This is a genomic window from Brevibacterium sp. HMSC063G07 (genome assembly GCF_001810665.1).
Lineage (GTDB): Bacteria > Actinomycetota > Actinomycetes > Actinomycetales > Brevibacteriaceae > Brevibacterium.
Window position 1 is genome coordinate 18,626 of sequence record NZ_KV802333.1, and the last position, 115,343, is coordinate 133,968.

Genomic DNA, 115,343 nt, shown 5'->3' on the forward strand with positions numbered 1-115,343 from the left:
GCAGGGGTGAACGATGTCCTGAAACCAGACACCCCCTCGCGCACCGACTCCCGGGACATCGTTCACTCGATGTCCCGGGTTTTCTTTGTGTTGGGCGGATGATGTGTCGGGTTATCGCTCCCCGACTGTAGGTCCTGCAGCCTAATGCTTGAGCATGTGCCCTGATCTGCAGAACCCACTGAAACCTGCGGACTGTCTCTTGCCAGCGCAGCTGCTGGATGGCTGCCTATTCCGCGTCCCCGCACCCGTTAACAACAAATCCACGCTTTAGCCGCACGGAGACTCCCTTGAACAGCAGAAACTCCCGTCAGCAGTTGTTGCTAAGGCGCAGAACCCGGCTCAAGGGTGTCGGGCCGTCCGCATGTGGGTGGGGTCTATGTTTTGAAGCCAGACATAGCCAATTGTGTAGTTCATGTGTTTGCCCGTTCCCTGTTTTGAGTGTTGGTTGGGTAACTGTCAAATGCCATATCGGGTTATGAACCGCTACGGGCTGCAAAACAATGGGCCATCTTGTCCTGATATTCGAACTCCGGGCGACAGCCTCAGGGTCGTCACGCATGGTTGTCAGTTGGGAACCGCTGTAATTCAGTCCTAGATGTACGCGACTCGAACTGCGCAGAACAGCCTCAATCACCAGCAGTGGCATAAGTGCTCGCTTTGTTTGTGACCAGTTCATTGTGAGGACAGTGAGAGCACACCCCGACAATAAGTTGCGCGGTACGTGTGCTTCGCCTTCAGCGATGCGCTTGGGTCAATAACGGGGCAACAGATTGCGCCTGCCCGTATTGGAAACTTTCTTCGCCAGCTGTAGACGCAGGCTAGTTAAGCATCTACCATGTGGTCATGGTCGCTTCGTTGGCAGCGTTGCCGTCAGACGCATATGTTCCGATCCTCAAAGGTAAAGCAGCTGAGCTTGGTGCGATTCGTAGCGCGCCGAAAAATCGATTGGTTCCGTTGCTTGAGTTCATCGATCCGAAGAGGGTGCCAGCTTTGCTCAGCAAAGCATGGGGCACCGAAGACGATGCGGTCTGGGTGCAATTCCTCAACTTCGAGGGTGCGAGCGATTCCGATTTCGGCACGCAAGTCACTGCCGTTTTCGACCAAATGCGTGGCAAAGTGTGCGCAGTTCCCGTAGTCACAACAACTGAAGAACCGGCCACTCTTGCGGCTATCGCGGGAGTTATCGCTAAAGACCAGAGAGGTGCCGTGCTCCGGATCGACGTCGAGGATCTCATTGATGATGACGTAGATACCGGCGACGACATCGCGTCGACTTTGCATCAATTGGCTATTCCCCCGTCTCAGGTAGCGCTCGTGGTAGATGGAGGCACCCTCACTGGATCGTCCACGATCCAGGCAACAGTCGCAGAACGAGCTTTGAGGGCGATCACCCTCAACGACTGGTTGTCAGTCGTCTTGAGTTTTTCTGCGTTCCCAGGACAGCTTGGGGATGTCGCCGCAAAAAGTTCCGTGACCGTAATACCTCGCACAGATGCCGCGTCCTTCACGGCTGTTCGCAACAATACTGACTATCCGTTGATCTACGGTGACTATGCCGTAGGAACACCGGGGTATGGGGCTGCTCCTTTCGCTCCGATTCCTAACATTCGGTATGCGGCGGGCCGTGATTGGCACGTCCACAGGGCAAAAGAAAGAAAATCGCCTTCACCGCAGTACATCGCACTGGCCCAGGATATCGTGAGCGCAACCTATTATGGCGGACCAAGCTTCAGCCCTGGAGATCAGCAGATCAACGACGTTGCGAAACGATTCGCCGGGCCAGGAAACGCGACGACACATTTGCGTGCTGCAACTTCACGCCACCTTCATCTAGTGCTTTCGCGTCTCGCCAGCCTTGGCGCTCCGTGATCGCAGCGGAAACGATCTCGCGCAGCTGTTCGCGCTCGGTGAGCGACGCAAGCCTTTTCGCAAGTTCAGGACGAGTAGCTCTTCGAAATCCGCGAGATGCGTTCAATCCATCCAGTGCGCGTAGTAGCTCGTCCCGCCACAGCAGTTCAGCGAGAACTACTCTGTCCTGCCTGCGACTGGGTGCGGCCTTGCGAACTTCGCGGTAAGACAGTGTGTCGTTCTCAGATCGTTCGACGACTGCCAGACCCCAGCTGCGTTTGAGAACTCTTCTAGCTTTGGCTAGATGCCGAGTTGTGACAACAAGTGTGCAATAGTCGAAGACTTTACCGAAAGCATCCATTTGGCGAGGCAAACGAGCGAGTGTATCTAAATCACTCTTCAGCTCATACCCAACTAGATGGTCACCGATAGCGGCAATGTCGATGCGTCCGAGTTCGCCGATGACGAACTCGTCAACGATCAGGGATTTGAGGGGGGCTCGGGAGGAGACCTCTCGCCGAACTGTCTCTCGAATCTCGAGTTCAGTCACAGGGGGCATAGGCAGGACTATACCCCTTTTGAAGTGTCCTGCTCAGCTTGCTGTGTGTCGGCCGTCCTCTTCTCGTCACCATGCGTGAAGAGGTCCGCGTCGCAGTTACCCTGCACCGATGGCAAAGTCTTCTGGAAGTCGGGATCGACATCAGCGCTTCCGCCACCGGCTGGCTGGTTGCGAACTGCTGCCGCAACCAGCCAGCACCATGGGCGCCGTCAGGAGTGCGGCGGCGAGAGCTGAGGGCGTGCCAGTGCGCATGAGCGGTGCCTCTCTGGACTCAGAACTCTTGTGATGGAGATCATATTGCACCTATGTTGCTCGGATTGGTTGCCGCCGAGCACCGACGCGCACCGCTCCTGCCAGGCTACACTGTCCTCAGCACCGAATCTGCGATGCGCGTGAGGGCAAGCCGTTGAAGACTGCGACCGATGTTGTCCGCTACTCCGTTTCGACCGCTGTGGCGATCCTCCTGGCCCTGCTGATCGAAACGGCCTGGGTCCTCCTGCTGCGCCCCGAGTCGACGGGTGGGTCGCTACAGACTGAGCTCCTCGTCCTCTTCTACCTGCTGTTCTGGAACCTTTTCGTGCTCATCTACGTCACGTGGACGATTCGCAGCTATAAGCCCCTACGCGGACCAGCACTCATCGTCCAAGCGCGTCGCGAGGCCCGGGTGCAGAGTCGCTGGTGGGCACGGGCTTTGGGGTTCAGTGGTGCGACGAACTTCGCCGTCACCGCTGCCGCCTTCGCCATCTTCCTGACCGTCGTGCTCGCCCAGACTGAGGTGGTGCGCCAGTCGCCGCTCTATCTCGCACTTGGCGTCGTCGCCGTTGCCGCTTCCTGGGTGTTCATGGTCTTCGCCTTCGCCGCCGCCTATATGCACCTCAACGTGCTCGGCGTCGAGAAGCGCCACATCCGCTTCCACAGCGAACCGCCCGAGGATTTCGGCGACTACCTCACCCTGGCAGTGTTCACCTCGGCAATAGCCGCCAGCATTTCTGCCGAGATCCGCGCGAAGGCTGCGTAGAGGCAGGTTCGCACCGATGTCGTTGTCGCCTTCGGGCTCAACTCGCTCGTGCTCGCGATGATCGTCTCGGTCGTCATCTCCGCTCTGACTCGGTGACGGCACCGCCGCCGGAGACACCGGCTGCGGCGGCCGGTGCGATGAGTGCTCGAGCTTGTACCCAGGTGAAGGCGGCGAGCACAAAGAACAGTGCCGCGTCGAGGGCGATGTAGATGACATGCACTGAACTGCCCGCTTCTGCAGTGCCGGCGAGCACGGCTTCGGTGCGCGCATTCAAAAGCGGGCGCACGAGTGCGGTCTTGACGATCAGCAGCCCGGCGATCGTCGCCAGCAGCGTCCAGGCCGGGCGGACCTGCCGGGTCGTGACGACGGCTGCAATGAGGATGAGCGCGAGCACGCCTTCGGCGATGTTCATCGCAGTGAACACAAGCCGTCCGATGCCCAGCCCCAGCGGGATCGTGATGCCGGGGGCCTGGAACTTCAGCGGCGCCTCAATGAGGTCGATGGCGATGATGAGGCCCAGCCAGATGGCAGGGATGACAAGCCGGGCAGTCAGAGCGGCAGAACGCATGTCCGCAGTCTATGTCCAGTCGGCGTCACCGCCGTAAAGCTGATCAGCATGTTCAACCGATTGGTGCGGTGACCGGGCTTCCAGGTCATTGGCCGCCGCGGGTCATGCGGATCTCAGCCAGATCATCAGCGGCTGCATCGACGTTGCGGGTGCCGTCGGGTGTGAAGCCGTTGCGGGCGTAGAAGCTGCGGGCACGCGGATTGTCCTCAGCCACCCACAGGGTGGCCGGCGCAGTGCCGATCGCCGCATCCAAAAGCGCCTGGCCGAGGCCTGTCCCGTAGTGGCTGCTGAGGATGTACAGCGCCCACAGCTCCAAGCCGGTGCGGTCGTCATCGCGGGCCTCACCGACGCTCGCGAACCCGACGACATCGGTGCTCGGCAACAGGCCCGGTGCCGTGACCGGGGTGCTGGGATCTGTGCGAACGGCCAGGCGCGTGCGCGCACATGACTCCGGCTGCGTCAGCCACTGCGCCCACTGCTCGGTGCGGGTGGCCAACACCGCATCGTCGTAGAAGTGCTCGTCCAGCAGGTGACCGTAGGCCTCCCGCCATCCGGCGACGTGCACGCGCGCAATCGCGGCCCCGAGCTCAACGTCGGGCTCTGGACTGGCCTGTGGGGTGATGATGGCGAACGGCATGACACCACCCTAGGGGAGGGCTTGGACTCTTCTAGACTCATGGGCATGACCTTCTCGATCATCGACGTCGGCAACGAGCTGCTCGAACGCGCCGCCGACGAACCGACGAAGCTGGCGACCAAACGGATCCCCTCGGACAATGCCGCAATCGTGCGCATGCTCGTCGCGATGCGCACGGGCGCGCAGCTGTCCGACCACCCCAACCCCGGTGAGGCGGTCATCACAATCCACCGCGGAGCCGCCACCCTGACCGGCGCATCCGGTGAGACGATCGCCCTCGACTCCGGCGAGACCGCGGACATCCCACAGGAGACCCACCGGCTTGATGCTGACCGTGACACCATCGCTGTGCTCAGTCTCGTCCACCGCAGCCGCCTGCAGTCCTGAACCATGGCCGGTCAGCAGATGCTGGCATTTGCTTCAGGTGACCACCAGGTGCCCTGTCCTCACTGAGCAATATTGGCTGAGCTGCAGACATGACTGAGAACGCTGCGAACATCACCGTCACCCGCACGGTCGGCGAAGTGTTCGTCATGAACATGCACACCGAGCACATGGGCAAGGACTTATCAGACGTACAACCACGTCACCGCTGCCGTCGCCGGAGGCACCGGGCCCGCGGCGACTGTCGGTCACTTCCGGCGCGGCTTGAACGACGTGGAGCACTTCCACGTCTTCTTGCCCTTCTTGGCAGTAACGGTGATCTTGACTGCACGGTTCGGGGACGCGCCCGAGATGTAGTACTTCAGGCTCGCCTTGCCTTGAGTCGAAGCGGTCGCCCGCTTCTTCGTCTTCGTCGTCTTGTAGTGCGCAACGGTCTCGACCTTGGCCTTTGAACCGACCTTCGAGACCTTGACCCAGGTGTTCGAGTACTGGCGCGGCTGGCTGATCGACATCTTCGCCGAGCAGGACTTCGGCGCGGCTTCAGCAGGTGCGACATCGGCGAAGACGGAGCCGGAGATAAGAGCGAGCGCGGCAAGCCCGGCAGCCAGTGAGCGGCGAGTCGAGGCGGCGGCAGAACGGCGGGAAACAACAGCGGGCATTGCAGATCCTTGGAAGAGATGTGAATGAGAAGAGGGTGGCACTGCCTGCGCGGTAGGTAGGTCAAGAAATCATCAGCTGTTTCGTTCCGCAGCGCCGGTGATACGGGGTATCATACGCCCACCGGAGCACCGGCAGAGAATCGGGGTGCACACTTCTGTCTGCCTGTCTGACTCACTGTGCCCGGATAGGCGCCAAGCGCCGGTGTACAGCACACGACGGTGCCCGGGGAAGCAGAGGCGCTGCCCCGGGCACCGGAGTCACTGCCGCAGCCGGCCAGGCTGGTCAGCAGCTGAACGTCACTTCGAGAGGGTCTCGATGAGTGCGTTGTTGAAGACCTCCAGATCACCGGGGTTGCGAGAGGTGATGAGGTTGCCGTCGATGACGAGTTCGGAGTCCTCCCAGGTGGCCCCGGCGTTCTGCATATCGACTTTGATCGATTCGTACGAGGTCAGTCTGCGTCCCTTGGCCAGACCGGTCTGGGCGAGGATCCAAGGGGCGTGGCAGATCGCAGCGACGGGCTTGCCGACTGCGAAGAATGCCTCGACGAGTGCGCTGGCATCGGCATCAAGGCGCAGCGAGTCGGCATTGAGCGTGCCACCGGGCAGCACGAGCATGTCGTAGTCATCGGCATCAGCATCGGCAACCGGGACGTCGACATCGAAAACATCGGCGTGTTCCCAGTCGCCCTCCATAGCCTGCAGAGTGCCCTCGCTGGGGGACACGATGAATGTCTGGGCGCCGGCCTTGTCAAGCGCCGCACGCGGGCTGGTGAGTTCGACCTGCTCGACGCCGCGCGTGAGCAGGAATGCAACCTTCTTATCGGCCAGAGCCATGGTGCTCCTTCCATCAGATGTGTTGTCCACATTTGGGTGAACGACGCAGCCCAAGCGAATATTTCGTGCCCGAAGCGGTGGTGGACTCGCACCTTCCGGCTCACCGCCGGGTGACCCGGGTCATCGCTCCGTCGTGAGGTCTGCGTTCACAGCCTGGGAAAAGCCTTGGCATACCGCCGCATCCAGCGACATCGCTTGAAAGCCAATCGCTTGTGCGAAAGGGTGGAAAGCACCAGGTGCCGTATCCTCGGCGCCGCTGACAGCACAAGGAGAAGACTATGGGTCTCGGAGACGACATCAAGAGCAAGGCTGAAGAACTCAAGGGCCGTGCCAAGGAGGCTGTCGGCGCTGCATCTGATGACAGCGAACTCAAAACCGAAGGCAAGGGCGACCAGGGCAAGGCCAAGCTCGACCAGGTTAAGGGCGACATCAAGGACGTCGCCGACAACTTCAAGAACTGACCGGCTGGACGCAGCCGCGGTGTTCATCACCGCATAGATAACGAGGTGCCGCTCACCTGCAAAGGTGAGCGGCACCTCGTCATTTGGGGTGGGCCGGGGTCAGGCAGCCCCGTACCACTCAGCGTTGCCGACAGCGGCACCACGGTTGGCAATGTGCATGCGAACAGGGGCGGCGGCAACATCCTCGGCAGTGGGAGGTGTGCCAAAGAAGTCAAAAGACAGATCGTCAGGCCGCTGAGATCCGTGCAGCACATTCGTGTGCGCCAAAAAATTCACAGCTGGGCCCGTGACGAGATACGAATGTCCGTTGGACAGTTCGACGATGAGAACATCCGGGGAGTGCCCGTAGACGGCCTCAACAGTCAGATGGTCAATAGGTGCCACAGCCTTGCGCAGTCGGCGCAGCGGAACGATGCGCGCCAGCCCGATTCTGATGAAGTAAATGCCGGGCACCACGATCAGCAGCGAAGCCAGGGTTGCCACAGTCTTAGCCGGGACGGACAGCGGTGAAGTCAGAACCGTGTAGACAAGACCTGCCGAGAAGAAGAAAAAAGCGAAGCCGCTGATGAAATTCCAGCTGGGCTGATTGATTTCAGAGGTGATCCACAGCTGATCCTCCTGGCGCAGCTGCGGACGCTCCGCGGGATTCGTGGACACAGAAGCCTTTCTTCGGGGCGGCATTGCAGAACAGTTTATCCGGGTTTTCCCAGCGGGAGTTCACTCGCTGAGCTTTACAGACGGGGGTTGAATGCGTAAGTCTGGAAGTGCAGTCGATTCGAAAGGAGCCCACACATGGGACTCGGAGATAAGTTCAACGACGCTAAAGACAAGTTCAATGACGCCAAGGACAAGGTGGACGAACACCAGGACGACATCAACAACGCCAAGGACAAGGTGAACGAAGTCAAGGACAAGTTCAACAAGTGACCTTGTGATTTCGTCCGGACATGTCCGGATAAGCTGGGCGGCCGCTTCCTAAGCGGCCGCCCTTCGCTTTGTTTGCTGAGTCCGCTGCCTGCTCATGCTCAGCCCATGACTGACGCCGCGACGGTCGCCGCAGCCTCGGTCAGCTGCTCCCTGCGTTCGTCCGTGACATCACCGGTGAAGACAACAGCGGGGGCTGCAAGCCTCCACCCCAAACCGGTCGTGATCTGCTCCATTGCCCTTTCAGCACCGGTTGTGTCGAAGCCGCCGCGAATCCAATACGTGAACGGGCGGCCCTGCGTGGGTTCGCGCACATCGTCGTACACGGTGTCGAAGAAGTGCTTCAGAGCACCAGAGATATAGCCGAAGTTCGCGGTGGTGCCCAACACGTAGGCGTCAGCCGCAAGAACATCCTCGACGGTTGCTTCGAGAGCCTGGCGCTCAATGAGTTCAACGCCGTCCAACTCCGGCATGCATATGCCCGCCCGCGCCGCCTCGGCAAGCGGTGTGACCGTGTCGGTGGGGGAGTGGTGAACCAAGAGTACGGTAGCCATACGGCAACTGTATCGCCCGCAAGGAGCCCCATGAGCGTTATTCGCGATCCGCTGCGCGGGATCACCCGCCCGAACCCCAGCCACACGGACGAACAGATCCTCGACGTAGTGTGCTCCCGGCCTGTCCGCGACTGGGCCGTTCTCACCGGAGCCGGGTTCAGCACGGATTCAGGGCTGCCGGACTACCGTGGCCCATCGTCGGTCAACCGCCAGCCGATGACATACCAACAGCTGACAACATCCCGGGAGAACCACACCCACTACTGGGCGCGCTCCTGGATGGGCTGGCCCGTCATGCGCGATGCCCAGCCCAACGAAGCGCACCGGGCGCTGGCAGAACTGCATCCGGCGGCCCTCATCACACAGAACGTCGACGGTCTGCATCAAAAGGCCGGTTCGCGCGGGGTTCTGGACCTCCACGGACGTCTTGACCGTGTCATCTGCCTGGACTGTCGAGCACTCTACGACCGCGAATGGGTGCAACGCAGACTCGATGAAAACAACACGAGCTTTCGGCAGAATCACAGGGAAGCCCTCGACATGATCGAAATGGCACCCGACGGCGATGTCCCTCTGCGGGACACAGCGGACTTTCGGATGATCGACTGCCCTGCCTGCGGCAGTCTGCTCAAGCCCGATGTGGTGTTCTTCGGCGAAACAGTGCCCAGGGAACGGTCTTTGGATGCTGCCGCCGCGGCCGCTGCGGCGCCAGGACTGATAGCGGCGGGGACGTCTTTGGCTGTGATGTCCGGTCTGCGCCTTGTGCGCCAGGCAGCCAAAGAGGGGCGAACGGTGGTCATCGTCACCGATGGCCCGACGCGAGCCGATGAACTTGCGGACTACAGGTCGCTCAGCCGCGTGGCCGATTTCTTCCGCGCGTGGAAAGACCGAGTCTCCGGACGATGATCAGCTTCTGGGCGGGGACTCTAAGCGCTTGGGGCGTATCCAAATCCGCCCAGTATGACTAGGCTGGGAGGTATGACGAATTTCGCTCGTTCCGAGAGGCTCGCGCTCGCGGCTCTTCTCCGCGAAGTCGGCCCAGATGCCCCTACTCTCTGTGATGGCTGGAGCACACGCGATCTTGCCGTCCACATCGTCATTCGCGACCGCTATCCGTCCGCCATGGCCGGTGAGGCGACCGAGATGACAGCCAAGATTCCGTTTCTGCACAAGCGGGCTGAACAGCGCCGTCGCGAACTCGGCGAACTCGACTGGAAGCAGCTCGTCGGAATGGTCGCAGAAGGCCCCGGAATGCTGTCGCCGGTCGGCTGGGGTCCAGGTGAGATCCTCGCCAACACCGTCGAGTTCTTCGTGCACGTAGAAGACGTTCGGCGGTCCCGCCCCGGATGGTCGAGGCGCAACATCCTGCCCGAACTCGAACAGCAGCTGTGGTCGGCGCTGCCGACCATGGTGCGCATTCCGCCGTGGCGACCCGAAACAGCCGTGAAGTTCATTGCTCCGGGTATTGGGGAGTTCTCGTTCGGCAGAACCGACGTGAAGTCGAAAGTCGTCTCCGGCAAGCCGTCTGAAATCGTGCTCTACGCGCTTGGCCGACAGGAACAGGCGCAGGTCGAGGTGCGGTCGGAGAAAATCTGAATGGGGCCTGGTCAAGGTTTCCTGTCAGTGCCTCCCAGTAGGCTGTAGACGTGTCAACAGCTCTGTACCGTCGCTATCGCCCCGACACCTTCGACCAGGTGATCGGGCAGGAACACGTGACCGACCCGCTCAAAGCCGCTTTGGCCGGCGGGCGCGTCAATCACGCCTACCTGTTCTCCGGTCCCCGCGGCTGCGGCAAAACCACCAGCGCGCGCATTCTTGCCCGCTGCCTCAACTGCTCAGAAGGCCCCACGCCCACTCCGTGCGGTGAGTGCGCCAGCTGCCGGGACCTTGCCACGGGCGGTCCGGGTTCCCTCGACGTTGTGGAAATCGACGCCGCATCGAACTCCGGTGTTGATGACGCGCGCGACCTGCGCGAACGTGCTGTCTACGCTCCGGCCCGCGACCGCTACAAGGTGTTCATACTCGACGAAGCCCACATGGTCACACCCCAGGGCTTCAACGCGCTGCTCAAACTGGTGGAAGAACCACCGGAGCACGTCAAATTCATCTTTGCGACGACCGAACCGGAAAAGGTCATCGGGACCATTCGCTCCCGCACTCACCACTACCCGTTCCGCCTGGTCCCGCCGGACACCATGACCTCGTACCTCGACCACCTGTGCCAGCAGGAAGGCGTGCCGGTGGGCAAGGGCGTTCTGCCGCTGGTGGTCCGCGCCGGGGGCGGTTCTGTGCGCGATTCCCTGTCTGTTCTCGATCAGCTGATCGCCGGATCGGGGCCGGAGGGAATCGACTACGGAAAGGCCACGGCCCTTCTGGGCTACACGCCGGATTCTCTGCTGGGAGACATCGTCGATGCTTTCTCGGCGGGCGATGGCGCGGCTGTCTATCGCGTAGTCGATCGGGTCATCGAATCCGGTCAGGACCCCCGTCGCTTCGTCGAAGACCTCTTGGAGCGCATTCGCGACCTGCTTGTCATCAGCACCTCCCCGCAGAACGCTCGGGCGTTCCTTCCGCAGGCTCCCGAAGACCTCTTGGAACGGCTCGTACAGCAATCGCAGACACTCGGGCCTGCGGAACTGTCCCGCGCGGGCGATCTCCTCAACGCCGGTCTGTCAGAAATGACCGGAGCGACATCGCCGCGTCTGCAGCTTGAACTCATCTGCGCCCGCATCCTGCTGCCCGCAATGGACGGCACCCGCAGCTCCGTGCTGTCGCGCGTCGAGCGCATGGAACGGCGGGTCGGCATGCAGGCTTCCGGGGCCGCTGCTGGGATGCCGACCACACCGGCAGGCCAGGCTGCCCCGCAGTCGCCGGAAGAACAGTCGGCCACTGAAGGGCCTGCGGCCAGCGCCGTACGCTCTGGGGCCCAGGCAGGCGTGCCTGAGCCGGGCAGCGCTGCTTCGCGGCGAGAAGACTCCGCGCAGCCAGTGCATAGCCCGCAGTCCGATTCGAGCGATTCCTGGGACGACCTTGACGATCTTGCCGATGTTGCATCGCAAGCAGAGGCACTCGCCTCGGGGCAGAGCGAACCGCGGCAGGAAGGTCAGAAGACCGCCAACGCAGAAAACAGCGCCCCACAGCCTGCCCCACCGGCGGCTGAGCAGCCGCACGCTGAACAGTCACACGTTGAACAGCGCACTGAACCCCAGCGGGAATCGACGAAGGCGAATGAGCCACGGCCGAGCGAGCCCAGCCAGCCGCAACCGCAGCGGAACCAGCCCAGCCAGCCGCAGTCCGGCGAAGCCCAAACGAAGCCAAGTCCCGCCGGACACGACATCGATGCCGTCCGCCGCTCCTGGCAGGCGATCCTCGACGTGGTCGGACGCAGCGCCAAGCTCGCCCGCGCGGTGCTTGCCGGCAACGCCGTGCCCCAGGACCTGCAGGACGGCCGCCTGCTGCTGGCCTTCAACAACCAGGGTGCCGTCGGGGCATTCACGCGCGGATCAAACACACAGGCCCTCGAAGCCGCCGTCAGCGAAGTCCTCGGAATGACAGTGAAAGTCGACATAGGCCAGGTGGGCGAACACGTCAACCTGCGCATGGACACACCCGCCTCGGGCTACCAAGCACCCGCGACTCACGAAAACCCCAGCCGACAGCATCAGCCGCAGGCGCCTCGGGGAAATGAAAACCGGGCAGCCCGCCCCGGCGGCCGACCAACAGAAGCACAGATTCAGGCAGTCGTCGGCCAACAGGCCATGGACCAAGAAGTCTCCGACCGCGAACAGTACTGGCAGCAAACCCCCGAAGACGACGACCAGGAGGGTGACCAGCCGGCCGTCGAACATGACGAACACCGGGCCGAACCCGAACCTGCCTCAACCCACAACAGGGAACAAGAAGCGCAGCCAGCCCCCGACGCCGAACGTGAGGCTCAACCGGAACCCGCCTCCGCCTCGGCAGACAACTGGGAAGCCCCGTCGGAAGACATCGGGACATCCTGGGGGCAGGGAGCCGTTGAAGCCCCGGCGCTCGTAGTGCCGCCGCCAGCGGACATCGACGACGCCCCGGAAGAACGGCCCGCCTCCGCCGAGGAAAACCAGACAGCTGGAGAAGACCAGACAGCTGGCCCGGAAAACTCAGCGCATGAGCAAAGCCCGGCAGCTGACGAATACGACTTCATAGGCGCGTATGCCGACGAAGACATCTTTGCCGGACCACCCACCTCGGCGGTTCAGGAGCCAACCCCGCAGCGCCGAGAAAACCCTTACGCCTACGTTGGCAATATGGGGCAGGCCGGCAGCCGCGCTCAGTCCTCCCAACCCGAAACCGCGGAAGCCTGGCAGGAAACCGGGCACACCCCAACAGCTGCCGAATGGGGTGCGGCCGCCGAATCCGACTACCCCGACTTCAACGTCGACGAAGACCTCGACGTGTCCGAATCCCCCGAAGTCGGCATTCCCGTCGTCCAGCGGCTGCTGGGCGGAGTCATCCTCGAAGAGATCACCGAATGAGTGTTTACGAAGGCGCGCTTGCCGACCTTGTCGAAGAGTTCGGCAAACTTCCCGGCATCGGCCCCAAATCCGCACAGCGACTTGCGTTCTACATCATGCAATCGCCGCGCGAAGACGTCGATTCGCTCATCAGCGCCCTGACCAGCGTCAAAACCCACGTGCGCTTCTGCGACCAGTGCGGCAACGTAGCAGAGGGGCAGCTGTGCTCCATCTGCTCCGACCCGCGCCGCGACAGCAGCCTCATCTGCGTTGTCGAAGAGCCCAAAGACGTCGTCGCGCTCGAACGGACGCGCGAATACCGCGGGCTCTACCACGTGCTCGGCGGCGCCATCGACCCCATGTCAGGCGTAGGCCCCGACGACCTGCGGATCCGCGAACTCCTGCCCCGACTGCAAAGCGACGACATCCAGGAATGCATTCTCGCCACCGATCCCAACCTCGAAGGCGAAGCAACAGCCACCTACCTCATCCGCCTGCTGTCCTCAATCGGCGTCACCGTCTCAAAACTGGCGTCTGGTCTGCCAGTCGGCGGTGATCTCGAATACGCTGACGAAGTCACATTGGGAAGAGCGTTCCAGGGCCGCACCAAGGTCAGCTGAGCGCCGTCCTCTAAACTGATCAGCGGTAAACAGCGCTGCCGGAAGAAAGTGTGAGAAGTGAGCCTAGTCGTCCAAAAATTCGGCGGATCCTCCGTAGCCGACGCCGACGGGGTCAAGCGCGTTGCCAAACGGATTGTCGAATACCGAAAGGCCGGTCACGACGTCGTTGTCGTCGTTTCCGCAATGGGCGATTCGACAGACGACCTCATCGACCTCGCTCAGGAAGTCTCACCGTTGCCTCCGGCCCGCGAACTCGACATGCTGCTGACAGCGGGAGAGCGCATCTCCATGGCCGTGCTCGCCATGGCGATTGCCAACCTGGGCTACTCCGCCCAGTCGTTCACAGGCTCCCAGGCAGGCGTCATCACAGACGAAGCCTTCGGCCACGCCCGCATCATCGACGTCACCCCAGGCCGTATCCAGGAAGCCGTAGCCAAGGGCAGCATAGCGATCGTCGCCGGTTTCCAGGGCGTTTCCCAGAACACCAAGAACATCACCACACTCGGCCGCGGCGGATCCGACACCACGGCAGTCGCACTCGCGGCCGCCCTGGGCGCCGACGTGTGCGAAATCTTCTCCGACGTCGACGGCGTGTTCACCGCTGACCCGCGGATCGTTCCCACCGCCAGCCAGATCGGGACCATCTCCTACGCTGAAATGCTCGAACTGGCCGCCAGCGGAGCCAAAATCCTCCACCTGCGCGCCGTTGAATACGCGCGCCGCTACGGAGTGGCCATTCACGTGCGCTCCAGCTTCAGCCCCCACCCGGGCACCTGGGTGACCGACGAACCCGTACCCCGCGAATTCGCAAACGACGTAAAGAAGGAAGCCATGGAACAGGCCATCATCTCCGGTGTTGCGCACGATCGCTCCGAAGCCAAGCTGACCGTGGTCGGCGTCCCGGACGTTCCGGGCAAGGCCGCGGAGATCTTCCGGATCGTGGCAGGCGAAGAGATCAACATCGACATGATCGTGCAGAACATTTCGACAGCGAAGAACAACCGGACCGATATTTCCTTCACGCTGCCCATGTCTGACGGTGCCAAGGCCATGAGAGCCCTGGAGGCTCAGCGCGACAACGTGGGCTTTGAAGAGCTGCGGTATGACGACCAGATCGGCAAACTCTCCGTGGTCGGGGCCGGCATGCGCTCGCACCCCGGAGTCACAGCCTCGCTGTTCGAAGCGCTCAAAGAAGCCAAAATCAACATCGAAATGATTTCGACGTCCGAAATCCGCATCAGCGTCGTCACCCGCGCGGACGTCCTTGATGACGCCGTCCGCGCCGCACACACCGCGTACGGTCTGGACGGATCTGAAAGCGAAGCAATTGTCTACGGAGGTACAGGACGATGAGCCTCAATATCGGCATTGTCGGGGCCACCGGCCAGGTCGGCGAAGTCATCCGCGACATTCTCGAAGCCGAACCCGGCTTTGAAATCGCCAGCGTTCGCTTCTTCGCCTCGGCCCGCTCGGCAGGAAAGACCCTGCCGTTTCGCGGCGAGCAGATCGTTGTCGAAGACGCCGCCGAAGCAGACCCCACGGGGCTGGACGTGGCGCTCTTCTCTGCTGGCGGTGCGACTTCGCGGGCGCAGGCCGCCCGCTTCGCTGCCGCCGGTGTGACCGTGATCGACAATTCATCGGCATTCCGCGGTGACGACCAGGTGCCGCTCGTGGTGTCTGAGGTCAACCCGGAAGCGCTCGACTCGATCCCCAAGGGGATCGTTGCGAACCCCAACTGCACGACGATGGCCGCAATGCCGGTCCTCAAACCCCTCCACGACGAGGCGGGGCTCTTGCGGCTGAAAGTCGCCACCTACCAGGCGGTCTCAGGTTCCGGCCTGGCGGGAGTGAACGAACTCTACGGTCAGGCTGAGGACGTTCTTCCCGACTCCAAGCAGCTTGTGCGCGACGGCACGGCCGTGCGCTTCCCGAAGCCGAACGTGTACACCGACCCGATTGCGTTCAACGTTCTGCCGATGGCCGGTTCGCTCGTGGACGACGGTTCGGGCGAAACCGACGAAGAGCAGAAGCTGCGCAATGAATCCCGCAAGATTCTGGGTCTGCCCGAACTTCTTGTTGCGGGCACATGCGTGCGCGTTCCTGTTTTCTCCGGCCACTCACTTGCAATCCACGCGGAGTTCGAAAACGACATAACCCCGCAGCGAGCTGAGGAAGTCCTCTCGGAAGCCGCCGGTGTTGATCTGGCAGACATTCCCACCCCGCTGAAAGCCGCAGGCCGCAACCCGTCGCTTGTCGGCCGCATCCGTGCCGACCAGTCGGCACCTGCGGGCAAGGGGCTGGTGCTGTTCGTGTCGAACGACAACCTGCGCAAGGGCGCTGCGCTGAACACGGTGCAGCTGGCAGCCCTGCTGGATCGCTGACGCATCCAGCCGCCTGAATGTTCTGCGGGTGGTGAGCGGTCATCTGGACCGCCGCCACCCGCTTTTGCATGTCCGCGTAGGCATATGTCTATTGGTAGATGCTGGTGAGCGAAACCTACATTGGGGTGGTTTGCACCTATGTGAAGGAGTTGCACCCTTATGAAGTCTGCACGGATTGCAGCTTTCACCGCAGCTGCTGGCCTGGTTCTGGCCGGCTGCGGGGCAGGCGAAGCCCAATCGGAAGGCTCCGGCGACAAGCTCAATGTTGTCACCTCGACGAATGTCTACGCGGACCTTGCCGCTCAAGTCGCCGGTGACGCGGCGGATATCGAACCCATCATTTCGGACGCGTCGAAAGACCCCCACGACTACGAAGCGACGTCGAACGACCAGCTCAAACTGTCGAAAGCCGATGTCGTGATCGTCAACGGCGGCGGCTACGACGCGTTCATGACGACCATGCTCGAAGCAGCAGACAAGGACCCGAAGGTGGTCAACGGCGTCGAAGTCTCAGAGCTGCCCGGTGCCGAAGAGAACTTCGCCAACGAGCCGCACGACCATGACCACGGCGAAGAAGGTCACGACCATGACCACGGTGAAGAGGGCCACGACCACCACGACCATGACCATGACCACGGCGAAGAAGGTCACGACCATGACCACGGTGATGAGGGCCACGACCACCACGACCATGACCATGGGCACGGTGAAGAAGGTCACGACCACGACCACGGTGAAGAGGGCCACGACCACGGTGCGTTCAACGAACACATCTGGTACTCCGTTAGTGCCATGAAGAACGTCGTCGACTCGATCGAAGACACCCTGTCTGAAGAAGATCCTGACAACAAGGCGGCTTATGAAGAGAACGCCGATAAGCTTCAGGGTGAGCTCGACGGTCTGATGAAGAAGGCTGACGAAGTCAAGAAAGCAGGCAAAGGCAAGAAGAGTGCTGCAACTGAACCCGTTGCACTGTGGCTGTTCGAAGACCTCGGACTGGAGACCACCACACCGCAGAAGTTCCTGTCGGCAGTAGAAGCAGGATCGGACGCGGCCCCCGTGGTTCTCAAGCAGGCTCAGGACCAGATCAAGAAAAAGGAGGTCGCAGTCCTCGGCTTCAATCCGCAGGCAGTGAACGAGCAGGCTGAAAGCCTGCGCAAGGCCGCTGACGACGCCGAAGTGCCGGTGGTAGAACTACCCGAAACTCTCAACGAGGGCGAAACCTACGTCGACTGGATGGGATCGCACATCGACGACGTCGACAAAGCCCTCAAAGGCTGATCAGCTCTAGCCCTCGAAAGGACGTGTTCCCCCATTAACAGTCCCGCACTGTCGATTGCAGACGGCCAGCTTCGCTTCGGCGAAAGGGTGCTGTGGCACCACCTGTCCATTGATGTTGAGCCCGGTGAGTTCATTGCCGTGCTCGGACCCAACGGCACGGGCAAAACTTCGCTGCTGAAAACACTGCTCGGCCAGTACCGGCTGTATGAGGGAACCGTTGAAGTCAACGGCCACGCGGCATACCGCGGCGACGCGGATGTCGGCTACGTGCCCCAGCAGCGGGGTGTCGACCGTGACACTCCGCTGCGGGCCCGCGACCTGGTTCGCTTTGGAATCGACGGGCACCGTTTCGGCTTCGGCCTGCCCAGCCGGAAAAAGGAACGACGGGTTGACGAACTTCTAGACCAGGTTGGGGCGACTGGTTTTGCCGACAGCCCCGTAGGCATCCTCTCCGGCGGTGAACTGCAGCGACTGCGGCTGGCCCAAGCGCTTGCCAGCGATCCCAAGCTGCTGCTGTGCGATGAACCGCTGTTGAGCCTCGACATCAACCATCAGCACCTGGTTGCTCGCCTGCTGGATGAGAAACGACGCGAACGGAATATGGCTATTCTGTTCGTCACCCACGAAATCAACCCGATTCTGAAGTACGTGGACCGGGTCCTCTACATTGCCGGCGGCCATTTCCTGGTGGGCACCCCAGACGAGGTGCTGACCTCTGAAGCGCTGAGCTCCCTGTTCGGCACGCGGATCGAGGTGGTGACCGTCGGCGGTCAGCTGGTTGTCGTCGGCACCGAAGCAGATCATCATCACCCGGAGGAGACCGAACTGTGAGCAGCCTCTTCACCTTCGAAGACTACGGCGAACTGCTGTCGCTGCTGTCGAACTCGATTATCGCCGCAGCGCTTCTGGGAGTTGTCGGCGGTGTTGTCTCCGTGTTCGTCAAAATGCGCGACATCGCCTTGGCCGTGCACGGCATTGCCGAGCTCTCCTTTGCCGGGGCTGCCTTTGCCCTGTTCGTCGGCTATGACGTTGTGTACGGTTCGATCATCGGCTCGCTTCTGGTTGCGCTCATCATCGGCGTCGGCAGCATACGGTCTTCCGAGGCGAACTCGATGATCGGTGTGCTCATGCCGTTCGGCATCGGCTTGGGAATCCTGTTTCTGGCACTGTACGACGGGCGCTCAGCCAACAAATTCGGTCTGCTGACCGGGCAGATCGTCGCCATCAGCCCAAGCCAGACAAAGCTGCTCATGGTGTGCGCAGGTGTTGTGCTGGCCGTCATCTTCGTCATCTGGCGGCCGCTGCAGTTTGCATCAGTCGACCCCGAGATCGCCAAGGCAAAGGGTGTGCCCACCGGCATGCTGACAATCGTGTTCATGGTGACCCTCGGACTTGCAGTTGCCCTGTCCGTGCAGGTGGTCGGAGTGCTCCTGGTCATGGCTCTGCTGGTCACCCCAGCCGCGGCGGCCATGCAGCTGTCATCCCACCCCATCGTCGTTCCCATCCTGTCAGTTATCTTTGCCGTGACGTCCTCGGTCGGCGGAATCCTCATCGCCCTGGGGTCGCCGGTTGTGCCCATCAGCCCGTTCGTGACGACCATCAGTTTCCTCTTCTACGTCATTGCCCGGATCATCGGCGGGTACCGCACCAACCATCAGCTTGAGGCGCGCAACCGTCGTCTGGGAGACCTCGACAAGCACCCTCACCTCGCGCAGGATCCGAAAGCCGCAGCGGGCGACTAGACTTCGGCACTATGACTTGTTCTGCTGCCCGCCCTCTTAGCCGCGCGGCACTGGGGCTGACCGTCGCTGCTGTGGCGACCGCAGCCTACGGTGTGCTTGTCGAACCGAACCTGTTCACGGTGCGCCGCGAAAGAATCGCGGTCCTGCCGCCGGGCCGTGCGCCCGTGCGGATTCTGCACATTTCGGATCTCCACCAAACGGCCTGGCAGAAGCGCAAACCGCAGTGGGTGCGCAGTCTGGCCGACACCCTGCAGCCGGACTTTGTTCTCAACACCGGCGATAACTACGGAGGGCAGACCAAATCGACGGTGCTTGAGAGCCTCGATGATCTGCTGGACGTCCCCGGTGCGTTTGTTCTGGGATCGAATGATTTCTGGGGGCCGAAAGTCAAAAACCCCGCTCGCTATCTTCTGGGGCCTTCGAACGTGGCAAAGGCCCACAGCAACCCGCCTGACTTGGATGCGCGCGGGCTGGTGGATGCGTTTGAGCAGCGTGGGTGGGTGCAGCTGGACAACCGAAGCGCTGTTGTTGACATCAAAGGCACGCGGGTCGGCCTGTCTGGTCTTGGCGATGCGCACATGAAGGCCGATGCGCCCGAAGCCTCTGCTTTTCCCGATGATTCGGAAGTCAGAATCGGAGTGACCCACGCCCCGTATTCGCGCGTGCTCGATCGTCTTGCGGGTGCGGGCGCGCAGCTGATTGCTGCCGGGCATACGCACGGCGGGCAGATCCGCGTGCCGTTTTACGGGGCACCGGCCACCAACTGCGACCGTCCGCGCAGCGAAGCTCGCGGTCTGTTTCGTCGGGGCCCGGCACTCGTCAACGTGACCGCGGGGGTTGGAGTGGCCCCGATGGCGCCGGTGCGGTTGTTCTGCCGTCCCGAGGTGTCTGTACTGGAGCTTGTTGAACGCTGACCGGTCTGGCTCAGCGGAGTCTTGTCCTGTGTGCCTCCATCAGACGGCGCCTGTACGATATTGGGCATGGTGTCTTCAGAATCAGCGGCTGCGCCTTCGACTCTATCGGCGTGGATGCAGTTCATTGCCGTCAGCGTCGTTGCCGGAATCGTGGGCGCAGGCTTAGCGATCCCATCGGTGGGTGTGGCGTCCATTGGTGCGAACAACGCGCTCCAGGTGTTCAACGCCCTGCCCGCGCAGCTTGACGAAAGGCCGCTGGCTGAACAGTCTCGCATGCTCGATGCCGACGGCAAGCAGATCGCCAGCTTCTACTGGCTCAACCGCAAAGAAGTTCCGCTGGACAAGATTTCCAAGCCCATGCAGGATGCAACGATTGCCATCGAAGACTACCGGTTCTTCGATCACGGCGGCGTTGACTTCCAGGGCATCGGTCGTGCTCTCGTGCACAACCTCGTGTCGTCTTCCAAGCAGGGCGGATCGACTCTGACCCAGCAGTACGTGAAGAACGTGCTTGCCGAAAACGCCCACGCGGACGCAGATAAGGAAGGCGTGGAAGCCGCCAAGGAAGCCTCGGGCATGGCCGGCTACGCCCGTAAGCTGCGCGAAGCGAAGCTGGCGGTTGCGGTCGAGAAGAAGTACGAAAAAGGAGAGATTCTCAACCGCTACATGAACATCAACAACTATTCGGGCTCCCCGAATGTCTACGGTGTCGAAGCGGCTGCGCAGCACTACTGGTCGATTCCCGCGTCAAAGCTCAACCACGCTCAGGCCGCAACTTTGGCCGGCATTGTGAAGAACCCCAGCGCCTTCAACCCCGAGCGCTTCCCGGAGAACGCGCTCGAGCGGCGCAACGTTGTTCTTTCCCGCATGCACCAGCTGGGCAAGATCTCGGACAAAGAATACGAAGACGCCAAGAAGACCGATCTTGACCTTAAAATCACCAAGACCTCGAACGGCTGCATGGGCGCAGGCGACATGGGCTTCTTCTGCGACTACGTCCAGGCGTACATCGAAAACAACAAGGCGTTCGGCGAAACCAAGGAAGAACGGCGCGATCTTCTGCAGCGCGGCGGTCTGACTATCCAAACGACCATCAACCCCAAGCTGCAGAAAGCTGCGTTCAGCTCCGTCAAGAAGCGTGTGCCGGTCGGCGACCCATCGGGTGCTGGCCATTCGGTGGTGACGGTTGAACCCGGCACCGGAAAAGTCCTTGCCATGACGCAGAACCGCAACTACTCCGTCACAGAGGGCAAGAAGAACACCGACACCGCTATCAACTTCAATGTGCAGAAAGCATACAACGGAGCCAGCGGCTTCCAGGTGGGCTCGACGTGGAAGCCCTTCGTGCTCGCGGAATGGCTGAAAGAGGGCAAAAGCCTCAACACCTCAGTCAGCGCTGCGAAGCGAACGTTCCCGGCGAACTCGTGGAAATACCGCGGCTGTAAGGGGTACGGCTCGAACTGGTCGCCGAACAACGCCGGCGACTCAAAGGGCAACGAACAGATGACCGCGCTTGCGGCCACGAAGAACTCCGTCAACACGGCCTACGCCTCGATGGCCAATCAGCTGAACATGTGCGGCATTATGAAGACCGCCGAATCACTGGGCATCAAATACGGCAACGGCCAGTCGCTGGAGACGGTCCATGAGCAGCTGGGAGTGGTCGAAGCACTCCTGCCTTCATCGGTGCTCGGCATCGTCCAGGTTGCTCCCATTGACATGGCCAACGCCTACTCGGTGTTCGCCGCCGGCGGCATCCTGTGCACGCCGACTCCGATCGAATCGATTAAGGACGGCAACGGCAAGAAGGTCAAGATCCCTGACCCTGACTGCCACCGAGCACTGGACAAAGACGTCGCCCAGAATGTGTCCTACGCACTGTCGCAGACCTTCAACGGCGGAACCACCTCGCGACTGAAGATCGGGGCTCCGGCCGGAGCGAAGACGGGAACCACCAACTTCGAAGTCGGATCCACGTGGCTTGCGGGATTCACGTCCCAGATGTCCACTGCCGTCTGGACGGGTGACCCGAACGGTTCGCGTGACTGGCGCAGGAACGGCAAGGGCGTGGTCCGCGGCCGCGTCTACGGTGCCACCTATTCCGGTGCAACGTGGCAGAACTACATGAGCCAAGCAGTCAAGATCGTCGACAGCAACAAGGGCCTTGGCGGTCCCGTCGGCAACAGCGTCAAGGAACCGGAAAAAGACGAAGAGTCCGACGACTGACGCTCTGCCGGGTCGACTGTGACGCAGGCACCACCTGCCGCGTCAGCGGCTCGTACAATGAACTCTGTCCACCGAAGGGGGAGAAAATGCAGAAGTGGGAGTACGTCACTGTTCCTCTCATGATCCACAACACCAAACAGATTCTGGATCTGTGGGGTGAGGACGGCTACGAGCTCGTCCAGGTAGTGGAAGGTCCCCAGGGCAACGGGGGACTCGTTGCCTACATGAAGCGTCCGAAAGGCTGATATGTCAAAGATCGAAGACCGCCTCAACGAACTCGGCTTCCCGCTGCCGCAGTTGGCAGCGCCGGCCGGTTCCTACCTGCCCGCCGTGAAGTCGGGTGACCTCGTGTTCACGTCCGGTCAGCTGCCGTTTCGCGACGGCGAGCTTGCCAACCCGGGCCGCCTCGGCGACAACGTAAGCGTTGAACAGGCCCAGGAATCCGCACGCTACTCCGTGCTCAACGCACTCGCCGCAGCCAAGAGCGTCATCGGCGACCTCGACAAGATCGAACGCGTGGTCAAGGTCAACGGATTCGTCACAAGCACCGATGACTTCAAGCAGCAGCCCGAAGTGATCAACGGCGCTTCGGACTTCCTCGCCGACATCTTCGGCGAAGCCGGCCAGCACGCACGCTCGGCACTGGGCACCAACGCCCTGCCCAAGGGTACCTGCGTCGAGATTGAATTCATCTTCCGCGTCCGCGACTGACGCACAGCGGGCGCAGAAATCTGCGCTCAGTCTCCAGGCGGGTGGGTCGAACAGACCCACCCGCCTGATTCGCGCCTCCAGCGAGTTGGTGCGCACAGTTGAGCTTTTTCGCTCGGCGGATATGCAGCCCAACCCCGACTACCCGCGGCGCGCAGTCTGTCTGGTGCTGGTGCGTGATTCCGACAAGGGCCTCGAGGTGTTCATCACCCGTCAGGCCGATCAGCCCGGTGTCAGCGACCGCAACAGGTTTGCCTTCCCCTTCAGCGCTGTTCGACCAGAGGACTCACGGCAGCTGTCCATGGGCGACTGGACTTCGGACCGCTGTGCCCGGGCGCTGCGGCTGAACAGATCGGGCCGAGCCGTCGCCTTCTTCGCCGCCGCGGGCAGATTGGCTCTGCAGAACATGGGCATCGCCCTGGCCGAGGGCCATGACCTGCGGGTGGTAACAGACATTGAACCGCAGTTCCTCAAAACTGCTGGCAAGAAGCTGCGTGATCACCAGGTGTCCTTCCCTTCGGTGCTTCGCAGCCGCGACGTGGAGTTCCGTCCCGACCTCATCAAACCGTGGATGCGCTGGGTCAACACGCCGTGGCAGCTGCGCCGCTATGACACCGTGTACTTTGTGTGCGTGGTCCCACCCGGTCAGCACGTTGACTTCGTGTCGATCAATCAGTCGTGGGGCGGGTGGATGACCCCGCAGGAGATCCTCGATGCGGTCGATCTGTGGGAAGAGGGCCACGGTGCTTCCGCCCAGTTCATCAGCGTGTCAACACGCTTGGTCCTGGAATCTCTGCGCACGGTTCCCAGCGCTGCTGCCAGTATGCTCAAGATTCGCGATCTTCGCCCACTGCAGCCGACCGTCCTGCAGCACCGAGGCGAATGGCACATCAGCATCGAGCACCAGACCGACCATGCCATCGACGAACTGTCTCAGCTGACAACCGAAAACGAAGAAGAAGACCCGACAACGCTGTCGGAATCAGAAAGCGAACCACCGGAAGAAGAATGATGACAAACGAACAGCACCCGGCACCTCGTTTTGCCCGCCGTACAGCAGACAACCCCAGCCCCATGACACTCGACGGCACGAACAGCTACGTGCTGTTCACCGCTGACGATAGCGCCGCAGTCATCATCGACCCCGGCCCCCAGCTGGACGAACACCTGGGAGCGCTCAGTGAACTCGTCGGGGATCGTGAACTGCGCGGAATCGTTCTCACACACCACCACTGGGACCATTCGGATCTGCTCAAAACAGTTGACGAATGGGCGCCGCAGACTCCTGTATTCGCAGTCGACAGCGCATTCGCCCGTTTTGTTCCTCCGCTGGAACACGAAGACCTCAGCGGCGACGATGCGGTCCTCGAATTCGGCCCCGCGGAAACCGACCGCATCCGGCTGGTGTCAACCCCCGGACACACGCTCGATTCGATCAGCGTGCTGGCGGGCACCGTGCTGTTCTCTGGAGACACGGTGCTGGGACGCGGAACAACTGTGATCATGCACGGTGACGGTTCGGTCGAAAAGTATCTTGATTCTCTCGCACGCCTGCGCAGCATGGTGGAGCAGGGCCGCATCACCGAAATCCAGCCAGCCCACGGAGAGTCCATAGCCAATCCGGCCGAAGTGCTGGACTACTACATTTCGCACCGCCGCGAGCGGCTGGACGAAGTGCGGGCTGCGCTGGCAGAACAGGGCGCACAGCTGGACGGGCTGGAAATCTCACCCGAACATGAACTGACCGAGGCCGTCGGCCGGATCGTGTACGCGACCGCGCCGCAGGACATGCGGCAGACGGTCAACACGATTGTCGCCGCGCAACTGGAGTACGTGCAGAAGCACGGCTGAGGCGCCGACGGCCCGCGGATCAGTGTGCGCGATTGTGCAGGCGGTCCATGTCGAGGATGACGACGGCACGAGCTTCGAGTCGAATCCAGCCGCGCTGTGCGAAGTCTGCCAGGGCCTTGTTGACGGTTTCGCGCGATGCGCCGACAAGCTGGGCGAGTTCTTCCTGCGTGAGGTCGTGCTGCACCAGGCTGCCGTCCGGAGCGGGACGGCCGAAGCGGCGGTTGAGGTCCAGCAGGGCCTTGGCAACACGGCCGGGAACATCCGAGAACACGAGGTCGCCGACGGTTTCGTTGGTGCGGCGCAGACGCTGGGCGAGTGCCCGCAGCAGGTTCATTGCCGCCTGCGGACGATCTTCGAGCCACGCAATGAGGTCGTCGTGTTTGAGGCTGAGCAGTTCCGTCTGGCTGACCGCAGTGACGGTCGAGGAGCGCGGGCCCGGATCGAAGAGTGCGAGCTCACCGATGATTTCACCAGGACCGACAACTGAGAGGAGGCTTTCGCGCCCGTCTTCGGATTCGCGGCCGACCTTGAGTTTGCCGGAGGACACGATGTAGAGCTCGTCCCCGGAGTCTCCTTCGTGGAAGAGCACGGCGGTACGGCGCAGGCTGCGCGGCTTCATGTATTTGACAAGCGCGTTCGTCGCTTCGTCATCGAGTCCTGCGAACAGTGCCGCACTGCGGACGACTTCGATATCCACGTCTGTACCTCCAGGTTGCTGTTCTGCGACGGGGTCCTTCGGCCCATTGAAATCCTGCCGCAATGTGATACAGGTCAATCGTAGCAATGCTCTGCGGGTGGAGCACAGTGTCTGTGTTCTATGCTGACCAGCAGATAAAGGAGTGGGTGTGGCACACAACAGCGTGCTTGAGCGCAGTCAGCGTCGCTTTGCTGAGGAAACCCGGTTGGGCAGAGTCCGCAGGGCGCGCAAGATCGACAGGATGCTGCAGAAGGTCTTCCCGGACGCGCGTGCGGAACTGGACTTTCGCAATGCTTTCGAACTGCTGATAGCCACGGTGCTGTCGGCACAGACTACGGACGTTCGGGTCAACCAGGTGACACCGGAGCTATTTGCCGCATACCCGGATGCGACGACGCTTGCGCAGGCGCACGTGGAGGACGTGGAGGAGATCATCCGCCCCACGGGCTTCTTCCGGTCGAAGGCCAAGAACATCATTGCCCTGGCGGAGCAGCTTGTTGAGGAACACGCCGGCGAGGTGCCTGCTGACCAGGCAGCTCTGGTTCGGCTGCCCGGGGTTGGGGTGAAGACGGCAAACGTGGTGCTCGGCAATGCCTTTTCCACTCCCGGGCTGACGATCGACACTCACGTGGGGCGTTTGGCCAGGCGGCTGGGATTCACAAGCGAAGAAAACCCCGACAAAGTGGAAGCCGACCTGCTGCCCCTGTACAAGAAGTCTGATCTGACGATGGTTTCTCACAGGCTGATCTTCTTGGGGCGGCGCATCTGCCACTCGCGAGGACCGGCCTGCGGTGTGTGCCCGATTGCCCGCCTGTGTCCCAGTTACGGAATGGGCCCGCTTGATCCTGCCGAAGCCGAGGCGAAGCTCGCCTACGGTCTGGAGGTTCCACAGGGCGGATGGCAGCTGTGAGCGACGCCGGCCTCGTTGCGGCGCTGAGCGATTTGGCGCAGTCGGACATTTCCGATCACTGGATTCACCACCGCAGACCGAAAGAGGACGACTCTGTGCGCCCGGCGGCTGTTCTCATGCTGTTTGGCCGCGGGACCCAGCCGCGTACAGAGGCCGGACTGCGCGAACAGGACCGCTTGGGTGATTTCGGGGACGTTGACGTGGTGCTGCTCAAGCGCGCCGATACTCTGCGCAATCATCCCGGTCAGGTGGCGTTTCCAGGCGGCCGCAGAGATCCCGAGGACGCAACGGCAGTCGATGCGGCACTGCGGGAAGCGCGGGAGGAAACGGGGGTCGACCCTGCTCGAGTGAATGTGATCGGCACGTGGCCTTCACTGTGGGTTCCCGTCAGTCGGCACAGTGTGACGCCGGTGATCGCCGCATGGGACGGTCGGCAGGTGCTGCGGGCGGTAGACCGGGCGGAATCGTCTTCCGTGCACCGGGTGCCTGTAGCCGACCTTGTGGCACCTGCGAACCGCGGAGTGTTCAAGGTGCCGAAAACCGGATGGCACTCACCTGTTTTCGATGCCGGAGTTCTGCGCTCTTGGGGGTTCACCGCCGGGCTGCTCGACAGTGCGTTTGAAGCCCTTGGATGGTCGCGGGAATGGGATCGGACTAACCGCCTGCACATCGACATCTGAGCTCACCGAACACCAACCGCAGGTGAAAAGCGGTGCTCGCCACGCACGCAAAGGGGGGGCTGGTTCATATGAGCCAGCCCCCCCTTTAGGTTCGGGTTTCAGCCGCCTACACGCGCGGACCGGACGGGTTGGTCAGCGCAGTCTTGACTGCGGCGATGACCGACTTGCCGCGGTCAGTCGCACGAGTCGGCGTGGGGTTGCCCTTCTTGAACAGCGGCACGGCAATCGCCACGAGGACCGAGGCGATCACGACGTAGATGCCGAACACAATGAGGGTGCTGGCCCACCAGCCCCAACCGGCGAATTCGTGAAAGACAGCGACGAAGAACGCGGTCAGGACGAACAGGGACATGATGAGGATGCCCAGGCCGACGACGGTCAGACCGATAGCGGTGCCGAGTTTGACGGAACCCTCTTTGATCTCCTGCTTGGCCAGTGCGGCTTCTTCTTCCGCCAGAGCCTTTGTGTCGGCAGAGATGTCCCGCACGATTTGCGCAATGGACCGATCAGACATGGGTCGTTGCCTCCTAGAAAATGCACGCCTTTGTCTCGATACTAGTGCGAACAGTTCATCAGCACCAACGAAAGGTGAGGATGAGGCGGTGCTCACAGACACCTCGGGAGGGGGGGAATGGCGTCCCGCCTTTCCCGAAGCGCCCGTGCCGCAGCCTTGATCAGGAGTTATGCGCTCGGTCGACGGCCGCTTGGATGCTGGTCATAACGGAAGCGTCTGCCAGTGTCGAAGAGTCTCCTCCGTCTTTGCGCTCGGCGAGGTTCTTCAGCAGTCGGCGGACGATCTTGCCGGAGCGGGTCTTGGGCAGGTCGTCAACGAAGTAGATGTGCTTGGGTTTTGCGATCGGCCCGATTTCGCGTCCCACGTGCTGGCGCAGCTGTTCTTCTGCCCCGTCGCTGTCGGCGAAGTCACCGCGGGTGATGACAAACGCCATGACCGCCTGGCCGGAAGTCGGGTCATCGGCACCGACGACGGCGGCTTCGGCAACGGCGTCGTGGGACACCAGGGCGGACTCGATTTCAGCGGTCGACAGGCGGTGGCCGGACACGTTCATGACATCGTCAACGCGGCCGAGGAACCAGATGTCCCCATCGTCATCGAAACGGGCGCCGTCACCGGCGAAGTACATGTTTTCAAAACGCGACCAGTACGTGTCTTTGTAGCGCTGGTCATCGCCGTAGACACCGCGCAGCATAGACGGCCACGGTTCGGTGATGACAAGGTAGCCTGCCCGGTTGCTGCCGATGTGCTCACCGGTGTCATCGACGACGTCGACGCTGATGCCCGGCAGCGGACGCTGTGCTGAGCCCGGTTTGGTGGAAACCACGCCGGGCAGGGGAGCGATCATGTTCGCCCCGTTCTCGGTCTGCCACCAGGTGTCGACAATCGGGCACTTCTCGCCGCCGATCACCCGGTGGTACCACATCCACGCTTCCGGGTTGATGGGTTCGCCGACGGAGCCCAGCAGTCGCAGCGACGAAAGGTCGTGCTCCGCCGGGATCTCCTCACCCCACTTCATGAACGTGCGGATGGCAGTCGGGGCGGCGTATAGCTGGGTCACCCCGTACTTTTCGACGATCTCCCACCAGCGGCCCCGGTGCGGGCTGTCGGGAGTGCCCTCGTAGATGACCTCCGTCATGCCCATAGCCAGCGGCCCGTAGGCGATGTAGGTGTGCCCCGTGATCCAGCCGACATCGGCGGTGCACCAGAAGACATCGGTTTCCGGCTTGGCATCGAACACGTACTTCATGGTGTAGGCCGCCTGGGTGAGGTAGCCGCCGGAGGTGTGGAGAATGCCCTTGGGCTTTCCTGTGGTTCCCGAGGTGTAGAGGATGAACAGCGGCTGTTCGGCCGGGAAGAACTCGGGGGTGTGGTCAGCGGACTGGCGGTCGACGACATCGTGGAAGTACTGGTCGCGCCCGTCGACCATATGGGCGTCTTCGCCGGTGCGCTTTGCCACCAGCACGTGGCGAACAGGGGTGTCGCCGTGGCTCAGGGCCTCGTCGACCGTCGCTTTGAGGTCAGACGGCTTGCCGCGGCGGAAACCTCCGTCGGCGGTGATGACGACTTCCGCTTGCGCATCCATAATGCGCGAGTGCAGGGCATCGGGGCTGAAACCGCCGAACACAACTGAGTGTGCAGCGCCCAGACGAGCGCAGGCGAGCATCGAGATGACCGCTTCGGGAATCATCGGCATGTAGAGGGCCACGCGGTCTCCGCGGCTGACTCCCAGTTCTGTCAGAGCGTTTGCGGTCTGGTTGACCCGGCGTGACAGCTCCGCGTAGGTGATGTCCTGAGTGTCTCCGGGTTCGCCGACAAAGTGTAGAGCCACACGGTCGCCGTTGCCGGCTTCTACGTGTCGGTCAACACAGTTGTAGGCGATATTGAGCTCGCCGTCCTGGAACCACTTGGCAAAGGGCGGGTTGGTCCAGTCGAGGACTTCCGTAAAGTCCTTGTGCCACGTGAGGAGTTCGCGCGCCTGGTCAGCCCAGAATCCCAGGCGATCGGCTTCTGCGCGCCGGTAGAGGTCTTCGGTTCCGTTGGCCTGGTCTGCAAATGCCTGCGGGGGAGCGAAGGTGCGGTTTTCTCGCAGCAGGCTCTGTGTGTTCTCGTCTGCCAAAACATCCTCGTTTCGTCGGTGAGTCCCGACCCTGTGAGCTTCACTGCGCACGCGGGTCACTGCATTCTTCACACTACTCCTGCTGTAACCACTGCAAAAGTGCGAACCGCACGTGACGCGATTCGCAGGCGGTTATTGGGTGTTCTGCAGTGCACGCAGTGGAACCGTGTGAAAACATAGCCGGTGTGTACTGATGGGGCCCGCCCGGTTTGCAGGCTTGCCGTCTAAACGCGAATTAAGGAGTCAATGAGCATGAGCAGTCCATCTGGCAGTCAGCCATACTATCCAGGCGGCTTCTCGCAGCCCGGTCCCCACTACGGCCAGCAGGACGCGCAGAGCGCGCAGTCTGCGTTCAGCCAGGGGCAGCCCTACGGTGCAAGTCCCCAGGCCTTTACCCAGGGACCGCCGCACGGTTCGGGGCAGAACCCGCCGGCGGGCGCAGCTCCCGGCACGATGGTAGGCTCCATGCCCGGCACAGTTGGCAGCTTTCCTCCGGCTCAGCCCAGCAAACAGGACTCCGCATTCGGGCTCCGCGAAATTCTTCTGGCCTCCGGTGCCTTTCTGGTTTTCGTCTCTGTATTCCTGCCCCAGTACAGGTGGTCGGACGCGTACTACGGCGATGGCTCCTACGGGTGGCTGTGGTCGTTCAATATTCACGGCACCGGCGTTCTCATGCTCGGGGTTCTGCCCATTCTCGCCGCTGGTCTCATCGGGGTTCTCAACAAGACGGTTCGCTCGTTCCCGCAGAACATCGGATCGTTCAGCCCGGACCAGTTCGTCACGGTCCTGGCAGCCACCGGTGCCGCGGTGCAGTTTGTGCGGTTCATTCACCTGTTCCCGTTCGCTAACCCGTCGTGGGGTGCCTTCATTGGGCTCATCGGTGCTGGGCTTGCGGCATTCGCCGCAGTCTTCACCGTGATTCCGGCACTCGGAGCGGACGAATTCGAAGCTCGCGAGTCTGTTCCCGCACACCCGAAGGCTCGCCCCGTACGCCGTGCTCCGGTGCAGGCGCCGGCTGTGCAGCCCGGTCCCGTGCAGTCGGCACCCGGCCATCCCGGCATGGTCCAGAGCGGCCCGGCCCATACCGGCTACGCTCAGGGATGGCCTGCTCCCGGCCACCCGAGTCAGACTGGCCACCCGAGCCAGGCGGGGCAGCTGGGTCAGGCTGGCCACCCGAGTCAGGGTGGGCACCCGGGCCAGGCAGATGAGCCGAACCAGGCGGGTCAGCCGGGGCAGCCGGGTCAGGCACACAGCGGCCCGATGCAGCCTGGTTTCGTTGAACCCCAGCCCGCTCAGCCCGAGTCTGCTCAGTCTGAGCCCGTTCAGCCCGAACCGAACCAAGGCGGCGCTGCACTGGGAGCACAGTGGGACGCCGGCCAGGTCGGAGCTTATTCACAGCCGTCGGCCCACGGCACAGAGGCCGTTCAGGAAAACCCCGCACCTGCCCCTTCGGAAACTGTTGCCTCGGCTGCTGAAAATCCCACCGGGGGCATCGAACCCAACGTGGCCTCGCGCGATAGCCGCCAGGAGCGCGAAGTCCATCGCGCCGCCTCGGAAGAAAGCGCTTTTGAAGAGGACGCGACTATGGTCAGTGGCACCTCGGCCCTTGACCATGGACTGGAGCAGACCCAGCGGCTTGAGCCGATCCAACACGACCAGCCGGAGCAGCCGCAGCCTGACCGCCCGATTCAGTCGGACCAGCCGTTCCAGCCCGACCAGCCCCTGCCGGAGCGCAGGCGTCTAAGGCAGGCCCAGTCGGAGGCGCCCCAGCCGGAGCAGCCGCAGCCTGAACAGAGGCAGCCAAAGCACGCCCACCCGCAGCGTGAGCCCTTCTGGTTCGCGGTTCCAGAACCGCGAACGGCCGTCGAAGCATCCGGCCAGCCGGTTTTCCAGCTGGAACCCGGCAAGTGGATTCTGGCGCTTGCCGACAACGGCGATACGTTCACGGTGCAGAGCGAAGACGGTCGGATCGGCGAGCTGCGCAATGTCCACGGAGTCGAACGCGGCTGATGACTGACCTTTCACAGGCCCTGCGCTCATTGGCGCAGGTGCCGACGGTGGAGGATGCCATCGAACGCGTTCGCACCGCCTGCACTCAGCTGCGCTGGCACAACGCGCTGCGCAAGCGAATGGCCGAATGCCGCGCCGAAGCGACCGTTCGGGCGGCCCGCACCTCAGCGGCTTTGGAAGGTGCCAGGTATCCGCTGAACTATGTGCGCGAAGTCATCGGCGCTGGGCGCGAAGTGACTGACGACATGTCGGGCGTGCAGCTGACTGCGGCGGTTCGCGTGGCAGCCGTCGCAGACGAACTGTCGCAGACCCCGGATGCTCTGCGGTCCGGCTTCATGGGGCACCTGGCCAGGCTGAGCCTGGCAGGCGGAGCAGGTTTGGCCGAGGACGATCAGCTGGGCAGGCCGCGCCGTGCCGGGGAAGAACCCGGAGACATGGGCGGACTGCCCTCGGCACCGAGCCCGGACGAAGTCCAGCAGCGTCTGGCCGACCTCGAAGCTCTGCTGCAGGATGAGAGCCTTCCCGGCTTCGTCGTTGCGTGCATTCTGCACGGGGAGATCCTGGCGATGCGCCCCTTTGTGATCGGCAACGGACTCATTGCCCGGGCGCTGTTTCGCATTCACATGGTGTCTTCTGGCGTCGACATCACGGGCGTTGCGGTGCCGGAAGCCGCTCTGCTGTCTGACGCAGCAGGCTATGGCGAAGCCGGTGCTGCCTACACCAGCGGGCGGGACGTCATCGGCTGGATCACTATGAATGCCGAAGCTGTGGAAAAGGGCGTCGGCGAAGGCGTTCAGATCTGCCAGAGCGTGCAAGCCGGGCGCATTCCGCGCACCTGAGAGCAGCCGCGAGCCACAGCAAAGGCCGAGGCGGAACCCCTATAGGAAGTTCCGCCTCGGCCTTTGTCGTGGCTCGAGTGAGCTGGTGCGGTCAGTCAGCTGACAGTGTGAGTGCGGTCAGATTCAGGCCGCGCACTCGTCGTAGTGGTCACCGTGTTCTGCGTGGCGGTGGCCGTCGTGCACGTAGTCAACGTGGTCGCCGTGCTGGACGGCTTCGTGACCGCAGTTGGGGCCGTGGGTGTGTTCGTCTTTGGTGTGGTGAGCTTCGCAGCCTGCAGCCATGATGTTCTCCTTGTGTTCTGCGCTGGGTGTGCGCATGTGCTGTCTGCGCCGGATATGACCGGCTTGGTGGCTCCATTCTCGCAGATATATAAACGAATGGCAATATATTGATTCGCTGGTGTGGGGTTGGGGTGGGCGGGCTTTTGGCGCGCGCTGAACTTTTGCGGGCACTGTGGGGCGCGACTGTGACTTGTGTGCTGTGGACTGTGGACAGCCAGCCGCTTGTCAACAGGGCCATGCGGAGCGTTTTCGCCGTTGAGTGAAAAGGCAATTGTTGAGGTATGAATCGACCTCGCGTAGTGCTCTTCACCCGAGTGCCCAGCCTTATCGACCACTGTGCCGCGCTTGCAGACGGCATTGGACTGGGCCTTGATATCCGTCTGCCGGAGAACGGCGGCTGGCAGGACGCGGCGCTCGTTCTGATCGGCGACGACATCACGGAGGCCCCGGACGTGGGAAATGTCCCCACCGTCCTTGTGACGCTGACGCAGTCCAACGCTGTGTGGGCAGCCGCAGCGCGCCTGGGAGCAGACACCGTGGCGGTGCTGCCCGCAGGGGCGGAATGGCTCACCATCCGCATGATCAACGCCGTCGAACCGCCGGCAGAACCCGCTCAGACGTGGGGCTTCGTCGGCGGGGTCGGAGGAGCGGGAACCTCGGTGCTTGCAAGCGCGGTTGCACGCAGTGCCGCAGCGCAGGGCATCGACACGGTGCTGCTCGACGCCGATCCGCTGGGCGGGGGCCTCGACCTCGTCCTCGGTGCGGAGGGCAAAGACGGTCTGCGCTGGCCGAGCCTGGCAGCATCGCGCGGCAGACTGCGTCCTTCCACTCTGCGGGATTCGCTGCCGCGCACCGACGGGCTGGCGCTGCTGTCGTGGGACCGCACGGGAACAGAGGAGCTCACACCCGACGTCTTCGAAGCTGTCATGACGGCTGCACAGCAGGCATTTGAGCTGGTAGTCGTGGACCTGCCGCGACACGCGCCCGTGCAGTGGGCCCGCATGTGCAGTGAACTCACCGTTGTCGTGCCCGGCAGGGTGCGCGCCGCGGTCGCAGCATCGCGGGTCGCCAGGCGCCTCGAGGCAGTCAACTCAGCCGTGCGCATTGCAGTGCGAGACGCGGGCAGGGGCGGTGTGCGGCCCGAACTCGTAGCCGACACAATCGGCTTTCCGCTGGTGGGAATCATCAGGGACGACCCCCAGACGGCTTCAGCCGTGGATCGCGGTGAAGGCTTGCCGATCGCCCGCACTCACGTGGGGCGCCTGGCTGAAAGAATCGTGGAAGGCAGCCCGCTGTGACTCTGGAAACCCAGTGGCTCGATGCTGAGCTCATCCGCGATGTCAGAACGCACCTTTTGGAGAACCCCGGCCCGGTAACCGCCGGGTCCGTGGCGGCAGCACTTGCCCGCAGCGGCCGGGTGGTTGGATCTGCTGAACTTCTGGAGCTGGTCAGCCGCATCTCGGCTCAGCTGGGCGGGGCCGGCCCGCTGCAGTCGCTTCTTGACGAACCGGACGTGACCGATGTCTTCGTCAACAGCCCCCAAGACGTTTGGATTGACAGAGGAAGCGGGCTGACTCGCGTTCCCCTGTCACTGGGAACCGAAGACGACGTGCGGGCACTTGCAGTGCGTTTGGCAGCACTCGGCGGCAGGCGCCTGGACGACTCTCAGCCGCTCGTGGACGTCCGCCTGCCGGACGGAGTGCGGCTCAACGCGCTCATTCCACCGCTTGCCGGTGAGCACACCGTGATGTCCTTCCGCGTTCCCCGCAGCAAAGGCTTCAGGCTCGCGGAGCTGATTGCCCGCGATTTTGTGCCCGCAGACATCGCCGAGGTTCTGCTGGGGCTGTTGGAAGTGCGGGCTAATATCCTCATATCCGGTGGAACCGGATCGGGAAAAACCGTTCTTCTGGGAGCGCTTCTTGCAGAGCTTCCCGCAGACCAGCGGATCGTCATCGTCGAAGATTCACGGGAACTCAACGTCCGCCATGACCACGTGGTGCAGTTGGCTGCCCGCCAGGCAAATGTCGAAGGCATGGGCGAAGTCTCCATGGCCGATCTGGTGCGCAACGCCCTGCGCATGCGGCCGGACAGACTCATCATCGGGGAATGCCGGGGCGCGGAGGTCCGTGACATGCTCACGGCTCTCAACACCGGCCACGAAGGCGGGTGCGCCACCATCCACGCCAACACCGCATCCGCGGTTCCCGCCCGGCTCGAAGCTCTCGGTGCGCTGGCAGGCATGACTTCGGAGGCAGTGCGCTCGCAGTCGGTGACCGCGATCGACGTCATCCTGCACATCACCCGCGGGCGTGACGGACACAGAAGACTCTCCGAAATCGCCGCGCGCACAAGCTCCGGCCGTCCTGCACCGAGCTTGCCGCGCACGCAGGGTGCGGGGACTGTGGAAGCTGGCGACACCTCGGCAGAACTGGCGACAGTGTGGAGCGCCGAACGCGGTCCGAACGCGGGCTGGAAGGGCTTTCTTGACTGGCTTAGGCGGAAACAGGGGGCGCGGTCATGATTCTCTTGGCTGCTGTGCTGGCTGCAATGGCGGCCGGGCTGTGGATGTGGGACCCTGCCGAAAGGCGTCTGCGGAAGCTGCTGGCTGGTGATCGCACAGATGTTTCGGGCGGGCGAATACGGGGGCGTGCTAAGAGCTTTGTGCGGCGTTTTCGCAGATCCGAAAACGAAGATGAAGAACATGCGGCTGCCGCAATCGCCGTCATCGACCGCGCTGCTGAGCTGCTGCGTGTGGGGGCAGCACCCTCAACGGTGTTGGCGCACCTGGCGAAGCTTCCCGGGCCGGAGGACCTGCGGACAGCTTTGGCTACGGCGGCGCGCTCGGCCGAGCTCGGCACCGCTGCGCATCAGGCGCTCTCCACGCAGGCGGAAGGGCTGCCAACACTGTCAAAGGACATTCTTCTGCACATGGCCTCCGTGTGGTTTGTTGCGGAGTCTGCGGGTGCGCCGGCTGCGAATCTGCTGGAGCGGTTTGCGAAGACCGCGCGAATGCAGACCGATTCGGCACGGGAGCGGGCCATAGCACTGGCCGGACCCCAGTCGACGGTGAAGGTTCTCACCGCACTGCCGCTCATGTCTTTGGGCCTGGCAGTGCTCATCGGGGCTGATCCGGTGGAACTTTTGGCTTCTGTCCCCGGTGCCGTGTCGTGCATCAGCGGTGCGGTGCTGCTGGTGGTCGGGCGACTGTGGATGCGGCGCATGTTGAAAAGGGCGCAGTGATGGCCGGGCTGTTTGCCGCAGTGCTCATTGCGGCCGCCGTGTGGCTGTGGATAGGGGACTCAGACGAACGCTTGAAACGTGTGCTTGGATCCAGGGCACGCGATGGCCGGACAGAAGAGGAGCCGCGTGAAGAGCAGCGTTCCGCCGGTTGGCTGGCCGTCCTGCTGCAGCGTCGGAGCAGGCAGAAGAAAGAGCACGGCGAGTCTGACTTGGAGGCGCTCGCCTTTGATCTTGAGCTGACCGCCATATGTCTTCGTGCGGGCCTGCCGATAGAGCGGGCTTTGGCTCTGGCAGCCGCCGCCGGCGGAGATCGGTCTGATTTGGGTGCTCTGAGCCGGGCGCTCGAACTCGGGCAGACCGACTTCGATGCCGAGCATCTGAACGAAGTCTTTGTGCTCATCCGCTTCTCAGCGCAGACAGGTGCGGCTTTGTCTGGTCTGCTGTCTGCCATGGCGTATGACCTGCGGCGGGCCGAACACCAACGCCGGCGCCTGGCGGCGGCGAAGCTGGGAGTGCAGCTGGTCATTCCGCTGGGCGTGTGCATTCTGCCGGCGTTCGTGCTGCTTGGCATTGTTCCCGTGGTGCTCACCCTCATCGACGACATGTCGGTGCTCTTTGGCTGAACGTGATTGCTCATTCAGAACCGAATGGGATCCGCCGCGGTTGAAACACGAATTCAGCGGCGGAGCTTCGCCTGCACTCAGCTGTGAAGGGCTGTGTTGGCTGCTTGAGTTCACGGTGCCGAAAAACGAGCTATTGAACTGCAGTTCTTAAGCCTGGGGATAACTCCGCGGTTGTCCCCAGGCTTTTCTTCGCTCTTCTTTTGGATGCGTCCGGGGCGCACGCTGGAAGCACCATCTGAAGAAAGGAAGGAAAAAGATGGACAACGAAGTTCAGGAACTCGTTCCGATTGAAGAAGAAAAGAAAGCTGTCCGGCTGCGCAAACCGGACAGGGGAGCAACAACCGCCGAATATGCGATCACAACGCTTGCTGCGTGTGGTTTCGCGGCACTTCTGGTGCTGGTTCTGAAGTCCGACGGCATTCAGGCTGCCATCACCGGCGTCATCACCAGCGCACTCAAACTCGGCGGGTGATAGCTGTGCCCACTTCGATGTTTCGCTCAGGGAGCGGGGTTCCTGGCGCTGCTCGTATGTCATTCGCTCCTCGCCGAAAGCGGACCGCTGGAAAGGACTGCGGTGCTGTGACGGCCGAATTCGCCATGATCATGCCGGCCATTGTGCTCGTCATCCTCATGGTCATCGGGGTGGGCACGCTCGGTCTTGCGCAGCTTCGATCCTACGAAGCTGCGCGGGCCGGCGCCCGTGAAGCCGCGCGCGGCGAACCAATCGCAGAAGTGCGCCGCAGCGCAGAAAGCAAAGCCGGGCCCGGGTCTGCTGTCGAAATCGGCAAAGACGGCGAATACACGACCGTGACCGTCACGATTGCCACACCGAAAACCGTGCGCAGGTTCATTCCGCACGTCCAAGCGGTGCAGAGAGCACGCACCGAAAGCGGCACCCAACCAGGCGGTGCACAGTGAGCGCGTACCGAAAGCGGCAGCCAGCCAGGCGGTGCACAGTGAACGCGCACCAAAAGCGGCAAACAGACCGCAATCGTTCGAAAGATCGTGGTTCGACGCCCGTAATCGCGGTCAGCATCATGGGTATTGCCGCAGTGCTCATAGCCGGTCTTGGCCTGACCGGCAGAGTGCTTCTGGTGTCCGCTCGTGCTGATGGCAGCGCCGACCTCGCGGCCCTGGCTGCAGCGGACGCCGCAAGGGGAACTCAGCCAGGCGAGCCCTGTGACGTTGCAAAGAAGCTCATCGAAGCTGACGGCTTCACATTGGACGACTGCATTGCCCGACCGGATCTCGGTCGGGTCAAAATCACAGTCAAAGCGAAGCTGCCAGCACCGTTTCCGGCGGTTAAAAGATCCGCCGTCGCAGGTGGTCCGCAGGCACGAGCCGCTGGTTGAAAATTCAAAACGGGGGCAGTTCATGCAGCGTTTGCGCTCAGGGAGTAACGTCGAAAGCGAACCTCTCAATTCGCAGCACACCGACTGATTGGAACGCTATGGCCACCTCAGGCAAGAGTCCCCTCCGCAAACAGGCTGAACGCCGATCACGCGATTCCGAATCCGCCAAGCGGGAAAAGGCAGTTGTCTCTCAGGTACAGGAAGCCGACTCCAGCAAACACCCTGACGGCTTCCTCGCTCACCTGAACCTCAAACCGGTCTGGTTCTTCATCGCCTGTGCCGCACTCATCGGTGTGCTGTTCATTCCCACCGGCGACGACCTGACCCTTGCTGGAAAAATGGGCCTGGCCGTGCTGGCCTTCGCCATCGTCATGTGGGTGACAGAAGCTGTCACCTACACGGTTTCGTCCATCTTGATCGTCGGAATCATCACCGTCATGCTGTCCTTCGCCCCGGCACTCGAAGGTGATTCTGCCGAAGCGATGGGCACGACCGAATCAATCAAACTGGCCCTGAGCGGTTTCTCCAGCGCGGCCGTCGCACTGGTCGCCGCAGCGCTCGCCCTGGCTGCCGCAATGCAGGCCACCGGCCTGCACAAGCGCTTGGCTCTCATGGTGCTGAAAGTCGCCGGCGAAAAAACCAGCAGCGTGCTCATCGGCGCGATCGTGATCTCAACGATTCTCGCGTTCTTCGTCCCCTCCGCAACAGCTCGCGCCGGTGCCGTCGTGCCGATCCTCCTGGGCATGGTCGCAGCCTTCGGTCTGCCCACCAACTCGCGCCTGGGCGCACTCCTCATCATCACCGCAGCCCAAGCAGTGTCCATCTGGAACGTCGGCATCAAAACCGCCGCCGCACAGAACCTCGTGGCAACCGGCTTCATCGAATCGTCCATGGGCCAGTCAGTTTCGTGGGGACAGTGGTTCATGTGGGCCGCCCCGTGGTCAGTGCTCATGAGCATCGCCCTGTTCTTCATCATGCGCCGCGTCATCAAACCCGAAGTCGACCACATCCAGGGCGGCCGCGCAGTAGTTGAAAAAGAACTCGCCGAACTAGGCCCCATCACCGGCAAAGAAATCCGCCTGATCATCGTCGCTGTGTGCCTGCTGTTCCTGTGGGCAACCGAAGAAGTCCTGCACCCATTCAGCTCGGCAACCGTCACCATCGTCGCCATCGGCTTCCTCCTGCTTCCCCGAGTGGGAGTGTTCTCCTGGAAGACCGCCGAAAAGCTCATCAACTGGGGCACGCTCATCGTGTTCGCCGTCGGCATTTCGCTCGGCTCACTGCTGCTGAACACAGGAGCGGCAACGTGGCTGTCAGAGAAGACCTTCGGGGCCCTGGGCGTAACCGACATGCCGATGCTCGCCATGATCGCCCTCGTGGGCATCTTCACCATCCTCATCCACCTGGGCTTTGCTTCAGCTACCTCGCTCAGCTCCGCGCTCATCCCTGTGTTCATCGCCCTGGCACAGTCCATCCCGGGTGCGGCCAGCGGCGGAATCGGGTTCGTCATCATCCAGCAGTTCCTCATCTGCTTCGGATTCCTGCTTCCCATTTCCGCACCGCAGAACATGCTCGCCTACGGAACCGGGGCCTTCACCGCCAAGCAGTTCCTCAAATCGGGTATCCCGATCACGATCGTCGGATACCTGCTGGTCCTGCTGCTGTCCGCAACCTACTGGAAGTGGATCGGTCTGGTCTGATAGCCGGGTTAAAGTGGAACTCCACGCAGTCTGACCAACACTGGTCAATACCCGGGGAGGTTCAATGACGAACGCACAAGCCCACACAACAGCAGCCATGCCCGTGCGCGAGCAGCTGGTGCTGGTCACCGGTGCCGCGCGCGGGCTTGGGGCCGCACTCGTCAAAGCCTTCCATGCCGAAGGTGCGGCGGTTGTCATCAACTACCGCAACTCGGAAGACCAAGCGTCTCGCCTTGCCGAACAGATTCGGGCGAAAGGCGGCGATGCTCTGGCAGTGCGCGCAGATGTCACCGACTTCCGCGAAGTCAAAGCCATGTTCGACGCCGCACGCGAAGAATTCGGCAGGCCCGTAACCACCGTGGTCAACAACGCCCTGGTGGACTTCTCCTTCAACGGCGACCAGCGCCCTGACGCTGACTCGATTTCCTATGCTGCTTTCGACGACCAGTTCCGCGGCACCATCAGCGGGGCGGTCCACGTCATTCAGGCCGCAATGAACGGGTTCCGTGAAATCGGCTCGGGCCGAATCATCAACATCGGCACCAACCTGTTCCAAAACCCCGTCGTGCCGTATCACGACTACACCGCCGCCAAAGCCGCCCTGCTGTCGCTGACGCGCACTTTCGCAAAAGACCTCGGTCCGCTGGGCGTGCGCGTCAACATGGTGTCCGGCGGCCTGCTGCGCACCACCGACGCATCGGCTGCCACCCCGGATGACGTCTTCGACGCGATCGCAGCAACAACGCCTCTGGGGCACGTGACCACACCGGAGGAATTCGCTTCGGCGGCCATGTTCTTTGCACAGCCGGCATCGCGGGCGGTCACAGGGCAGAACCTCGTGGTCGACAACGGCCTCGTCACGGACTGAGTGCGGCAGGGGAGCGCCGAGAGGCCCCGGCGAGGCGGCACACGGCTGCCGGGCCGCCCTGTCTCCCGGGGCGCCACCTCGCTTTCGTGAGGACACCCCTCACGTCAGCATCTGCAGCAGCAGGCGCCGGGCGGCGTCTTTGTCGAGCGGCTCATTGCCATTGCCGCACTTGGGACTCTGCACGCAGCTGGGGCAGCCGTTGGCGCACTCGCAGCTGTCCAGAGTGTCCAGTGTGGACTGCCACCAGCGACGGAACTCAGTGAAGCCGCGCTCGGCAAATCCCGCCCCGCCCGGCTGACCGTCGTGCACGAAGACCGTCGCCATGCCGGTGTCAGCATGTCTGTCAGATGACACCCCTCCGATGTCCCACCGGTCACAGCCGGCAAACAGCGGCAGCAGGCCGATTGCACAGTGCTCAGCCGCGTGAACCGCACCCGGCAAGTCCGCCGCATCCACCTCGGCATCGGCTATCAGGCCCTCCGGTGCCGTCCACCACACCGCCGTGGTCCGCAGGGTGCGGGCGGGAAGATCGAGCTCGAACTCCCCCAAGCGGACCCCGGTGCGCTTCTGTTTGCGCACAAACGATGTGACCTGGTCGGTCACGTCGACGGTTCCGGTGAAAACGCGCACGCCGCTGGGCAGGGCGAACTGGTCGTGGGTTTCGACAATGCTGATTTCGGTTGTCGACTGCGCTTGTGTTGTGAAGTCCACCGTGACCTGCTGGACCATCGCCACCGAACTGTCCAAGTCGAGGTCCAGCACCTGATACTCGACGCCCTGATGGACGTAGATCGCGCCGGTGTGGGTCTGTGTGTGCGCGCTGGCGTCGTCAACCGTTCCCAGCAGCTGGCCAGTTTCCTGTTCGACAAGCCTGACCTGCCCGCCGCCGGAGCCGCGAATGTCGGTCAGCGCGGCCGCCGATTCCGCTTTTGTCCAGAACCACCCGGTGGGCCGGGCCCGCAACATTCCGTGTTCGGTCAGCTGGGAGACAAGCTGAGCTGTTTGAGATGACGAGGCGCCGCCCCGCTCATCTGCTTGTTCGGGCTGGGCTGTGGTGGCCCGGTCTGTGGGGAGTCGGCCCGTGCTTGGGTGGGTGTGGGCGTCGAAGCGCGGGAAGTCGTCGGCTGTCAGCGGCAGTTCGGCGGCTGCGGCCAGCAGGTGACCCGCCAGGACATAGGGGTTGGCGGGGTTGATGACGCCGGCGTCGACGGGCGTGTCGAAGATCGCCTCGGGATGGTGGACCACGTAGGTGTCCAGCGGGTCATCGCGGGCAATGAGAACAGCGCACCACTGCTGACCGGATCGGCCCGCCCGTCCCGCCTGCTGCCACAGGGCTGCAAGGGTGCCGGGCCAGCCGGCCATGACGACCACATCGAGACCGGATATGTCGATGCCCAGTTCCAGAGCATTTGTCGAAGCCACAGTGCGCAGCTTGCCGCTGCGCAGAGCGGTTTCCAGCATGCGGCGCTCTTCTGGGAGATAGCCCCCGCGGTAGGCGGCAATTGTCTTCGTCAGTTTTGGCGCGATGCTTTCGACTTCCGTGCGGATCGCCCCTGCGAGAGCCTCGGTTCCCTTCCGGGATGCGATGAAGGCAATCGATCGGTATCCGGCACACGTGGTGTCGGTGAGCATGTCTGCGGCTTCGGCGATTGTGGATCGGCGAGCTGCGTCGACTGGAAGCGGCACGGCCGTGGGGAGTTGGTGGTCGTCGCGGGCAGCCGCGTCACGGGCCGCGGCAGGGTCTGCGTCTGCCGGGTCGGGGCTTGGGGACGGCATGAAGTCTGTGGCATCGGACCCGGGCAGCAGCGGCGGTTCCCACAGGATGAATTCGCCGGCGGCCCGCGGCGAGCAGTCGTCGGTGATAGCGGCAGCCCGGCGGCCGGTCAGCCGAGCGAATGTCTCAGCGGGTTCGCTCATGGTGGCCGAAGCACCGATGACAACGGGCTGGGCGCCGTAGTGTTCGGCAATGCGCAGCAGTCGACGCAGCACCAGCGCCACGTGTGAACCGAAAACGCCGCGATACCGGTGGGCTTCGTCGACGACGATGAACCGCAGCGATTTGAACCAGCGCGCATATCGGGAGTGGGCCGGAAGGACCGAGCGATGCAGCATGTCCGGGTTGGTGAACAGCAGGTTGGCCCACCTGCGAGCCCAGTCTTTCTGCGCGTGCGAAGCATCCCCGTCGAAGGCTGCCGGACGCAGCCCCCGCAGGGGAAGGCTCGCTGCGGCGGTGAGCTGATCGTGTGACAGGGCCTTGGTCGGTGCCAGGTATATGGAGGTTGCCGGGCGGACTCTGTCGCGAGTCCGGGCAATCGAGTCGAGGATCGGCACGAGGAAGGTCAGGGACTTCCCCGACGAGGTGCCGGTCGCCACCACTGTGTCAGTGCCTGATGCAATGCTGTTCACAGCTTCGACCTGGTGCTTGTACGGCTTGGTGATGCCCGTACCGGCGAATACCGCGGTGACGTCGTCATGCACCCAGTCGGGCCAGTCACCGGTAACTGCATGCCGCTGCGGAATGCTCTCAATGTGCGTCACGCGGTCGGCACGTTCGCCAAAGCGAGTGAGGAGGTCGGTAAGAGCGGACGGCATGCGCGCATTCTCTCACGCGCCTGCGTTGTGCGTAGGCTTGATATGCGCTGTCTGCCGCCTGCTGTTGGAAGGAAATATGCGAAGCTCACTGCCGGCTGTGCCCAAGATCGACTCTGCGGGGGCTGCTGGAATGCCTGCAGGCTCTGAAGCAGCAGCGGGTTCTGGAGAGCCCGCTGGCCGCGGCCAGACCGCGGGGTCTGAATGGCCCTCGCACCTGCGCTCATCACTGGAAAGTCTGGAGTACACACAGCCGGGTTTGAAAGCTCTGTGGGGGCCTGACGTCGATCAGGCGCTGTTGACTAACGATGCCGCGCCCGCCCTGTGGTTTGCGCGCACAAGCTCCGCTTCGCTTGCTGTTGTCGCACGGCTGTTCCTGCTGGCGGATGCTGTTCCCACTGCCAGCGCTGAGGATGCACTCGGTGCTGATCTCACCAGTGCGCTGCGCGCTGCGGGCCTGCTGGTCCCAGCCGATGCTGGTGAATCGCACTCAGGTGATCAGCACTCGGGTGAGTATCAGGTGGAAGGCGAGCGGCGCCTCGTGAGTTCAGTGTCGATTGTCCCGTACTCCCTGCCCGTGGGCGTGCCGCGGCTGGTGGGGCAGCGCAAACCCGACACCCTCTACCTGGCCTCCGATTTCGGCACGCTGACCCAGCCGACGGTTCTCGACGGGAGATACGTGCTGGGACTCGGTGGTGCCGGGCGCACTCTCATTGAGATCACGCCGCGCGAAGCCGTGACAACAGCGGCTGACATCGGCACGGGCTGCGGTATTCAAGCGCTTGCTCTGGCCCTGCACGCAGACAGCGTCATCGCCACGGACATCTCTGCGCGCGCTCTTGAATTCACGCGGCTGAACGCGCAGATCAACGGGATCGACAACATCGAAACCCGCAGGGGCAGCCTGCTGGAGCCACTGCGCGGGCAGGCGGTCGATCTGCTGGTGACCAACCCGCCGTTCGTTATCACGCCGCAGGCTGCCCGGGGGCAGTTTGAGTACCGAGACGGCGGGCTGCCGGGTGACCAGCTGATGCGCTCACTGGTGCGCGATATTCCGGGCCACCTGACCGAAGGCGGACAGGCCGCCATGCTCGGCAACTGGGAAGTGGCCCAGTCGGGAGCCGAGGCCGGCCCCGTCGCCTGGCACAAGCACGAGCAGACTGCGAGTGTGGGTTCGGCCGCCGGCGAAACATCGCTCATGGTGATTGAACGTGAGCAGCTGACTCCGACCGCCTATGCGCACACCTGGATTCGCGACGGCGGGGTGGCTCGGGCCAGTGGACAGTGGAACGCAGATACCGCAGCCTGGCTTGACGACTTCGCTGCCCGCTCAGTCGAGCAGATCGCCTTCGGGTGGGTGCGCTTCAAACGCAGCGCGGCTGCCTCGGCGTTCGCGGCCGCTGACCGCATCAGCGGACCACTCGGGGCAAACGCGGCGGGACTGGCGGCGTTTCTCGACACCCGCATGGCGATGCTCGAATGGCTCGAAGGCGCAGAAGACTCAGAACTTGCAGCCACGGCGTTCGTGCGCGGATCCGACATCGTCGAACACCGACATCACGAACCCGGCAGCGAAAATCCGTCCGTCATCGAAATGGCCCAGGGGACAGGCTTCGGGCAGACGCTGACGGTCGACACCGCACTTGCGGCATTCATCGGAGTGGCTGACGGGAGCATGACCCTGCGGACCGTCGCCGGGGCGCTCGCCGCCCTGCTCGAAGTCGATTCTGACAAGCTGTGCCAGCAGCTGGTCAGGCAAGTGCGCGACATACTCCCGCTCGGGTTCGTCTACCCTGTACTCGAGTGAGACCGTTACAGTCAGGTGAGAACAGCTGGACGCACCCGGGCCGTGTCGTACAGCTGCTGACAGCGGCTGAAAGCAGTTCACAGACGGTGGTGCGATCATCAGCGTTGCCGTCGTGTCAGTGCCCGGTGTTACATTCGCAGCGTGTCCGTGGAAAGGAAAACTGTGGCTGAGAAGAAACCACGTCGTTTGGTGATCGTCGAGTCCCCGACGAAAGCGCGGACGATTGTCGGCTTTTTGGGCGACGGCTACACCGTCGAAGCCTCAGTGGGACACATTCGGGATCTCCCGCAGCCCTCTGAACTGCCCGCGGACATGAAAAAAGGGCCCTACGGCAAATTCGCGGTCGACGTGGACGACGGCTTCAAGCCCTACTACCGGGTGGACCCTGACAAAAAGAAGAAGGTCACCGAGCTGCGCAAGTTGCTCAAAGAGGCCGACGAACTCTACCTGGCAACAGATGAAGACCGCGAAGGCGAGGCCATTGCGTGGCACCTTCTGGAAGTGCTCAAACCCAAAGTGCCGGTCAAGCGCATGGTGTTCCACGAAATCACTCCGGAAGCTCTCGAAAGGGCGCTGGAGAACACGCGCGAAATCGACCACGACCTCGTGCACGCGCAGGAAACCCGCCGTATTCTCGACCGCCTGTACGGCTACGAAATCTCTCCAGTCCTGTGGCGCAAAGTCCGTGCGGGCCTGTCTGCCGGCCGCGTGCAGTCCGTTGCCACCCGCCTGGTCGTCGAACGCGAACGTGAGCGCATGGCGTTCATTTCAGCCGACTACTGGGACCTCGACATCGACCTGCAGGCTCCCGGTCAAAGGGAGAGCTTCGCGGCCAAGCTCACCGCCGTTGACGGGCAGAAGATCGCACAGGGCCGCGATTTCACCGACGAAGGCACACTCAAACCGCGCACCAAAGCTCGCATCCTCACTCAGCAGGATGCCGAAGGCCTTGCCGCAAAACTCAGCGGCGACGCCAAAGACGGACTGTCGGTGGCGGCACTGGAGACCAAACCGTACTCGCGCCGTCCCGCAGCGCCCTTCACCACCTCGACCCTTCAGCAGGAAGCTGGCCGCAAGCTGCGCATGAGCGCGCGCCAGGCCATGCGCACCGCACAGTCACTGTACGAAAACGGCTACATCACCTATATGCGTACGGACTCGCCGGTCCTGTCCACAGAAGCGCTTTCAGCTGCCCGCCGCCAGGTGGGCGAACTCTACGGCCCCGAATTCGTGCCCTCCAAGCCGCGCATCTACGCGTCCAAGCAGAAGGGCGCGCAAGAAGCCCACGAAGCCATCAGGCCCGCCGGTGACCACTTCCGCACCCCGGCCCAGGTGTCAAAGCAGCTGCGCGGCGACGAATTCAAGCTCTACGAACTCATCTGGAAGCGCACCGTCGCATCCCAGATGGCTGATGCCAAGGGGTCGACCGCGACCATGCGGATCAATGCCGACCTCGGCAGCGGCAGCAGCGCCGAACTGACCGCAAGCGGCACCGTCATCACGTTCAAGGGATTCCTCGCCGCCTACGAAGAAGGCCAGGACCTCGAACGCTACGGATCCGACAAAAAGGACAAGAGCCGCCTGCCGGACGTCAAAGAAGGCGACGCGCTGTCGGTCGACCGGGTGGAAGCCGACGGCCACACGACCGCACCGCCGCCGCGCTTCACAGAAGCCAGCCTGGTCAAGCGCATGGAAGAGCTCGGAATCGGCCGCCCCTCAACGTATGCGGCAATCATCTCCACCATCCAAGACCGCGGCTACGTCACGACCCGCGGCAATGCGCTCATTCCCAGCTGGCTGGCATTCTCGGTGGTCAAACTGCTAGAAGAGCACTTCGACGACCTCGTTGACTACCAGTTCACCGCTGGTCTGGAAGCTGATCTCGACGAAATCGCCAAGGGTGATGAAAACAGCGCCGAATGGCTGCGCGATTTCTACTTCGGCAACAGCGCCGACGACGGTCACGATGCGCCGGCGGGCATGGACTCCGACGTTGGCCACGTTGGGCTGAAGGCAATCGTCGACAACCTCGGCGACATCGATGCGCGTGAACTGAACACGGTGAACATCGCAGAGGGCATCAACCTGCGCGTTGGCCGCTACGGGCCCTACCTCGAAGCCGAAGGCGACAACCCGGAACAGCCCAAACGAGTGTCGTTGCCCGATGACCTCGCCCCGGACGAACTCACGGCAGAAAAGGCTCGCGAACTCATCGAAAAACAAGGCGACGGCGACCGCGAACTCGGTGTAGACCCAGAAAGCGGACACACGATTGTCGCCAAGAGCGGCCGCTTCGGCCCCTATGTCACAGAGGTTCTGCCGGAACCTGACGAAAAGCCCAAGCGGGGAACCAAGAAGCCCAAGCCGCGTACAGCGAGCCTATTCAAATCAATGGACCTCAACACCATCGGGCTGGAAGAGGCGCTGAAGCTGCTGAGCCTGCCGCGGGTTGTCGGCCAGGACGCCGAAGGTGTGGACATCACGGCACAGAACGGACGCTACGGTCCGTACCTCAAGAAGGGCACGGATTCCCGGTCTATCGAATCTGAAGAGCAGATCTTCACCATTACGCTTGAAGAAGCCGAAAAGATCTTCGCACAGCCCAAAACTCGCGGTCGCCGTGCTGCAAAACCGCCGTTGAAGGAATTCGGCACCGACCCGAACTCCGAAAAGCCGGTCGTGCTCAAGGACGGTCGTTTTGGTCCTTACGTCACCGACGGCACCACGAACGCAACTCTGCGCAAGGACGACACCGTCGAAGGCATCACCGCCGAACGCGCATTCCAGCTGCTGGCAGAAAAGCGCGCCAAGGGGCCTGCCAAGAAGAAGACGACCACACGCAAGACCACTGCGCGCAAAACGACTGCGGCTAAGACCAGCACTGCGAAGAAGACAACGACTAAGAAGAGCACTTCGACGACCAGCGCTGCGAAGACCGGCGCTGCGAAGAAGACAACGGCCAAAACCAGCACTGCTGAGAAGTCGTGACGGATAGGGAGGGCGTCTTCTCTGCTTTCGCCGCGGGCGCGTCGTGGAAGAGAGAGGACGCCTTCGGCAATGGTGCTAAGAGACGTCGAAGTCAGCAGCTTGGATGTTGCCAACTGCTGTGTTCGATCTTTCCATGAAGCCGCCTGCCCTTTGACTGCGGCCGGGGAGAATCCTAGGTAAGCTCTGAAAATGTCCCCTGCGCCTTGATTGCGCAGGGGACATTTTCATAGCGTGAATGAACATACGTATTTCTCAATACGACTTATAGGAGGCACCGTGTTCACACGTTCCGTTGACGATGTCGAATCCGTTGAGTGGGGTGCTGGAACCAGCCAGCGCGTCCTGACTGCAAAAGACAACATGGGTTTCGCAGCTGCCCGCACCGTTGTGCGCAAGGGAACTGAATCGAAACTTGAATACCGTAACCACCTCGAAGCCTGCTACTGCATTTCGGGGTCCGGCAATGTTGAGGACACGGACGGCAATGTGTACCCCGTAACCCCCGGCGTCATCTACGTGCTGGACAAGCACGACCCGCACTATCTGCGTGCCTCCGATCACGAAGACATGGAGCTGCTGAGCATCTTCAACCCGCCGATCGACGGCACTGAAAAGCACGTGCTGAGCGAAGACGGATTCTCCAGCTACTGATTTTCTACCGCATCGCCCGGTCTGCGTACAGTCGCGCAGGCCGGGCTTTGTTGTGTTCGGCAGCCAGGCTGGATCCGCGGGCTGATGCAGGTTTGCGCTTTAATGCGCCGCATCAGCGCGTGGATCCGCATTACCGCGTGAACTTGGCGCAGTGCGGGCGGCCAGACGAGGTGCCGACAAGGTGGGCGGGAGCCAGCCGTTGCGACCAAAGTTATCCACAGGATGTGCACACCCCCTTGTGGAATCCGAGATGCTGCGGTGACATAAAAGGGCGCATAGTGTTTTCACCAACCAAATGGCGGTGACCTGCGGCATCCAAATGGGACAGCTGCGGTCACAGCCGTTTCGTGTTGCATTGAACGCCTGCACCGCGGGATTTATGTGGTTGTGCGACTATGCCCGCGGCACCGGCACTTTTGGCAGCTTGCGGATCAGGCGACGGTTGATTTGGCTGCCCGTGCGGACGCAGAACAGCGCAATCCTGCATGGCGGAAAATGCAGGCGAATCTGCATACCGCGAAGGCAGCGCTGATCGCTGAGGCAGCGCACCCGGATGATGTCCTCAGCCATTCGACCGCTGCTTTGCTGCAGGGGCTGCCCGTCAAAGCTGTTCCTCGAGCCGTCGAACTGGTCAACCCGAATCTGTCGCGCAGAGGTGAGACTGTTCATAGGAGGCGCAGGCAGATAAGCGCAGCAGAAATCGCTGATTGGCGGGGCTTTGCCATTACAAGTCCCGTCCGAACCGCTGTCGATCTGGCCGCAGATGAATCCGTCGAATACGGAACGGCGGTGCTCGACGCTGTTCTGCGCCCAGCTGCACACCAGCGGTCCTAGATGTAACCAAACCCTCCCTCAAGCACCGCCTCGTGCCCGTGAGCCAGGCTGGTTTTGCGCGCTAATGCAGGTTCACTCTTTAATGCAGCGCATTTGCGCGTGTATCCGCATTAAAGAGTGAACCTGCGTGGCCAGGCGGCCAAGCGACCAAGGGGCTAGTCGCCGGGCCGGAGGTCAGCCGCGTCGGCGGGCCAGAGCGCGCAGGCCGAAGCCTCCGCCGATGAAAACAGCGGCCGCCGCAAGCGCTGCTGCGATGCTCACACCCGTGCGCGGCAGTGAACCGCCCTGCGAAGAAGGTTCCTTCGCCTCTGAGGTTGCCTTATCACCCTCGTTCTCGCCAGCCTGGTCACCAGCGCCGTTGTCGGTTCCGTCTTCGGCCCCGTTGGCAGCCTCGTCTGCCGAACCCGCATCGTCAGAGTCTCCCGAGGCGCCGCCCGGCTCAGCGTCTTCAGCGCCTTCCGTCGGCTCGTCTGCGGAGCCGTCGTTGGAACCGTCGCCCTGCTTTGCGTCGTCAGCATCTTCGGCGGGCTTGTCCGAGGGGCCCTCGGCGGCGTTGTCACCAGGTTCTTCTGCCGAGTCTTCTGCGCCGTCGAAGACTTTGCCCAACCGCAGGAACACGGTTTCGCCGGTTGCGTCTTCAAGTGCGTCGTTGTCGGTGACGGCGTAGGCCTGCCCGTCAGCCGCGATGGTGAAGCCTTCCAGCTTTTCCTGTGTCCAGCCGTTGAGTTCCTGAAGCTTGGGCAACACGTCAACCGCAACAGCCTTCTGAACCTTCTGCGGCTTCGCGCTTTCCTCTGCAGCCTTGGCACCACTGTCGGCACCCGAACCCGAGCCGTCAGCACTCGGAGTGGTGCCGCTGCCGGCGATTGGCGCCTCGTCAGCGGAACCAGTCTCAACTGCACCGCCAGCCTCAGCACCATCAGGCAGCGTGACCTTCATGATGCGCTTAATCGCAGCGTTCGGGCCGTTCTGCTTGTCGCGTTCGATCACGGCGAGGGTGTTCTTGTCGACCACGGTGAGTTCGGACAGGCCGATCCAGTCGCCGTTCTTGTCAGTGGAGTCGAGTTCGTAGGAGAACCACTCCCACGTCTTGTCGGTGGTGCTGTACCGGCCGATGCGCACCTTGTTATCGCCTTCGAGAGCTTCGAGCTTCTTCGCCTCGGGGTCTTTCCACAGGGGACGCTGCAGGGCGGCGTAGACGTATTCGCCGCCTTTGCCGTCGTCGATTGCGTCAACGCCTTCAAGCCCCCACTTGCCGACGTGCTTGGAAACATCGTCCGGCAGGCTGATGCTGTCTTTGATGTTGAGGTCACTGTCGGCGCGGTGAATGGCGTTCTTCTTACCCGTCTTGCCTTCCGAAGCAATCCAGAAACCGCCGTCCTCACGTGCGGAAATGCCCTCAATGTCGAGGCCCTCGGCAGGCTTGCCGTCCTTCATGACGGAACGAGCGTCGGTGATGCGGGCGGGTGCGTTCTTGTCGCTGACATCGACCGTGTAGACGCGGCCTTCGGCCAGAGCGGAGTCCGATGCGGCGTACAGGGTCTTCGCGTCGGTCGGGTGGGCGGTCAGTGCGCCCAGAGCGCTGAAGCCCAGTTCGGACTTATCCGCCACGATCGACGGCTGTGGGTCCTTCTTGTCCGACAGCTGGTAGACGTTGACGGCCGAACGCACGCCGTTCTTGGCTTCGTCGACTTCGCTGGAGACCAACAGCATGTTGCGGTTTTCCACCGGCAGGATGCCCTCGGGACCGTTGGTGCTGAAGAGCAGCTGCACGAATTCAGGCTTGGCAGGGTTGTCGACGTTGTACACGGCCACGAAGTTCGAACGCTCCGAACCGACGAAGGCGTAGCGGGTGCCGTTCATGGTGGCCGTCGCAATGCCCTCGATTTCCGGACCCTTCTTTTCGGCGCGCTTCTCATTGTGCAGACCGTAGCGGTTGGCGATGTCCTCAATCGACGAACCCGCATCCCACACGACCTTGCCGCTGCTGTCGAAGACCGACCATCCGCGGCTGCCGCCCTTCCAGTCGCCCTCGTTGGCGGTGGCCAGGTGTTTATCGTCAATCCACGCAATCGCATCGGGCTCGCGCGGCACGCCCTTCAGCGAGTCCGTGGGCTTGATGAGTTTGTCCTTCTTGGCGTCGACATTCTCAAGATCAGCGCTGCCTGTGCTGAAAACGGTCTGGATTTCATTGGTGTTCAGGTCGATGATCGCCGCACCGTTGTTTTCCTGCAGGGTGACAGCCAGCTGGTTGCGGCTGTTGATGGAAACGTACTCAGGTTCGAGGTCCTCAGGAGTGTCAAGGCCAGCCTCGGCGACCTTGGGCAGGGGAGTGCCGTCCTCATTGTGGAAGCGAACAGGGGCGGGCTTCCAATCCGAGGCGGGGTCGCCTTCGAGCTTGATCGTCTGGACGAAGCCGGTCGGCTGCTGGGGCAGACCGCCGTCGCCCTTGTCTTCGTCGCGTTCGTTTTCAATCGCAATTGCGGCGTGCTTGCCGTCGGGGCTGATGGCAATCGAGTCGGGCTGGCCGCCCAGATCGTAGGAGCCGACCTTTTTGCGGTCTTCCAGTTTGATGACGTCGACGCGGCCTTTGGGGTCTTCGTAGTCCTTGCCGGTTTCGCTGATGACGACGAGCACGTACTCGCCGACCACCGCGACGGACGTCGGTTCGTCGCTCTTGTTGCCCAGAGTTGCGAGGCTGACAGTGCCGAGTCCCTTGGGGCTGCCGGGATCGCTGACATCCAGGAAACCAATGCGCTTGCCCGCCGCGTCGGTGTAGACCATCGTCTTGCCGTCTTCGGAGATGTCGGAGATTTCGGCAACGGTTTCGTCTGCGATGTCGGCGCCTTCGGGGCGGTTTTCGTAGACGGGGTAGGTGGCGGTCCGAGCGAACGAGGCGCCAGTCGGGGCGGTCTGCGCGTTTACCGGGGCCGTGGCTCCGGGTGTGCTGACAACGGCGGGTGTGATGCCGAAGCTGACTGCCAAACCGATGGCGAGGACTGCTGGTGCAAGACGAGTGAGGTTCACGGGTGTACTTTCTGCAGACCGAAATTCGAACCTCTACACCGTCGTATTCGTCGGTTAACTCACTCTTGCAGTGAAGCTAAAACTGCGTGAACGGGATGGCGGTGGCGGCGCTGTGCCCGTGGGTTGTTTTCACCCTGGGCTGCCTGCGCAGCCGCGTCGGGCCGTTTTCACTCCGCAGTGCAGATGCACGCGCTAATGCGCTGCATTAAAGCGTGGATCTGCATTAGCAAGTGGAGTCGAGCCTGCTGACTGAGTTGTACGCGGCGGCCGCGTCAATTTCCTCGGCTGAGAACTCCGAGGCTTCGAGGTCGTATTCGCGCGCATACTCCGCCGTGAACGCCCGTTCGACGGCGTCGACAGTGACATCCGGGTGGACTTCGCTGATTGCCCCGCCGGTGGCCGGGTCCCAGTCAACCCCGAGAGCCGCTTCGACTTCTGTCAGCACGGATCGGATGGGTGCCGGGTCGGTGATGACCACCGACGATGAGAACAGCCACCCTGTCTTCGTCACCCGCTGTGCCGTGCCGATCGCCTTGATCTTTCCTGCGACGTTGACGCTGTGCTCGCCCGGGCAGTATTCGCCGGGGATTTCCCCGAGCCTCGCATCGATCCCCACCGACCGGAGGGCTCGCACGTACATGTCGCCGAACGAGGTGAAGCGCGCCTTTGTGCCCGTGAACATCTGGTCTGCGGGCTCCACGTGGTCGATGACGAGACTGCCGTGATGGTAGGCGGCCACGCGCCCGCCGAGTGTGCGCAGCAGGGGAGTGAACCCGGCTGTGCGCGCCTTTCCCACCGCTTCGTCGAACCCGGTGAGGAACCTGTCTCGTCCGCCGAACACAACGGTCGGCTCGGGCCGGTAGATGCGCAGCGCGCCGGGCCTGCGGCCTTCGCGCACCGAATCAAGAAGCACCCGGGCTAAAGAGAGCGCTGTCAGCGGATCGTCGTGACCGCGGGGCAGGAAATGGAGTGTCGGCACGGAAACACTGTAGCGGGCCGGGACGTGTCTGTTCAGCGTCATGTCAGGGGGTCAACGTAGGCTGGGAGTGTCAGGAGACAGGAGGTCAGCATATGAGCAGTGACAAGAGGCTTTCGGCCGACCAGCCTTTCGGCGGTCCGAACACAGACACCTCTGAGCGTATGGCGGTCATCAGTCCGCAGCGCGGTGTCATCGGGCATGCGGTTCTCGAAGCCGCAACGTGGCTGGCCGTGATGTCCTCGGTCCTGCTGACATACTCCCTGGCAGGTGTCGTGGGCTTTGGGGCTTCTGCCCGCGGCGGTGCGCTCGCCGCCGTTGTGCAGCGCGAAGCTGACGGCGATTTCAACCGGAACTTCGCCAACCCCGCCTACTTGGCGGCTATCGTGCTTTTGAGCATCGGCAGCTTTCTGCCGCTTAAGCGCGTCCGCGCAATGGACGTTTCGCAGCGCACTCTGATTCTGACCATCACGTCCGTGTTGACGGGCGTGGTCCTCATTGTGTTCGGCGTGTATTCGACGGTGTGGATGGGTGCGATCGCCGCGCTTTTCCTCGGCGCGCTCATTTCCCTGCAGGTCATTCACACCCCCGAACTTCACACCAAACCCTGGCGGGCCGGCACGGTTGCCGCAGGAATCTTCTTCTTCATCGGCGCAGTCGCGCAGATTCGAGCCGGCATCGGTGCCGGAATGCTCGCCGTTCCCTGGACTGTTTTCACTTCAGGCATTGTCATCATCTTGGCCGGTGTTCTCATTATCGTCTCGCCGCTGCAGCGCTCCCGGATTCCCTCAACCGGGGCATTTCCGCTCACGCGCGCTCTGCGGCAGGCCCGTGCACACGTAGACGTGGGCGCTCCGTGGCCGGTGTACGCTCTGTTCGGCGTAATCGGCTCGATTTTCGTAGTGATTGTGCCCACTGCTTCTGACGAATCGTTCGGAATTATGAGCCTGGGGCTCATGGTGTGCGCCGTGCTGATCGGCTGGGCTGCAGGCTACGAAGCGGGGCCGACATTTGCTCCCGGTATGACCCGACCCAGACTCACCGCCTTTTCGCTGATCGGCGCGGGCATACTCGCCATCTTCGGCGGCATGGTCCACGAAGTTTCGGGCACTGCTCTGCTGTTCGGGGCAGCGGCGTTCGCTGTCGGCGTGGGCGTGCGGGCGCAGGACTACCAGATCTCGCGGCGCATCGGATTGGGAATCGGCGCTATCATCACTCTGCTCATCCTCAGCTTGGATGCGCGCTTCACGGTGGTGTTGAGCGAAGCATCAACGTGGAAGATCACCGGTTCGGCAGTTGCCGTGTCCAGTGTGGGTCTGCTCGCCGCCGGCGGCGGAATTGCCGCTCTGTTCCTGTTCTCACCCACAGGCATTCACGGCATCGGCGTCGACATCGTCCACGCGTTTCGCTCCCGGACAACAGGGGACGCCGATCCCGCACAGCCTTACGCCCCAGACGATTCCGACGCACCAACCCGAGTCCACGCTCCGGCTGGGAACCAGGCAGAACAGAGCTCGCAGGGGCAGGCGCCGCCAGGTGAAGGTCTGCGCACTCCCTCCCCGCGGACCGCGCAGCGCGGTTTCTTCATTGCCGTCGAAGGCCCTGACGGATCGGGCAAATCAACCCAGATCAAGTTCATCGGCAAATATTTGGCCGACCGGGGGCTGCACAATGTCGAACTGACTCGCGAACCCGGTGGAACCGACAAAGGCGCGCAGATCCGCGCCGCAATCCTTGAGGGTCAGGGAGTCATGCCGAAGTCGGAGGCTCTGCTGTACGCCGCTGACAGGGCTCACCACGTAGCATCGCTGGTCGACCCCACCCTGCGGTCCGGCGGAGTTGTGGTCACTGACCGCTACATCGACTCATCGCTTGCCTACCAGGCCGCGGGTCGCGAACTTGCAGAAGAAGACGTCTTCGCACTGTCGGCGTGGGGAACTGATGGGCTCATGCCCAACCTCACCCTGTTGTTGGATATTTCCCCGGAAGCCTCCGCCGCACGCACATCACAGCGCGGCGATGAAAACCACCTTGACAAACAGTCAGCGCAGTTCCGCGGGCGTGTGCGCGAACGCTTCCTCGCTTTGGCCAGGGAAAACCCGCACCGGTACGTCGTCATCAACGCCGATCAGCCCGTCCAGAAGGTCTCGGAGGACATTGCGGCTGCCCTTGACCGGGCACTTGACGCTGCAAGTCTGGGGCGCAGTCCGCAACCGGCGGATGCTGCGTCCGGTCCGTCGCGGCGCTCTGCGGCAGATCTGCTGACCTCAGATGACCCCGACGCCACACAGGCCATGCCGTTTGACGATGAATTCGCGCAGGCCGAAGAGGAACAAAAGCTCACCCAGAGCGGCCAGCAGTATGTTGAAGCGCACCACAACGGCGAAAGCTCTCAGGACGATGGCGACGAAGCCGCGCCGGCGACGGTCGTTTTGCCGCCTCAGCCGACTCCGGTGCCGGAAGCAGACGCGATTCTTCCGGACACACCCGCCGTAAGTCCCGATGCAGACGCCGCAACCAGAATCCTGCCGTCCCAACCGCAGCAGAGCGCTGACAAGCTGCGGAGGCAGACCGAACTCGAACGTCAAGCGCGTGAACGGCTGCGCCAAGCCCGCAGGGGGCGCCGTTGAGCGTGTGGAACGACCTCGTAGGCCAAGAGGCCGCAATCGGCGAACTCGCCGCCGCTGCCGCAGGCCAGGGGATGACACACGCGTGGCTCATCACGGGCCCACCCGGTTCAGGCCGGTCCAACGCCGCCCGGGCTTTCGCCGCTGCGCTGCTGACTGAAGACCACGGCGAAAGCCTCAGTCCCGCAGCTCAGCGAGCACTGGCAGGCACGCACGAATCAATGACAATGCTGCGCACGCAGAAGTCCGTCATCTCCATTGACGAAGTGCGTCAGCTGGTCAGCACCTCCCAAAGTTCCCCGGTCAACGCTGATTGGCGCGTCATCATCATCGAAGACGCCGACCGCATGGCCGAGCGCACGTCCAACGTGCTGCTCAAAGCCATCGAAGAACCACCGCCTTCCACAGTGTGGATCCTCTGCGCACCCAGCCCCGAAGACGTTCTCACCACCATCCGGTCGCGCTGTCGGACCGTCGGTTTGAGAATCCCGCCGACCGAAGCCGTCGCACAGCTGCTGGTCAGCCGCGACGGCGTCGACCCCGAACGTGCTCGGTGGGCTGCGGCTGCCGCGCAAAACCACATTGGGCGAGCTAAACACCTGGCATTGGACGACGATGCCGCCCAGGCCCGCCGCAGAATCCTCGAAATCCCGCGTCGGCTCACATCCGTCGGAGCGACAGTGCGGCTGGCAGGTCGAACGGTCGAAGCGGCATCCGAACGCGCAGAAGAGCGCACAAAAGCCCGCTCGGAAAAAGAGCGCGCCGAACTGCTCGAAACCCTCGGCGTTGAACCCGGCAAAGCAGTTCCACCAGCCCTGCGGCCGCAGGTCAAGAAGCTGGAAGAAGAACAGAAGCGCCGAGCAGTGCGGGCGCGGGCAGATGAACTTGATTCGATCATGCTGGAACTTCTTTCGCTGTATCGCGACGTCCTGCTGACCCAGCTGGGCAGCGGCGACACACTCATCAACATCAGCGAAGCCGAACTCATCCGCGAAATCGCAGAACAAGACGACGCAACGACAACACTCAAACGCATTGATGTTCTGGAACTCGCCCGCGAACGCCTGCAGACCAACACCGCACCCCTGCTGATTGTCGAAGCGGCGTTCATCGGGCTGGCTAACCCCTGGCTTGAAAATCACACGGTGCGCTGAACCGGTGCACTTCAGCTCACCTCAGTGAACGTGAGGCCTCCACAAGCCTGCGCAGTCCCGTGTGCAGTTCGTCCTCCGGTCCGCCGAAACCCACAACGACACCGTCAGGCAGCCCCGCATAGTCACCACCGCCGTCAGTCAGGCCGCCAGCCCAATACTCCGACAGCGGCTGCACTCGAACCCCGTGCGCCTCGGCTGCGGCAACCAGTTCAGCCTCCGGCAGGTCCATGGTGACAACGGCAGCGAGACCACCGGGCACCTCGTCAACATGAAACCCGGGAACACGGCCCAGTAAGGTCCGCACAACATCCAGCTTGATCCGGTGCTGGGCGCGCACAGCAGCCGCGTGGCGCTCCAAACCGCCAGATTCGATCAGCTTCACGGCTGCCCGCTGTGGAATCCGCCCCACCGGCGCACCCAGCTGTGCGCGCAGAACCGCAATGTCGTCAAACCACTCCGCCGGGACGTGCAGGTGCCCCAGAGCAATGCCGGGACCTATGAGAGAAGCCAGCGATGACAGCAGAACAACCGGCGTCCGCCCGGCAACAGCAAGTCCTGCCAGAGTCGGCAAGGGTGCCGCATCCCATCGGAATTCGGCGGTGTGATCATCCTCGATCACCGCAAAACCGTGCGATTCGGCGGTGGCCAAAACCGCCAGACGCCTGGCCAGCGGCAGCGAACCGCCCAGCGGATACTGGTGCGACGGTGTCACAATGAGCGCATCCAAACCGGCAGGAATCCGTTCGGGAACCAGTCCGTGATCGTCAACGGCCACAGGAATCAGCTGGTGTCCCAAAGCCTCGACAGCCCGCCTCAGGCCCGGGTAGCCGGGGGACTCAATGCCGATGCTCAGCACCGGACGCCCAGCCGACCCCGCTGACCCGGTCGCTTTGTCATCTCGCCTCATCCGCCGCTGCAGGCAGTCCAGTACCAGCCGGAGACCGTCGCGGGCGCCTGCGGTGACGACCACGCGCTCGGCTGAGGCGTGCATACCGCGTACCCGCCGAAGCCTGTCGGCAAACGCGGCTCGCAGCTCGCCAAGGCCCAGCGGTTCAGCGGTCCCTGCCCGAAAGTCGTCTTCGGCAGCACTCGCGGCCGACCGCCACGCTGCCCGCCACATGGGCGACACGATCCCGGAGCCGTCCACGCGCGACGGCAGGAGGCTGATTGACCTGGCGGAGCCCGCCTTCGCGCGACTTGTCACGTTCGCCTTGGTCTCGCTGACCGTGTTGCTTCCGTGCATTCCGGTGCCCAGCTCCCGAGGTGCCTGCCCGCGTACGCCGGAACCGCCCGCGGTGCGCGGCTCATCTGGGGCCATTGGGCGGGGGACTGCTGCGAGGTCGGGGCTGACAATCGTGCCGGACCCTTCGGTGGACACAATGCAACCTTCTGCTGTCAGCTGGTCGTAGGCGGCGACGACCGTGCCGCGTGAAACTCCTGCCAGGTGGGCGAGGCTGCGGGTTGAAGGCAGTTCAGCACCGGGGGCAAGAGTTCCGGTTTCAATGAGGGTGCGCAGCTGTCCGGCAATCTGCACGGGAAGCGACGCGCTTGCCGCACGGTCGACAGACACAGGCAGAGTCACGGGGCGAGGGGTGCGGGCCATGCTCAGACAGTAGCCGACCATCAGCTAAGTGGTCTATCTGTTTCAGGCTGAACTGGACCTCGCTTTGCGCCGCTTTGCGGGCCACGATGGGCAAAGTCACATCACAGGACCGCCGCAGCCGCGCCAGCTGCACCAACTGCGACGGCCGAAGACCGAAAGGAACCCCATGACAGCACCCGGACATCAGACCGCCGCACAGTCGAGCATGGTCAAGCGAGGACTGGCCGAGCAGTTCAAGGGCGGCGTCATCATGGACGTTGTCACGGCCGAACAGGCCCGCATAGCCGCAGATGCGGGAGCGTGCGCGGTCATGGCTTTGGAGCGCGTGCCCGCCGATATCCGCGCGCAGGGCGGTGTTGCCCGCATGTCCGACCCGGACCTCATCGACTCGATCATCGAGGCCGTTGACGTTCCCGTCATGGCCAAAGCCCGCATCGGCCATCAGGTCGAAGCACAGGTCCTGCAGTCGCTTGGCGTGGACTTCGTGGACGAATCTGAAGTTCTCAGCCCAGCCGACTACGTCCACCACATCGACAAGCACGCCTTCGAGGTCCCGTTTGTCTGCGGTGCGACCAACCTGGGCGAGGCCCTGCGCCGCATCAACGAGGGCGCGGCCATGATCCGCTCGAAGGGTGAGGCGGGTACCGGCGACGTTTCGGAGGCCACTAAGCACATCCGCACGCTCAATCGCGAAATCAGCGAAATCGCTTCCCTGTACGAAAACGCGCCGGACGAACTCTACGTATGCGCCAAGGAACTCCAAGCCCCGTACGAACTCGTCGTTGAAACCGCGCGCGAGCGTCGCCTGCCGGTTCCGCTGCTGGTTGCAGGAGGTGTTGCCACCCCGGCCGATGCTGCGTTCATGATGCAGCTGGGTGCTGACGGCGTGTTTGTGGGCTCGGGCATTTTCAAGTCCGGCAATCCCGAAGCCCGAGCTAAGGCCATTGTCACCGCGGTGAAGAACTACAGCGATCCGGCCGTCATCGCAGATGTTTCCCGCGGCCTGGGAGAGGCGATGGTCGGCATCAACGTCGCTGACCTCCCCGCACCCCACCGCCTGGCCGAACGAGGCTGGTGACCCTGCCGGGCTGAGCCAGTCACTCCAAGCCGACGGTCAGCAGGTGTTCGAGCATTCCGGCGGTCAGCGTGGTGCGCGGGCCGATCCAGTCGATGAGCGCGTGCTCGTCGTCAGCGTGCGAACCTCCGCCGACGGTGCCGAGGCCGTCGACCGTGGGAACGCCGATGCCCGCGGTGAAGTTGCCGTCGGAACCCCCGCCAACCGAAATCGGCCGCACTTCCGGCAGGCCCTGACTGTCGGCAATGTGCTGCGCCAGTTCGATCAGCGGTCGGCTGGAGCGCTCTTCCATGGGCGGGCGGTTGATGCCGCCGGTCAGTTCGATCTGCGCGCCGGGCAGATGCGGGTTGAGCGCGTGCAGTGCCGAGTCGACTCGCAGCTGTTCGGCTACCGTGAGTGCGCGCGAATCAATGTCGAGCTGTGCTTCGGCGGGGACGGTGTTGGTGGTGGTGCCGGATCGCAGAGCTGTGGGGACGACGGTCGTTCCGACTTCGGGGGAGTTCAGCTGTTCTACACCGAGGATCTGGTGGGCGACCTCAATCGTGGCGTTGATGCCTCGCTCAGGTTCCACACCGGCGTGGGCAGCCCGACCGGTGACGTTGAGGCCGTAGAGGGCAACGCCTTTGCGGGCAGCTTTGAGCTCACCGTCGGGCCCGCCCGATTCGAATACCAGAGCGGCCGATGCTCCGTGGGCTTCCGTTTCGATCAGGTGGCGGGACGATGGTGAGCCGAGCTCCTCATCGCCGTTGATGAAGATTGACAGCCCGTCGAGTGAGCCGAGTTTCTTCTGCACTCGGGCGGCGGCGTACAGGGCGATGAGGTTCCCGCCCTTCATGTCGTCCGTTCCGGGGCCGGTGATGACGCCCTTGTTGACGGCGAAGGGCATGGTGTCGAGCGTGCCCATGGGCCACACGGTGTCGTGGTGGCCGATCATGATGACCTTCCGCGGCTGCGTACCGAACCGCCACAGAAGGTGCGGAGTGTCTGCCGCGGTGATGATCCGGGGTGCCGTTCCGAGCAGCTCTTTGCCGACGGCGGCGTGTACGCGGGCGGACTGAGACAGCGCGTAATGGTCCATCGACGGGGATTCGCATTCCACGAGTGTGCGGAAGTGTCGGATGAATCGGTCGAGTTCCGTGCTGTCCACTGTTGATATCCCTATTCCTAGCTGTTGTGTGCTGTCGGTCGGCATGTGCGCGCCGACTGTCGCGCGGCGGTGGGCAAGCCACCCTGTCACCTTACTGGGTGCGGACTCTGCCGGTGCGATCGTTTTGCTCTTGTCCCTGCGTTCGAGTATTCTTTTCCGAGTTGCCGCCTTAGCTCAGTCGGCAGAGCGATTCACTCGTAATGAATAGGTCGCCGGTTCGATTCCGGCAGGCGGCTCGGCGTAAGAATCTCCCCTTCCTGTCTGGAAGGGGAGATTCTTCTTTGTCTTACGAGGCGCCGCGCAGCTTTCCCGCCACGGCACCGAGGTGCCGGTTGGGAAAAGGTGGGCTCCGCCTCGTGCGTGTTCAGGGTGTGTGGTCCGGGTTACAGTAGGGTGCAGGAGAAGGCAGAGCGTTTATCGGGAGTGGCACGTGAAGATCAGCGGAGACGTCGTCGTCGGAATCGACGGTTCTGGTTCGAGTCGCAAAGCGGCGCAGTTCGCCGTGGACAATTTCGCGCAGGACGCTCCCGTTGACCTTGTCACCGTCATCAAAACCGAACGGCCGGCAGGCGATTACGAACACAACCTGCCCGGCACTTTCACGACTGTTGGAACGCCGGAGGACCGTGAAAAGGGTCAGGCGGCAATCGAGCGGGTTATGTCGAAGCTCGTGGTTCCCGAAGGCGCCCAGGTGAAATCGCGTGTGCTGTTCGGTGACCCTGCCGAAGAGCTCGACAAGTGCGGCATGGATGCCGGGCTGTTGGTCATCGGCCATCACGGTTCGGATCAGCCTGTTGCAGGCCGGATCGGCACTGTCAGCCGCGGGCTGCCGGGGCACGCGCTGTGTCCGGTTGTGATCCACCGGCCGATTGACGATTCCGAGGGCAGTGAAGACGCCCGTGATGAACGCCCGGTTGTCGTCGGCATGGACACCTCGGAGTATTCCGCGGTCGCAGCGCTCGATGCGGCGGCTTTTGCGCAGCGGGCGGGTGTGCCCCTGCACGTGGTTGTAGCCACCGGGACCCTGGACAACTCTGAGCGGGCGAACTCGCAGGTGGACTTCGATCTCACGTGGCTGCGCTCGGAGTTCCGCGATCTCAAGGCGTCCGCAAAGTTCGTTGAATCGTCCAACCCGGTGCAGGCGCTGGCCGAGGCGTCGGCTGACGCGCAGCTGCTATGCATCGGCAAGCGCGGGGTGAACCTGTTCCACGGTATGGCGGTCCAGCTGGGTCGAGCCGCTGCGGGGCTTGTGACCGAAGCGCGCAGCTCGCTTCTGCTGTCGACATTCCGCGACGACCCGCGTTTGGCAAGCCGCCGCATCATCAACTGAATTCCGTCCACTGCCTCTTTCCTGGGGCGAGAACCCAGGATGGGCATTGCGAGAACCCAAAGCGGGAATAGAGCCCTGCCCTCGTCGGCTATTTGATGACGGAACCGCCATCGTTCAACGCGCGCGTGTTGACACGCCCGACAGCGGTGGCGCATGATTGCGGCAGCTGTTCCCGTGGGACAACTGCATCTGAGCCCGAAGATCAAGGAGAGAACATGGCTGCCAAGCGCAATGTGCTGTTCTCCCGCCGGGCTGTTGACTTTATGTATATCTGCACGTCTTCGTGTTGATTGGGGCGCCCGCCGTCCAGGCGGACTCGGTTCCCAGAAAATTCCCTCCGCTCACCGAGCCAGCACGGCTGTTGTCCGGCCTGCACTGCGTTTAGTCGCGCGCTGAGCGCTGCTCGGTTCAGCCAATGGCGCTGCGGTAAAGCCGCTGCGCTCGATTCGGTGCGGTTGAGAGGGCAAACACGAAAGGCTTGCTATGCCACTGACCGGTCTTGTGATCGGCGGCGTCCTCGGCTTTATCCTGCAGCGTGGACGCTATTGCACCACGGGTGCATTCCGTGACGTTTTCTTCGCACGCAAAACACGCTGGTTCTCTTCATTCATTCTGCTCATCGCCGTGCACGCCGTCGGCCTGTGGGCGCTGGTGTCCCTCGGCGTCATCCACTTGGAGTCCAAGGGCTTCCCGTGGGCGGCAACCATCATCGGCGCGTTCATCTTCGGAGCGTCCATGGTCGTCGCCGGAGGCTGCGCCACCGGTACGTACTATCGCGCCGGTGAAGGGCTCGTGGGTTCGTGGTTTGCGCTTGGCATGTACGCGCTGACCGCCTCGATCATGAAGCACGGCCCGCTCAGCGGATTCACTGAAAGCATGCGCGATATCGAAATCTCGCAGGGCGCGATCTACGAAACGCTGCACGTGTCCCCGTGGGTGCTGACCGTCATCCTGGCTGCCGTGGCCGCGTGGCTGACGATCCACCACAACCGAGGCCGCGCCAAGGTTGCGACCCTTCCGCCCCGCTACAGCGGGGTGAAGCACCTGCTGCTTGAAAAGCGCTGGAACCCGTTTGCCACGGCAGCCGTCATCGGCGTCATTGCCACCGTCGGCTGGGTGCTCTCAGCCGCTGCCGGCCGCAACAGCGGGCTGGGTGTGACGACTCCGTCGGCAAATCTGGTCACCTACCTGGCCACCGGCGATGTTGAGCTTGTCGACTGGGGTGTCTACTTCACCGTGTCGCTCATCATCGGTTCGTTCATTGCGGCCAAAGCCTCCGGCGAGTTCCGTCTGCGCGTTCCTGACGCAATCACAGTGGTCAAGTCGATCCTCGGCGGTATCGGCATGGGCTTCGGCGCTGCTTTGGCGGGAGGCTGCACTGTCGGCAACGGCATGGTGCAGACCGCCATGATGACCTGGCAGGGCTGGGTTTCGCTCGCATTCATGGTGATCGGTGCGGGAGTCGCCGCCAAGCTCACAATCGGCGGCGGCACTTCGCAGGAAGCCGCATCTGAAAAGAAAGCGCCCGTTCGGGCCTAAGACCCCGCCGTCTTTGAACCACCCCTCGTGCCCGAACACTTCGGCACGGAATCCGGCGCTTGGGGCGCGGCCCTGCGCCCCAAGCGCGTCCTATCAAGGAGAAGATGAATATGCAGCACGTACTTGAAACCGTCGGCCAGGTCTGCCCGTTCCCGCTGGTCGAAGCGAAGAAGGCCATGGAGAGCCTGCCTGTCGGCGATGAGCTCAAAATCGACTTTGACTGCACCCAGGCGACGGAGGCGATCCCGGAATGGGCTGCCGAAAACGGCTACCCAGTGACGCACTTTGACCGTGTTGGCGATGCCAGCTGGACGATCACAGTTCAGAAAGCGTGACGGCAAGGGAGTGCGCGTCACCCCGGCGGGGTGCTGGGGCTTGAAGCCTCAGCCCAGGCCGAGGGCGGCGTGAGCGGCTTTGCGCAGATGCCGCTCAATGACGTTTGATTCGAGCCGGCGCACCACGTAGGGCGTCGAATTGAGCATCCCGATGACAGCCTGCACGAGCACGCGCGCCCCGGCCCCTTTAAGGTCGGGGCGCACTTGCACGAGCACGTCTTCCCAGCCGGTCATGTATTCCCGCTGTAGGCGGCGCACCCGTTTGCGGTCGCTCTCCCGCAGAGCCTCGAAATCGCGGTCCTGAATGCGAATGAGCTCGGGTTCGTTGACGGCGAATTCCACGTGAAAGGCAAGAAGCTCTTCCATCGCTGAACGCGGGCTGGCCCCCACTGCCGAGGCGCCCTCACCCGACGCTACGCCCTTACCGGGGTGGGGGTCGGCGTGGGGGCGCTTTGCTGTGCCGTCTGCTTTGTCTGCGCTCTGACCGCTGTGGGTGTTGACGATAGCGCTCATGCCGGTGTGCAGGTGTTTGGATATGCCCACGAGGAGTTCGGCCAGTAGGGCCTCTTTGGATTCGAAATGCCTGTACACCGCTGGGCCCGAGATCCCGGCACCGGCGCCGATGTCGTCAATGCTGACCGCGCGGAACCCCTGACGGGCAAACAGCTTTTTGGCGGAGTCGAGGATCTGCTGGCGCCTGCGCTCTTTTGCGGCTTGGCGCCGCGTGGGCTGGGGAGCGTCACTGCCTGTCATGGGCCCTCCTTCACTGTGCCGCTTTTGGCTTTGCCGGTCCGTGCTTGTGTCTGGCGACACATCGACATACTATACTTTCAGTTAGTGGCAATTCACTGAAATCGGCAGGGCTTGGTCTTCAGAATTCAGTCTGCCGGCCCGGTGGTATCCAGTACGAAGGAGTTCGGATGAAGACACTAGGCACACCGCCTGATGCTGCGGTTGGCGCCGAACGCGCTGCGGCGCACCAAAAGCTCATCGACGAACTGCGTGAGCGCGTCGCCCAAACCGCCCTGGGCGGTTCCGAGCGTTCACGGCAGCGGCACATCGACCGAGGCAAACTGCTTCCGCGCGACAGGGTAGAGCAGCTTTTGGACCCCGGCACTCCGTTTCTGGAGCTTTCTCCCCTGGCTGCCAACGGCATGTACAACGACGACAGCCCGGGTGCTGGAATCATCACCGGCATAGGCGTTGTTGCCGGGCGCACCTGCGTCATTGTTGCCAATGACGCCACGGTCAAGGGCGGAACCTACTATCCGATGACCGTCAAGAAGCACCTGCGCGCCCAGGAAGTTGCGCGCGAAAACCAGCTTCCGTGCATTTACCTGGTGGATTCCGGCGGTGCCAATCTGCCGAATCAGGACGATGTCTTTCCTGATCGCGAGCACTTTGGCCGCATCTTCTACAATCAGGCCACCCTGTCGGCCGCCGGTATTCCGCAGCTGGCGGCTGTCATGGGCTCGTGTACTGCCGGCGGTGCGTACGTTCCGGCAATGGCGGACGAATCGATCATCGTCAATGAACAGGGCACGATCTTCCTGGGCGGTCCGCCGCTGGTGAAGGCCGCAACCGGCGAAGTTGTTACGGCCGAGGAGCTTGGCGGCGGTGCTCTGCATTCGCGCACCTCGGGTGTCACCGATCACCTGGCGGCCAATGACGAACACGCCCTGGAGATTATGCGCGATGTCGTTTCAACGCTGCCGCCGCAGGAAAGCCTCACCCCGGCGTGGGCGCGCAGGGAGCCGCGCGAACCGCTGTTCAGCCCGGACGAACTCACGCAGGTCGTGCCCGCTGACCTCAAAACCCCCTATGACGTCCGCGAAGTCATCGCCCGCCTGGTCGACGGCAGCGAGTTCCACGAATTCAAAGCCGAGTACGGCACGACGCTCGTCACCGGCTTCGCCCACCTGGACGGACACCCCGTGGGAATCATCGCCAACAACGGCGTGCTGTTCGGTGAGTCCGCGCAGAAGGGCGCGCACTTCATCGAACTGTGTGACCAGCGCGACACCCCGCTGATCTTCCTGCAGAACATCACCGGCTTCATGGTCGGCCGGGACTACGAAGCAGGCGGTATTGCCAAGCACGGCGCGAAGATGGTCAACGCGGTCGCCACGGCCCGGGTGCCGAAGTTCACCGTGGTGATCGGCGGTTCCTACGGTGCTGGAAACTACTCGATGTGCGGGCGCGCCTACAGTCCGCGCTTTCTGTGGATGTGGCCGCACACCCGCATCTCCGTTATGGGCGGCGAACAGGCAGCCAGCGTGCTCTCAACCGTCAAACGCGACCAGATTGAGGCTCGCGGCGAAGAGTGGTCGGCGGAAGAAGAAGCCGAATTCAAAGCGCCCGTGCTCGAACAATACGAAACCCAGGGCGTGCCCTACTATTCAACGGCCCGGCTGTGGGATGACGGCGTCATCGAACCCGGTGACACCCGCCAGGTGCTCGCACTGGCCCTCGAAGCCGCCCGCTACGCCCCGCTTGCCCGCCCCAACAACGCGCCCGGCTACGGCGTTTTCAGGATGTGATCGCTGTGTTCTCAACAGTTCTCATTGCCAACCGCGGTGAAATCGCCCTGCGCGTTATGCGCACCTGCCGTGCGCTGGGCATCAAAACGGTCGCCGTGTACTCCGATGCCGACGCCGAGGCGGCCCACACCAAAGCCGCCGATGTCGCGGTCCGCTTGGGATCGGCAGCCGCTGCGGAATCGTACTTGCGGATCGACAAGGTCATTCAGGCCGCCAAGGACACCGGTGCCGAGGCGATTCACCCCGGCTACGGGTTCCTGTCCGAAAACGCCGAATTCGCTCAGGCCTGTGAAGATGCGGGGATCGTGTTCCTCGGACCGACCGCTGAGGCCATCCGCACCATGGGCGACAAAATCACGGCCAAGCAGGCCGTGGCATCGCGCAATGTGCCGTTGGTTCCCGGTGTGGCCGAAGCAGGCCTGAGCGACGAACAGCTCATTGAGCGGGCTGACGAGGTGGGCTTCCCCATCCTCATCAAGCCCTCCGCCGGTGGCGGCGGCAAGGGCATGCACGCGGTGTATGACCCGAAGGACCTCAAAGACTCGCTTGCGGCAGCACGCCGAGAAGCAGCGGCGAGCTTCGGTGACGACACGCTGTTCATTGAGCGCCTGGTCGCCACCCCGCGCCACATTGAAGTGCAGATCCTCGCTGATGAACACGGCAATGTCATCCACTTGGGCGAACGCGAATGCTCCCTGCAGCGCCGCCACCAGAAAGTCATCGAAGAAGCCCCGTCGGCACTGCTGGACGAAGAAACCCGCGCAGCCATCGGCCAAGCTGCCTGCGACACCGCCCGTTCCGTAGGCTACCGCGGTGCAGGCACGGTCGAGTTCATCGTCTCGGCTGACAAACCAGACGAGTTCTTCTTCATGGAGATGAACACCCGCCTGCAGGTGGAACACCCCGTAACGGAAGAAGTCACGGGCGTTGACCTGGTCGAGTGGATGCTGCGGATCGGCAGCGGCGAAGAGCTTGCACTGAAGCAGGAAGACATCACGCTCACCGGCCATTCGATCGAAGCGCGCGTCTACGCCGAAGACCCCTCCCGCGGCTTCCTGCCCACCGGAGGCACAGCACTTGACGTGCAGTTCCCAGAGGGTGCGGGCATCCGCATTGACGCCGGTCTCGAAGCCGGTCAGCGGATCGTGTCTGACTACGATCCGATGATCGCCAAGGTGATCATCACCGCTCATGACCGTGAAACCGCGCTGTCGCGCTTGGACTCCGCGCTCGCCCGCTCAGCTGTGCCCGGCATTACGACGAACATCGACTTCGTCCGCCGCCTGGTCCGCCGTAAAGATGTCATCGAAGGCAGACTCGACACGGGCCTGATCGACCGCATGACGGAAGACGAACTCGCCCACGCTGCCGGAGACATCGACAAGCTTTTCGCCGCCGCGTTCGTGGTGAGCACAGGGGGAGCCGCGGGAACACAGAAGCTCGGCGGCACCTCGTCAGGGGATCGCACAGAAGCGCCCAGCGCGTGGGCGCGCCCCAGCGGATGGCGCTCCAGCCGCCAGCCCGCGGTGAGCGTCAAACTGGCCTACGGTGGCGAAGTCGCAACCGTCGTGTGGCGCGGTGAACAGCTCACCCGAGTCACAACGGAAGCCGGTGACACGGTTTACAAACTCACGATCGACGGCGTGCAGCACACCGCCATGCTGTGGGCCGACCCGGCAACCCGCATGATCTGGGTAGCAAGCGAACGAGGCGTCTACAGCTTTGCGCGCCCTGCCGCCGAATCTGAACTCGACCCGGGGGCTGCAGGGGCCGACATCTGCGCACCCATGCCGGGTTCGCTCACCCAGCTGCTGGTCGAAGACGGTGCTGAAGTCGCCGAAGGCGACCCGATTGCCGTTGTGGAGGCCATGAAGATGGAACACGTGCTGCGCGCACCCGCCGCCGGAACCGCTCACGTCAAAGCCGCTGTCGGCGCCCAGGTGGCACTGGACGAAGTGCTTGTCACGATCGTCGACGAAACAGCAGAAGACACCGACGGCTGACCCGCCGCCCGGCAGCTGCCCGGGCAGCCAGCTGACACCTCGTCCCCTTTATTCAGACAGACCACAAAGCTAAGGAGAGCTCATGAGCTTCACCCCAGGAATGCTGCCGGAGGAATACGAAAGCCTCCGCAAGGCAGTTGCTGATTTCACCGACAACGAAGTCGCTCCCGTATCAGCCGAACTCGACCGCAAACACGAATTCCCGTACGAACTCGTGGCGAAGATGGGCAAGATGGGACTGTTCGGCCTGCCCTTCCCGGAAGAGTACGGCGGTATGGGCGGAGACTACTTCGCGCTGTGCCTGGCAATTGAGGAAATCGCACGCGAAAACCAGTCGCTGGCCATTACGCTCGAAGCCGCTGTTTCGCTTGGTGCCATGCCCATTTACCTGTTCGGCACGGAAGAGCAGAAGAAAGAGTGGCTGCCCAAGCTCACGGACGGTTCGGGCCTTGCTTCCTTTGGTCTGACGGAGCCGGAAGCCGGTTCGGACGCAGGCGGCACCCGCACGAAGGCCACCCTGGAAAACGGCGAATGGACGATCAACGGCTCGAAGTCGTTCATCACCAACTCCGGTACGGACATCACCCGCCTGGTCACCGCGACCGCCGTCACCGGCACCCGCGTGGGCAAAGACGGCAAGGAAAAGCCGGAGATCTCCACCATCATGATCCCGGCGGGCACGCCGGGCTTCACGGCTGAGCCGCTGTACGACAAGGTCGGATGGAACTCCTCTGACACCCACCCGCTGACCTTTGACAACGTCAAAGTTCCCGAAGAGAACCTGCTGGGTGAGCGCGGCCGCGGCTACGCAAACTTCCTGCGCATTCTCGATGAGGGGCGCATTGCGGTTGCCGCCCTGTCCGTCGGTGCCGCGCAGGGCTGTGTTGACGCATCGGTCAAATACGCCCAGGAGCGCATGAGCTTCGGCAAGCCGATCGGCAGCTACCAGGCGATTTCCTTCAAGATCGCCCGCATGGAAGCGCGTGTTTCAGCAGCCCGCGCCGCCTACTACGAAGCAGCGTCGAAGATGCTTGCCGGTGAACCGTTCAAGAAGGAAGCCTCGATTGCCAAGCTCATTGCCGGTGAAGCAGCCATGGACAACGCACGTGACGCCACGCAGGTCCACGGCGGTTACGGCTTCATGAACGAATACCTGGTGGCCCGCCACTACCGCGACTCGAAGATCCTCGAAATCGGCGAGGGCACCACCGAAGTGCAGCTCATGCTCATTGCCCGCGCTCTCGGACTGTGAGCTGAGTCTGGGCTGTTGAGGTTGAGCTGACGAGGCTCGGCCGAGGGTGAGGCTAAGAACCGGCTGGTGCCGCAGGTGTGAGAACCTGCGGCACCAGCCGGTTGTTGTGGTTATCTTCAGGTGTTCTGTTCGCTGCCTGTGGGCTCTTTGTCCTTACAGTCCACCGGTTTTGAGCTCGTTGGCAATGTAGTCAGCTTGGCGCATTGCAAGAGCAACGATTGTCAAAGTCGGGTTTGCTGCCGCACCGGTTGTGAACAGTGAACCGTCAGAGACGAAAAGGTTCGGGATCTCATGCGAACGGCCGAAACCGTCTACCGGCCCGTCTTCGGGATTCGCTGCCATTCGACAGGTGCCCAGATTGTGCGTTGAGGGGTACGGCGGTGTTCTGTGGACGTCCAGCGCGCCGACTGAGCGGTAAAGGTCCTCGGCTTTGCCGTAGGCGTACTCCCGCATGGAGACGTCGTTTTCGTGGTCGTCGAAATGCACATTCGGCACGGGCAGGCCGTTGGTATCGGTTGCAGTGGAGCTGAGCGTTACACGGTTGGATTCTTGTGGCATGTCCTCACCGACAATCCACATGCCGGCCAGCTTGTCGTAGTTGTCTATCCATCGGGTGAAGTCCTCTCCCCAGTTTCCGGGGTCCAGGAAGCTCGCCAGGAACGCCGGTCCGAGTGAAATGGTCTCCATGTAATAGCCGCCGACAAAACCGCGAGAGGGGTCGTGAACAGATTCGTCGGCAATGATCCCCGCCATGGTTTCGCCGCGATACATGTTCACCGGTTTGTCGAACATTGCGTAGGCAGAGCCTGTCATGTGGCGCATGTAGTTGCAGCCGACCATGCCCGAGCTGTTAGCCAATCCATCCGGGAACGCCGATGTCGCGCTCATAAGCAGAAGACGGGGTGTTTCAATCGCGTTGCCCGCAACACAGACAACCCCCGCCGCCTGTCGGTGCATCTGTCCGTCTTTGTCGAGGTAGAGGACTGAATCGACTCGGCCAGAAGCATCGTGCGTGATCTGCACCGCAGTGCTTTCCGGTCGGAGATCCAAAAGCCCGGTCTCCAAAGCACGGGGTATTTCGCGCACCAGGATCGACCACTTCGACTTGTTCTTATCGCCCTGGAAATTGAACCCGTCCTGGATTGAGGCCGGACGGCCGTCGTAGGGCGTTGCGTTGGTTGCGTAGGGTCCGGTGGCGTAGTGCTTGTACCCGACCCGCTCGGCACCGGCTGCAAATACTTTGTAGTTGTTGTTGGCCGGAAGGGGCGGACGTCCGTGGCGATGCGTTGATCCCATCGCCAGCTCAGCACGGTCGTAGTAGGGAGCCAGATCCTCTAGGGTGATTGGCCAGTCAAGCAGATTTGCTCCGGGCACGTCACCGTATGTGGTGGCGGCCTTGAATTCATGGGCCTTGAACCGGGGCGTAGCTCCAGACCAGTGTGTTGTCGTACCGCCGACGGCTTTCACAATCCAAGCCGGCAGGTTGGGGAAGTCACGCGCAATCCGCCAGCTGCCCGATGTTGTACGAGGATCCAGCCAAGCCATCTGGTTGAAGGCTTCCCATTCGAGGTTTACGTAGTCTTCGTTCTGCAGATAGGGGCCGGCTTCAAGCAGCACGACGGGTATGCCCTGCTGGGTCAGCTCATAGGCCAGGGTTCCGCCTCCTGCGCCGGAACCGATAATGACGACTGCGCGGTCATCATTGAACTCAACCATCACGACACTCCTTCCTTGTGCCCGGGCCCGAAGTCCGGCAGCGGTTCCTCTGATTCTTCGATTCGCGGTTCTGGAAGCCAGTCGAGGTCGTTGAAGCCCCGATCGATGTAGCCGCCCTTATCGAATGAGGGGCCCTCGTAGCCAACGCTTGACCAGACTTCTTCGTCTTCATACATGGTCAGAATCGTCATCCGGCGGATGAAGGAAAAGAACTCTGTCCGCTCCACCTTTTTCAGGGCTGCAACTGCGTCTTCGTAGGACAGCTCCGAGAATTTGCGATCGGCGCTCGCATCGATCGTCTCGACTCCTTGAATCAGCTTCATTCGGAACCACGGAGACTCGTCTGCCATGGTGATGAGCTGGTCGGCCATCCGCTCGTAGGGTCCGGGCGGAAAGTTCTTATGGGGAAAAGCCGTCGTGAGTATCTTGACTAAGACTCGTTTGGCCTCATCCGAGAACTCCATGGCGTTGAGAGTCCCGTATTTGGCGGGAAGCGGATTGCTGGGCATCGACATTTTGTACCTCCTTCTTCGTTGAAGTGGAACCGAGGCTAACGCCCTGAAAGCCATCCGGTAAGGAGCTGCTCTCAGCTACTGAGAAACATGCCTGAAGAAGTTCGGACCCAGGCGGTACATGCGGCCGATTCGTGAGGCAGCCGAACGAAGCACGTGCTCAACGCGGGTGCGCATGCCCTCGAATGCCGCGGTGGGGGCAGAGACGGCGATTGATCCAAGAAGGTCGCCGTTTCTGCTGAAGAACGGCACCGCGGCACAGGACACGCCCTCCTGAAACTCCTCGTGCTCCCAGGCAATTCGATCGCGCTCGATAGTCTTCAGCTCTGAGAGAAGAGCAGCGGCATCGGTGATTGTGCGGTCTGTCAGAGCGGGCATTCCCGACTCAGCGAGAACCTGTTTCCGAGAAGCTTCGTCTAATGACGCGAGGCCGAGCTTGCCGAACGCTGATGCGTGAGGGTTCTCTCTGAATCCGAACTGCATGGGAGCAAGCCGGGGTGCTGCGGGTGATTCGCTGACATGTGCGACCACGAACTCAATGCCGCGGTGGATTGCGAGGTAGGTGGCCATGCTGAGCCGAGTGTGAAGCTCGTTGAGCTCGCTGCGGATTTCTCTGCTCAACCCGAGGTCTGCGTGCAGACGGACGCCGAACTTATGGAGCCGGTAGCCCAGTGCGTATGTCTGCTCATTCTTCAAGTGCACCAGGAGTTCTTCGGCACACAGTTCGGCTAGGAGCCTGTAGGTGCTCGGCAGAGGAATCCCTGTCCCAGAGGACACGGCCTTGGCGTCCGAGCCTCCGTTCTCAGCTATGTACTCAATGATCGACAGGGCTCGCTTCAAAGTTCCGGCCCTGCGCGGTTTGGCCGTCGGATTGTCGCGTTGTCCTTCGCTCATTGCGTCAGTCTGGCATACCGTTTCTTAGGCCCTCAGATAGATCGTTCTCACTGACCGATAAGAGGGGGAGGACAGGCAGGTTGTTGGGTGCAACAGTGGTGCGGACAGTGATCAAACGAGCAGGAGGGTGCGATGTACTTCATCGTCGTCAAGTTCCCAGTCAAACCTGAAAGCGCCGAAGAATGGCCGGCGATTGTCGCGGAGTTCACGGAGGCCACGCGCCAAGAAGAAGGAAATCTGTGGTTCGAGTGGTCGCGCAGCCTTGCAGACCCAAATGAGTACGTGCTTGTTGAAGCCTTCACTGATGAGGGAGCGGAGCCGCATGTGACCAGTGAGCACTTTGCCAAGGGTCTTGAGGCTATGCGGCCGCACTTGTCGGCTACCCCGAAGATCGTGTCTCGCCAGGTTGATGGCGAAGGCTGGGACGAAATGGGCGAACTGAAGATTTGATGGCTCATGGACCGGAGGCTGGGGTGTTTCGACCTCGGCCTCCGGTTCTGTTTAGGCTGATCTCGTGCCGATAACTCGATCTATACTCGCAACCGCCGCGCAACACCCCGACCGCCCGGCGATTGTCGGCGAATCCGCCGCCCTGAGCTACGCGGAACTCGCCGAAGACGGCCGCCGCGTCATCGCCGCCGTGCGCCACCTGCTGGCCCAAGCGCCGAGCCTGCCCACACCCGCCACCGAAACACAGGGAGCGCCGGTGATTGCGGTGAGCTCCACCTCGGCATTTGAGGCCGCCCGCATTATGGCGGGCCTGGCCGGGTACCGCGCGGTGTCGGCGACTATCGACCCGCGCTGGCCGGTGGACCACCAGCGGCACGTGATTGCCGAAGTCGGCATCGGCCTGGTGATCGTCGATGATGACGAGGCGGAAGCCCGCCTGCGCTCTGCTCTCGGCCCGGACTGGGGTGGGGTAGTGGTGCCGGTACAGCGATTCAGGGAAATCGAGGCGCAAGTGCAGCCGGCCGAACCGCCGCAGGTGCGGGACGCTGACGAGCCGTACCTCATGCTCTTTTCCTCCGGAACAACCAGCAGCCCCAAGGCGTTTCTCAAAACCCGCGGCCAGTACAGGGCGAACTTCGCGGTGTCATCCCGCTACCTGGAACCGCTGCCCGGTGTGGCGACTCTTGCACCCGGGGCGTTTGCGTATTCGCTGACGCTGTACGCGACGGTTGAGTGCTTGGCCAGCGGGGGCGAGGCGCACCTGGCTGATGAGCTGTCCCTGCCGGGACTTGGTCAGCGTGTGGCGCAGCAGCGCATCACGCGGATTGTCACAGTTCCTGCGGTGCTGCGGGGCATTATTGCCCAAGCCACCCGCAGGCCCGAAGATTTCGCGGGGCTTGAACTCATTGTCGTCGGCGGGGCCAACCTGCCGAATGCACTGCGAGAAGACCTCCGTCGAGTGCTGCCGCACGTGCGGCTCATCAGCTATTACGGGGCAGCGGAAATCGGCTTCATCGGGGATGCGCGCGGGGACGACAGCACGTGGAATCAGATCTACGACGGCGTCCAGGTTGAAATTCGCGATGACGCTGGACACCCAGTGCCGGATGGTGAAATTGGCACGCTGTGGGTGCTCGCTGATTCGCGCTCCGATGACTACATTGCAGGCACCGCCGATGTGCATCTGCTCGATGAGCACGGCTGGGCAACTGTCGGAGACCAGGGCCGGGCAGCTGTGGTCGGCGGCGAACGTCAACTGCAGCTGCTGGGGCGCAAGGGCGACATCATCAACGTCGGCGGGCACAAGGTCGCCCTGCCGGAAGTCACCCGCGCCTACGCGGGACTGACCGTGGCCGGAAAGCACCGCGAAGCTGTTGCCGTGGGCCTGCCGGATACGGCTCTTGGAACCGCTGTCGCGTTGGTTATCGAAGCCGGTGAACTGGTGTCTGCCGATTCAGGTGGCCCGGTGTGCGCAGATTCACGGGAACAGAACGGCCCTGCCCAGGCGTTAGGCGAGCAGCTGAGCAAGGCTGCACTGCGGGAACACGGGCGCGCACGCCTGGCCCCGCAGTTCATTCCGACGAAGTATTACGCCGTGAAAGCGCTGCCGCGCACAGTGGGCGGTAAAGTGCGAACTGCTGAAACCGTCAAGCTCATACAGGCCGGTGGGAAAGGAGTTGTCCGTCTGTGAACGCACACCACTCCGAATCCAGCCGTGTCTGGATTACCGGCACGGGGGCAATCACGCCTAACGGTTTGACGGTCGAAGACACGTGGCAGGCCGTCCAGCACGGCCGCAGCGGAATCGGAGTGCTCGAAGGCCAGGAGTTCAACGGCCTCAGTGTGCGCATCGGCGGACAGGTTCGCGGCTTCAACCCTGAAGACCACGTGCCCACACATCTGGCCCGGCGCCTGGAGGACTTCCACCTGTGGGCCATCGCCGCTGCCGACCAGGCCCTGGAAGAAGCCGCAGGCATCCAGACCGGCCGGACCGGCGCCTCGGCAGCTGACCTGCCGTGGGACCCGGCCCGCGTCATGATCGTGACCGCCACCGGGTCCGGGCCCATCCGCCCCCAACAGCGGGCAGCGCTCGCCTACGCCGAAGACGGCCAGCGGGGTGTTCCGCTCACCCTGTCCATGCACGGCGCACCAGATTCCCCAGCCGCACTCATCAGCCAACGGTACGGAATCACCGGCCCCGCACACGCAGTGTCCGCCACGTGCGCTTCCGGCGCTGTAGGCCTCGGTCAGGCGCTGCGAGCCCTGCGCCACGGCTACGCAGATGCCGCAATCGTCATCGGCGTCGAAGACTGCCTCAACCCCGCCAACCTCGCATCAAATGCGAACATGCGCGCGCTCGCATCCGGTTTCGAAGACCGCCCGCAGGAAGCATCGCGCCCCTTTGACCGCGACCGCGCAGGTTTCGTTATGTCCGCCGGCGCTGCCGTAATCGTGCTGGAAAACGACGACGCCGTGAACCGCCGCGGCGGGCGGAAACTGGCTGAGCTGGCCGGGTTCGGTTCGTCATCGGACGCCCACCACGCCACCGCCCCAGACCCAGAAGGACGAGGTGCCGCCGCAGCTATGCGCGCTGCCTTGGCGGATGCCGGGCTGACCCCGGAAAGCTTCGCCACAGGCGGCCCCGAAGGGTCACCTTTGGGGCACGTGAATGCGCACGGGACCTCCACCTCGGCGGGGGATGCGGCAGAAGCGCTCGCCCTTGAAGCCGTTTTCGGTGAGGCGCTTGCCGACATCCCTGTGACGGCCGTGAAGTCCTCAACCGGGCACCTGCTGGGTGCCGGGGGAGTGCTCGAAGCCATTGTCAGCGTGCGCTCGTTGCGTGAGGGCGTGATCCCTCCGACCGCCAATCTTGACATGCCGGATTTTCCGAAGCTCGACGTTGTCGCAGCCCGCAAACCGCTCGATCGGGCGGGTCCGTGTATGAGCGCGGTGCTGTCGAATTCCTTCGGCTTCGGCGGGCACAACGGCTCAGTTCTTATCCGAGCCGCCTGAGCACGGGCTCCCTCAAAGGGTGAGGTGGCCGTCTGAGCTCCCGCCACCCAACCTGAAAGCAGGCTGGTTCAGCCGCCAGAGAAGCGATGCACCGCGGGTGTTGCCCCCTCATCCATTTCTGCATTCAGGAGCTTCACCATGTCCACAACAGTCGAAAAGACTGCGCAGGGAGCACAGACCGAAGAGGCCGAAAAGCAGGCCGCACAGGCAGTGCTGGCCGACAAGCAAACAGATGAAACTTCAGAAGAAACCCAGCCGAAGAGGCGCTGGGAAATGCCACACTTGCTGTGGCTCATGCTCATTATTCTGGCAGCGGCTACCGCGGCGGGCTATCTGATCCCCGCCGGGGAGTTTCAGAAGAACCCTGACGGTTCGATCAACCCGAACGATTTCCGTTTTCTAGAGGATCAGTCGCCGGTCAGCCCCTTCGGCGCGCTCATGATGCTGCTGACCGGCGCGGTCAATATGGCGCCGATCGCCTTTGCCGTGCTGTCGGTCGGGGCGAATGTTTCCGTTGTTCTGGAATCGAAGGCGTTTGAGAATCTGCTCGATTCGGCCGTCTACAGGCTGCAGGACAAGAGCACACCCCTGCTGGTGTCGGGGCTGTTCTGCCTCATGGTCTACATCGGCGGGTTCTCCGGCAATGACGCGCTGATTGCGATTGTGCCGATTGGCGTGCTGTTTGCACGCAAGCTCGGCCTTGACGGGATTGTGGCTGTTGCGGTGACAACATTCGCAGCACTGATCGGGTTCGGCACGGGTCCGAAGCACATGGCGGTCTCCCAAATGCTCATCGGTCTGCCGCCGTACTCAGGTTTCGGCATGCGCATGATCATCATGAACCTCTTCATGGTTGTGGGCTTGGCCTTTGTGCTGCTGTACGTGCGCAGAATCCAGAAGGACCCCACGCGTTCGCTCATGTGGAAGCACGGATGGCGGCCCCACGGCGCTGTTGGTGGGCACGAAGCGGCAGCTGAAGCCGGCGGTGAGGCAGGCACTGTGGCCCCGACGAAGCTGCGGCTGCGCTCGGTAATTGTGCTGGCGCTGTTCATCGCGCAGTTCGGTGTGGTTGTGGGCTATTCGCTGCTGGTCGATTCAAAGCAGGTCATCGAGGTGATGTTCGCAACCAACCTGGTGTCGGCAATCATCATCGGCAAGGCCGCCGGCTTTAAGTGGAATCCGCTGGCGGAGACAATTGCCCGCGGTATTTCCAGCATGGGCTTCATTGCGATCATCATCGGCATGGCCGGGTCGATTTCGGCTCTGCTGGCGGAAGCGAAGATCCTCGACACAATTGTCTACACGCTCACGCTGCCGTTGCGCGATGTGGGCTTGGGCTGGTCAGCGGTGCTCATGGTTCTGCTGTTCGCGGCAATCAACTTCATCATTCCGTCGACTGCGGCGAAGGCTGCGATTCTCCTTCCGCTGCTGGCCCCGATTGCCACGGCACTGGGCATGCACCATCAGCTGGCGCTGCAGGCGTTCCAGTTGGGTGATGGGCTGACGAACATTCTGTCGCCGGTGCTGGCATGGCTTGTGGGTTCGTGCGTGACAGCTGGGGTGCCGTACCTGACGTGGGTGCGCTGGGCTGCGCCGAAGATCGGCGTTTTCCTGGTGATGGCCGCAGCTCTCATGCTGGGGCTGACGGCACTAGGCTGGACGGGCGGAGTGGCATGATCAGCCGCACGGATGAACTGCAGTCGGCTCTGGTGTTGACCAGACAGGAGGATGTATGACTGACCGTGAACAGCGACTTGTGGAACTGGAAGAGAAGTATTTGCCGGATGAGCTTTTGGAGCGCTTCCGGGAGCGCGCAGCACAGTATGACCGCGACAACGCGTTCTTCTTCGAAGATTTGGAAGAGCTCGAAGAGAGGGGCTATCTGACGCTGTTTGTGCCTGAAGAGCTTGGCGGTCCGGGCTTGGGTATGAACGAGGTTTCGCGGCTGCAGCAGCGGTTGGCTACGGCAGCTCCTGCGACCGCGCTGGGTGTGAACATGCACTTTGTGTGCACCGGCATGATGCGCGCCATGTGGAATCGCGGCGATAAGTCGCTGCAGTTCGCACTTGAAGAAGCCCGTGATGGTGAGGTCTTTGCCTTTGGTGTTTCTGAGCCTGGCAACGATTGGGTTCTGCAGGGTTCGAACACGAAGGCTGTTCCGCAGGGGGACGGTTCGTACCGGCTGTCTGGTGTGAAGATCTTCACGTCGATGACGCCTGCCTGGACCAGGCTGATTGTGCACGGCAAGGACGAAACCGCCGCCGATGGGCCACAGCTGGTCTACGGTTTCCTCACCCGCGGCACCGAAGGGGTCACGTCCTCGGATGATTGGGACGTGCTGGGAATGCGCGCCACTCATTCGCGGGCGACCATCCTGGAGGAGGCTGTTCTTGAAGCCGACAGGGTTGTGCGGCGCATCCCAGACGGCCCTAACCCGGATCTGCTGACTTTCGGCATTACTGCGAATTTCCAGCTGCTCATTGCATCGGTGTATGCGGGGCTTGCTCACCGTGCTCTTGAAGTGGCATCGGATGCTCTGCGCAAGCGACGTTCGGCTAAGAACGGGGGAGTCCCGTACACCGAGCTCGGTGAATTCCGTGTGCGTGTTGCTGACGCGGCTCTGGAGTTCGCCGCTGTTCCGGCGCAGCTGGATTCCTACACGCGCGATTTTGATGAGTGCGTGGACTACGGGGCCGCGTGGGCGCAGCGCTTTGTTTCGGCTAAGTACATGGCGCAGAAGGCTGCCAGGGCCAATGCCGAGGCGGCACTGCACTGTGCTGGGGGAGCGGGCTTTGGGAATGCTGCCGAAGCTTCGCGTCTCTACCGGGACGCTGCCGCGGGGATCTTCCACCCACCGGCACCCGAGGTGTCGCGTGCAGTTTTCGCGAATGTTTGGCTGGATGACTGACTGCCTGATGGCAGCAGAATGGGGCGTGTGCGGTTGGTCGGACATGCCTGAAATAGAGTGAAATGATGCTGGGCCCGCCTGAAACCTGGCATGGCTGGCGGGCCCACGCAAGATGGATGTCAGGGTGGATCTCATGGTGCGGTCTGAGTGTTTACATGTCCCGGGTCGCGCTGTACTGTTGCATTCGCTGTGAATTCTTTAAAGAAAGACTGAGTATGAGTATTACGCGCTTTGGGAAGCTGGCGGCAGCTGCGGTTGCCGCATCGCTGGCTTTTCTTGCTCCTGTAGCAAGCACCCCAGCCTCGGCTGAACCGGTTCCGGCAGATAGTGCCGCCGCTACAGCCGCTTCTGGTGAAAAGGGAACGGCCGTTGAGGTGGACACCGCCAACGGTAGGAAACGTACCGGAACGACGCTTTTCTACATCACCGTAGAAGACAAGGTATACAAGTCCTACTGCATCGAGCTGAATAAGCCTTTTAAAAAGGGCGATGGCACGGTAGAGCAGTGGGGTGACCTTGACGCAGAGAAGAAAAACAAGGTCGGCTGGATTCTTGAGAACTCGTACCCCAAGGTCACCGCACAAGAACTGGGTCAGGCTGCAGGCATTGAGGGCCTGACGGTAGCTGAGGCGATCGGAGCTACGCAGGGTGCTGTCTGGCACTACACCACCGCTGGGGGCGCTGACCTCGCTGCTGATACCAGTGCAAAGGTGTTGCAGGTCTACAAGTACCTGATCGGTGAAAAGAACGTCGGCGTTAACTTCTCAGACAACGAAGCCAGCGTCGAACTGGATCTGGGTGGTGACAAGACCTACAAGGCTGGCGACAAGGTCGGTCCGATCACGGTTACCAGCAGCCAGGACGCCGTGAAGCTTCAGGCTGAACCGACCAGCGACGACTACACGATTGAAGACGAGGCTGGAAACGAGGTTGATCTTGACAACGTCAAGCCGGGCAAGCTGTTTGTTCAGATCAACAAAGATGCCCCCGAAGGTGCTGTGAAGCTTACGGCAACGTCGTCGGCTGATTCTCTGACTGGCCGCGTGTTCAAGCACGCTGACGAGAACGCACAGCGGGTTGTCCTTATTGACGAAAAGAAGTCGGTTAAGACCGATGAAGTTTCGCTGAAGTGGGAAGCCGACGAGACTCCTTCCGAGACCCCGTCGGAAACCCCCTCGGAGACTCCTTCTGAAACCCCGTCGGAGACCCCCTCTGAAGGTGAGTCCACTCCGCCGAGCGAAGAAACCCCGTCTGAGGGTGAATCGACCCCGTCGAACGAAGAGACCCCTGCTGAAAAGGAAACCCCGCAGCCTGGCGGTGAGTCTGACGACAAGGACCAGCCGGCGCCTGTTGTTGATGAGTCCAACGACAATGGATCGGGTGCTCTGCCGCGTACCGGTGCTGAGCTCTCCGGTGCACTTGCAGCGGCAGCCGCTCTGATTGCCGGTGGTGCAGCGACTGTGTTCGCTGTCCGTCGTAAGCAGAACAGCTGATGTAATCAGCCGAGCTGAACTTCAGCTCAAGTAGAAAGTGCCCGAGCGTCCTAGGATGCTCGGGCACTTTCGTGCTCTGATGTGGCCGAATCAGACGGGATGCGCGTGGGTGAACTTACGCTTTATCCCCACGGGCGTGGGGAACACAACGGCCGCAAAACGACTCGACAACGTCACGCCGGGCTCATCCCCACGGGCGTGGGGAACACTTCCTGTCGCCGGCGTGTTTGTGCTGCGCGGCGGGCTCATCCCCACGGGCGTGGGGAACACGTCGGCTTCGGGGCTAGTCCAGCCGGCGGCTTGGGCTCATCCCCACGGGCGTGGGGAACACCTACGGCAACACCAACTACGAGTATGTCGGCTGGGCTCATCCCCACGGGCGTGGGGAACACCCCGGCAATGAATAGGGCGGCGGTTCTCACCGGGGCTCATCCCCACGGGCGTGGGGAACACTTGCAATGCCAGCCCGGCCTGCACACGCTCTTCGGCTCATCCCCACGGGCGTGGGGAACACATCGAGCTCAATGTGAGGGCGATTCCGTGGCAGGGCTCATCCCCACGGGCGTGGGGAACACTTCCGCCATCTCCACCAGGTGGTGCGGCTGATGGGCTCATCCCCACGGGCGTGGGGAACACAGATTCAGGCGTCGGTCGAGCCTTTGGCGCAGGGGCTCATCCCCACGGGCGTGGGGAACACGACAACCTCGCCAGCTCCCCTGATGGTCACCCAGGCTCATCCCCACGGGCGTGGGGAACACCGCGAGCGCTGGAAAGCAGGATTCTAAGCGATGGGCTCATCCCCACGGGCGTGGGGAACACGTGGCGGCGACCCGCATATGAGCTGGCAGCAGGGGCTCATCCCCACGGGCGTGGGGAACACATGCCGACGCAGCGGGCGATGGAGCTGGGCCTGGGCTCATCCCCACGGGCGTGGGGAACACTGCACATCGACCAGGCGACCGGCCAGCAGATCGGGCTCATCCCCACGGGCGTGGGGAACACGTGGGAACGATGTTGACGAAGTAGGTAGCAAGGGGCTCATCCCCACGGGCGTGGGGAACACCCGACGAAATGATGGAAGATTACGGGTTCCTCGGGCTCATCCCCACGGGCGTGGGGAACACGGCTTCGATCAGGTCGGCGGTGTCGATGAGTCGGGCTCATCCCCACGGGCGTGGGGAACACTCGCGATTCGCCCGCACGTGCGTATCGCAGAAGGGCTCATCCCCACGGGCGTGGGGAACACGACGGGCGGGTGCCGTCCGATAAGTCCGAAGAGGGCTCATCCCCACGGGCGTGGGGAACACCCGTGCCGCTTTGCTGACTCAACAATCTCAGGGGGCTCATCCCCACGGGCGTGGGGAACACACAGGCCGTACGCATGGGTGGTTTGTGGTTGGGGGCTCATCCCCACGGGCGTGGGGAACACTGCGCTGGTCAGACGCGCCCACGGGAACTGCCGGGCTCATCCCCACGGGCGTGGGGAACACGTGGTAAGAAATGCTGGGATGTCCACACCGCTGGGCTCATCCCCACGGGCGTGGGGAACACGAGAAGATCAACTCACGAGTCTGAGGGCCGTAAGGCTCATCCCCACGGGCGTGGGGAACACCGGATGATCTCCTCACCTGCCTGTCTGCCCTCGGGCTCATCCCCACGGGCGTGGGGAACACTTGGACTTACGGCCCCCGCCCCTATGGCGGGGGGCTCATCCCCACGGGCGTGGGGAACACTATCCGTCATCCCACGCTGTGACTCTGACTGTGGGCTCATCCCCACGGGCGTGGGGAACACCGCTCCCGAGGAGCCACAGGTCGTTAACGTCAGGGCTCATCCCCACGGGCGTGGGGAACACTGCCGCCCCTCACTGGAATCGACCGCGCCCAAGGGCTCATCCCCACGGGCGTGGGGAACACAGCAGGCTGGCTTCTCCGGCCGACAGTTTTTCGGGCTCATCCCCACGGGCGTGGGGAACACACTTGTTGACCAGTGCGAATACCGGCCCGCAAGTTGGTATGGGATCACTTTAGGTGCTTTTGCGCTTATTTCCGAACTTTTGGGCATTCCGCATGGCTCTGGCTTTGCTCCAGCCTGCTTTAAGGGTGGTGTTCCCGTATCCAGATTGTGCAGCTGGCCTGCGCATCAAGGTGACGCCGTCGAGGTCAACGGGCTCCCACTTGTGGTCCTTGACTCGATAGTCGAAGCCCTGTTCGTTGTTGGTGGACCAAATCATCAGCGCTTGACCTGTAGCGGAAGATTCGTCAATGCGCTCCCAAAGAAGCTCCCTGATGCGGGCACTGAGATTCCCAACGAACACTCCTGCCGAAATTTCAACGAGCCACTTGGTGACGTCTCCCCGCAGGCCTGCTGGGCAGCTCGACAAGACTACGATGACCATGATCCGTGATCTGCATGATTGAGTCCGCTGGAAAGCCGGCGTTCGCCCCGGCCAGCCCATACTGACAATTCATCGAGATACGCAACTTCCGGTTCAGCCGACGCATCCGCCGGGTTCAAGAACAGTCTGCGCAGTGTTTCCACAAGCTTCTCTACAGTCCCCTGCTGGAAGAAGCGCTCCCGCAGCAGCGCCCTAACAGCTCGTTCCGGTTCTTCATGATTGTCCGCAACAGCATCGAAAGCCGCCGGAATGCTGGTTTCGGCCTTCACAAGATCAGCCACATCGTAGGTGAAACTCTGATCGTGGCCGACGTGCACAAAACCCAAACCCGGCGTCATGCCAAGCGCGTTGATGACGGCAGTTGACACTCCGTACAAGCAGGCGTTGGCCGCTGATAGAGCTTGATTAATCGCATCAGCATCTGCGAAGTTAGCCGGATCGTATGTCCGACCACTCCATGAAACCCCGGTCCTTTCTGATTCGCTGCGGTAAATCCTGCGGACACGAGCTCCTTCACGGCCTCGCAGCTGCTGCGTGGTCAGGCCCGATACATCTTCCCCGGGGAAACGCACCTCGTACATAGCCCGCGCCACTCGCAGACGCTCTGACTGGTTGGCGAAAGCCCGGGCCTGTGCTTCTAAAAGCCTGCTTGAACGAGCCATGGGCCTTCCGGTGGCATAGCAGCGCACCGCGCCATCACCAACCCACGCAACGGTCACACCGCATGTTCCCAAGAGCGCTATCGCAGCATGAGAAGCGCGCACACCCGGGCCAATAAGCAGGGCGCTGACCATAGCTGCCGGAATATGGATTGTGCCCCTGCTGTCGGTCGCGGTGACCGCATTGGAATCACGGTGAAGCACGCACCTTTCGACATAGACAAACGAAAGTCTGTCAGTTGTTCGTCCGAGCTCCTGTGAACGAGGCGGAGCCTGGGAACTCATGGTGCCCCCAGTCGGGCCAAAGTCATCAGACCACACCCGTGTGCTTTCCCACTGCCGATCCCGAAAGCCAGCGAACGCCGCAGAAGGTCTGGGTTCGTGACCTCTAAAACACCATCAAAAACAGCAATCCTGTGGGCTACCCGGTGCCTGCTGCCAGCCGTATCTGGTTTAGAAAATCGGCTGTCCTCGCGTCGCACAACACAGAGTCCGTCCAGCTGACTTTCATCCCTGCTGGTGTCGGTTGACTCAGCGTGCCCCGGTTCATCGTCGGCATTGGAGGGAATCGCAAACCCCCACCCGTCAGCGCGGTCCAAGAACCAGCGCATTTGCTGCTTGACCGTAACGTGCGGCAAACGCTTGCCGTCTTTCTTTTTAACCGGGTTCAGCGCCGCACGAAACGCATACTGTTGCCCCCGCTGAAGCGAATCAAGAAGCCGACCGTAATCGGTTGTTTGGGCGGGAGCGCTCTGCCAGCCCAATTGTTCGACCACATGTTCAAACCGCGGCTGAACCGGGGTCACCGCGTATAACACCGTTTCGTGGTGCCCGCGGTCCACCCGCCACAGCAGTCGGCCCTCATCTGTTGCCTGCTGATCCGGTGGAACAGTCTTCGTGATCATCCCGTGGATCAGATGAGGGCTTGCCAGCGCGGCTTTGGTCTTCCTCAGTGCAGGGTTGAGCTGGATTCGACTGAAGAACATCAAGCCTCCTGAGCCAAGTTGAGGTAGCGGTCGGTGCTTTCTGCCCCCAGATCGTTTTCGACCCGAACGGGGTCAGGACGGACAACAAGCCGCACCCGATATTGACGATGTTCAGGATTGAAGCTGACAGGGACGTCATACGCTGCTTCCCCGATTTCTCCGGGCTGAGCATCGCGCGCCAAAGGTAAGAACACCGTCCTTCCGAGCGACTTTCTGTAGTCCTCTGCAGCCTGCCAGGGGACAGCATCGAGATCCCGCAGAACGTCCTCCGGCGCTACGCCGTCGAATACCCCGCCAAAAAGATTCGGAGGGGCTGGACAACTGCGTCGCCCTAAATACAGCGGAAATTCAGGCTGCACAACGGCGTGGCTAAGCGCATCGATGAGGGCGTCCTCTCCAGCCACAGCGGCGGTATAGGCGGCGTCAGCTCTGTAATGTCGGTACGAAAGAACAGAATGCTTGGCCCCAGGCCGTCGTGCAGTATGGAAGTCCTCAAGAAGTTGACCGGGACGGTCAACGCGGACGGCCATAACCAGCTCCGCAAGGTCATCCACTTCTGCTGTTCGCGGCCTGCCCTGCGCGGCAGCAAGCAAACCTATGACACCAGATTTACTGGGCTCGGTTTCTGTTGACCGTCGGCTAAAGCGAGAAGAAACGCCCCAAGACTGCATCGGCCCCGAAAGATTGAGGACCATGGTCTTCATCAGCGGCTCACCTCTCATCCTCGTTGAGCAGCGAACGAACCTGGTCTTCAAGCTGAGAAACAAGTTCAGCAAATCCGGTCTTCTGGCCGAGCGAATCGACGTCAGCTTCCAGGGCGGCAGAGGCAATCAACCACGAACGTTCGGGCGCAAGTCCATAGAGTTCTGTCACCTTGGATGCTTCATCTGCCATGGCCTCAGAAGCTGCTGCGATGGTCCCGCGTTCGTCTGGGGCAACAGCTCTTTCAAAGGCGTTGACATAGCTGACGGGACGCTTGCGCACTGCAACGTTTATGAGATCTGGCAGCGTGTGGGCGGCAAAGGTGTTCTGGTACCCCGTGGGCAGAGAAAGGATGAAAGTTCTGGCGTAGGCGTCAATCGCCCGCACCAACGCCTCTTCCGAGCCGAGGTTTTCAAGCAGCTGATCTACGTTGAGGGTGGCGTAGCGGTAAAAGGTGGATGACATCATTTCGATGGTGCCCATCATCCCAGCCCCGGTTTCTTCTTCAGCCTTGGTGAAGTCATCAACAGCGGTGTAGAAGTCAAAATCGGGTGCCGCCTCAGACACTCCGATTGCGTGAGCAGTCTGGACGGCAGCATCAACATTGAGTGCAGCGTCGTCGGCAATCATGCGGCCAAACAGCGAAACATCAACTGCGTGTTCAGTGTCGATGATTTCAAGAACTTCTTTCTTGGTGAACGCCTGATCCCGCTTTTCCACGATCGCCGCAGCCAGCCGGTCCAGCTGGTGGTTGCCCAAGAATACGAGGTACCCAGCCTGCTCGGGTTTGGGGTCTTCGTCCTTCTTCGCTTTGGGCTTGGCAACTTTGATCCCTGCTTTCCCGAAGGCAGCAGAAGACCACTTTTCAGCTTCGGCAGGGGAAACCTCTGGGTCGGCGGCGCATACCCGCGCCGCAGTCTCAGCAACGATCTGCTTGGTGCGAACGCCAAGCTCGTCGCGATTCAACATGTGTGCAAAATCCCGCCGCTGCGCGGCTTTCAACGCCTGCGATGAAATGCGCTGACGACGAGTGCCTCCGAACGCAGCTGTTTTCGGTGCTCCGTCTTCCCCGCGGTTGATGTTGGACGGTGGGAGCGTTTGGAGTGCATGGAAGTCGATGAACGTAGCCATTGGGAGTCCTTTCAAAGATAGGAGTGAATCAGTTGTTGGAAGGCTTAAAGCTGTAACCGTGATAGAAATCACGCCCCCATCTGCGCTGGACACTGCTGCGTTTGGCAGGGTTCTGCAGCTGGAGGATGTCAGAAGCGAACTGACCGTAATCGAACGCCGTGCTCCACTCTGGGGTGTTCTTGCTGCTGAGAAGTCCGATCAAAGACCTCAGATGATGGCGCTGACCGGCGAAGCTGGTCGCTGTGATGATTGCGTCGTAACGCCCTTTCAGAGACGCGCTGTCATCGCGCACCACCTTGCCGACGACCTGCGCGAACGGCACATCCCTTGTATGCATGGGGGCACTATTGCCGCGCTGGTGCACTGCATACAGCGTCAGCGCTGTAAAAGCGGCCCATTCTCCGCGCGAGGCTTCATCCGTTCTGCCCTGCGCGTACTCGGGAAGGCATTCAAGAACCATCGCCCAGACGCGGGGGTTCACCCCTGGTTCTTCGTCAACAGCCCTCCGAAGTTCTGCGAGGCTGCCGCGAGCAGCGGGCGCTTCGTTGAGGAACTGCTGCTGAAGTGACTGGATATAACGGCCGACTGACGACCACACCGTCACCTTTTCTGTTTCTACACCTTCAGCGGTCATCAGATCCTCCTTTCTGTTCATTGTCCGAGGGGAGGGGAGCTGCTTGTTTGAGTTTCGCGAGCATCCACGATTCGTAGCGGGCAGAACTGTGGAAGTGCACGCTCCCGCTGGGATCCTGTTCAAGCCACCCGGCTGCGGCGTGTGGTCCGGCCTGGTCAACAGCTTTTGTGACTGTTCGGTATGTGACCCTGCGCAGGGTGCGGAGCCAGTTCAGCTGCGACTCTTCAGCGGACTGCTCTGCAGACAGCTGGGCCAGCCACTGTGTAAATCGTTGTTCGAGTTCGGCAAGCCAAGCCTGGGTGGGTGCATCAGGCGCTTCTTCGGGTGATCCGCCTTGGCTTACTTCCAGCTGTTTGAAAAACCATCGAAGCTGACCGCGCAGGGTGAATACCCGTTTAATAGCGTCAAGAACAGTGTTTCTCATCTGAAAGCCGTCCTCAGTCATCAGACTGAGGTCTATCGGGAGGACTTCAGACATTTCATCTGAAAATGAGGACTGCTGCGGCCCGTATTCAATCCCGCAGAGCCAAACGCCAACGTGTTTGCCTGCATACGCGGTCTGTCTTTCCGGCCCGACAGGCCCTGTGAACTGTTTAAGGACAGGAGCTCGCCGACTCTTGGTTTCAGCGATGGAGCTGTCAGCAAACATTGCCTGCACCCCACGCCAGACGGTCAGCGTCGGATCGAGTTCTTGCGCAAAGAACACACTGGTTTTTGCTTTTTTAGACTGAGCGACGGAATACCGCTGCGGAGAGTACGGTTCGGCAAACTGATTGCGCTCGTTGATTCTGTCGCCGTTGCCGATCAGCACGTGCGTAACCGTTTTGGCGTCTTCTGACCAGAAAAGCCTGATCCGCCGCTGCTGCCAGGTCAGAAGATCGACGATGCCGTTTGGTTCAACAGCGTCGTCGCTTCGGGGCATGGCCGTGTCGGGCTGGCGTTCCCACGGAGGCAGATCTTCGTCGTCGAACATGAGCTCTTCGGGAATCAATTCCAGCATGGGCAGGCTGAGCATAAAAGTGTCTCGCAGCGTAGGCCCGGTGACCACGGTGTGTCCGAGCCGGCCCGCCCAGCCAGGTCCGGTCGGATACCCCTTCCCGCCCTTCACTCGGGGGTCTCCGACAATGCCGGATTTGATGCCCGAATAGTCATAGGCCTGGCGGTGGATCAGATATCTGGCTGCAACTGCTGGCTCAAGTTCAGACGCTGACGCTTCGGTCTGCGTGGAGAACAGTCCAGGGCCGGTGTCAGGGACCAAAGCCGCCGCTGACTCGTACACTTCTTTGCTTGTGTGGAGGTCTGCCACCTGGAAGAACGGAACCGCGTCTGAGGCAAGGTCGAAGCGATCATGGTGCGTTTCGAGGTAGTTGGCGATCAGCTCGGGGAAGTCGCCTGCCGCGTAGATTTCTCGCCACAGTTCGCCTTCGTCGTCGATGAATCCCCATTCGGGGTGCAGGCGGACTGTTCTGACCACTATCGCCATCAGCACGCGAAAGACCGCGGCGTTCTGTGTGGGAGTCTCACCGTCAAGCGTTGCGAACCTGTCCCATTGAGAAAAGAAGTCTCTGAGTCCCACTTCCGCAGGCTCTCCGTCGATCGTCTGGACTTTAATCCACGGACGATCGACCAGGTTGAAGCCGTCAGACATGCTTTGTCACCATCCTTTCGTCACAGATCCTCATAGAGTTCTTCCTCCTGTTCATCCGCAGATGGACTTTCGCGCATTTCCTGCAGCTTGTATTGACTGAACTGTTCCTCTCTGAGGAACCCGTAGCAGGGGTGGAATCGGAAATGCGTGCCCAACACCTGCCCCCGAAAGTCACTGTCGATTGCGAGGACAAGCTGTCCCTTCAAGCGGAAATCTGATTGCCAGGCGCCTATCCGAGTTGCTTCAAGAGAGTCGATTGCCTCATCGACTTGGTAGGGCGGAACCAACCACCGGGGCAGGCGAACGGTTGAGTCCGCCAAAAGCTTCGACAGCCATGTGGGCGGAGCCTGGGTTTCGCTGATAGCGCTCGTCTGGCTGGGGGCCAGCCACGGCAGTGGGTATAGAAGGCCGTCGCACTGCATGACGAGAATCGCTTCGAGGCTGGGCTCAATGTCCCTGACGCTGGCCGCAACAATCTCTTCGCTGCGGTCGGCATCAAGCGTGTCTGCGCCGTCAAGTGCGCGTCCGAGGTTGTTGTTCGCTTTCCCGGGTGGGCTGATCTGGTGGGCTGATGCCCTCCGGCATGCGTTTCTCACAGCCTGCTTGTGGTCTCTTTGGGCCTGCCGGAATTCACTTTCCCACTCACTGGGAACAGCGATTGAGCCCGTTCCAACAGCTTCGACTTTCGGGTAGAGGTCGTGGCGAATACACCATGTCCCTCCATTGAAGTTCTCGCTCAGAGCTGCCGCGCTGGCCAACAGTATGTAGCTGCCGTAGATGGATTCGGAGCCGGGATCGAATAGAGGCGGTTGCGGTCCGCGCCGCGTGATGCCGCGCAGGAGCATGCGTGCGCAGCGCAATTGGCTTGGGCGGTCGCTGTCTGGTCGGTCGTGGCGGTGCAGGCGACCGGCTCGCTGGGCGAGAGCATCGACCGGCGCAAAGTCGGAAACCAGCAAATCGAAATCAACGTCGAGCGACTGTTCAAGCACCTGTGTGCCAACGACAATCCGACGGTAGGGCCGCTGCGACGCAGGATCTTCAGAACTGCGTGCTGACTTCTTACCCAACTGGTCAGTCAGGCGAGCTTCGATCTGCGCGCGCTGCGCAGCTGTGAGCTGTGAATGCAGAAGCACAGTTTCCTCTGGCCAGAGATCGGAGAGAGTGCAGTAGGCATCCTGAGCGCGCTGGACGGTATTGCATACGATGCCAACAACGCCGCCGTCGTCCGTCAGCTGCTCAACTTTTCTTCGCAAGAACGCGAGGTTGTCATCAATGATGTCGAGGTGAACCTGACGGTGTTCGTCTACAACCTCTACGTCGTAGCGCTGTGTGCCTTCTGCGGTTGTCACTGACACCTGGGGATAGCTCGGCGACTGTGCCGCAGCGGCTGGGCGTCGGGGCCTCAGCCCGTGAGCGTAAGCGCGTTCCAGTCTGTCATGGACAGCGGAATCGAGGGTTGCGGAAAGCAATATGACGCTGGTTTGGTGGGCGGCCAGCCACATCAGCGTACGTTCCAGATACGCGGTCGAATAAGGGTCGAGGGAGTGCACCTCGTCGAAGATGATCACCTTGCCCGAAACACCCAGATGGCGGAGCGTGACGTAGCGGGATTTCAGTGCAGTCATGAGGATCTGGTCAACTGTCGAAACACTGAAATCTGACAGAAGGCTCTTGCGTCCGCTGAACCATGCGTGAGCAATGACGCCGTCGTCTGCAGTGTCATTCTGCTCAGCATTGACTGCTCTCGTGTGCCGAACGAGCCTTTCGAACTCGGAACTTAGGTGTGCACGTCCGTGAGTAAGCCGAAGGGAGTGCTGGTTCTCGGCTGTGCTGAACGATCGCAGCCAATCGGATATGCGCGGAAGCATGGCATTGGCTGTGACCTGTGTGGGCAATCCGAAAGCCAAGCCTCCGGCACCGCGGGCTTTCGCGATCTCTTCTGCGGCAAGGAGAGCGGCTTCTGTCTTCCCACGGCCCATTTCTTCGCTGATCACAACCAGTGCTGGTTCATTAAGGCCTTTAACAGCCGCCTGAGCGGTGCGCTGGCAAGCCCGAAGCGCAGCGCTGTCCGGCCAGCCGAAGCGTTTGCTGAAGGGGATCGGGCGGTCTGGTTCTGGCGACCACGACTGAGTGAGGTTGAGCTGATCGAGAGCCGCAGCAGCACGGGACTCGCTGCTGGAGTGTGCTCCGCTTTCCGTCAGCGGAAACAGTTCCTGATTCGAGGCGATCCAGTCGGACATGCTGACGAAGCCGGCAATTGTCAGCTGGTCCGTAATTGTCAGCCCACCGGCACCGATGATCTTTTCAAGAGCGCTGTGAGCTCCGGTGCGATCGAGGATGTCGCGGGTCAAAGCTGCCCAGACTCGCGCGCATGAAGCGCCATGATTGTCGAGGTGCCGGTTGAGGGCCGGCAGGTCCGTATCGTCACGCTGCAATTCAAGATAGGGAAGGTTGCTTGGAACTCCGTGGTGGCAGCCTGCCGATGCCGTGAGGGTGCAGATTGCGGTGTAGTCGGCCCCGGGAAAAAACAGTGGTAACTGTCTGCGAAGAATCACGTCAGACGTTACGGAATGCTGCGGTTTGACGGTGGGGTCACAACGTTTCTGCGCTTCGTCGAACAGCCCGGACGACAGTGCTTTATCCGCCAGCCATGCCGCCGTCGGGGAATGCTCAAGTCTGCTCTGCCAAGACGATTCTGCCTTGCCTAGGTCATGCGTTCCTGCAAGGAACCCCAGCAAGGCACAGACTTCGTCGCTGCTCAATGAGTATCGGTTTGCAAGGCGTTCACTGATGGAACGGGGAAGCCAGTCCTGTGCAAGCGCCATGCCCACATCCGCACTGTCGCGAAGATGCTGAGGCAAGGCGAGCCAAAGCACTTCCTGTAAATGCATGAGTGCCGGGTCTTGCGTCCTGAAGCTTTTGGCTGGCAGGAGAAAAGCCGGCGCTAGATCTCCTGCGCATTCTTCCGTCATTTCTCCTCCTTGAAGGTTGTGTCAGTGCCTCACGGCACGATGTGGAGTGTCATGTTGGTATGAGTTTAACCACACGAGAAGTAGAAAGCAAACTAGTTCAGTAACAAATACTTGACTGAGTTTGCGGCCTGTCTGGCGGCAGAAGGTGATGAGGCTAGTCAAAAGGGGTCGGCTCTCGCGAGAGCCGACCCCTTGACATCCCCGCTGCAGCGGGGAGCACAAACGTTCTAAAGCGAACTACGGCTCATACCCACAAAGCGTCCTGCGCGGCAGGGCCGTGGGTGGGCAGGCGTACATGCCTGCGAGCCGCCTGCGACCAGGGTTGCAAAACTTGGCTGTGTTTTACAAACCGTGGGGATAGGAGCTCGCTTCGGCCAGCCGCCCGTTCCAGGAAGCCGTTCCAGCCCACGCCCTTCTGTGACACAGTGACCTTATGCGCGGCTTTCGCACATCGGGTTTCTTCGGGCCGAACTATCGGAGCTTCTATTCCCCGCCCCTGCGCGTGGCTTTTGCCCAGGGTGCGGTCATCACCGCCGATGATGGCACCGCGTATTTGGATGCCTATAACAACGTGCCGGTGGTCGGTCACTCCAATCAGGCAGTTGCAGATGCAGTGCACGCCGCACTCGCCAGGGCAAACACCCACACCCGGTACGTGGATGCCACTGTTGATGCCTATGCCGACAAACTCGGCGCACTTATGCCAGGCGGCCTTGGGCGTCTGATCTTCACCTGCTCTGGCTCCGAAGCCAACGACCTCGCACTGCAGATAGCCCGCAATGCCACGGGCAAAACGGGCGTCATAGTGACTGACGGCGCCTATCACGGCACCACAACAACAGCAGCAGCGATTTCGCCAAGCCTGATAGGCCTCGACTCGATTCCCGACTGGGTTGAAACCGTGCCCGTGCCAGACCTTGCCAGCTCCACATTCGACGCCGAACTTGAAGATTCAGTTGCCCAGGCGGCAGCGAAGCTCGACCAGCGCGGCCACGGGGCAGCCGCCCTCGTCCTCGACTCCGCGTTCACCAGCGACGGAATCCTTGCCGGAACCACCACATTCAGCCCCGGCCACGACCAACCCCAAACCTCGGCCGCCACCGCGTCCCTTGCCCAGACAGCCGCTGCAATCCGTCAGGCGGGCGGACTGTTCATTGCCGACGAAGTCCAGGCAGGCTTTTGCCGCACCGGCACCTGGTGGGCAATCAGTGCCCTCGGCGTTGAACCCGACCTGCTCACCATGGGCAAACCCATGGCCAACGGCCTCCCACTGGCCGGACTTGCCGGACGAGCAGACCTCATCGACGCTTTCGGCAGCAAACAGCGCTACTTCAACACGTTCGCCGCGGGCCCCGCCGTCTGCGCTGCAGGTGCTGCAGTCCTGGACGAACTCGACCGCATCGGCATGCCCCAACGCACCGGTCAGCTTGAAGAAGACCTGCTGGGCCACCTCGCCCAGGCGCTCGGAGCATCCCGCCGCTCCATCACGGTGCGCACTTTCGGGCTCATGATCGGCATCGACCTCAGCGCCGCAGACGTCACCGGTGCGGACATCAAACAGGCCATGTACGAAAACGGCGTGCTGGTCGGCACCACCGGCCCTGGCGGCAACACCCTCAAACTGCGCCCACCGCTTGCCATCACCCCTGGCCAACTGGAAAGGATCGCCAATGTACTGGCTGGGACGCTCGCCTGACCGCACACCGGTCACACAGGCTGATCTCGACTCCGTCTTCTCCGCTCTCGAGGTGCCGCTCGGCTGTTCTCTCACTGACCGAACACAGTTCCTAGGGGAGCGGGACCTCATCTTCCGCGCCCGAGCAGGCCAGGTGACCTCCACCTCGGCAATTGAGGCGCAGCAGAAGATCATGGTGAAGATCCTCGACCCCGGCTGGACGCAGCAAGACCTCGAACTGCGAGATCAGATTGCGATAAAGCTCACCCGCGCACAAGTAGACCTGCCCTTCCAGGTGCCGGGTGCCCTCGTTTTGCCCACAGGCGAGCCCGCAGGGGAAGCCGGCAGAATGCGTGTGGAAACGACAGGCGAGCCACTGTGGGTGCGCATAGCCCCGTGGCTCGACGGTGAGCCCATGGCTTCCGCCGGTGTGCACAGCGAGGACATCCTCGTCCAGCTGGGCAGGGCGACCGCGCTGCTTCACCAGGCCCTCAGTGGTGTCGACCCTCAGCTGTGCCCAACCGAACACGACTGGACGATGCACGGCTCCGATCACCGCATTGAACGCAACCTCGAAGAACTGGGTGACCACGTCGACACTGAGGACCGGAATACCATCCACAGCTTCGTGCAGCACTTTCGGCAAACGGTTATGCTCGCGTGGAACGCACTGCCGACAGCCGTCATCCACCAGGACCTCCACGACGGCAACACCCTGTTGGATACCAAAGGCAACCTCGCAGGAATCATCGACTTCGGGGACATTGCAACAGCGCCGCGGATTGTTGACTTGGGCATCACCGCATCTGCCGCAACAACCCCGCGTCACCCCGGAGTCCAGGTTCCACAGCTGCAGGATGTCATTGAGAGCCTGTGCCGCGGATTCGAAGAAGTTCAGGCGCTGCGCGCAGACGAAAAGAACCTCATCTGGCCGCTAGCCGTTATGCGCCACTGCCTGGCGTGGACCAACTGGGCTCGAGTCCTGGTGCACGAAGACAGCCAGTACCCGCGCACCCGCTCCGAAAACCTGCTCGAAGTCGTCCGAAAGACAATTGCGGAAACACTCTGAGCGCAGATCGCCCTTGCCGTTGACACACCTGATGTTGACCTGGCGTTAAGGCGTGAGTTGCTTCACAATATGCTTGAACTCTGCGACTGAAAAAACAGCCGCAGGCTTGGGACAATTCGGCCCACGGTCGCTGCACCGCGGATGCGTCTTTCCCAGTATTCCGCCAGTGCCACCGCCAAGCGCGGCGCGCACCCTGACAGGTAAGAGACAAAATGGAGAAGTACACGCCCGCCGTTGACGCTGTCGCCGGCTCGGTTACTGCATCGGCCCTCGTGGGGCTCATTCCGCTGCTGGTGTTCTTTGCGGCGCTCGTCGTTCTCAAGCGCTCAGCACACACATCGGGCCTCATCGCTCTGATCACCGCAATCGTGGTGGCCGTCGCCGGATTCAAAATGCCGGTCGGCTACGCACTCCTGTCCGCCCTGCAAGGTGCAGCGTTCGGCATCATGCCGATTGCGCTCATCGTCATCTTCGCCATCTGGCTCTACCAGCTGACCGTCATCAACGGCCGCTTCGAAGATCTGCGCAACATCTTCGACCGCGTGGGCCACGGCGACATCCGCGTCCAGGCACTCCTGATCGCCTTCTGCTTCGGCGGTCTGCTCGAAGCGCTCGCCGGATTCGGCGCACCCGTCGCAATCACCGCAACCATGGTCATGGCCCTGGGCATCAAACCCCTGCGCGCAGCCGCCGCGGTCCTCGTCGCCAACACCGCCCCCGTCGCCTACGGCGCAATCGGCACCCCGATCACCACCGCAGGCAAGCTCACCAACATCGACCCCAACGTCATCGGTGCGATCATCGGCCGCCAATCACCCATCCTGGCGCTCATCGTGCCGTTGATCCTGCTGTTCATCATCGACGGCCGCCGCGGTATCAAAGACCTGTGGCCGATCGCGCTGTGCACCGGCGTCACCTTCGCCGTCTTCCAGTTCCTGTCGTCAAACTTCTTCAGCTACGAACTGACCGACATCGTCGCAGCACTCGGCGGACTGGGCGGCACCATCCTGTTCATGAAGATCTACGAACCCAAAGGCTCGATCGAAGCACGTGAGCGCCTGGGCGTGGCAGAACCGCCGAAAGCCGAAAAGATCAGCGGCGAACGCACCTTCTTCGCCCTGTTTCCCTACCTTGCGCTCATTGTGGTGTTCGGCATCGCCAAACTGGTTCCGCCGGTCACGGCCTTTCTCGCATCGACCGATGTCAAGATTCCCTGGCCGGTCATCCACGAAGCGCTCGTTGACGAAACCGGTGCGGTTCGCGACTCCACAGTCTTCAACTTCTCGTGGCTGTCCTCACCCGGTTCGCTGCTGCTGATCACCGGGATCATCGTGGCCATCGTCTACCGCTTCTGCACCTCCGGCGGGAAGTTCCCCTCACCGCTGGGCGGAGCGGCCAAGGAGCTTGGCAACACGTTCTACCGCATGCGCTGGGCGGGTCTGACGATTGTTCTGGTGCTGTCGCTGGCCTACGTTATGAACTTCTCCGGGCAGACCATTTCAATCGGCGTGTGGCTTGCCGGCACGGGTGCGGCCTACGCCTTCATTTCCCCGATTCTGGGCTGGGTGGGAACCGCTGTCACCGGTTCGGACACATCGGCCAACGCGCTGTTTGCCAAACTGCAGCAGACCGCGGCCGTTGAGCTCAACCTGCACCCCGAACTCACGGTTGCGGCAAACACCTCCGGCGGTGTGGTCGGCAAGCTCATCAGCCCTCAGAACCTCGCAATTGCGGCCACCGCAGCCAATATGCCCGGCCAGGAGTCGGTCATCTTCCGCAAGGTGCTCGGCTGGTCCGTTGTGCTCGTTCTGTTCCTGTGCCTGCTCATCGGCCTGCAGTCCACCCCGATTCTCGGCTGGATGCTCGCGGGCCTCGACCTCGCCCCGATCGGCGGCTGATCGCTGAGGCAGACAGCAGGGACGGCGCGGCCACCGCGCCGTCCCTTGTGTTTGAAATGTAAACTCGCGGTGGAAGGGAGGGCGTATGAGCATCTGGACGATCCTCTGGGTGATCTGGCTCGTGGTGTCCTACACCATCAAAATCATCGCCGTCGGCGTTGTGCCGGAAAACCGCCGCCCGGGAGCGTCAATGGGGTGGCTCATGGCCATCCTCTTCATTCCGCTGATCGGCGTGCCGATGTTCATCATGTTCGGCAGCCCCTACGTCAACGACCGCCGTCAGCGCATCCAAGCTGAAGTCAACAAGCTTCTCGACCAGGGCACAAAAGACGTTCCCGACTGGCCTGACGGCTACGAACCGCCCAGGGACTTCGCGCAGATCATTCAGCTCAACCGCCACCTGACCGGACTGCCGATGGTCGATGCGCGCAAGCTGAGCATGTCGACCGACTACAAGCAGGCCTTTCACGACATGGCCGACGCTGTTGACGCCGCCGAATCCTATGTGCACGTCGAGATCTACATCATGGCGCGTGACGCCTACACGGAGCCGTTCTTCCAAGCGCTCGGCCGGGCCGCACAGCGCGGAGTCAGCGTCCGCGTTCTCCTCGACCACCTCGGTTCGCGCAAGTATGAAGGCTTCCGCGACCTGCAGAAGTGGTTCGACAGCGTGGGCATCGACTGGGAGCTGATGCTGCCCTTCCTGCCGCTGCAAGGGAAGATGCGCCGCATAGACCTGCGCAACCACCGCAAGCTCGTGGTGGTCGACGGAAAGGTCGGCTTCATGGGCTCCCAGAACTGCATCGAGTCCGCCTACGGATCCCAGAAGAACCGAGACGCAGGCCGCCACTGGAACGACATCTGGGTCAAAGTCTCCGGCGAGGTCGTCGCTGAGCTCGAAGCGGTGTTCGCAACTGACTGGTACTCCGAAAGGGAAGAGGCCATCGACATCCGCCCCTACGACTACGAAGGTCGAGAGGTCCCGGAATTCGAAGGCAAAGACGCGGCAGTCCAGCTGGTCCCGTCGGGCCCGGGCTTCAAAACCGAACCGAACCTGCGCTGCTTCACATCGCTGATGTACCTGGCCGAAAAGCGCCTGTCGATTGTCAGCCCCTACTTCGTGCCGGACGAAACGATCAAAGCCGCAATCATCACCGCCGCCCACCGCGGGGTCGAAGTCGAACTGTTCGTCAGCGAAAAAGCTGACCAGTTCATGGTCGAATACGCCCAGTCGTCCTACTACGACAGTCTCCTGGAAGCCGGTGTGCGCATCCACCGCCTGCCGAAACCGCAGATTTTGCACACCAAGTGCTTCATAGTCGACGACGACTACGCGGTCTTCGGCTCTTCAAACATGGACATGCGCTCTTTCAGCCTCAACTACGAAATCAGCCTCATGTGCGCCGAAGGTGACTTCGTGTCCGGCATTTCCGATGTTGTCGAGGAGTACCGGACCAGGTGCACCGAGCTGACCTTGGAAGAGTGGCGAGAGCGCGGATTCTTCCGCCGCTACCTGGAGTCGGTGTTCCGGCTGACGTCAGCACTGCAGTAACGCAGATCACCAGGACGCGATAGATTGAGGGCACTTCACATGCAAAGGAGCACAGAAACGTGAGCGAAGAAAACGCCCCAGTCATTCAGCAGCGCGGCCTCTACCTGGACGAAATGGAAGTCGGTGCGGTCTACAGACACGCCCCCGGACGCACCATGACGGAAGCCGACAACACGTGGTTCACCGCCGTCACCATGAACACGCAGGCACTGCACCTGGACGCCGCCTGGTCGGAACAGCAGCCTTTCGGACAGCGCCTGGTGAACTCGATGTTCACACTCGCAACCCTCGTGGGCCTGTCGGTTTCCCAGCTGACTCAGGGCACCATCGTCGGCAACCTGGGCTTCTCCGAAGTGTCGTTTCCCCACCCGATGTTCCACGGCGACACGCTGTACGCCGAAACGAAGATCCTGGACAAGCGCAATTCGAAGTCCAGGCCGGGCCAGGGCATCGTCACGCTTGAACACATCGGCCGCAACCAGGACGGCACAGTCGTCGCCCGGGCTGTGCGGCAGACGCTCATGTTCACCTCTGACCCCAACACGCAGGCGGGCAGCAGCGACAAAACCTCTGCCGACTGACCAAACAACCGAGGAGACCAAGCATGTCGACCATGAAACCCGCCTGGCTTTTTGTCCCCGGCGACCGTCCCGACCGCTACACCAAGGCCGCAGAACGTTCCGACATCGTCATTGTGGACTTCGAAGACGCGGTGGCACCCGATGACAAGGCGGCTGCCCGCCGAGCGTTCCTCGAATTCCAAAACGGTCCTGACCCCCTGGCGCCGGAGCGCACCGTCATACGCGTCAATCCTGCCGGTACGCAGGCCTTTGCCGAGGACCGCAAGCTCATCGGCGAACTGTCCGGCAGCTACAGCTGCATGCTGCCCAAGGTCGAACGCGCCGAAGACGCCGACAAGCTCGCAGGCCTGAATGTGATTGCGCTGATCGAAACCGCGAAGGGCGCTCTCAACGTCAGCGACATCGCCGCGGCGCCTAATGTGACGGCCCTTATGTGGGGTGCCGAAGACCTCACCGCTGACCTCGGCGGAGGGTCATCCCGCAAGGCCGATGGAACCTATCGCGACTTTGCTCGCCTGGCGCGGGCCAACATGCTTCTGGCAGCCAAGGCTCACGGCAAATACGCGCTTGATTCGATCTGGGCGGACATTCCCAACCTCGAGGGTCTGCGCGCCGAAGCCGAAGACGCCGTGGAATCCGGCTTCGACGGCAAAGTGTCCATTCACCCCAGCCACATCGAGGTGGTGCGCTCTGCTTTCGCTCCAACCTCCGAGCAGATCCACTGGGCCCTCGGTGTGCTGAAAGAAGCTGAAACCTCCAATGGCGTCTTCCAGTACGAAGGGCAGATGATCGACGAGCCCCTGCTGCGCCAGGCTCGCCGCATACGCTCACGCGCCTGAGTCTTTGTGCCCCGTCCCATGTCAGCCGGATGGGGCACAATTGTGCATATGAACCCAATTGTCGAGCAGGTGGAAGCTGTTCTGCATGCAGCACAGGACAACAGCGGTGTGGCCCCCATCGTCCAAGCCGGCCACCCTGTGCTGCGCCGCCCAGCTGTCGCCTACTCCGGGCAGCTGTCAGACGAACAGCTTTTCGGCTTGCTGGAAGTCATGCGGGCAACCATGCACGCAGCCCCCGGCGTGGGTCTTGCCGCACCGCAGATCGGCATCGGGGTGCGCATTGCGGTGATAGAAGACCGGGTGCGACTGCCCGAAGACCAAGCCCGGGAAAGGGGACGCACGCCTCTGCCGTTCATGCCGCTGATCAATCCCAGCTGGCAGCCGCTGAGCAATGAGCGCGCGGCCTTCTTCGAAGGCTGCCTGTCCGTACGCGGCTATCAGGCCGTGACTGCGCGTTTTGCCCACGTGCGCCTGCGCTCAGAAGATCCCGACGGCAACGCGTACAGCCGCGATTTCCGCGGTTGGCCGGCGCGCATCATCCAACACGAACTCGACCACTTAGACGGCGCGCTCTACCTGGACCGCGCTGAAATCCGCTCACTGACAGCTGACGACAACCGAGGACTCACCCAGGGCGATCCCGTATCCGCAGCGCAGATGCTCGGATTCAGCCTTCCGCCCCACACACCACAGGAGAAACCATGAGCTCATTCATTTCTTCGCTGCGCCGCAGGGCAGCAGATTCTCTCGCCGGAACCGCCAGTTCGATTTCGCCGAGTCTTGGTCCGGTCGGCAGCCTGCGCACACTCGGCGCCGATGTCCTCTACAGTGTGGCCGCGGGACTGCGCCCGCGTCACGTGGGCGGCAGCGGTCTTGCCGGTGCGACCGTCTTCGGCGGTCTGCTGGCAGCCTCGGTCGCTCTGGAAGTACAGCAGATCCGCAAAGACGCGGGGTTGGAAGTCTCCGACGATGACTTCGGTGTCATCAGATCCGCGGAGGAAATCGGCGTCGCCAAGTTCGACACCATCCTCAAGTGGGCCGCGCCCGTGGCTGGTGTGGCTTCTGCCGCCGTGTGGCCGGTCAATGCAAAAGGCAATGACTGGATCGATGCCCGCCTTAGCCGCTGGGGCGTTGCTTCGCCAGCACTCGTAACGGGTCTTACAACCTTCGCCCTCTTCAGAGCCCTGCGCGCTGTTGAAGGCGTTCTCGAAGACACGCAGTACCCGCTGCCTGACGGTGAACCGACCGTCGTGACTTTGCCGCCGGAAATCCTCGACCTTCTGCAGAGGATCGCCGACCCTGCGATCTCACCCCTGCCGCAGGCGGCTCGGGAAATCCAAAAGCAGCTGCGCACCGCCTCGTTTACCGTCTGGGCTGATGACGACGAGGGTGCCGCAGACGGCACGCTCGCCGGTGAGGCCCTGCTGAACCGCGATCTGGACTTCGTCACGGTGGAAAACGGCAACGACACCGCAGGCCCGATTGTTCCTCGCACGCACACATATCCCGTGCGCGGCCGCGTCGCCGTTGACGGCACGGACTACTTCGTCGAGCTGCTCATCGAGGACGGCTGGCTGCGCGAAATCATATTCTTCATCGACTGGGACGAAGAGGGCGACGACTTCGAAGACGCCGAATCTGCGTACAGCCCTGACGACGAACCAACGCCGCTGACCGTCGCACAGTGGGCACGGGTCGCTGAGGACGTGCTGATCGAAGTCGAACAGTAGGCGAAGGCCGGGCAGCATCAGCGCCCCGCCCTCGGCCGACTGATTGCGGAATAGCCGAAGTAGGTGCGAGGTTATGGGCAGTATGAAGACGCTGACGCTCGCCGCCGGATGCTTTTGGTGCCTGGAAGCCGTCTACAGCCGGACCCGCGGGGTCAGTCGCGTCGAATCCGGCTACATCGGCGGAGATGTTCCCGACCCCACCTATGCGCAGGTGGCATCGGGTATGTCAGGGCACGCAGAAGCAGTGCGCGTGACCTTTGACCCGGCTGTCGTGCCCGAAGACGTCATCCTCGGCATGTTCTTCACAAGCCACGACCCCACGAGCCTCAACCGGCAGGGCAATGACGTCGGCACGCAGTACCGTTCGGCCATGTTCTACGAGGACGCAGAACGCAAGCAGCAGTTCCAGGACGCCATCGCACATTGGCAGGAGCTTTTCCCACGGCCGATCGTCACCACCCTGGAGCCCATGAGCCGCTTCTATGTGGCAGAAGATGTTCACCAGAACTTCTACGGGCGCAATCCGGGCAATGGCTACTGCATGTTCGTCATCGACCCCAAGCTGACTCAGGCCCGAGCACAGTACGCCGAATACATGTACTGACAACACGTGATCGAATGGAAGCTATGACCACCCCACAAGAACCCACAGCGGCGACACCGCGTCGCTTGGACCCGGTTGAATTCACCGACCCGGTCCTCACTGCCATGAAGAACCGCCGCTCAGTTTCCAAAGTCGGCCCTGAAACGCCAACGGACGCACAGCTGCGCGATTTGCTGGCAGCAGTCACACCGGTGGCGGACCACAAGGCGCTGCGACCGTGGCGGCTGATGACCCTGCGCGGCGATGACTGCCTAGGCCTTGCAGAGGCACTTGACGAAGCCGAAGGAACAGTCCGACCGGCAGGGGAAGTCAATCCCAAGCCGTTTCGGGCCGAACTGCTCATTGCGGTCATCGCCGACCACATTGAGCACCCGAAAGTCCCCCAGTGGGAACAGCATGCGACAGCCGCCGGTGCTGCACACCTGCTGGAACTGGCCCTGTGGCAAGCAGGCTGGGGTGTTATGTGGCGCACCGGCCCGAATGCCAACGCCGAACCCATCCGCCGCTTCCACGGTCTGAAGGACAGCGAGCTCATGATGGGCTGGCTGTACGTGGGCAGCGTGGACGCGGAGTTCCACGAACGCCTGGCCTCGTCGCACCGCCGGCCGCTGGATCCCGACGTCTTCCTCGACACCCGGCAGGGGTGGTCTTCACGTCTGTGAAGAAGAGAGCCAAGTGGCGCGGGCCGAAGGTCGCAATGCCCGCGGACATCTGGGTGCTCATCTGCGCTGCGTTCATCGTGGCGATCGGCTTTGGCATCATCGCTCCCGTTCTGCCGCAGTTTGCGCACTCCTTTGATCTGGGAGTCACGGCCACGACAATCGTCGTGAGCTCTTTCGCGTTCTTCCGCCTGCTCACAGCACCCGCCGGGGGTCGCCTGGTCAACAGGTTCGGCGAGCGGCCCATCTACGTTGTGGGGCTGCTCATTGTGGCCGCCTCGACCTTTGCCGTAGCCTTCGCCCAGTCCTATGAACAGCTGCTGGTGTTCCGTTCGCTCGGCGGCATCGGCTCGACCCTGTTCACTGTTTCTGCGATGGCACTGATTGTGCGGATCGCCCCGTACAATGCGCGGGCTCGGGCCACCGGCATGTACGCCACCGCGTTTCTGGTGGGCAATATTGCAGGTCCCGTGGTCGGCGGCCTCATGGCGGGCTTGGGAATGCGGGTGCCGTTCCTCATCTACGGCATCGGTCTGGTCATTGCCGCCCTGGTTGTGCACGTCAAGCTGACCACCGGGCGCAATGACGAGGTGGAGAGCTCGGATCCGCAGGAGGTTCACGAACCCGCCGGGGTCGGCTGTGACGATGCCGCCGATGGCCCCGTGTCACGGCAGGCAGCCGAAGCCGTGACCGCGAAAGAAAGCGCCGATCCGCTTCCGCCCATGCGCTTTCGCGAAGCGTGGGCCTTCAAGTCCTATCGTGCGGCACTTGTCGGCGCGATGGCCAACGGGTGGGGTGCCATGGGTGTGCGCACCGCCATATACCCGCTGTTTGCGATCTACGCCCTGCAGGCCGATGCCGCCGCAGCAGGCTGGGCGCTGGCTTTGTTCGCCGCAGGCACCGCTCTGTCGGTCAACACTCTGGGCAGGGCCGCCGATGTGTACGGCCGCAAACCTTTCATCATTGCGGGACTGCTGGTGTTGGGCGGCTCCACGATTGTGCTGGGCCTGTGGCAGTCGTTCCCCGTCTTTCTAGTTCTGTCGGTCATTGCCGGCATTGGGGCGGGAACTGTCAACGCGCCCCAGCAGGCTGTTATAGCCGACATCATCGGGCCCGAAAGGGCAGGCGGCAAAGTGCTGTCTCGCTACCAGATGGGGATGGACGTCGGCGCTATCTTCGGGCCGATTGTCTCCGGCTGGCTGGCTGACGCCTACGGCTACGGAGTGGCCTTTGCCGCTGCTGGGGCTGTTGTTGTGCTTGCCGGAATCCAGTGGATCTTTGCTGAGGAGACCATGCCTGCCCGGCAGAAGAACAACGCTTAGGCTGTGCGGGCTCAGCTGTAGTGCAGCGGAGTGACCCACACCGCCTCGGCAAGGTCGGGGGCTTGGGCCAGCAGATCGCCGGGGACAATGTGCGCTCCGGGCACACATCCGTGCTCTTCCGCTGCCGTGAGCACGTCGTTTTCGCTGTCGTCCACCCGATCTACCCGGTGCGGGGCATCAGCCTGGGCTTGAAGCAGCACAACAGCACGGTCGGGGTGATCCATGCGGCCTTCGGCGTCGGGAATCGGATCGCCGTGCGGGTCTGCCGTAGGGTGGCCCATGAGCGCATCGATGCGGGACACGAAAAGATCAGAGACAGCGTGTTCCAGCCGCTCCGCCTCGTCATGGACCTCGGTCCACGAATAGTCGAGCATGCTGACCAGATACATTTCGAGCAGGCGGTGCCTGCGAACCATCTGAACGGCGTGCCGACGGCCGACGTCTGTGAGTCTGACCGGCTTGTACGGGGTGTAGGTGACAAGGTCCGCGGCAGCTAAGCGCTTGACGGTGTCTGTCACACTCGCGGAGGACGTGCCGAACCTTTCGGCCAGAGCCTTCGTCGAAATGGGTCCGCCGCCCCACTCTTCGGCGCTCCAAATGGCTTTGAGGAAGTCCTGGGTGACAGGTGACAGGTGTTCCAGCTCAGTGCTCACGCTTTCACCCTATGCGCACGGGTGCATATGTTGAAAGGGCTGCAGGCTCACTGACGCGCGTGAGCTTCACACGTCGTAGCCCAAGCAGACCAGAACAATGAGCACCGCGTTGAGCGTGACGATGAGGGCTGTTGTCAGCCATGCCGCAGCCTGCAGCGGCAGGGGATTGGCAAACCGGCCCATGATGCTGCGCCTGCCGGTGTAGAACACCAGAGGAATGAGTGCGGCGGGAATGCCGATGGACAGCAGCACCTGCGATACGACCAGAGCAAAGGTGGGGTCGATGCCAAGGGCCAGAATGATCAGAGCGGGGATGAGAGTGGTGAGTCTGCGCCACAGGAGGGGAATCTGCACGTGCAGCAGACCCTTCATGATGGAAGCGCCCGCATAAGAGCCCACCGAGGTCGACGCAAGGCCCGAAGCCAGCAGACCGATGCCGAAGAGCACGCCTATGAACGGACCCATGGCGGTCGTGATGGCAGCGTGTGCGCCTTCTATGGTCTCGGTTCCCTCCACACCGGGCAGTGCTGCCGCCGCCAAGAGCAGCATGGCGAGGTTGACCCCACCGGCCAGGATCAGTGACAGGAAAACGTCCCAGCGGCTGGCTTTGAGCAGCCGGGCAACAGTGCGTTCGGGGATGTCTGTGCCGAAGCGGTCGCGAATGAGGTCCGAGTGCAGGTAGATGGCGTGCGGCATGACGGTCGCCCCCAAAACGGCCGCAGCCAGCATGAGGGAGCGAGTGTCTTCAAAGCGGGGAATCATGCCCTGTGCCATGCCAGCGGGATCGAGGTCGCTGATGAGCAGACCTGCGGTGAAGCCGATCGTGATGATCACCAGCAGAGTGGTGACCAGCAGCTCGAACAAGCGCTGGCCTGCGCGGTCGGCGGTCGCCAACAGCAGCATCGAGACTGCGCCGATGATCAGCCCGCCCCACACCAGCGGAATGTCAAACAGGATGTACAGGGCGATTGCGCCGCCGACGACTTCTGCGAGGTCGGTCGCCGCGGCAACGAGTTCAGCCTGCACCCAGAAGGTCAGGCGGGCGGGCTTCTTCAGCCTTCCGCCCAGCATGCTCGGCAGGCTTTCGCCGGTGACCAAGCCGAGCTTGGCAGACAGGTACTGCACGATCATCGCGGTGAGGTTGGCCGCAATGAGAACCCACACCAGCAGATAGCCGTATTCTGCGCCCGCGCTGAGGTTGGCAGCGACATTGCCGGGGTCCACATAGGCAATTGCCGCAACAAAGGCCGGCCCCAGCAGCCACACCAGGCGCTTGCGGTGAACGTGCTGGTGACGTGGATCGCTGTTTTCGCCGTTGCGACGGGTCCCTTCTGCCATAAAATTAAGTTAGCTTAACTTTCCTCGGCGGCCAAATTCATTCGCCGACTCTGCTTGGACGGGAAGCGGTGGGTGACTCCCGGAGATTCGCCTGCGCCCGGTGTTAATACGACCGTATTGTTGGGTTGAGGTGAATACGCTAGTCTTGCCGGGTGAAAACTCTGACCCGCCTGAGCCTGAAGCACCGTGCCCTCATCGGACTGATCACCGCAGTGGCGGTGATGTTCGGCTTCATTGCCACAGCCCAACTCAAAAGGGAGCTCTTCCCTTCCTTCGAGCTGCCGCAGGCGGTCATATCCGCTCAATACCCCGGCGCTTCACCCGAAGCCGTGGAGAGCGAAGTCACCGAAGTCATCGAAGAGGCGGTAAGCGCCTCCGAATCAGTCGAGTCAGTCAGCTCCACCTCGGCCTCCGGCAAATCCGATGTGACAGCCGAAGTTTCCTACGGAACGTCCTCAGACGACATCGTGCGCGAACTCGAAGGCGCGATTGCCAAAGTCAAAGACCAGCTGCCCGACCGGGTCGACCCCGTGGTCTTCAGCGGTTCAGTAGACGAGTTCCCCGTGGTGGTCATTTCAGCCTCGTCCGACGGCAGCAAAGAAAAGCTGGCCGATGACCTCAATTCGGTTGTGGTTCCAGAACTGAAGAAGCTGCCCGGTGTCAGAGCAGCCGCGGTATCCGGCGCCGACGTCAAACAGGTCAACATCACCGTCGACAAGAAGAAAGTCGAAGACAAAGGCGTCACCGTCGACGAGATCGTCGGAGTCCTTCAGTCCAACGGAGTGGCCGCCTCAGCCGGTGAAATAGAAGGCGACAACGGCGAAGCACCTGTCGAAGTCGGTGTGCGCATCACGAAACTCGACCAGATCCGCGATCTGCGCGTCACGGGCAAAGACAGCCCGGTCAAACTGTCCGAGGTCGCTGAAATCGAACAGGTGCCCGCTCCGGTCGAAAGCATTTCGCGCACCAACGGCAAAGAGTCGCTCACCCTGGCGGTGACGAAGACCCCCGATGCCAACACGGTCGATGTTGCGAACGCGGTTCACGACGCACTGCCGAAAACGCAGGAGAAGCTGCGGGGCAACCCCGAATTCACCACCGTGTTCGACCAGGCTCCGTTCATTCAGCAGTCCATTGACGACCTCGTCCACGAGGGTGTCCTCGGCCTGGTATTCGCGGTGCTGGTGATCCTGGTTTTCCTGTTGAGCGTGCGGGCGACGATCATCACCGCGATCTCCATTCCACTGTCGCTGTTGATCACAATGCTCGGTCTGTGGCTGACAGGCTATTCCCTCAACATGCTCACGCTGTCGGCCCTGACCATTTCGATTGGCCGCGTGGTCGACGACTCGATTGTCGTGATCGAGGCCATTCGAAGGCGTCACTCGATGGGCGGGACGAAGTTCAGCAATATTCTCGCAGCCGTGAGCGAAGTTGCCAGCGCAATCACCGCGTCGACACTGACAACCGTCGCGGTGTTTCTGCCGCTGGTGTTCGTCACTGGCCAGACGGGTGAGCTGTTCCGCCCGTTCGCGCTGACCACCTCGATTGCCCTGCTGGCATCGCTGTTGGTGGCGCTGACGATTGTGCCGGTTCTGGCGTTCTGGTTCCTGCGCTCGCGCGAATCGAAAGTTCGACTCAGCCGCGAACAGAAGAAGGAAATCGCCGCCCGCCGCAAAGCAGGGCTGCGCGGTCTGCGGGCAAGGCGCAAGAAGCGCCGTGAAGAGGCGAAAGAGAACCCGGCGGCAGTGCCCGATGCTGACGAGTCGGGCACTGCCGACGCTCAGCCGGCTGCTGAAGAAGATTCGGCTGGCGAGGTGGAGCCCGCTTCCGCGGAGAGCTCGCCAGCCGGGGCAGAAAAGGGTGCCGCTGTGAGTTCGGCTGTCGATGAAGGTCAGGCTTCTGAGGTGGGGCCCGCTTCCGAAGCTGGACACAGTGGTACCGACCAGGAAATCGACGAGCTCGAAAGTCTGCGATCACCGGTCACCCGGCTGCAGAAAACGTACACCCCGGTTATCGGCTGGACGGTGCGCCACCCCGTGATCACGCTGGTCGCAAGCGTTCTCGTGCTGGTGCTCACGCTGGGCATGGTGCCAATGCTCAAAACTGACTTCCTCGGTGACATGGGCGCCGACACGCTGGAGGCTCGGCAGCAGTTCCCCGCCGGTGTGGGACTGGAAGAAGCCGGGGAGATCGCCGAACCGGTTGAGAAGGACATCCTCGCCACAGAGGGAGTCGATGATCTGAGCTTCTCTGTCGGTTCAAGCGAATTCGACTTCGGGGAGGTCTCCGGTTCCGGTCAGCTCAGCGGCATGTACTTCATCAACCTGTCCGAAGGTGCGAGTGCTGACGAAGTCTCGGAGCGCCTGACGGAGAAGTTCAAGGACATGGACCCGGACGAATCCGGAAACTTTGAAGTCGTCGACAGCGCCGCTCCGGGTGGGTCGACCATCGACATCAAACTGACCTCAAATGACACTGCAGCACTGAAGAAGTCCGCAGAAAAGCTCACCAAACAGCTTGAGAAGACCGACGGGGTCAAGAAGGTCGACAACAGCCTGCGCGACGTCGGCAATGTCATACACATTGACGTCAAACGCAAAAAGGCCGCCGAGTACGGCTTGTCAGAAGTGCAGCTGGGCCAAATCGTCACGCGCGCTATCAACGGCCAGATGATCGGCCAGGTGGTTCTCGATGACGTGACCAACAGCGTCTATGTGTTCGACGGCGACGCGGAGAGCATCAGCGACCTCGAAGACATGGAACTGACCGTCATGGTCATGCCCGATGGCTCTCCCGTCACCGGCGGAGCTGGTGGTGCCGGAGGGGCCGGCGGGACAGGAGGGCCCGGCGGAGCAGGTGCGCCCGGTGGTGCCGAAGGTCCGAAGGGCGGCGGAAACGTTGCGCTGCCGACCCCGGGGCTTGAATCGAATCCAACGCCGACCGACACGCCGAAGCCAACCAACGAGCCTGGGCCTTCGGACCGCGGAGGAAAAGACGAGAAGCCGCATGCACCTCGTGGACCTGGACAGGAAGGCGGCCAGAAGCCGAAGGCCCCAGGTGACGGTGGACAGCAGCCCCAGGCGCCGCGCGGTCAGCAGCCGCAGGCACCCGGCGGACCCGGACAAGGCGGAAATCAGCAGCCACAGGGACCCGGTGACGGTGGCCAGCAGCAGGCCCCTGGTGGCGGTCAGCAGCCGCAGGGCCCCGGTGACGGTGGTCAAATGCCCGGCGGACCTGGTCAAATGCCCGGTGGGCCCGGCCAGATGCCTGACGGACAGATTCCCGGTGGGCCCGGACAGATTCCCGGTGGGCCCGGACAAATGCCTGACGGTCAGATGCCTGACGGTCAGATGCCCGGAATGCCGCAGATGCCTGACGGTCAGATGCCGGAGTCTCAGCAGCCGAAAGAGAAGAAGATCAAGCTCAGCGAGGTCGCCAATATCACGCAGGTGAAGACCGCTCCGGTTATCAGCCACTCTGACGGACTGCGCTCGGTGACGGTGTCGGCCACCCCTGACGGCGATGACCTCGGAGCGATTGCTGCCGCTGTGCAGAAGACCGTCGACTCCACGCAGCTGGAACCCGGTGTCGCCCAGGACACCGGCGGTGTATCGGCCGAACAGGCCGATGCGTTCAAGCAGCTGGGCCTGGCGATGCTCGCGGCGATCCTCATTGTGTTCATCATCCTGGTGGCCACGTTCCGGTCGCTGCTGCAGCCGTTCATCCTGCTGGTGTCCATCCCGTTTGCCGCGACCGGTTCGATTCTGGCGCTGCTCATCACTGACACACCCATGGGGCTGACCGCCATGATCGGCATGCTCATGCTGATCGGCATTGTGGTTACCAACGCGATCGTTCTGATCGACTTGATCAACCGCTTCCGCGAACACGGCGCAGACCTCAAAACAGCGGTGTTCCACGGAGCCCGCCTGCGCTACCGGCCTATCATCATGACCGCTTTGGCAACGATCTTCGCGCTCGTGCCCATGGCCATGGGACTCACCGGCGGCGGTGTGTTCGTATCGCAGCCGCTGGCTCTGGCAGTCATCGGCGGCCTGGTGTCGTCGACGCTGCTGACGCTCATCCTGGTGCCGGTTCTGTATGAACTGCTCGAAGGGCACAAGGAGCGCCGTGCAGAAAAGCGGGCGGTCAAGGAAGATGCTCGCGGCGCCGTCATCGACAAAGCTGAGAAAGAAGCTGAAGCGCGCGACGGGGCCGATGCAGAAGACCAGCCCGAGGGTGACGCTGAAGCTGACGCCGGCGCTGGTGGGCAGACTGAGGATGAGGCCGACAGCCAGGCTGAGGACGAGGCGGACGCCAGCGACGAAGACCCGTCGGCTGCAGCAGGGGAGTCCTCGGGCGGCAAACTGTCGACGGAGCCCATGCCGCCAGTCAAGCCCGAACGCGGAGGCGACGATCAGCAGTGAGCTCAGCGGCGCCTCGTACCCGGAGAGGATGACAAGCCCCACTCGCTGGCGCGCTGAGGTGCTGCTGGTGGCGGGAGTTTCGCTGGGGCAGTCGGCGGTGTATGCCGCTGTGCGGCTGGCGGACATGCTCACGCGCGGTCCGCTTCAAGACAGCACTGCTTCGCTCAATAACAGCCAGTCGACGCGGCCGGTGTTCGACCTGGTGTACCAGCTTCTGGGCATTGGGTTCACGCTCGTGCCGGTGGCGCTTGCGCTGTATCTGCTGTGGCTTGACGGGCAGGGCTCGGTGCTGGAGCGCTTGGGGCTCGGGCCTGGACGCGACAGCGGAGGCGGCGATTTGGGTGGCGGTTTCGTCAGGGGTCGCCGTGACGCGTGGGGCGATGCGTGGCGTGCCGTTGCGCTGTTTGTTCTGATAGGCGCTGGAACGCTTGCTGTTTATGCCGCTGGGCGGGCGCTGGGTGTCACGGCGCAGATTTCGACAAACAACCTAAACGCCGCGTGGTGGACCGTGCCTGTTCTGCTGCTGCAGGCAGTGAAGAACGGCGTGCTGGAAGAAGTGCTGCTGTTCGGGTTCTTCTGGGATCGGCTGGAGAAGCTGCGGTGGTCGCCGTGGGCCATCATCGTGGGGCTGGCGGTTCTCCGCGGCAGCTACCACCTGTATCAGGGATTCGGCCCATTTGTGGGCAATGTGCTTATGGGCCTGATCTTCGGCTGGCTGTACATGCGCCGCCGGAGAGTCATGCCATTCGTGGGTGCGCATACCGCCATCGATATAGCTGGTTTCTTCGCGCCCGGGGTGCTCACAAGTGTTGATCCTCTGTTCTGAGGCAACCGCCAGGGGGCAGGAATTGAACACTCCGCTGTGTGCTGGCCCGACATTTCCTTAGTTCTTCACCACCACAGAGGCTCCGCACTGGCTCCATACCAGCTCTGTCGTCGATTAATGCCGCTGGTGCAGGCCAATGGTGCTTATCACAATGTGAGCCTCGAGGTTTGCTGCACGGAAAATTTTGGCGAATTTGACGCAAGGGGTTGACTGTGTGATGTGTCTCTCATAGCGTTGAAGATATCTGAAGAGACAGGGAGTGATAAAAGAAATCAGAAAATCCGCTAATGATCAGATGTCCGTAGCTGGGTATTTTATACAGCTTATTTGCTTTATGCTCCGCGCCCAGGATCCACGAGGAGGTGCATTTTGTCATGAATACTGAAATGAAGATAAACAATGACCTAACCACTATCGACCTCGCTGCAATCGATCAGGATTTCAACTTTGAGCCGCTGCAAGATGTGGCATCCCCGTCGAATACGGCCGCATGTTTCGGCACTGCAGCGTCTTTCGGTGGTAGCGCCGGCACGGTCGGTTGCTTCGGAACCTTTTGATAGCTGGCTTATCTATCGAGCTGGTAACCACGAGATGTCTGTCAACATTGCCGTTGTGTGACGTCTTGCCTAATAATCGTTAGGAATTTCAATGATGAAAACAGATGTGACCATCGACCTTTTTGCACGTGAAGACGACGTAATGACTGTTGAGGCGCTCCCGGATGCGACGGCGGCGTTCAACACTTATGGCACCGCTTCTACTTTCGGTTGCGCTTCATCCTCAACGAAGGGCAGTGCTGCCACCGCAGGAAGTATGGGCGGATAGCTGGATTTGAATTTCAAGAAAATCACCCGCGATGTAGAAAATCGCGACATGTGATTTATTAGAAAGGTTTATAACAATGCAGACAGAAAACATCGATCTTTTTGCTTCAGAGTCCGACAGCTCACCGGCTGATATTCAGGTCGAAGCGCTGAACGATCAGGCTGCCCCCTCGGGCACCATCGGCAGTGTTGGTTCCTTGGGTAGCGCTTCGTCGTCTAGCAAGGGATCTCTATCAACCGCTGGTTGTATCTCCGGCTGAGTCCGCGCTCGCGGTTCTCCTTCGACAGGCAGATAAAAAACTGTGGCTTGCGGAGCGGTGCGTCGATATCACACGCCGCTCCGTAAGCCGACTACAGCAAGGCAGTCGCGGCATCCTCCAGGAAGGGTGACAAGGCAATGAACAACACGCGAGGCGTCGCCGAACTAACAGCATCTCGAGCGAAGCTGCACGGCGACGTGGAGATGTTTACAGGAATGGACGGAGCTTCCCTTCTTTTTGACTCGCGCAACAGAAAGTACACCCGGCTCGGCACCACAGCTGCGAAGATCATTACCCTTGCGTCAGAGCTTCCCAAGGACACAACGATCGAGGATCTGACCGAGATTCTGGCAAAGCAGAATTCGACGACAGCTGATGTCGTGTGGACCAAAGTAGGTCCTCTGTTTGAAGACTTAGACGCACGCGGGTGTCTCATCGATTCGGAAGCACCGGGCGAAGATGGGCAGGACGTAGAGGGCTTTCAACTCATCCGACGTTACCCCTTAGTGAAGAACCCTGCCCGGGTACTCGGCCCCATCAACCGCGTATTCGTAGGAGTTCCAAGTGCGGTCGTCGCGGTGACTGGGGCTATCCTCCTCGTTGCTGCCGTGATCAGCCTCGCAACATGGTTGCCATCGGTGTGGGCGGAGGGGCTCAGACGCGATACCTTTATCGCCGCTGCAATTGCCCTGATCTTTACGACGGCCGTACATGAAAGTGCTCACGCGGTTCTGATGGTGCGCTACGGAACTCCACCGCGTGAAGCTGGTGTGGGTATGCTCTTCGGTTTTCTGCCGATCGCCTATGTCGATCGCTCCGACACCTATCGCATTGTCGAACGACGAAAACGGGTGCTTGTATCGTTGGCCGGGCCCTTGAGCGATCTATTCTTAGCCGGTTGTGCGGCGTTCGCCGCAAGATTCGCTGCTGGACCTGAGCAGCAGTTTCTCAGCAGCCTAGCCATACTTCTGATCCTTGCTGTCATTGTGAACCTGAACCCGATTCTGCCTACTGACGGTGCTCATGCGCTGGAAGCTGCGACAGGGCGGCTTAATGTCCATTCGAAGGCGTTCACTTATGTGTTCGGGCGTTTTGTCAATAGCCGCGCCCATCATCGCCTGAAGAAAGAGCCTCGCAAGGTCAGGGTCTGGTACGCCCTTGTGGCTGTCCTGAGCATCGGCTGGCTGCTGCTAATCATCGCAATGATGGTGCAGACCGTGATCGGACTGGAGATCGTGTAATGACTCGAACCGTCGGCAAGGACGAGGTTGCGGTGAATCGCACTGTTTTCGATTATTCTGTCAGCCGGACTTCCGTCGTTGGGATTCACCGGTTCGCGGAATTACGTGATGCAGATCTGGTGGCAAACTTCTCGCGACTGCTTACCGAGGAGTCCCGTGCTCGTGAACTTGAGTTGCGAGTTTCAGACGCACTCCATTCTCTCGTATCTCGTGCATCTTCCGAGATGCGTATACCGATCATTCGTTTTCGTCGGGATGTGTTCAACCGCAGGATGAAGTGGTTGCAAGCGCAAGCGGTTCGAGACCTTGTTTCCAACATGAACCCGTCTGCAGCACAGGATCTTGCTGAGTTGGAACAGATCCTCGCGCGCCTAAGCGAACGCCATCGTGAAATTGACGACGCATTGACTGCCCGGCTTGAAACGGAGTCCAGTCTGCTGTCACAGATTGCCGAAGTTCCCGAGCTGGCCTCTGCTGTCTCGCTTTCCAGCCCATCCGTATGGCAAGCGCGTCAGCGCCTGACGCGAAAATCCAAGCAGTCGTTCCCATCAAACCTTAACCGAGCCTTATTTACATACGCTCAACGCGGTGCTCTGAAGCCGTCCCCTCTGTCGACTTTCTCCCGGCTGGACATCATGGGGCCCAATTGCGCTGATGTTGCTCCAGAGGCGGCCAGTCATTTGTCAGTGGCGGTCGTGCGCGCACTGGCTAGCGCTCTTTCTACCCACCCAGACTGGATGCACGCATTTGAGTTCCAACCCAATCTAACTCTGAGATCAATGAGCGACACAATGGCGCAGGTCATGGTTCCGATGTATCAGCGCATTGAGGGGCAGTACAACTGGAGGCGGGATGACATCCTCTATGCGAATGTGGGCGCGAAGCTAGCGGATAAAGTCCGCTCATTGCCCGCCGGGTCTTCAGCCACTGCCGTTGAAGCGCACTTTGAGGGAACGCTACCCATAAGGTTCCTGGTTGATTCTGGACTCGTCCTGCCCATTCTGCCCTGGAACACATCTGAAGGAGATGCTCTCAAAGGGCTTGTCGACGCTCTGCCTCCGGAAGCACAGCTGACCCGATCCTTAAGCAACCTGGCCGAAGGCATCGATAGTCTCTCGGAAGCCATTCCCGATCGCCGTATCGCCCTGCAAAGAGAGGCACATCAGCGTCTCAAGGATGCCTTCAATGACATCGGCCGTGTCCCGCCTGTTTTCAGTCGAGTACGCGATATCGTGCGCGAGAACTACGTAGGCGCTGCTTCAAGCCAGAGTGACCGAGAGTATTCCTCGCTTGCGGCCACAGCAGATCAGGTCTACAGCGAGGGACTTTTCCGGGGAGTCCTTCACGATCGGCTACTGCGGCAAGCACGGGAGCTGTTCGACCGGCCCACAGGAACGCTCGTGATTCGTGATGTGCCGGGCTATCTCGCGCAGATCTCCTATGGTGCCGACAATGTGCGCCGATATCAGGACACTCAGCTGGAGGAGGCGCGACTTGCGCAGACGAACGGCCGCAGTGCTCTGGCGGCTAGCCGACCAGTTTTCCGCACTGCCTCGACGGCCCCTCCGATCGGCATGGCCATCATCCATCACGGTCTCGAACCAGAGAGTGGAGTGCTCGATTCGATCGGCGCTTATGGACCAGGTCAGCTGACGCGTTACCTGCGTGAACCGACGCGGACGACAGTGGGAAGCGATCTGCGCTCATGGGTCGCTGCGATGACGCCCGACACAACTATGCAAGTCGAAGTCAGC

General features: G+C 62.0%; 100 protein-coding genes, 1 tRNA gene and 1 CRISPR repeat array (1 of these 102 cut by a window edge). Of the genes, 71 read left to right on the forward strand and 30 right to left on the reverse strand.

Going from position 1 to position 115,343, the window contains the following annotated elements; genetic code table 11:
* Positions 1-843: 843 nt before the first annotated feature.
* A complete protein-coding gene (locus tag HMPREF2757_RS11345) occupies positions 844-1,869 on the forward strand; it encodes a beta family protein (protein ID WP_141750141.1) in 1,026 nt (341 codons plus the stop codon).
* Here the strand turns inward: HMPREF2757_RS11345 and HMPREF2757_RS12190 are convergent.
* Positions 1,751-2,407, reverse strand: a complete 657-nt coding sequence (locus HMPREF2757_RS12190; RefSeq protein WP_070573088.1) for a sce7726 family protein — start codon at positions 2,405-2,407, stop codon at positions 1,751-1,753. The two genes, HMPREF2757_RS11345 and HMPREF2757_RS12190, sit on opposite strands and share 119 nt — an antisense overlap.
* Before the next feature lie 406 nt (positions 2,408-2,813).
* On the opposite strand from HMPREF2757_RS12190, the gene HMPREF2757_RS02550 reads away from it, so the two are divergent.
* Entirely contained in the window at positions 2,814-3,425 is a 612-nt protein-coding gene (locus HMPREF2757_RS02550) for a DUF1345 domain-containing protein (RefSeq protein ID WP_070573090.1), read from the forward strand.
* A gap of 73 nt (positions 3,426-3,498) precedes the next feature.
* Here HMPREF2757_RS02550 and HMPREF2757_RS02555 read toward each other — a convergent pair whose 3' ends face one another.
* Complete coding sequence (locus HMPREF2757_RS02555) at positions 3,499-3,993, reverse strand: hypothetical protein (protein ID WP_070573092.1); 495 nt, start codon at positions 3,991-3,993, stop codon at positions 3,499-3,501.
* 85 nt (positions 3,994-4,078) lie between these two features.
* Positions 4,079-4,630 (reverse strand): GNAT family N-acetyltransferase, encoded by a 552-nt coding sequence (locus tag HMPREF2757_RS02560; protein WP_070573093.1) that lies wholly within the window; start codon positions 4,628-4,630, stop codon positions 4,079-4,081.
* 45 nt (positions 4,631-4,675) lie between these two features.
* On the opposite strand from HMPREF2757_RS02560, the gene HMPREF2757_RS02565 reads away from it, so the two are divergent.
* Positions 4,676-5,017 (forward strand): cupin domain-containing protein, encoded by a 342-nt coding sequence (locus HMPREF2757_RS02565; protein ID WP_141750142.1) that lies wholly within the window; start codon positions 4,676-4,678, stop codon positions 5,015-5,017.
* Positions 5,018-5,262: 245 nt separating this feature from the next.
* On the opposite strand, the gene HMPREF2757_RS02570 is transcribed toward HMPREF2757_RS02565, so the two are convergent.
* Together HMPREF2757_RS02570 and HMPREF2757_RS02575 are read right to left on the reverse strand one after the other, a co-directional pair.
* Positions 5,263-5,673, reverse strand: coding sequence for a hypothetical protein (locus HMPREF2757_RS02570; protein ID WP_070573097.1), 411 nt, complete (start codon positions 5,671-5,673; stop codon positions 5,263-5,265).
* Between the two features lie 297 nt (positions 5,674-5,970).
* Positions 5,971-6,507: a type 1 glutamine amidotransferase domain-containing protein gene (locus tag HMPREF2757_RS02575; RefSeq protein ID WP_070573099.1), complete on the reverse strand. Its 537-nt coding sequence runs from the start codon at positions 6,505-6,507 to the stop codon at positions 5,971-5,973.
* Positions 6,508-6,785: 278 nt separating this feature from the next.
* On the opposite strand from HMPREF2757_RS02575, the gene HMPREF2757_RS02580 reads away from it, so the two are divergent.
* Complete coding sequence (locus tag HMPREF2757_RS02580; RefSeq protein ID WP_070424012.1) at positions 6,786-6,968, forward strand: CsbD family protein; 183 nt, start codon at positions 6,786-6,788, stop codon at positions 6,966-6,968.
* A gap of 99 nt (positions 6,969-7,067) precedes the next feature.
* Here the strand turns inward: HMPREF2757_RS02580 and HMPREF2757_RS02585 are convergent, their stop codons facing one another.
* On the reverse strand, positions 7,068-7,625 hold the full coding sequence (locus HMPREF2757_RS02585) for a hypothetical protein (RefSeq protein WP_070573101.1): 558 nt from the start codon (positions 7,623-7,625) through the stop codon (positions 7,068-7,070).
* 135 nt (positions 7,626-7,760) lie between these two features.
* Here HMPREF2757_RS02585 and HMPREF2757_RS12075 point away from each other — a divergent pair, with 135 nt between their 5' ends.
* The gene (locus HMPREF2757_RS12075) at positions 7,761-7,895 is read left to right on the forward strand and encodes a hypothetical protein (RefSeq protein ID WP_256278250.1); all 135 of its coding nucleotides are present in this window, start codon (positions 7,761-7,763) and stop codon (positions 7,893-7,895) included.
* Positions 7,896-7,993: 98 nt separating this feature from the next.
* Here the strand turns inward: HMPREF2757_RS12075 and HMPREF2757_RS02590 are convergent, their stop codons facing one another.
* Complete coding sequence (locus HMPREF2757_RS02590) at positions 7,994-8,446, reverse strand: flavodoxin family protein (protein ID WP_070573102.1); 453 nt, start codon at positions 8,444-8,446, stop codon at positions 7,994-7,996.
* A gap of 30 nt (positions 8,447-8,476) precedes the next feature.
* On the opposite strand from HMPREF2757_RS02590, the gene HMPREF2757_RS02595 reads away from it, so the two are divergent.
* From HMPREF2757_RS02595 to HMPREF2757_RS02660, 15 genes are all read left to right on the forward strand, one after another.
* Complete coding sequence (locus HMPREF2757_RS02595) at positions 8,477-9,352, forward strand: Sir2 family NAD-dependent protein deacetylase (protein WP_070573104.1); 876 nt, start codon at positions 8,477-8,479, stop codon at positions 9,350-9,352.
* 72 nt (positions 9,353-9,424) lie between these two features.
* Positions 9,425-10,042, forward strand: a complete 618-nt coding sequence (locus HMPREF2757_RS02600; RefSeq protein WP_070573106.1) for a TIGR03085 family metal-binding protein — start codon at positions 9,425-9,427, stop codon at positions 10,040-10,042.
* A gap of 50 nt (positions 10,043-10,092) precedes the next feature.
* On the forward strand, positions 10,093-12,960 hold the full coding sequence (locus HMPREF2757_RS02605) for a DNA polymerase III subunit gamma and tau (RefSeq protein WP_070573109.1): 2,868 nt from the start codon (positions 10,093-10,095) through the stop codon (positions 12,958-12,960).
* Entirely contained in the window at positions 12,957-13,559 is a 603-nt protein-coding gene (gene recR / locus HMPREF2757_RS02610) for a recombination mediator RecR (RefSeq protein WP_070573112.1), read from the forward strand. Before HMPREF2757_RS02605 ends, recR begins: the two co-directional genes overlap by 4 nt.
* 57 nt (positions 13,560-13,616) lie before the next feature.
* Complete coding sequence (locus HMPREF2757_RS02615; protein ID WP_070573114.1) at positions 13,617-14,912, forward strand: aspartate kinase; 1,296 nt, start codon at positions 13,617-13,619, stop codon at positions 14,910-14,912.
* The gene (locus HMPREF2757_RS02620) at positions 14,909-15,940 is read left to right on the forward strand and encodes an aspartate-semialdehyde dehydrogenase (protein WP_070573117.1); all 1,032 of its coding nucleotides are present in this window, start codon (positions 14,909-14,911) and stop codon (positions 15,938-15,940) included. The genes HMPREF2757_RS02615 and HMPREF2757_RS02620 overlap by 4 nt, the downstream gene beginning before the upstream one ends.
* Before the next feature lie 159 nt (positions 15,941-16,099).
* Positions 16,100-17,221 (forward strand): metal ABC transporter solute-binding protein, Zn/Mn family, encoded by a 1,122-nt coding sequence (locus HMPREF2757_RS02625; RefSeq protein ID WP_070573120.1) that lies wholly within the window; start codon positions 16,100-16,102, stop codon positions 17,219-17,221.
* Positions 17,222-17,308: 87 nt separating this feature from the next.
* On the forward strand, positions 17,309-18,052 hold the full coding sequence (locus HMPREF2757_RS02630; protein WP_083304054.1) for a metal ABC transporter ATP-binding protein: 744 nt from the start codon (positions 17,309-17,311) through the stop codon (positions 18,050-18,052).
* Complete coding sequence (locus HMPREF2757_RS02635) at positions 18,049-18,963, forward strand: metal ABC transporter permease (RefSeq protein ID WP_070573126.1); 915 nt, start codon at positions 18,049-18,051, stop codon at positions 18,961-18,963. Before HMPREF2757_RS02630 ends, HMPREF2757_RS02635 begins: the two co-directional genes overlap by 4 nt.
* Positions 18,964-18,974: 11 nt before the next feature.
* Positions 18,975-19,877 (forward strand): metallophosphoesterase, encoded by a 903-nt coding sequence (locus HMPREF2757_RS02640; protein ID WP_070573129.1) that lies wholly within the window; start codon positions 18,975-18,977, stop codon positions 19,875-19,877.
* Between the two features lie 66 nt (positions 19,878-19,943).
* Positions 19,944-22,103 (forward strand): transglycosylase domain-containing protein, encoded by a 2,160-nt coding sequence (locus HMPREF2757_RS02645; protein ID WP_256278251.1) that lies wholly within the window; start codon positions 19,944-19,946, stop codon positions 22,101-22,103.
* An 86-nt stretch (positions 22,104-22,189) separates the two neighbouring features.
* The gene (locus HMPREF2757_RS11845) at positions 22,190-22,348 is read left to right on the forward strand and encodes a Sp36 family protein (protein WP_019174463.1); all 159 of its coding nucleotides are present in this window, start codon (positions 22,190-22,192) and stop codon (positions 22,346-22,348) included.
* A gap of 1 nt (position 22,349) precedes the next feature.
* A complete protein-coding gene (locus HMPREF2757_RS02650; protein WP_070573134.1) occupies positions 22,350-22,814 on the forward strand; it encodes a RidA family protein in 465 nt (154 codons plus the stop codon).
* 121 nt (positions 22,815-22,935) lie between these two features.
* On the forward strand, positions 22,936-23,823 hold the full coding sequence (locus tag HMPREF2757_RS11850) for an NUDIX hydrolase (RefSeq protein WP_176745867.1): 888 nt from the start codon (positions 22,936-22,938) through the stop codon (positions 23,821-23,823).
* Complete coding sequence (locus HMPREF2757_RS02660; RefSeq protein ID WP_176745868.1) at positions 23,823-24,662, forward strand: MBL fold metallo-hydrolase; 840 nt, start codon at positions 23,823-23,825, stop codon at positions 24,660-24,662. Before HMPREF2757_RS11850 ends, HMPREF2757_RS02660 begins: the two co-directional genes overlap by 1 nt.
* 19 nt (positions 24,663-24,681) lie before the next feature.
* On the opposite strand, the gene HMPREF2757_RS02665 is transcribed toward HMPREF2757_RS02660, so the two are convergent.
* Positions 24,682-25,359, reverse strand: coding sequence for a Crp/Fnr family transcriptional regulator (locus HMPREF2757_RS02665; protein WP_070573140.1), 678 nt, complete (start codon positions 25,357-25,359; stop codon positions 24,682-24,684).
* Between the two features lie 148 nt (positions 25,360-25,507).
* Here HMPREF2757_RS02665 and nth point away from each other — a divergent pair, with 148 nt between their 5' ends.
* The gene (gene nth, locus HMPREF2757_RS02670; RefSeq protein WP_070573143.1) at positions 25,508-26,269 is read left to right on the forward strand and encodes an endonuclease III; all 762 of its coding nucleotides are present in this window, start codon (positions 25,508-25,510) and stop codon (positions 26,267-26,269) included.
* The gene (locus HMPREF2757_RS02675) at positions 26,257-26,949 is read left to right on the forward strand and encodes an NUDIX hydrolase (RefSeq protein WP_070573146.1); all 693 of its coding nucleotides are present in this window, start codon (positions 26,257-26,259) and stop codon (positions 26,947-26,949) included. The genes nth and HMPREF2757_RS02675 overlap by 13 nt, the downstream gene beginning before the upstream one ends.
* A 106-nt stretch (positions 26,950-27,055) precedes the next feature.
* On the opposite strand, the gene HMPREF2757_RS02680 is transcribed toward HMPREF2757_RS02675, so the two are convergent.
* Both HMPREF2757_RS02680 and acs read right to left on the reverse strand, forming a co-directional pair.
* On the reverse strand, positions 27,056-27,463 hold the full coding sequence (locus tag HMPREF2757_RS02680; protein ID WP_070573149.1) for a phage holin family protein: 408 nt from the start codon (positions 27,461-27,463) through the stop codon (positions 27,056-27,058).
* 160 nt (positions 27,464-27,623) lie between these two features.
* Positions 27,624-29,582: an acetate--CoA ligase gene (gene acs, locus HMPREF2757_RS02685; RefSeq protein ID WP_070573467.1), complete on the reverse strand. Its 1,959-nt coding sequence runs from the start codon at positions 29,580-29,582 to the stop codon at positions 27,624-27,626.
* 252 nt (positions 29,583-29,834) lie between these two features.
* Between acs and HMPREF2757_RS02690 the strand changes: the two genes are divergently transcribed.
* Together HMPREF2757_RS02690 and HMPREF2757_RS02695 are read left to right on the forward strand one after the other, a co-directional pair.
* Positions 29,835-31,592: a DMT family transporter gene (locus HMPREF2757_RS02690; protein ID WP_141750144.1), complete on the forward strand. Its 1,758-nt coding sequence runs from the start codon at positions 29,835-29,837 to the stop codon at positions 31,590-31,592.
* Positions 31,592-32,431: a Fic family protein gene (locus HMPREF2757_RS02695; protein ID WP_070573156.1), complete on the forward strand. Its 840-nt coding sequence runs from the start codon at positions 31,592-31,594 to the stop codon at positions 32,429-32,431. The genes HMPREF2757_RS02690 and HMPREF2757_RS02695 overlap by 1 nt, the downstream gene beginning before the upstream one ends.
* 123 nt (positions 32,432-32,554) lie before the next feature.
* On the opposite strand, the gene HMPREF2757_RS02700 is transcribed toward HMPREF2757_RS02695, so the two are convergent.
* The gene (locus tag HMPREF2757_RS02700; protein WP_070573469.1) at positions 32,555-32,713 is read right to left on the reverse strand and encodes a zinc transporter permease; all 159 of its coding nucleotides are present in this window, start codon (positions 32,711-32,713) and stop codon (positions 32,555-32,557) included.
* Positions 32,714-32,994: 281 nt separating this feature from the next.
* Between HMPREF2757_RS02700 and ssd the strand changes: the two genes are divergently transcribed.
* The 9 genes from ssd to HMPREF2757_RS02745 all read left to right on the forward strand — a co-directional run bounded on the left by ssd (position 32,995) and on the right by HMPREF2757_RS02745 (position 40,496).
* Positions 32,995-34,011: a septum site-determining protein Ssd gene (gene ssd / locus HMPREF2757_RS02705; RefSeq protein ID WP_070573158.1), complete on the forward strand. Its 1,017-nt coding sequence runs from the start codon at positions 32,995-32,997 to the stop codon at positions 34,009-34,011.
* Positions 34,008-35,234 (forward strand): TadA family conjugal transfer-associated ATPase, encoded by a 1,227-nt coding sequence (locus tag HMPREF2757_RS02710; RefSeq protein WP_070573160.1) that lies wholly within the window; start codon positions 34,008-34,010, stop codon positions 35,232-35,234. The genes ssd and HMPREF2757_RS02710 overlap by 4 nt, the downstream gene beginning before the upstream one ends.
* Positions 35,231-35,953 carry a type II secretion system F family protein gene (locus HMPREF2757_RS02715; protein ID WP_070573163.1) on the forward strand — a complete coding sequence of 241 codons (723 nt, stop codon included), beginning with the start codon at positions 35,231-35,233 and terminating at the stop codon, positions 35,951-35,953. The genes HMPREF2757_RS02710 and HMPREF2757_RS02715 overlap by 4 nt, the downstream gene beginning before the upstream one ends.
* Positions 35,953-36,576, forward strand: a complete 624-nt coding sequence (locus HMPREF2757_RS02720) for a type II secretion system F family protein (RefSeq protein ID WP_070573165.1) — start codon at positions 35,953-35,955, stop codon at positions 36,574-36,576. The genes HMPREF2757_RS02715 and HMPREF2757_RS02720 overlap by 1 nt, the downstream gene beginning before the upstream one ends.
* A 256-nt stretch (positions 36,577-36,832) precedes the next feature.
* Positions 36,833-37,048 (forward strand): DUF4244 domain-containing protein, encoded by a 216-nt coding sequence (locus HMPREF2757_RS02725; protein ID WP_083304056.1) that lies wholly within the window; start codon positions 36,833-36,835, stop codon positions 37,046-37,048.
* Between the two features lie 107 nt (positions 37,049-37,155).
* Complete coding sequence (locus tag HMPREF2757_RS02730) at positions 37,156-37,494, forward strand: TadE family type IV pilus minor pilin (RefSeq protein ID WP_256278252.1); 339 nt, start codon at positions 37,156-37,158, stop codon at positions 37,492-37,494.
* A gap of 38 nt (positions 37,495-37,532) precedes the next feature.
* A complete protein-coding gene (locus HMPREF2757_RS02735) occupies positions 37,533-37,928 on the forward strand; it encodes an Rv3654c family TadE-like protein (protein WP_256278253.1) in 396 nt (131 codons plus the stop codon).
* A gap of 98 nt (positions 37,929-38,026) precedes the next feature.
* Positions 38,027-39,628 (forward strand): DASS family sodium-coupled anion symporter, encoded by a 1,602-nt coding sequence (locus HMPREF2757_RS02740; RefSeq protein ID WP_070573171.1) that lies wholly within the window; start codon positions 38,027-38,029, stop codon positions 39,626-39,628.
* A gap of 64 nt (positions 39,629-39,692) precedes the next feature.
* Entirely contained in the window at positions 39,693-40,496 is an 804-nt protein-coding gene (locus HMPREF2757_RS02745; protein ID WP_226829247.1) for a 3-oxoacyl-ACP reductase, read from the forward strand.
* A gap of 99 nt (positions 40,497-40,595) precedes the next feature.
* On the opposite strand, the gene HMPREF2757_RS02750 is transcribed toward HMPREF2757_RS02745, so the two are convergent.
* The gene (locus HMPREF2757_RS02750; RefSeq protein ID WP_070573172.1) at positions 40,596-43,088 is read right to left on the reverse strand and encodes a DEAD/DEAH box helicase; all 2,493 of its coding nucleotides are present in this window, start codon (positions 43,086-43,088) and stop codon (positions 40,596-40,598) included.
* Between the two features lie 76 nt (positions 43,089-43,164).
* Here HMPREF2757_RS02750 and HMPREF2757_RS02755 point away from each other — a divergent pair, with 76 nt between their 5' ends.
* The 4 genes from HMPREF2757_RS02755 to HMPREF2757_RS02770 all read left to right on the forward strand — a co-directional run bounded on the left by HMPREF2757_RS02755 (position 43,165) and on the right by HMPREF2757_RS02770 (position 49,365).
* Positions 43,165-44,892, forward strand: coding sequence for a class I SAM-dependent methyltransferase (locus HMPREF2757_RS02755; RefSeq protein ID WP_256278254.1), 1,728 nt, complete (start codon positions 43,165-43,167; stop codon positions 44,890-44,892).
* 162 nt (positions 44,893-45,054) lie between these two features.
* Positions 45,055-47,880 carry a type I DNA topoisomerase gene (topA, locus tag HMPREF2757_RS02760; RefSeq protein ID WP_141750146.1) on the forward strand — a complete coding sequence of 942 codons (2,826 nt, stop codon included), beginning with the start codon at positions 45,055-45,057 and terminating at the stop codon, positions 47,878-47,880.
* 276 nt (positions 47,881-48,156) lie between these two features.
* A complete protein-coding gene (locus tag HMPREF2757_RS02765) occupies positions 48,157-48,531 on the forward strand; it encodes an ectoine synthase (RefSeq protein WP_070573176.1) in 375 nt (124 codons plus the stop codon).
* Between the two features lie 495 nt (positions 48,532-49,026).
* Positions 49,027-49,365, forward strand: a complete 339-nt coding sequence (locus HMPREF2757_RS02770; RefSeq protein ID WP_070573178.1) for a hypothetical protein — start codon at positions 49,027-49,029, stop codon at positions 49,363-49,365.
* A gap of 174 nt (positions 49,366-49,539) precedes the next feature.
* Here HMPREF2757_RS02770 and HMPREF2757_RS02775 read toward each other — a convergent pair whose 3' ends face one another.
* Entirely contained in the window at positions 49,540-52,392 is a 2,853-nt protein-coding gene (locus tag HMPREF2757_RS02775) for an esterase-like activity of phytase family protein (protein WP_070573180.1), read from the reverse strand.
* A gap of 223 nt (positions 52,393-52,615) precedes the next feature.
* Complete coding sequence (locus HMPREF2757_RS02780; protein ID WP_070573477.1) at positions 52,616-53,371, reverse strand: lipoate--protein ligase family protein; 756 nt, start codon at positions 53,369-53,371, stop codon at positions 52,616-52,618.
* Between the two features lie 92 nt (positions 53,372-53,463).
* Between HMPREF2757_RS02780 and tmk the strand changes: the two genes are divergently transcribed.
* The gene (gene tmk / locus HMPREF2757_RS12080) at positions 53,464-55,998 is read left to right on the forward strand and encodes a dTMP kinase (RefSeq protein ID WP_070573181.1); all 2,535 of its coding nucleotides are present in this window, start codon (positions 53,464-53,466) and stop codon (positions 55,996-55,998) included.
* Positions 55,995-57,149, forward strand: coding sequence for a DNA polymerase III subunit delta' (locus HMPREF2757_RS02790; protein WP_070573184.1), 1,155 nt, complete (start codon positions 55,995-55,997; stop codon positions 57,147-57,149). The genes tmk and HMPREF2757_RS02790 overlap by 4 nt, the downstream gene beginning before the upstream one ends.
* A 16-nt stretch (positions 57,150-57,165) precedes the next feature.
* On the opposite strand, the gene HMPREF2757_RS02795 is transcribed toward HMPREF2757_RS02790, so the two are convergent.
* Entirely contained in the window at positions 57,166-58,752 is a 1,587-nt protein-coding gene (locus HMPREF2757_RS02795; RefSeq protein WP_176745869.1) for a MocR-like pyridoxine biosynthesis transcription factor PdxR, read from the reverse strand.
* Positions 58,753-58,918: 166 nt separating this feature from the next.
* On the opposite strand from HMPREF2757_RS02795, the gene pdxS reads away from it, so the two are divergent.
* Entirely contained in the window at positions 58,919-59,830 is a 912-nt protein-coding gene (gene pdxS, locus HMPREF2757_RS02800; RefSeq protein WP_070573188.1) for a pyridoxal 5'-phosphate synthase lyase subunit PdxS, read from the forward strand.
* A 19-nt stretch (positions 59,831-59,849) separates the two neighbouring features.
* Here pdxS and HMPREF2757_RS02805 read toward each other — a convergent pair whose 3' ends face one another.
* Entirely contained in the window at positions 59,850-60,974 is a 1,125-nt protein-coding gene (locus HMPREF2757_RS02805; protein ID WP_070573189.1) for a M20 family metallopeptidase, read from the reverse strand.
* A gap of 163 nt (positions 60,975-61,137) precedes the next feature.
* On the opposite strand from HMPREF2757_RS02805, the gene HMPREF2757_RS02810 reads away from it, so the two are divergent.
* The 4 genes from HMPREF2757_RS02810 (at position 61,138) to HMPREF2757_RS02825 (ending at position 64,178) form a co-directional block, all read left to right on the forward strand.
* Positions 61,138-61,210: transfer RNA gene (locus tag HMPREF2757_RS02810), tRNA-Thr, on the forward strand.
* Between the two features lie 194 nt (positions 61,211-61,404).
* Complete coding sequence (locus HMPREF2757_RS02815; protein ID WP_070573191.1) at positions 61,405-62,304, forward strand: universal stress protein; 900 nt, start codon at positions 61,405-61,407, stop codon at positions 62,302-62,304.
* 483 nt (positions 62,305-62,787) lie between these two features.
* A complete protein-coding gene (locus tag HMPREF2757_RS02820; RefSeq protein WP_070573193.1) occupies positions 62,788-63,843 on the forward strand; it encodes a YeeE/YedE family protein in 1,056 nt (351 codons plus the stop codon).
* 110 nt (positions 63,844-63,953) lie between these two features.
* Positions 63,954-64,178 carry a sulfurtransferase TusA family protein gene (locus HMPREF2757_RS02825; RefSeq protein WP_070573195.1) on the forward strand — a complete coding sequence of 75 codons (225 nt, stop codon included), beginning with the start codon at positions 63,954-63,956 and terminating at the stop codon, positions 64,176-64,178.
* A gap of 48 nt (positions 64,179-64,226) precedes the next feature.
* Here the strand turns inward: HMPREF2757_RS02825 and HMPREF2757_RS02830 are convergent, their stop codons facing one another.
* On the reverse strand, positions 64,227-64,931 hold the full coding sequence (locus HMPREF2757_RS02830) for a TetR/AcrR family transcriptional regulator (RefSeq protein WP_070573197.1): 705 nt from the start codon (positions 64,929-64,931) through the stop codon (positions 64,227-64,229).
* Positions 64,932-65,098: 167 nt separating this feature from the next.
* Between HMPREF2757_RS02830 and HMPREF2757_RS02835 the strand changes: the two genes are divergently transcribed.
* From HMPREF2757_RS02835 to HMPREF2757_RS02845, 3 genes are all read left to right on the forward strand, one after another.
* The gene (locus HMPREF2757_RS02835) at positions 65,099-66,718 is read left to right on the forward strand and encodes a carboxyl transferase domain-containing protein (RefSeq protein ID WP_070573199.1); all 1,620 of its coding nucleotides are present in this window, start codon (positions 65,099-65,101) and stop codon (positions 66,716-66,718) included.
* A 5-nt stretch (positions 66,719-66,723) separates the two neighbouring features.
* Complete coding sequence (locus HMPREF2757_RS02840; RefSeq protein WP_070573479.1) at positions 66,724-68,721, forward strand: acetyl-CoA carboxylase biotin carboxylase subunit; 1,998 nt, start codon at positions 66,724-66,726, stop codon at positions 68,719-68,721.
* A gap of 82 nt (positions 68,722-68,803) precedes the next feature.
* Positions 68,804-69,973, forward strand: coding sequence for an acyl-CoA dehydrogenase family protein (locus HMPREF2757_RS02845; protein ID WP_070573201.1), 1,170 nt, complete (start codon positions 68,804-68,806; stop codon positions 69,971-69,973).
* Positions 69,974-70,126: 153 nt separating this feature from the next.
* Here the strand turns inward: HMPREF2757_RS02845 and HMPREF2757_RS02850 are convergent, their stop codons facing one another.
* The 3 genes from HMPREF2757_RS02850 to HMPREF2757_RS02860 form a co-directional block, all read right to left on the reverse strand.
* Positions 70,127-71,689: a GMC family oxidoreductase gene (locus HMPREF2757_RS02850; protein ID WP_070573203.1), complete on the reverse strand. Its 1,563-nt coding sequence runs from the start codon at positions 71,687-71,689 to the stop codon at positions 70,127-70,129.
* Positions 71,689-72,204: a gluconate 2-dehydrogenase subunit 3 family protein gene (locus tag HMPREF2757_RS02855; RefSeq protein WP_070573205.1), complete on the reverse strand. Its 516-nt coding sequence runs from the start codon at positions 72,202-72,204 to the stop codon at positions 71,689-71,691. The genes HMPREF2757_RS02850 and HMPREF2757_RS02855 overlap by 1 nt, the downstream gene beginning before the upstream one ends.
* 75 nt (positions 72,205-72,279) lie before the next feature.
* Positions 72,280-73,095, reverse strand: coding sequence for an IclR family transcriptional regulator (locus tag HMPREF2757_RS02860; protein WP_070573207.1), 816 nt, complete (start codon positions 73,093-73,095; stop codon positions 72,280-72,282).
* Positions 73,096-73,227: 132 nt separating this feature from the next.
* On the opposite strand from HMPREF2757_RS02860, the gene HMPREF2757_RS02865 reads away from it, so the two are divergent.
* The 6 genes from HMPREF2757_RS02865 to HMPREF2757_RS02890 all read left to right on the forward strand — a co-directional run bounded on the left by HMPREF2757_RS02865 (position 73,228) and on the right by HMPREF2757_RS02890 (position 80,958).
* Positions 73,228-73,545, forward strand: coding sequence for a putative quinol monooxygenase (locus HMPREF2757_RS02865; RefSeq protein ID WP_070573209.1), 318 nt, complete (start codon positions 73,228-73,230; stop codon positions 73,543-73,545).
* 64 nt (positions 73,546-73,609) lie between these two features.
* A complete protein-coding gene (locus HMPREF2757_RS02870) occupies positions 73,610-75,235 on the forward strand; it encodes a class I adenylate-forming enzyme family protein (protein ID WP_070573211.1) in 1,626 nt (541 codons plus the stop codon).
* Positions 75,232-76,557, forward strand: a complete 1,326-nt coding sequence (locus tag HMPREF2757_RS02875) for a beta-ketoacyl-[acyl-carrier-protein] synthase family protein (RefSeq protein WP_070573213.1) — start codon at positions 75,232-75,234, stop codon at positions 76,555-76,557. The genes HMPREF2757_RS02870 and HMPREF2757_RS02875 overlap by 4 nt, the downstream gene beginning before the upstream one ends.
* Positions 76,558-76,695: 138 nt before the next feature.
* Complete coding sequence (locus HMPREF2757_RS02880) at positions 76,696-78,234, forward strand: AbgT family transporter (RefSeq protein ID WP_070573215.1); 1,539 nt, start codon at positions 76,696-76,698, stop codon at positions 78,232-78,234.
* A 55-nt stretch (positions 78,235-78,289) separates the two neighbouring features.
* Entirely contained in the window at positions 78,290-79,465 is a 1,176-nt protein-coding gene (locus HMPREF2757_RS02885; RefSeq protein ID WP_070573217.1) for an acyl-CoA dehydrogenase family protein, read from the forward strand.
* A gap of 215 nt (positions 79,466-79,680) precedes the next feature.
* Positions 79,681-80,958, forward strand: coding sequence for a thioester domain-containing protein (locus HMPREF2757_RS02890; protein WP_070573219.1), 1,278 nt, complete (start codon positions 79,681-79,683; stop codon positions 80,956-80,958).
* A 118-nt stretch (positions 80,959-81,076) separates the two neighbouring features.
* A CRISPR array of direct repeats spans positions 81,077-82,935; the repeat unit is 28 nt; unit sequence GGCTCATCCCCACGGGCGTGGGGAACAC.
* A gap of 49 nt (positions 82,936-82,984) precedes the next feature.
* Here HMPREF2757_RS02890 and cas2e read toward each other — a convergent pair.
* From cas2e to HMPREF2757_RS02930, 8 genes are read right to left on the reverse strand one after another with little or no spacing between them, the layout of a single operon-like run.
* On the reverse strand, positions 82,985-83,356 hold the full coding sequence (gene cas2e / locus HMPREF2757_RS02895) for a type I-E CRISPR-associated endoribonuclease Cas2e (RefSeq protein WP_070573221.1): 372 nt from the start codon (positions 83,354-83,356) through the stop codon (positions 82,985-82,987).
* A complete protein-coding gene (cas1e, locus tag HMPREF2757_RS02900) occupies positions 83,344-84,300 on the reverse strand; it encodes a type I-E CRISPR-associated endonuclease Cas1e (protein WP_070573223.1) in 957 nt (318 codons plus the stop codon). Before cas1e ends, cas2e begins: the two co-directional genes overlap by 13 nt.
* Entirely contained in the window at positions 84,297-85,001 is a 705-nt protein-coding gene (gene cas6e, locus HMPREF2757_RS02905) for a type I-E CRISPR-associated protein Cas6/Cse3/CasE (RefSeq protein WP_070573225.1), read from the reverse strand. The genes cas1e and cas6e overlap by 4 nt, the downstream gene beginning before the upstream one ends.
* On the reverse strand, positions 85,001-85,705 hold the full coding sequence (gene cas5e / locus HMPREF2757_RS02910; protein ID WP_070573481.1) for a type I-E CRISPR-associated protein Cas5/CasD: 705 nt from the start codon (positions 85,703-85,705) through the stop codon (positions 85,001-85,003). The genes cas6e and cas5e overlap by 1 nt, the downstream gene beginning before the upstream one ends.
* Before the next feature lie 7 nt (positions 85,706-85,712).
* The gene (gene cas7e, locus HMPREF2757_RS02915) at positions 85,713-86,834 is read right to left on the reverse strand and encodes a type I-E CRISPR-associated protein Cas7/Cse4/CasC (RefSeq protein WP_070573227.1); all 1,122 of its coding nucleotides are present in this window, start codon (positions 86,832-86,834) and stop codon (positions 85,713-85,715) included.
* A 28-nt stretch (positions 86,835-86,862) separates the two neighbouring features.
* The gene (casB, locus tag HMPREF2757_RS02920; protein ID WP_070573229.1) at positions 86,863-87,468 is read right to left on the reverse strand and encodes a type I-E CRISPR-associated protein Cse2/CasB; all 606 of its coding nucleotides are present in this window, start codon (positions 87,466-87,468) and stop codon (positions 86,863-86,865) included.
* A complete protein-coding gene (gene casA / locus HMPREF2757_RS02925; RefSeq protein WP_070573231.1) occupies positions 87,458-89,116 on the reverse strand; it encodes a type I-E CRISPR-associated protein Cse1/CasA in 1,659 nt (552 codons plus the stop codon). The genes casB and casA overlap by 11 nt, the downstream gene beginning before the upstream one ends.
* A gap of 20 nt (positions 89,117-89,136) precedes the next feature.
* The gene (locus HMPREF2757_RS02930) at positions 89,137-92,088 is read right to left on the reverse strand and encodes a CRISPR-associated helicase/endonuclease Cas3 (RefSeq protein ID WP_070573233.1); all 2,952 of its coding nucleotides are present in this window, start codon (positions 92,086-92,088) and stop codon (positions 89,137-89,139) included.
* Between the two features lie 433 nt (positions 92,089-92,521).
* Here HMPREF2757_RS02930 and HMPREF2757_RS02935 point away from each other — a divergent pair, with 433 nt between their 5' ends.
* The 11 genes from HMPREF2757_RS02935 to HMPREF2757_RS02985 all read left to right on the forward strand — a co-directional run bounded on the left by HMPREF2757_RS02935 (position 92,522) and on the right by HMPREF2757_RS02985 (position 104,017).
* Complete coding sequence (locus tag HMPREF2757_RS02935; RefSeq protein ID WP_070573235.1) at positions 92,522-93,784, forward strand: aspartate aminotransferase family protein; 1,263 nt, start codon at positions 92,522-92,524, stop codon at positions 93,782-93,784.
* On the forward strand, positions 93,759-94,832 hold the full coding sequence (locus HMPREF2757_RS02940) for a phosphotransferase (RefSeq protein ID WP_070573237.1): 1,074 nt from the start codon (positions 93,759-93,761) through the stop codon (positions 94,830-94,832). Before HMPREF2757_RS02935 ends, HMPREF2757_RS02940 begins: the two co-directional genes overlap by 26 nt.
* A gap of 212 nt (positions 94,833-95,044) precedes the next feature.
* The gene (locus HMPREF2757_RS02945) at positions 95,045-96,730 is read left to right on the forward strand and encodes an L-lactate permease (RefSeq protein WP_070573239.1); all 1,686 of its coding nucleotides are present in this window, start codon (positions 95,045-95,047) and stop codon (positions 96,728-96,730) included.
* Between the two features lie 85 nt (positions 96,731-96,815).
* Entirely contained in the window at positions 96,816-98,282 is a 1,467-nt protein-coding gene (gene cls, locus HMPREF2757_RS02950) for a cardiolipin synthase (protein WP_070573241.1), read from the forward strand.
* 59 nt (positions 98,283-98,341) lie between these two features.
* Complete coding sequence (locus HMPREF2757_RS02955) at positions 98,342-98,863, forward strand: MaoC family dehydratase (protein ID WP_070573243.1); 522 nt, start codon at positions 98,342-98,344, stop codon at positions 98,861-98,863.
* Positions 98,864-98,886: 23 nt separating this feature from the next.
* The gene (locus HMPREF2757_RS02960; RefSeq protein ID WP_070573245.1) at positions 98,887-99,702 is read left to right on the forward strand and encodes an HpcH/HpaI aldolase/citrate lyase family protein; all 816 of its coding nucleotides are present in this window, start codon (positions 98,887-98,889) and stop codon (positions 99,700-99,702) included.
* Positions 99,703-99,750: 48 nt separating this feature from the next.
* A complete protein-coding gene (locus tag HMPREF2757_RS02965; RefSeq protein ID WP_070573246.1) occupies positions 99,751-100,407 on the forward strand; it encodes a peptide deformylase in 657 nt (218 codons plus the stop codon).
* Positions 100,404-101,432, forward strand: coding sequence for a hypothetical protein (locus HMPREF2757_RS02970; protein WP_070573248.1), 1,029 nt, complete (start codon positions 100,404-100,406; stop codon positions 101,430-101,432). Before HMPREF2757_RS02965 ends, HMPREF2757_RS02970 begins: the two co-directional genes overlap by 4 nt.
* 82 nt (positions 101,433-101,514) lie before the next feature.
* A complete protein-coding gene (msrA, locus tag HMPREF2757_RS02975; protein ID WP_070573483.1) occupies positions 101,515-102,036 on the forward strand; it encodes a peptide-methionine (S)-S-oxide reductase MsrA in 522 nt (173 codons plus the stop codon).
* 23 nt (positions 102,037-102,059) lie between these two features.
* Positions 102,060-102,698 carry a nitroreductase family protein gene (locus tag HMPREF2757_RS02980; RefSeq protein ID WP_256278255.1) on the forward strand — a complete coding sequence of 213 codons (639 nt, stop codon included), beginning with the start codon at positions 102,060-102,062 and terminating at the stop codon, positions 102,696-102,698.
* Positions 102,695-104,017, forward strand: a complete 1,323-nt coding sequence (locus tag HMPREF2757_RS02985) for an MFS transporter (RefSeq protein WP_370919377.1) — start codon at positions 102,695-102,697, stop codon at positions 104,015-104,017. Before HMPREF2757_RS02980 ends, HMPREF2757_RS02985 begins: the two co-directional genes overlap by 4 nt.
* Positions 104,018-104,028: 11 nt before the next feature.
* Here HMPREF2757_RS02985 and HMPREF2757_RS02990 read toward each other — a convergent pair whose 3' ends face one another.
* Entirely contained in the window at positions 104,029-104,670 is a 642-nt protein-coding gene (locus HMPREF2757_RS02990; protein ID WP_070573250.1) for a metal-dependent transcriptional regulator, read from the reverse strand.
* A gap of 66 nt (positions 104,671-104,736) precedes the next feature.
* Positions 104,737-106,008: an Nramp family divalent metal transporter gene (locus tag HMPREF2757_RS02995; RefSeq protein WP_083304060.1), complete on the reverse strand. Its 1,272-nt coding sequence runs from the start codon at positions 106,006-106,008 to the stop codon at positions 104,737-104,739.
* A 152-nt stretch (positions 106,009-106,160) separates the two neighbouring features.
* On the opposite strand from HMPREF2757_RS02995, the gene HMPREF2757_RS03000 reads away from it, so the two are divergent.
* The 7 genes from HMPREF2757_RS03000 to HMPREF2757_RS03015 form a co-directional block, all read left to right on the forward strand.
* On the forward strand, positions 106,161-110,438 hold the full coding sequence (locus HMPREF2757_RS03000) for an efflux RND transporter permease subunit (protein ID WP_256278256.1): 4,278 nt from the start codon (positions 106,161-106,163) through the stop codon (positions 110,436-110,438).
* Between the two features lie 28 nt (positions 110,439-110,466).
* On the forward strand, positions 110,467-111,264 hold the full coding sequence (locus tag HMPREF2757_RS03005; RefSeq protein ID WP_070573252.1) for a CPBP family intramembrane glutamic endopeptidase: 798 nt from the start codon (positions 110,467-110,469) through the stop codon (positions 111,262-111,264).
* A 374-nt stretch (positions 111,265-111,638) separates the two neighbouring features.
* Complete coding sequence (locus HMPREF2757_RS11615) at positions 111,639-111,821, forward strand: thiocillin family RiPP (protein WP_141750148.1); 183 nt, start codon at positions 111,639-111,641, stop codon at positions 111,819-111,821.
* Positions 111,822-111,912: 91 nt separating this feature from the next.
* Positions 111,913-112,089 carry a thiocillin family RiPP gene (locus HMPREF2757_RS11620; RefSeq protein WP_141750149.1) on the forward strand — a complete coding sequence of 59 codons (177 nt, stop codon included), beginning with the start codon at positions 111,913-111,915 and terminating at the stop codon, positions 112,087-112,089.
* A 76-nt stretch (positions 112,090-112,165) separates the two neighbouring features.
* Positions 112,166-112,348, forward strand: coding sequence for a thiocillin family RiPP (locus HMPREF2757_RS11625; RefSeq protein ID WP_141750150.1), 183 nt, complete (start codon positions 112,166-112,168; stop codon positions 112,346-112,348).
* A 137-nt stretch (positions 112,349-112,485) separates the two neighbouring features.
* Entirely contained in the window at positions 112,486-113,589 is a 1,104-nt protein-coding gene (locus HMPREF2757_RS03010) for a M50 family metallopeptidase (protein ID WP_070573254.1), read from the forward strand.
* A protein-coding gene (locus HMPREF2757_RS03015) for a hypothetical protein (protein WP_070573256.1) crosses the window boundary here: on the forward strand, positions 113,589-115,343 show its 5' portion. Its footprint extends 708 nt past the window's final position; only the first 1,755 of its 2,463 coding nucleotides appear in the window; it begins with the start codon at positions 113,589-113,591; the stop codon falls past the right edge of the window. The genes HMPREF2757_RS03010 and HMPREF2757_RS03015 overlap by 1 nt, the downstream gene beginning before the upstream one ends.

What these genes read in the sequence shown, in the direction of transcription:
- cas6e (WP_070573225.1), bottom strand. Translation starts at nt 85,001, where the DNA reads ATGTTCTTCAGTCGAATCCAGCTCAACCCTGCACTGAGGAAGACCAAA.
- tmk (WP_070573181.1), top strand. Translation starts at nt 53,464, where the DNA reads ATGAGCAGTGACAAGAGGCTTTCGGCCGACCAGCCTTTCGGCGGTCCG.
- HMPREF2757_RS03010 (WP_070573254.1), top strand. Translation starts at nt 112,486, where the DNA reads ATGAACAACACGCGAGGCGTCGCCGAACTAACAGCATCTCGAGCGAAG.
- ssd (WP_070573158.1), top strand. Translation starts at nt 32,995, where the DNA reads ATGAATCGACCTCGCGTAGTGCTCTTCACCCGAGTGCCCAGCCTTATC.
- HMPREF2757_RS02865 (WP_070573209.1), top strand. Translation starts at nt 73,228, where the DNA reads ATGTACTTCATCGTCGTCAAGTTCCCAGTCAAACCTGAAAGCGCCGAA.
- pdxS (WP_070573188.1), top strand. Translation starts at nt 58,919, where the DNA reads ATGACAGCACCCGGACATCAGACCGCCGCACAGTCGAGCATGGTCAAG.
- cas2e (WP_070573221.1), bottom strand. Translation starts at nt 83,356, where the DNA reads ATGGTCATCGTAGTCTTGTCGAGCTGCCCAGCAGGCCTGCGGGGAGAC.
- HMPREF2757_RS02690 (WP_141750144.1), top strand. Translation starts at nt 29,835, where the DNA reads ATGAGCAGTCCATCTGGCAGTCAGCCATACTATCCAGGCGGCTTCTCG.
- HMPREF2757_RS02995 (WP_083304060.1), bottom strand. Translation starts at nt 106,008, where the DNA reads ATGGCAGAAGGGACCCGTCGCAACGGCGAAAACAGCGATCCACGTCAC.
- cls (WP_070573241.1), top strand. Translation starts at nt 96,816, where the DNA reads ATGAGCATCTGGACGATCCTCTGGGTGATCTGGCTCGTGGTGTCCTAC.
- HMPREF2757_RS11850 (WP_176745867.1), top strand. Translation starts at nt 22,936, where the DNA reads ATGCAGCCCAACCCCGACTACCCGCGGCGCGCAGTCTGTCTGGTGCTG.
- casA (WP_070573231.1), bottom strand. Translation starts at nt 89,116, where the DNA reads ATGTCTGACGGCTTCAACCTGGTCGATCGTCCGTGGATTAAAGTCCAG.
- HMPREF2757_RS02770 (WP_070573178.1), top strand. Translation starts at nt 49,027, where the DNA reads ATGCAGGCGAATCTGCATACCGCGAAGGCAGCGCTGATCGCTGAGGCA.
- HMPREF2757_RS02855 (WP_070573205.1), bottom strand. Translation starts at nt 72,204, where the DNA reads ATGTCGATGCCCAGCAATCCGCTTCCCGCCAAATACGGGACTCTCAAC.
- HMPREF2757_RS02845 (WP_070573201.1), top strand. Translation starts at nt 68,804, where the DNA reads ATGAGCTTCACCCCAGGAATGCTGCCGGAGGAATACGAAAGCCTCCGC.
- HMPREF2757_RS02715 (WP_070573163.1), top strand. Translation starts at nt 35,231, where the DNA reads ATGATTCTCTTGGCTGCTGTGCTGGCTGCAATGGCGGCCGGGCTGTGG.
- HMPREF2757_RS11620 (WP_141750149.1), top strand. Translation starts at nt 111,913, where the DNA reads ATGATGAAAACAGATGTGACCATCGACCTTTTTGCACGTGAAGACGAC.
- HMPREF2757_RS02930 (WP_070573233.1), bottom strand. Translation starts at nt 92,088, where the DNA reads ATGACGGAAGAATGCGCAGGAGATCTAGCGCCGGCTTTTCTCCTGCCA.
- HMPREF2757_RS02595 (WP_070573104.1), top strand. Translation starts at nt 8,477, where the DNA reads ATGAGCGTTATTCGCGATCCGCTGCGCGGGATCACCCGCCCGAACCCC.
- HMPREF2757_RS02660 (WP_176745868.1), top strand. Translation starts at nt 23,823, where the DNA reads ATGACAAACGAACAGCACCCGGCACCTCGTTTTGCCCGCCGTACAGCA.
- HMPREF2757_RS02745 (WP_226829247.1), top strand. Translation starts at nt 39,693, where the DNA reads ATGACGAACGCACAAGCCCACACAACAGCAGCCATGCCCGTGCGCGAG.
- HMPREF2757_RS02830 (WP_070573197.1), bottom strand. Translation starts at nt 64,931, where the DNA reads ATGACAGGCAGTGACGCTCCCCAGCCCACGCGGCGCCAAGCCGCAAAA.
- HMPREF2757_RS02850 (WP_070573203.1), bottom strand. Translation starts at nt 71,689, where the DNA reads ATGGTTGAGTTCAATGATGACCGCGCAGTCGTCATTATCGGTTCCGGC.
- HMPREF2757_RS02565 (WP_141750142.1), top strand. Translation starts at nt 4,676, where the DNA reads ATGACCTTCTCGATCATCGACGTCGGCAACGAGCTGCTCGAACGCGCC.
- HMPREF2757_RS02795 (WP_176745869.1), bottom strand. Translation starts at nt 58,752, where the DNA reads ATGGCCCGCACCCCTCGCCCCGTGACTCTGCCTGTGTCTGTCGACCGT.
- HMPREF2757_RS02695 (WP_070573156.1), top strand. Translation starts at nt 31,592, where the DNA reads ATGACTGACCTTTCACAGGCCCTGCGCTCATTGGCGCAGGTGCCGACG.
- HMPREF2757_RS02580 (WP_070424012.1), top strand. Translation starts at nt 6,786, where the DNA reads ATGGGTCTCGGAGACGACATCAAGAGCAAGGCTGAAGAACTCAAGGGC.
- HMPREF2757_RS02750 (WP_070573172.1), bottom strand. Translation starts at nt 43,088, where the DNA reads ATGCCGTCCGCTCTTACCGACCTCCTCACTCGCTTTGGCGAACGTGCC.
- HMPREF2757_RS02640 (WP_070573129.1), top strand. Translation starts at nt 18,975, where the DNA reads ATGACTTGTTCTGCTGCCCGCCCTCTTAGCCGCGCGGCACTGGGGCTG.
- HMPREF2757_RS02755 (WP_256278254.1), top strand. Translation starts at nt 43,165, where the DNA reads ATGCGAAGCTCACTGCCGGCTGTGCCCAAGATCGACTCTGCGGGGGCT.
- HMPREF2757_RS02555 (WP_070573092.1), bottom strand. Translation starts at nt 3,993, where the DNA reads ATGCGTTCTGCCGCTCTGACTGCCCGGCTTGTCATCCCTGCCATCTGG.
- HMPREF2757_RS02945 (WP_070573239.1), top strand. Translation starts at nt 95,045, where the DNA reads ATGGAGAAGTACACGCCCGCCGTTGACGCTGTCGCCGGCTCGGTTACT.
- HMPREF2757_RS12075 (WP_256278250.1), top strand. Translation starts at nt 7,761, where the DNA reads ATGGGACTCGGAGATAAGTTCAACGACGCTAAAGACAAGTTCAATGAC.
- HMPREF2757_RS02590 (WP_070573102.1), bottom strand. Translation starts at nt 8,446, where the DNA reads ATGGCTACCGTACTCTTGGTTCACCACTCCCCCACCGACACGGTCACA.
- HMPREF2757_RS02725 (WP_083304056.1), top strand. Translation starts at nt 36,833, where the DNA reads ATGGACAACGAAGTTCAGGAACTCGTTCCGATTGAAGAAGAAAAGAAA.
- cas1e (WP_070573223.1), bottom strand. Translation starts at nt 84,300, where the DNA reads ATGAGTTCCCAGGCTCCGCCTCGTTCACAGGAGCTCGGACGAACAACT.
- HMPREF2757_RS02935 (WP_070573235.1), top strand. Translation starts at nt 92,522, where the DNA reads ATGCGCGGCTTTCGCACATCGGGTTTCTTCGGGCCGAACTATCGGAGC.
- msrA (WP_070573483.1), top strand. Translation starts at nt 101,515, where the DNA reads ATGAAGACGCTGACGCTCGCCGCCGGATGCTTTTGGTGCCTGGAAGCC.
- HMPREF2757_RS02820 (WP_070573193.1), top strand. Translation starts at nt 62,788, where the DNA reads ATGCCACTGACCGGTCTTGTGATCGGCGGCGTCCTCGGCTTTATCCTG.
- HMPREF2757_RS02650 (WP_070573134.1), top strand. Translation starts at nt 22,350, where the DNA reads ATGTCAAAGATCGAAGACCGCCTCAACGAACTCGGCTTCCCGCTGCCG.
- HMPREF2757_RS02965 (WP_070573246.1), top strand. Translation starts at nt 99,751, where the DNA reads ATGAACCCAATTGTCGAGCAGGTGGAAGCTGTTCTGCATGCAGCACAG.
- HMPREF2757_RS12190 (WP_070573088.1), bottom strand. Translation starts at nt 2,407, where the DNA reads ATGCCCCCTGTGACTGAACTCGAGATTCGAGAGACAGTTCGGCGAGAG.
- HMPREF2757_RS11345 (WP_141750141.1), top strand. Translation starts at nt 844, where the DNA reads ATGGTCGCTTCGTTGGCAGCGTTGCCGTCAGACGCATATGTTCCGATC.
- HMPREF2757_RS02835 (WP_070573199.1), top strand. Translation starts at nt 65,099, where the DNA reads ATGAAGACACTAGGCACACCGCCTGATGCTGCGGTTGGCGCCGAACGC.
- HMPREF2757_RS11845 (WP_019174463.1), top strand. Translation starts at nt 22,190, where the DNA reads ATGCAGAAGTGGGAGTACGTCACTGTTCCTCTCATGATCCACAACACC.
- HMPREF2757_RS02940 (WP_070573237.1), top strand. Translation starts at nt 93,759, where the DNA reads ATGTACTGGCTGGGACGCTCGCCTGACCGCACACCGGTCACACAGGCT.
- HMPREF2757_RS02880 (WP_070573215.1), top strand. Translation starts at nt 76,696, where the DNA reads ATGTCCACAACAGTCGAAAAGACTGCGCAGGGAGCACAGACCGAAGAG.
- HMPREF2757_RS02890 (WP_070573219.1), top strand. Translation starts at nt 79,681, where the DNA reads ATGAGTATTACGCGCTTTGGGAAGCTGGCGGCAGCTGCGGTTGCCGCA.
- HMPREF2757_RS02600 (WP_070573106.1), top strand. Translation starts at nt 9,425, where the DNA reads ATGACGAATTTCGCTCGTTCCGAGAGGCTCGCGCTCGCGGCTCTTCTC.
- HMPREF2757_RS02645 (WP_256278251.1), top strand. Translation starts at nt 19,944, where the DNA reads ATGGTGTCTTCAGAATCAGCGGCTGCGCCTTCGACTCTATCGGCGTGG.
- HMPREF2757_RS02620 (WP_070573117.1), top strand. Translation starts at nt 14,909, where the DNA reads ATGAGCCTCAATATCGGCATTGTCGGGGCCACCGGCCAGGTCGGCGAA.
- cas7e (WP_070573227.1), bottom strand. Translation starts at nt 86,834, where the DNA reads ATGGCTACGTTCATCGACTTCCATGCACTCCAAACGCTCCCACCGTCC.
- HMPREF2757_RS02960 (WP_070573245.1), top strand. Translation starts at nt 98,887, where the DNA reads ATGTCGACCATGAAACCCGCCTGGCTTTTTGTCCCCGGCGACCGTCCC.
- recR (WP_070573112.1), top strand. Translation starts at nt 12,957, where the DNA reads ATGAGTGTTTACGAAGGCGCGCTTGCCGACCTTGTCGAAGAGTTCGGC.
- HMPREF2757_RS02720 (WP_070573165.1), top strand. Translation starts at nt 35,953, where the DNA reads ATGGCCGGGCTGTTTGCCGCAGTGCTCATTGCGGCCGCCGTGTGGCTG.
- HMPREF2757_RS02980 (WP_256278255.1), top strand. Translation starts at nt 102,060, where the DNA reads ATGACCACCCCACAAGAACCCACAGCGGCGACACCGCGTCGCTTGGAC.
- HMPREF2757_RS02700 (WP_070573469.1), bottom strand. Translation starts at nt 32,713, where the DNA reads ATGGCTGCAGGCTGCGAAGCTCACCACACCAAAGACGAACACACCCAC.
- HMPREF2757_RS02970 (WP_070573248.1), top strand. Translation starts at nt 100,404, where the DNA reads ATGAGCTCATTCATTTCTTCGCTGCGCCGCAGGGCAGCAGATTCTCTC.
- HMPREF2757_RS02575 (WP_070573099.1), bottom strand. Translation starts at nt 6,507, where the DNA reads ATGGCTCTGGCCGATAAGAAGGTTGCATTCCTGCTCACGCGCGGCGTC.
- HMPREF2757_RS02560 (WP_070573093.1), bottom strand. Translation starts at nt 4,630, where the DNA reads ATGCCGTTCGCCATCATCACCCCACAGGCCAGTCCAGAGCCCGACGTT.
- HMPREF2757_RS11625 (WP_141750150.1), top strand. Translation starts at nt 112,166, where the DNA reads ATGCAGACAGAAAACATCGATCTTTTTGCTTCAGAGTCCGACAGCTCA.
- HMPREF2757_RS02825 (WP_070573195.1), top strand. Translation starts at nt 63,954, where the DNA reads ATGCAGCACGTACTTGAAACCGTCGGCCAGGTCTGCCCGTTCCCGCTG.
- HMPREF2757_RS11615 (WP_141750148.1), top strand. Translation starts at nt 111,639, where the DNA reads ATGAATACTGAAATGAAGATAAACAATGACCTAACCACTATCGACCTC.
- HMPREF2757_RS02680 (WP_070573149.1), bottom strand. Translation starts at nt 27,463, where the DNA reads ATGTCTGATCGGTCCATTGCGCAAATCGTGCGGGACATCTCTGCCGAC.
- casB (WP_070573229.1), bottom strand. Translation starts at nt 87,468, where the DNA reads ATGACCGCTGAAGGTGTAGAAACAGAAAAGGTGACGGTGTGGTCGTCA.
- HMPREF2757_RS02860 (WP_070573207.1), bottom strand. Translation starts at nt 73,095, where the DNA reads ATGAGCGAAGGACAACGCGACAATCCGACGGCCAAACCGCGCAGGGCC.
- HMPREF2757_RS02885 (WP_070573217.1), top strand. Translation starts at nt 78,290, where the DNA reads ATGACTGACCGTGAACAGCGACTTGTGGAACTGGAAGAGAAGTATTTG.
- HMPREF2757_RS03005 (WP_070573252.1), top strand. Translation starts at nt 110,467, where the DNA reads ATGACAAGCCCCACTCGCTGGCGCGCTGAGGTGCTGCTGGTGGCGGGA.
- cas5e (WP_070573481.1), bottom strand. Translation starts at nt 85,705, where the DNA reads ATGAAGACCATGGTCCTCAATCTTTCGGGGCCGATGCAGTCTTGGGGC.
- HMPREF2757_RS02675 (WP_070573146.1), top strand. Translation starts at nt 26,257, where the DNA reads ATGGCAGCTGTGAGCGACGCCGGCCTCGTTGCGGCGCTGAGCGATTTG.
- HMPREF2757_RS02740 (WP_070573171.1), top strand. Translation starts at nt 38,027, where the DNA reads ATGGCCACCTCAGGCAAGAGTCCCCTCCGCAAACAGGCTGAACGCCGA.
- HMPREF2757_RS02570 (WP_070573097.1), bottom strand. Translation starts at nt 5,673, where the DNA reads ATGCCCGCTGTTGTTTCCCGCCGTTCTGCCGCCGCCTCGACTCGCCGC.
- HMPREF2757_RS02625 (WP_070573120.1), top strand. Translation starts at nt 16,100, where the DNA reads ATGAAGTCTGCACGGATTGCAGCTTTCACCGCAGCTGCTGGCCTGGTT.